At 60.6% G+C, this 115343-nt stretch carries 98 protein-coding genes and 4 pseudogenes (2 of these 102 cut by a window edge); 56 read left to right on the top strand and 46 right to left on the bottom strand.

Annotated features, from left to right (window positions below):
* Positions 1-1051, bottom strand: partial view of a GntP family permease gene (locus ACSAMW_RS01970; protein ID WP_500592416.1) — the 5' portion only. 302 nt of this gene lie to the left of the window's left edge; the window shows 1051 of its 1353 coding nt (coding positions 1-1051); it begins with the start codon at positions 1049-1051; the stop codon falls past the left edge of the window.
* 3 nt (positions 1052-1054) lie between these two features.
* Positions 1055-1648 carry a gluconokinase gene (locus ACSAMW_RS01975; RefSeq protein ID WP_500592417.1) on the bottom strand — a complete coding sequence of 198 codons (594 nt, stop codon included), beginning with the start codon at positions 1646-1648 and terminating at the stop codon, positions 1055-1057.
* Positions 1649-1887: 239 nt separating this feature from the next.
* On the opposite strand from ACSAMW_RS01975, the gene gntR reads away from it, so the two are divergent.
* The 7 genes from gntR to ACSAMW_RS02010 all read left to right on the top strand — a co-directional run bounded on the left by gntR (position 1888) and on the right by ACSAMW_RS02010 (position 9825).
* Positions 1888-2904 (top strand): HTH-type transcriptional regulator GntR, encoded by a 1017-nt coding sequence (gntR, locus tag ACSAMW_RS01980; RefSeq protein WP_500592418.1) that lies wholly within the window; start codon positions 1888-1890, stop codon positions 2902-2904.
* A gap of 135 nt (positions 2905-3039) precedes the next feature.
* On the top strand, positions 3040-3690 hold the full coding sequence (locus ACSAMW_RS01985; protein ID WP_500592419.1) for a hypothetical protein: 651 nt from the start codon (positions 3040-3042) through the stop codon (positions 3688-3690).
* Positions 3687-4154, top strand: a complete 468-nt coding sequence (locus tag ACSAMW_RS01990) for a phage holin family protein (protein ID WP_500592420.1) — start codon at positions 3687-3689, stop codon at positions 4152-4154. Before ACSAMW_RS01985 ends, ACSAMW_RS01990 begins: the two co-directional genes overlap by 4 nt.
* On the top strand, positions 4151-5149 hold the full coding sequence (locus ACSAMW_RS01995; protein WP_500592421.1) for a DUF3618 domain-containing protein: 999 nt from the start codon (positions 4151-4153) through the stop codon (positions 5147-5149). The genes ACSAMW_RS01990 and ACSAMW_RS01995 overlap by 4 nt, the downstream gene beginning before the upstream one ends.
* A 272-nt stretch (positions 5150-5421) precedes the next feature.
* On the top strand, positions 5422-7146 hold the full coding sequence (locus ACSAMW_RS02000) for a type I secretion system permease/ATPase (protein WP_500592422.1): 1725 nt from the start codon (positions 5422-5424) through the stop codon (positions 7144-7146).
* Positions 7139-8491, top strand: coding sequence for an HlyD family type I secretion periplasmic adaptor subunit (locus tag ACSAMW_RS02005; protein ID WP_500592423.1), 1353 nt, complete (start codon positions 7139-7141; stop codon positions 8489-8491). The genes ACSAMW_RS02000 and ACSAMW_RS02005 overlap by 8 nt, the downstream gene beginning before the upstream one ends.
* Positions 8491-9825 (top strand): TolC family outer membrane protein, encoded by a 1335-nt coding sequence (locus tag ACSAMW_RS02010; protein WP_500592424.1) that lies wholly within the window; start codon positions 8491-8493, stop codon positions 9823-9825. Before ACSAMW_RS02005 ends, ACSAMW_RS02010 begins: the two co-directional genes overlap by 1 nt.
* Before the next feature lie 58 nt (positions 9826-9883).
* Here ACSAMW_RS02010 and ACSAMW_RS02015 read toward each other — a convergent pair whose 3' ends face one another.
* Positions 9884-10873, bottom strand: a complete 990-nt coding sequence (locus ACSAMW_RS02015) for a threonine/serine dehydratase (RefSeq protein ID WP_500592425.1) — start codon at positions 10871-10873, stop codon at positions 9884-9886.
* A gap of 143 nt (positions 10874-11016) precedes the next feature.
* Here ACSAMW_RS02015 and ACSAMW_RS02020 point away from each other — a divergent pair, with 143 nt between their 5' ends.
* Positions 11017-11163: a hypothetical protein gene (locus tag ACSAMW_RS02020; RefSeq protein WP_500592426.1), complete on the top strand. Its 147-nt coding sequence runs from the start codon at positions 11017-11019 to the stop codon at positions 11161-11163.
* Between the two features lie 12 nt (positions 11164-11175).
* Here ACSAMW_RS02020 and ACSAMW_RS02025 read toward each other — a convergent pair whose 3' ends face one another.
* A complete protein-coding gene (locus tag ACSAMW_RS02025; RefSeq protein WP_500592427.1) occupies positions 11176-12243 on the bottom strand; it encodes a hypothetical protein in 1068 nt (355 codons plus the stop codon).
* Positions 12244-12615: 372 nt separating this feature from the next.
* Between ACSAMW_RS02025 and ACSAMW_RS02030 the strand changes: the two genes are divergently transcribed.
* From ACSAMW_RS02030 to ACSAMW_RS02045, 4 genes are all read left to right on the top strand, one after another.
* Positions 12616-13965, top strand: coding sequence for an MFS transporter (locus ACSAMW_RS02030; protein WP_500592428.1), 1350 nt, complete (start codon positions 12616-12618; stop codon positions 13963-13965).
* A gap of 26 nt (positions 13966-13991) precedes the next feature.
* The gene (gene garD / locus ACSAMW_RS02035) at positions 13992-15548 is read left to right on the top strand and encodes a galactarate dehydratase (protein WP_500592429.1); all 1557 of its coding nucleotides are present in this window, start codon (positions 13992-13994) and stop codon (positions 15546-15548) included.
* Positions 15549-15661: 113 nt separating this feature from the next.
* Positions 15662-16828 carry an MFS transporter gene (locus tag ACSAMW_RS02040; RefSeq protein WP_500592430.1) on the top strand — a complete coding sequence of 389 codons (1167 nt, stop codon included), beginning with the start codon at positions 15662-15664 and terminating at the stop codon, positions 16826-16828.
* 28 nt (positions 16829-16856) lie between these two features.
* Positions 16857-17342 (top strand): GFA family protein, encoded by a 486-nt coding sequence (locus tag ACSAMW_RS02045; protein WP_500592431.1) that lies wholly within the window; start codon positions 16857-16859, stop codon positions 17340-17342.
* On the opposite strand, the gene qhpR is transcribed toward ACSAMW_RS02045, so the two are convergent.
* Positions 17343-18371 (bottom strand): AraC-like transcriptional regulator QhpR, encoded by a 1029-nt coding sequence (qhpR, locus tag ACSAMW_RS02050; RefSeq protein ID WP_500593942.1) that lies wholly within the window; start codon positions 18369-18371, stop codon positions 17343-17345.
* Positions 18372-18642: 271 nt separating this feature from the next.
* On the opposite strand from qhpR, the gene eat reads away from it, so the two are divergent.
* Genes eat through eutC form a run of 3 tightly spaced genes read left to right on the top strand, consistent with a single transcriptional unit; the run spans position 18643 to position 22212 of the window.
* A complete protein-coding gene (gene eat, locus ACSAMW_RS02055) occupies positions 18643-20004 on the top strand; it encodes an ethanolamine permease (RefSeq protein WP_500592432.1) in 1362 nt (453 codons plus the stop codon).
* Positions 20005-20007: 3 nt separating this feature from the next.
* A complete protein-coding gene (locus ACSAMW_RS02060; RefSeq protein ID WP_500592433.1) occupies positions 20008-21396 on the top strand; it encodes an ethanolamine ammonia-lyase subunit EutB in 1389 nt (462 codons plus the stop codon).
* A gap of 9 nt (positions 21397-21405) precedes the next feature.
* Positions 21406-22212: an ethanolamine ammonia-lyase subunit EutC gene (gene eutC / locus ACSAMW_RS02065; protein WP_500592434.1), complete on the top strand. Its 807-nt coding sequence runs from the start codon at positions 21406-21408 to the stop codon at positions 22210-22212.
* 37 nt (positions 22213-22249) lie between these two features.
* Here the strand turns inward: eutC and ACSAMW_RS02070 are convergent.
* Positions 22250-22923 (bottom strand): annotated as a pseudogene (locus tag ACSAMW_RS02070) (HAD family hydrolase).
* 160 nt (positions 22924-23083) lie between these two features.
* Here ACSAMW_RS02070 and ACSAMW_RS02075 point away from each other — a divergent pair.
* The 4 genes from ACSAMW_RS02075 to ACSAMW_RS02090 all read left to right on the top strand — a co-directional run bounded on the left by ACSAMW_RS02075 (position 23084) and on the right by ACSAMW_RS02090 (position 31122).
* Positions 23084-24736, top strand: a complete 1653-nt coding sequence (locus ACSAMW_RS02075) for a VRR-NUC domain-containing protein (protein ID WP_500592435.1) — start codon at positions 23084-23086, stop codon at positions 24734-24736.
* The gene (locus tag ACSAMW_RS02080) at positions 24733-26997 is read left to right on the top strand and encodes a helicase C-terminal domain-containing protein (protein WP_500592436.1); all 2265 of its coding nucleotides are present in this window, start codon (positions 24733-24735) and stop codon (positions 26995-26997) included. Before ACSAMW_RS02075 ends, ACSAMW_RS02080 begins: the two co-directional genes overlap by 4 nt.
* A 103-nt stretch (positions 26998-27100) precedes the next feature.
* Entirely contained in the window at positions 27101-28744 is a 1644-nt protein-coding gene (pgm, locus tag ACSAMW_RS02085; protein ID WP_500592437.1) for a phosphoglucomutase (alpha-D-glucose-1,6-bisphosphate-dependent), read from the top strand.
* Positions 28745-29076: 332 nt separating this feature from the next.
* Positions 29077-31122: a UvrD-helicase domain-containing protein gene (locus ACSAMW_RS02090; RefSeq protein ID WP_500593943.1), complete on the top strand. Its 2046-nt coding sequence runs from the start codon at positions 29077-29079 to the stop codon at positions 31120-31122.
* Positions 31123-31137: 15 nt separating this feature from the next.
* Here ACSAMW_RS02090 and ACSAMW_RS02095 read toward each other — a convergent pair whose 3' ends face one another.
* From ACSAMW_RS02095 to ACSAMW_RS02105, 3 genes are all read right to left on the bottom strand, one after another.
* Entirely contained in the window at positions 31138-31398 is a 261-nt protein-coding gene (locus ACSAMW_RS02095; protein WP_168081069.1) for a DUF1652 domain-containing protein, read from the bottom strand.
* 185 nt (positions 31399-31583) lie between these two features.
* Positions 31584-31748, bottom strand: coding sequence for a hypothetical protein (locus ACSAMW_RS02100; protein ID WP_500592438.1), 165 nt, complete (start codon positions 31746-31748; stop codon positions 31584-31586).
* A gap of 9 nt (positions 31749-31757) precedes the next feature.
* Positions 31758-32060, bottom strand: coding sequence for a DUF1883 domain-containing protein (locus ACSAMW_RS02105; protein WP_500592439.1), 303 nt, complete (start codon positions 32058-32060; stop codon positions 31758-31760).
* A 119-nt stretch (positions 32061-32179) separates the two neighbouring features.
* Between ACSAMW_RS02105 and ACSAMW_RS02110 the strand changes: the two genes are divergently transcribed.
* The 3 genes from ACSAMW_RS02110 to gorA all read left to right on the top strand — a co-directional run bounded on the left by ACSAMW_RS02110 (position 32180) and on the right by gorA (position 34938).
* Positions 32180-32533 carry a hypothetical protein gene (locus tag ACSAMW_RS02110; protein ID WP_500592440.1) on the top strand — a complete coding sequence of 118 codons (354 nt, stop codon included), beginning with the start codon at positions 32180-32182 and terminating at the stop codon, positions 32531-32533.
* Between the two features lie 142 nt (positions 32534-32675).
* The gene (gene galU / locus ACSAMW_RS02115) at positions 32676-33512 is read left to right on the top strand and encodes a UTP--glucose-1-phosphate uridylyltransferase GalU (RefSeq protein ID WP_500592441.1); all 837 of its coding nucleotides are present in this window, start codon (positions 32676-32678) and stop codon (positions 33510-33512) included.
* 70 nt (positions 33513-33582) lie between these two features.
* A complete protein-coding gene (gene gorA / locus ACSAMW_RS02120; protein WP_500592442.1) occupies positions 33583-34938 on the top strand; it encodes a glutathione-disulfide reductase in 1356 nt (451 codons plus the stop codon).
* Here the strand turns inward: gorA and ACSAMW_RS02125 are convergent.
* Both ACSAMW_RS02125 and ACSAMW_RS02130 read right to left on the bottom strand, forming a co-directional pair.
* Positions 34884-35561 carry a response regulator gene (locus tag ACSAMW_RS02125; RefSeq protein WP_500592443.1) on the bottom strand — a complete coding sequence of 226 codons (678 nt, stop codon included), beginning with the start codon at positions 35559-35561 and terminating at the stop codon, positions 34884-34886. The genes gorA and ACSAMW_RS02125 overlap by 55 nt on opposite strands.
* A complete protein-coding gene (locus ACSAMW_RS02130) occupies positions 35539-35841 on the bottom strand; it encodes a LuxR family transcriptional regulator (RefSeq protein ID WP_500592444.1) in 303 nt (100 codons plus the stop codon). The genes ACSAMW_RS02125 and ACSAMW_RS02130 overlap by 23 nt, the downstream gene beginning before the upstream one ends.
* A 437-nt stretch (positions 35842-36278) precedes the next feature.
* Here ACSAMW_RS02130 and ahpC point away from each other — a divergent pair, with 437 nt between their 5' ends.
* From ahpC to ACSAMW_RS02155, 5 genes are all read left to right on the top strand, one after another.
* Positions 36279-36842, top strand: coding sequence for an alkyl hydroperoxide reductase subunit C (ahpC, locus tag ACSAMW_RS02135; protein ID WP_500592445.1), 564 nt, complete (start codon positions 36279-36281; stop codon positions 36840-36842).
* Positions 36843-36974: 132 nt separating this feature from the next.
* On the top strand, positions 36975-38537 hold the full coding sequence (gene ahpF, locus ACSAMW_RS02140; protein WP_500592446.1) for an alkyl hydroperoxide reductase subunit F: 1563 nt from the start codon (positions 36975-36977) through the stop codon (positions 38535-38537).
* A 190-nt stretch (positions 38538-38727) separates the two neighbouring features.
* Positions 38728-39000, top strand: a complete 273-nt coding sequence (locus tag ACSAMW_RS02145; protein ID WP_500592447.1) for a DUF1652 domain-containing protein — start codon at positions 38728-38730, stop codon at positions 38998-39000.
* A gap of 264 nt (positions 39001-39264) precedes the next feature.
* Positions 39265-39585 (top strand): hypothetical protein, encoded by a 321-nt coding sequence (locus ACSAMW_RS02150; RefSeq protein WP_500592448.1) that lies wholly within the window; start codon positions 39265-39267, stop codon positions 39583-39585.
* A 314-nt stretch (positions 39586-39899) separates the two neighbouring features.
* On the top strand, positions 39900-40136 hold the full coding sequence (locus ACSAMW_RS02155) for a hypothetical protein (protein WP_500592449.1): 237 nt from the start codon (positions 39900-39902) through the stop codon (positions 40134-40136).
* On the opposite strand, the gene ACSAMW_RS02160 is transcribed toward ACSAMW_RS02155, so the two are convergent.
* Complete coding sequence (locus tag ACSAMW_RS02160) at positions 40133-40918, bottom strand: sulfite exporter TauE/SafE family protein (RefSeq protein ID WP_500592450.1); 786 nt, start codon at positions 40916-40918, stop codon at positions 40133-40135. The genes ACSAMW_RS02155 and ACSAMW_RS02160 overlap by 4 nt on opposite strands.
* Before the next feature lie 163 nt (positions 40919-41081).
* Here ACSAMW_RS02160 and ACSAMW_RS02165 point away from each other — a divergent pair, with 163 nt between their 5' ends.
* Positions 41082-41213, top strand: coding sequence for a hypothetical protein (locus tag ACSAMW_RS02165; protein ID WP_500592451.1), 132 nt, complete (start codon positions 41082-41084; stop codon positions 41211-41213).
* A gap of 44 nt (positions 41214-41257) precedes the next feature.
* Here the strand turns inward: ACSAMW_RS02165 and ACSAMW_RS02170 are convergent, their stop codons facing one another.
* The gene (locus tag ACSAMW_RS02170) at positions 41258-42664 is read right to left on the bottom strand and encodes an MFS transporter (protein ID WP_500592452.1); all 1407 of its coding nucleotides are present in this window, start codon (positions 42662-42664) and stop codon (positions 41258-41260) included.
* Positions 42665-42963: 299 nt separating this feature from the next.
* Between ACSAMW_RS02170 and ACSAMW_RS02175 the strand changes: the two genes are divergently transcribed.
* Positions 42964-43281 (top strand): hypothetical protein, encoded by a 318-nt coding sequence (locus ACSAMW_RS02175; protein WP_500592453.1) that lies wholly within the window; start codon positions 42964-42966, stop codon positions 43279-43281.
* 113 nt (positions 43282-43394) lie between these two features.
* Here the strand turns inward: ACSAMW_RS02175 and ACSAMW_RS02180 are convergent, their stop codons facing one another.
* The 7 genes and pseudogenes from ACSAMW_RS02180 to ACSAMW_RS02210 all read right to left on the bottom strand — a co-directional run bounded on the left by ACSAMW_RS02180 (position 43395) and on the right by ACSAMW_RS02210 (position 50583).
* Positions 43395-44033 carry a PqiC family protein gene (locus ACSAMW_RS02180; RefSeq protein ID WP_500592454.1) on the bottom strand — a complete coding sequence of 213 codons (639 nt, stop codon included), beginning with the start codon at positions 44031-44033 and terminating at the stop codon, positions 43395-43397.
* Entirely contained in the window at positions 44030-45703 is a 1674-nt protein-coding gene (locus ACSAMW_RS02185; protein WP_500592455.1) for a PqiB family protein, read from the bottom strand. Before ACSAMW_RS02185 ends, ACSAMW_RS02180 begins: the two co-directional genes overlap by 4 nt.
* A complete protein-coding gene (locus ACSAMW_RS02190; RefSeq protein WP_500592456.1) occupies positions 45696-46310 on the bottom strand; it encodes a paraquat-inducible protein A in 615 nt (204 codons plus the stop codon). The genes ACSAMW_RS02185 and ACSAMW_RS02190 overlap by 8 nt, the downstream gene beginning before the upstream one ends.
* Positions 46310-46918, bottom strand: a complete 609-nt coding sequence (locus ACSAMW_RS02195) for a paraquat-inducible protein A (RefSeq protein ID WP_500593944.1) — start codon at positions 46916-46918, stop codon at positions 46310-46312. The genes ACSAMW_RS02190 and ACSAMW_RS02195 overlap by 1 nt, the downstream gene beginning before the upstream one ends.
* Before the next feature lie 138 nt (positions 46919-47056).
* Positions 47057-47938: an EamA family transporter RarD gene (gene rarD, locus ACSAMW_RS02200; protein ID WP_500592457.1), complete on the bottom strand. Its 882-nt coding sequence runs from the start codon at positions 47936-47938 to the stop codon at positions 47057-47059.
* Between the two features lie 42 nt (positions 47939-47980).
* Positions 47981-49553 (bottom strand): annotated as a pseudogene (locus tag ACSAMW_RS02205) (EAL domain-containing protein).
* A gap of 235 nt (positions 49554-49788) precedes the next feature.
* A complete protein-coding gene (locus tag ACSAMW_RS02210; protein ID WP_500592458.1) occupies positions 49789-50583 on the bottom strand; it encodes a CSS-motif domain-containing protein in 795 nt (264 codons plus the stop codon).
* A 323-nt stretch (positions 50584-50906) separates the two neighbouring features.
* On the opposite strand from ACSAMW_RS02210, the gene ACSAMW_RS02215 reads away from it, so the two are divergent.
* Positions 50907-52835, top strand: a complete 1929-nt coding sequence (locus tag ACSAMW_RS02215; RefSeq protein WP_500592459.1) for a hybrid sensor histidine kinase/response regulator — start codon at positions 50907-50909, stop codon at positions 52833-52835.
* Here ACSAMW_RS02215 and ACSAMW_RS02220 read toward each other — a convergent pair.
* The 3 genes from ACSAMW_RS02220 to ACSAMW_RS02230 form a co-directional block, all read right to left on the bottom strand.
* Positions 52810-53757 carry a lysylphosphatidylglycerol synthase domain-containing protein gene (locus tag ACSAMW_RS02220; protein WP_500593945.1) on the bottom strand — a complete coding sequence of 316 codons (948 nt, stop codon included), beginning with the start codon at positions 53755-53757 and terminating at the stop codon, positions 52810-52812. The two genes, ACSAMW_RS02215 and ACSAMW_RS02220, sit on opposite strands and share 26 nt — an antisense overlap.
* An 89-nt stretch (positions 53758-53846) precedes the next feature.
* The gene (gene clsB, locus ACSAMW_RS02225) at positions 53847-55082 is read right to left on the bottom strand and encodes a cardiolipin synthase ClsB (protein WP_500592460.1); all 1236 of its coding nucleotides are present in this window, start codon (positions 55080-55082) and stop codon (positions 53847-53849) included.
* The gene (locus ACSAMW_RS02230) at positions 55079-55891 is read right to left on the bottom strand and encodes an endonuclease/exonuclease/phosphatase family protein (RefSeq protein WP_500592461.1); all 813 of its coding nucleotides are present in this window, start codon (positions 55889-55891) and stop codon (positions 55079-55081) included. The genes clsB and ACSAMW_RS02230 overlap by 4 nt, the downstream gene beginning before the upstream one ends.
* Before the next feature lie 219 nt (positions 55892-56110).
* Between ACSAMW_RS02230 and ACSAMW_RS02235 the strand changes: the two genes are divergently transcribed.
* On the top strand, positions 56111-56428 hold the full coding sequence (locus ACSAMW_RS02235) for a helix-turn-helix domain-containing protein (RefSeq protein WP_500592462.1): 318 nt from the start codon (positions 56111-56113) through the stop codon (positions 56426-56428).
* A 276-nt stretch (positions 56429-56704) separates the two neighbouring features.
* On the opposite strand, the gene ACSAMW_RS02240 is transcribed toward ACSAMW_RS02235, so the two are convergent.
* Together ACSAMW_RS02240 and ACSAMW_RS02245 are read right to left on the bottom strand one after the other, a co-directional pair.
* Positions 56705-57163: a type II toxin-antitoxin system YhaV family toxin gene (locus tag ACSAMW_RS02240; RefSeq protein WP_500592463.1), complete on the bottom strand. Its 459-nt coding sequence runs from the start codon at positions 57161-57163 to the stop codon at positions 56705-56707.
* Positions 57160-57477 (bottom strand): type II toxin-antitoxin system PrlF family antitoxin, encoded by a 318-nt coding sequence (locus tag ACSAMW_RS02245; protein WP_500592464.1) that lies wholly within the window; start codon positions 57475-57477, stop codon positions 57160-57162. The genes ACSAMW_RS02240 and ACSAMW_RS02245 overlap by 4 nt, the downstream gene beginning before the upstream one ends.
* Before the next feature lie 142 nt (positions 57478-57619).
* Between ACSAMW_RS02245 and ACSAMW_RS02250 the strand changes: the two are divergent.
* Positions 57620-57751, top strand: a pseudogene (locus ACSAMW_RS02250) (IS30 family transposase); the annotation flags it as partial.
* Positions 57752-57816: 65 nt separating this feature from the next.
* Here ACSAMW_RS02250 and ACSAMW_RS02255 read toward each other — a convergent pair.
* Entirely contained in the window at positions 57817-58731 is a 915-nt protein-coding gene (locus ACSAMW_RS02255; protein ID WP_500592465.1) for a LysR family transcriptional regulator, read from the bottom strand.
* Between the two features lie 202 nt (positions 58732-58933).
* Between ACSAMW_RS02255 and ACSAMW_RS02260 the strand changes: the two genes are divergently transcribed.
* The 7 genes from ACSAMW_RS02260 to ACSAMW_RS02290 all read left to right on the top strand — a co-directional run bounded on the left by ACSAMW_RS02260 (position 58934) and on the right by ACSAMW_RS02290 (position 68107).
* Positions 58934-59956, top strand: coding sequence for a zinc-dependent alcohol dehydrogenase family protein (locus ACSAMW_RS02260; RefSeq protein WP_500592466.1), 1023 nt, complete (start codon positions 58934-58936; stop codon positions 59954-59956).
* A gap of 195 nt (positions 59957-60151) precedes the next feature.
* Positions 60152-61600 (top strand): hypothetical protein, encoded by a 1449-nt coding sequence (locus ACSAMW_RS02265; protein ID WP_500592467.1) that lies wholly within the window; start codon positions 60152-60154, stop codon positions 61598-61600.
* Positions 61601-61636: 36 nt separating this feature from the next.
* The gene (gene lexA, locus ACSAMW_RS02270) at positions 61637-62257 is read left to right on the top strand and encodes a transcriptional repressor LexA (protein WP_500592468.1); all 621 of its coding nucleotides are present in this window, start codon (positions 61637-61639) and stop codon (positions 62255-62257) included.
* The gene (imuA, locus tag ACSAMW_RS02275; RefSeq protein WP_500592469.1) at positions 62254-62883 is read left to right on the top strand and encodes a translesion DNA synthesis-associated protein ImuA; all 630 of its coding nucleotides are present in this window, start codon (positions 62254-62256) and stop codon (positions 62881-62883) included. The genes lexA and imuA overlap by 4 nt, the downstream gene beginning before the upstream one ends.
* Positions 62884-62890: 7 nt before the next feature.
* Complete coding sequence (locus ACSAMW_RS02280; protein ID WP_500593946.1) at positions 62891-64306, top strand: Y-family DNA polymerase; 1416 nt, start codon at positions 62891-62893, stop codon at positions 64304-64306.
* Positions 64303-67380, top strand: coding sequence for an error-prone DNA polymerase (locus ACSAMW_RS02285; protein ID WP_500592470.1), 3078 nt, complete (start codon positions 64303-64305; stop codon positions 67378-67380). Before ACSAMW_RS02280 ends, ACSAMW_RS02285 begins: the two co-directional genes overlap by 4 nt.
* A gap of 88 nt (positions 67381-67468) precedes the next feature.
* Positions 67469-68107, top strand: a complete 639-nt coding sequence (locus ACSAMW_RS02290) for an HAD family hydrolase (protein WP_500592471.1) — start codon at positions 67469-67471, stop codon at positions 68105-68107.
* Here ACSAMW_RS02290 and ACSAMW_RS02295 read toward each other — a convergent pair.
* The gene (locus tag ACSAMW_RS02295) at positions 68104-69453 is read right to left on the bottom strand and encodes a cation:proton antiporter (RefSeq protein ID WP_500592472.1); all 1350 of its coding nucleotides are present in this window, start codon (positions 69451-69453) and stop codon (positions 68104-68106) included. The genes ACSAMW_RS02290 and ACSAMW_RS02295 overlap by 4 nt on opposite strands.
* Positions 69454-69706: 253 nt before the next feature.
* On the opposite strand from ACSAMW_RS02295, the gene ACSAMW_RS02300 reads away from it, so the two are divergent.
* From ACSAMW_RS02300 to ACSAMW_RS02310, 3 genes are all read left to right on the top strand, one after another.
* Positions 69707-71149, top strand: coding sequence for an ATPase domain-containing protein (locus ACSAMW_RS02300; RefSeq protein ID WP_500593947.1), 1443 nt, complete (start codon positions 69707-69709; stop codon positions 71147-71149).
* Positions 71150-71171: 22 nt separating this feature from the next.
* The gene (locus ACSAMW_RS02305) at positions 71172-71540 is read left to right on the top strand and encodes a response regulator (RefSeq protein ID WP_500592473.1); all 369 of its coding nucleotides are present in this window, start codon (positions 71172-71174) and stop codon (positions 71538-71540) included.
* A gap of 79 nt (positions 71541-71619) precedes the next feature.
* On the top strand, positions 71620-73425 hold the full coding sequence (locus tag ACSAMW_RS02310) for a monovalent cation:proton antiporter-2 (CPA2) family protein (RefSeq protein WP_500592474.1): 1806 nt from the start codon (positions 71620-71622) through the stop codon (positions 73423-73425).
* A gap of 32 nt (positions 73426-73457) precedes the next feature.
* Here ACSAMW_RS02310 and ACSAMW_RS02315 read toward each other — a convergent pair whose 3' ends face one another.
* The 5 genes from ACSAMW_RS02315 to codA all read right to left on the bottom strand — a co-directional run bounded on the left by ACSAMW_RS02315 (position 73458) and on the right by codA (position 78090).
* Positions 73458-73787 carry a DUF202 domain-containing protein gene (locus ACSAMW_RS02315; RefSeq protein WP_500592475.1) on the bottom strand — a complete coding sequence of 110 codons (330 nt, stop codon included), beginning with the start codon at positions 73785-73787 and terminating at the stop codon, positions 73458-73460.
* Positions 73784-74176 (bottom strand): YidH family protein, encoded by a 393-nt coding sequence (locus tag ACSAMW_RS02320; RefSeq protein ID WP_500592476.1) that lies wholly within the window; start codon positions 74174-74176, stop codon positions 73784-73786. The genes ACSAMW_RS02315 and ACSAMW_RS02320 overlap by 4 nt, the downstream gene beginning before the upstream one ends.
* Positions 74177-74245: 69 nt before the next feature.
* A complete protein-coding gene (gene aroQ / locus ACSAMW_RS02325) occupies positions 74246-74683 on the bottom strand; it encodes a type II 3-dehydroquinate dehydratase (RefSeq protein WP_500592477.1) in 438 nt (145 codons plus the stop codon).
* 71 nt (positions 74684-74754) lie between these two features.
* Positions 74755-76770, bottom strand: coding sequence for a mechanosensitive ion channel domain-containing protein (locus tag ACSAMW_RS02330; RefSeq protein ID WP_500592478.1), 2016 nt, complete (start codon positions 76768-76770; stop codon positions 74755-74757).
* An 81-nt stretch (positions 76771-76851) separates the two neighbouring features.
* Positions 76852-78090 carry a cytosine deaminase gene (gene codA / locus ACSAMW_RS02335; protein ID WP_500592479.1) on the bottom strand — a complete coding sequence of 413 codons (1239 nt, stop codon included), beginning with the start codon at positions 78088-78090 and terminating at the stop codon, positions 76852-76854.
* Positions 78091-78313: 223 nt separating this feature from the next.
* Between codA and ACSAMW_RS02340 the strand changes: the two genes are divergently transcribed.
* Positions 78314-78793 (top strand): response regulator, encoded by a 480-nt coding sequence (locus tag ACSAMW_RS02340; RefSeq protein WP_500592480.1) that lies wholly within the window; start codon positions 78314-78316, stop codon positions 78791-78793.
* A gap of 93 nt (positions 78794-78886) precedes the next feature.
* On the opposite strand, the gene ACSAMW_RS02345 is transcribed toward ACSAMW_RS02340, so the two are convergent.
* The 3 genes from ACSAMW_RS02345 to ACSAMW_RS02355 are packed head-to-tail and all read right to left on the bottom strand — an operon-like array spanning position 78887 to position 82687.
* On the bottom strand, positions 78887-80245 hold the full coding sequence (locus ACSAMW_RS02345) for an LLM class flavin-dependent oxidoreductase (protein WP_500592481.1): 1359 nt from the start codon (positions 80243-80245) through the stop codon (positions 78887-78889).
* A 12-nt stretch (positions 80246-80257) separates the two neighbouring features.
* Positions 80258-81475, bottom strand: coding sequence for an SfnB family sulfur acquisition oxidoreductase (locus ACSAMW_RS02350; RefSeq protein ID WP_500592482.1), 1218 nt, complete (start codon positions 81473-81475; stop codon positions 80258-80260).
* Between the two features lie 3 nt (positions 81476-81478).
* The gene (locus ACSAMW_RS02355) at positions 81479-82687 is read right to left on the bottom strand and encodes an SfnB family sulfur acquisition oxidoreductase (protein ID WP_500592483.1); all 1209 of its coding nucleotides are present in this window, start codon (positions 82685-82687) and stop codon (positions 81479-81481) included.
* A gap of 157 nt (positions 82688-82844) precedes the next feature.
* On the opposite strand from ACSAMW_RS02355, the gene ACSAMW_RS02360 reads away from it, so the two are divergent.
* Together ACSAMW_RS02360 and ACSAMW_RS02365 are read left to right on the top strand one after the other, a co-directional pair.
* Entirely contained in the window at positions 82845-83621 is a 777-nt protein-coding gene (locus ACSAMW_RS02360; RefSeq protein ID WP_500592484.1) for an exodeoxyribonuclease III, read from the top strand.
* A gap of 29 nt (positions 83622-83650) precedes the next feature.
* Positions 83651-83926 (top strand): hypothetical protein, encoded by a 276-nt coding sequence (locus ACSAMW_RS02365; RefSeq protein WP_500592485.1) that lies wholly within the window; start codon positions 83651-83653, stop codon positions 83924-83926.
* A gap of 60 nt (positions 83927-83986) precedes the next feature.
* Here the strand turns inward: ACSAMW_RS02365 and ACSAMW_RS02370 are convergent, their stop codons facing one another.
* Together ACSAMW_RS02370 and ACSAMW_RS02375 are read right to left on the bottom strand one after the other, a co-directional pair.
* Positions 83987-85582, bottom strand: a complete 1596-nt coding sequence (locus tag ACSAMW_RS02370) for an ABC transporter substrate-binding protein (protein ID WP_500592486.1) — start codon at positions 85580-85582, stop codon at positions 83987-83989.
* A gap of 64 nt (positions 85583-85646) precedes the next feature.
* Complete coding sequence (locus ACSAMW_RS02375) at positions 85647-86333, bottom strand: SDR family NAD(P)-dependent oxidoreductase (RefSeq protein ID WP_500592487.1); 687 nt, start codon at positions 86331-86333, stop codon at positions 85647-85649.
* A gap of 428 nt (positions 86334-86761) precedes the next feature.
* On the opposite strand from ACSAMW_RS02375, the gene eprS reads away from it, so the two are divergent.
* The 3 genes from eprS (at position 86762) to ACSAMW_RS02390 (ending at position 93856) form a co-directional block, all read left to right on the top strand.
* Entirely contained in the window at positions 86762-89764 is a 3003-nt protein-coding gene (gene eprS / locus ACSAMW_RS02380) for an autotransporter serine peptidase EprS (RefSeq protein ID WP_500592488.1), read from the top strand.
* Between the two features lie 95 nt (positions 89765-89859).
* The gene (locus ACSAMW_RS02385) at positions 89860-92955 is read left to right on the top strand and encodes an autotransporter domain-containing protein (protein WP_500592489.1); all 3096 of its coding nucleotides are present in this window, start codon (positions 89860-89862) and stop codon (positions 92953-92955) included.
* A 130-nt stretch (positions 92956-93085) separates the two neighbouring features.
* Positions 93086-93856, top strand: a complete 771-nt coding sequence (locus ACSAMW_RS02390) for a CHAD domain-containing protein (protein WP_500592490.1) — start codon at positions 93086-93088, stop codon at positions 93854-93856.
* Here ACSAMW_RS02390 and ACSAMW_RS02395 read toward each other — a convergent pair.
* Positions 93853-95121 (bottom strand): serine/threonine transporter, encoded by a 1269-nt coding sequence (locus tag ACSAMW_RS02395; RefSeq protein WP_500592491.1) that lies wholly within the window; start codon positions 95119-95121, stop codon positions 93853-93855. The two genes, ACSAMW_RS02390 and ACSAMW_RS02395, sit on opposite strands and share 4 nt — an antisense overlap.
* A gap of 199 nt (positions 95122-95320) precedes the next feature.
* Here ACSAMW_RS02395 and ACSAMW_RS02400 point away from each other — a divergent pair, with 199 nt between their 5' ends.
* A complete protein-coding gene (locus tag ACSAMW_RS02400) occupies positions 95321-95950 on the top strand; it encodes a LysE family translocator (RefSeq protein ID WP_500592492.1) in 630 nt (209 codons plus the stop codon).
* A gap of 10 nt (positions 95951-95960) precedes the next feature.
* On the opposite strand, the gene ACSAMW_RS02405 is transcribed toward ACSAMW_RS02400, so the two are convergent.
* The 5 genes from ACSAMW_RS02405 to ACSAMW_RS02425 form a co-directional block, all read right to left on the bottom strand.
* On the bottom strand, positions 95961-96929 hold the full coding sequence (locus ACSAMW_RS02405) for a 2-oxoglutarate and iron-dependent oxygenase domain-containing protein (protein ID WP_500592493.1): 969 nt from the start codon (positions 96927-96929) through the stop codon (positions 95961-95963).
* Positions 96930-97093: 164 nt separating this feature from the next.
* Positions 97094-98149, bottom strand: a complete 1056-nt coding sequence (locus ACSAMW_RS02410) for a BMP family ABC transporter substrate-binding protein (protein WP_500592494.1) — start codon at positions 98147-98149, stop codon at positions 97094-97096.
* Positions 98150-98231: 82 nt separating this feature from the next.
* Complete coding sequence (locus tag ACSAMW_RS02415) at positions 98232-99158, bottom strand: ABC transporter permease (protein WP_500592495.1); 927 nt, start codon at positions 99156-99158, stop codon at positions 98232-98234.
* Positions 99158-100261, bottom strand: coding sequence for an ABC transporter permease (locus tag ACSAMW_RS02420; RefSeq protein ID WP_500592496.1), 1104 nt, complete (start codon positions 100259-100261; stop codon positions 99158-99160). The genes ACSAMW_RS02415 and ACSAMW_RS02420 overlap by 1 nt, the downstream gene beginning before the upstream one ends.
* Complete coding sequence (locus ACSAMW_RS02425) at positions 100261-101823, bottom strand: ABC transporter ATP-binding protein (RefSeq protein WP_500592497.1); 1563 nt, start codon at positions 101821-101823, stop codon at positions 100261-100263. The genes ACSAMW_RS02420 and ACSAMW_RS02425 overlap by 1 nt, the downstream gene beginning before the upstream one ends.
* Before the next feature lie 687 nt (positions 101824-102510).
* Between ACSAMW_RS02425 and ACSAMW_RS02430 the strand changes: the two are divergent.
* The 7 genes and pseudogenes from ACSAMW_RS02430 to ACSAMW_RS02460 form a co-directional block, all read left to right on the top strand.
* Positions 102511-102978: pseudogene (locus ACSAMW_RS02430) on the top strand (cache domain-containing protein); the annotation flags it as partial.
* Positions 102955-104421, top strand: a complete 1467-nt coding sequence (locus ACSAMW_RS02435; protein ID WP_500593948.1) for a methyl-accepting chemotaxis protein — start codon at positions 102955-102957, stop codon at positions 104419-104421. The pseudogene ACSAMW_RS02430 and the gene ACSAMW_RS02435, both read left to right, overlap by 24 nt.
* Before the next feature lie 80 nt (positions 104422-104501).
* The gene (locus ACSAMW_RS02440) at positions 104502-104957 is read left to right on the top strand and encodes a GNAT family N-acetyltransferase (protein ID WP_500592498.1); all 456 of its coding nucleotides are present in this window, start codon (positions 104502-104504) and stop codon (positions 104955-104957) included.
* Positions 104957-105814 carry a CAP domain-containing protein gene (locus ACSAMW_RS02445; RefSeq protein WP_500592499.1) on the top strand — a complete coding sequence of 286 codons (858 nt, stop codon included), beginning with the start codon at positions 104957-104959 and terminating at the stop codon, positions 105812-105814. The genes ACSAMW_RS02440 and ACSAMW_RS02445 overlap by 1 nt, the downstream gene beginning before the upstream one ends.
* 62 nt (positions 105815-105876) lie before the next feature.
* On the top strand, positions 105877-107304 hold the full coding sequence (locus tag ACSAMW_RS02450) for an FAD/NAD(P)-binding protein (protein ID WP_500592500.1): 1428 nt from the start codon (positions 105877-105879) through the stop codon (positions 107302-107304).
* Between the two features lie 340 nt (positions 107305-107644).
* Positions 107645-107887, top strand: coding sequence for a hypothetical protein (locus ACSAMW_RS02455; protein ID WP_500592501.1), 243 nt, complete (start codon positions 107645-107647; stop codon positions 107885-107887).
* 176 nt (positions 107888-108063) lie between these two features.
* Positions 108064-110706 carry an excinuclease ABC subunit UvrA gene (locus tag ACSAMW_RS02460; RefSeq protein WP_500592502.1) on the top strand — a complete coding sequence of 881 codons (2643 nt, stop codon included), beginning with the start codon at positions 108064-108066 and terminating at the stop codon, positions 110704-110706.
* 185 nt (positions 110707-110891) lie between these two features.
* Here ACSAMW_RS02460 and ACSAMW_RS02465 read toward each other — a convergent pair whose 3' ends face one another.
* From ACSAMW_RS02465 to ACSAMW_RS02475, 3 genes are all read right to left on the bottom strand, one after another.
* The gene (locus ACSAMW_RS02465; protein ID WP_500592503.1) at positions 110892-112442 is read right to left on the bottom strand and encodes a sensor domain-containing diguanylate cyclase; all 1551 of its coding nucleotides are present in this window, start codon (positions 112440-112442) and stop codon (positions 110892-110894) included.
* Positions 112443-112522: 80 nt separating this feature from the next.
* Entirely contained in the window at positions 112523-114334 is a 1812-nt protein-coding gene (locus ACSAMW_RS02470) for an ABC transporter ATP-binding protein (protein WP_500592504.1), read from the bottom strand.
* Between the two features lie 142 nt (positions 114335-114476).
* Positions 114477-115343: the 3' portion of an MFS transporter gene (locus ACSAMW_RS02475; RefSeq protein WP_500592505.1), read on the bottom strand. The gene runs 474 nt beyond the window's last position; the window shows 867 of its 1341 coding nt (coding positions 475-1341); its start codon lies off the right edge, out of view — the gene reads right to left on this strand; it ends in the stop codon at positions 114477-114479.

A 115343-nucleotide genomic window follows, 5' to 3' on the forward strand; every position in this document is an offset into this window, starting at 1 on the left:
CCAGCAGTAACGGATTGATCTGTGCATGCACCGCCATCTGACCAATGACGTTACCCACACCAGTATCGACTAGCATCTGTTTGAAGCCGCCACCGGCGCCAACGATCAGGATGATGGCGGCGGTGGGCGCCAGGCTCTGATCCAGCAGCTTCAGTACCTGCGGGCGAGTGAAGCCACGAGCGAAGCCAAAGGTGTAGAACGCCAGCAACAAGGCAGCCAGCAGGGCAGTAATCGGGTGACCAATCAAGTCCATCCACACACGAATGACATGGTCGGCCGGCAACACCACATCGGCGAACGTTTTGAGCAGCATCAGGAACACAGGCAGCAGCACGGTCACCAGCGTGACGGCGAAGGAGGGCAGGTCGCGGGCCGAGGATTCCTTGGCGATCTGGTCCATCAATTCCTGGGAGGGGTTGCCTGGCACGTAACGTGAGATGAATGCGCCGAACAGAGGGCCGGCGATCATAGCCGTGGGCAAGCCCACCAGCAGGCCGTAGAAGATTGTCTTGCCAATGTCGGCACCAAACACGCCGATGGCCAGCAATGGCCCTGGATGAGGTGGTACCAGCCCATGGACCACTGATAAGCCAGCCAGTAGCGGAATGCCTACCTTCACGATAGAAACGCCTGAGCGACGCGCTACAATGAATACCAACGGAATCAACAGCACAAAGCCGATTTCGAAGAACAGTGGAATGCCCACTAGAAAGGCCGAGAACATCATTGCCCAGTGCACATAGCGCACGCCAAACCACCGGATCAGGGTTTGCGCAATCTGGTCGGCACCCCCGGAGTCCGCCATCAATTTGCCGAGCATGGTCCCCAGCGCCAGCACGATGCCGACAAAGCCCAGCACGCCGCCGAAGCCATCCTGGAAGGACTTCATCACCTTGGCCACTGGCATACCCGAGGTCAGCCCAAGAAAGCCTGCTGCCAACGTCAGGGCAACGAAAGGGTGGACCTTGAGCTTGGTGATCAGCAGGATCAAGCCCACGATGGTGACCAGCGCGTCTATCAACAAAAAGGTATCAAGGGGCAAACCGAACATGGGTCAAGGCCTCGTAGTGGTGTTGTCAAGGGCGCAGGAGGGGCTTCCCGCCGTGTTGCAACCGCTTTGGCTGTGGTCGGCGGCACCGCTCTTGCGCAGCCAGCCCTCCACCTGTTCGGCCAGTTCTGGAATGGGCTCGGCAGCATCAACCGTTAGCGTGCAGGGCTCACCGGTCGGCGACTGAAGGGTAGCAAACTGGCTGTCGATCAAACTGGCGGGCATGAAGTGCCCCGGGCGATGGGACACCCGATAAGCCGCTTCTTCGCGCGTCAGTTCCAGAAAGACAAACCCGAGTTCGGGGACGGCGGCGCGCAAGGTATCCCGGTAGGCCCGCTTAAGTGCCGAGCAGGTCAGCACGGGGCGCTCGCCTTTGGCGACCCATACCGCCAGTTCCTGGCCAAGGCGCTCAAGCCAGCCAGCACGGTCATGGTCGTCCAAAGGAATGCCAGCGCTCATCTTTTCAATGTTGGCTGCCGGGTGAAAGGCGTCACCTTCGATAAGGCGGCCGCCGCTGCGGGCGACGATTGCTGCACCTACGCTGCTTTTACCACAGCCGGACACACCCATCACGACCAGCGCGCTGAGGGGGGAAACCATCAGTACCTCCAGTGGGGTAGCGCTGTCTTGGGTTTGCAGGCCGCAAACCGGTGGACGCCACACCCCAGTCTTGTTGTTGGAATTGCCAAAGCGACATGACAGCTTCGACCACAGGTGACGGCCGTTCGCGCATTGCCTGCCACCTGAGACAGCGCTACCTTAGCCAAATTCCTGTAATTGGCAAGCGTAAATTCTTACACTGCGCGTCCTTGCGTGGCCCTACCTGGAAATCCTATTTCATGACCCGTCCCGGCACTCGTACCACTGGCCGTCCTACCCTTGAGGCCGTCGCTCGCCTGTCTGGCGTCTCGCCCATCACGGCTTCCCGTGCCCTGCGCGGTGTGACTACGGTAGCTCCGGCACTAGTTGCGCGGGTACAGGAGGCGGCGACGCGCTTGGGGTACGTCGCGAACCCGGCTGCTCGGGCACTGGCCTCAGCGCGCAGCCATTCGGTTGTTGTGCTGATTCCCTCGCTTTCAAACCACTTGTTCATCGACACGCTTGAGGCCATCCATGACGTGTTGCGACCACGTGGCATTGAAGTGCTGATCGGCAATTACCATTACAACGAGCAAGAAGAGGAGAAGCTGATCCGCAACTACTTGGCGTATCAGCCGTGCGGCATGCTGTTGACGGGCGTTCATCAAGGGGATGCCATACGGCGGTTACTGGCGGTAGCCGGCGTACCCTGTGTACACATGATGGAGCTTAGTGGTGATGCTGAAGCGGCCTGTGTGGGCTTCTCTCAAGAGCAGGCTGGCGCGGCGGCTGCCGAGCACCTGCTTAATTGTGGCCGGCGGCGGCTGGCCTACGTGGCCGCTCAGCTGGACCCACGGGTGGTGCAACGTGCAAATGGTTTTAGAAAAGTCCTTTACGCCGCCGGCGTGTATGACCCTGCCTTGGAAATGATGTCGGCGTCGCCATCCTCCATTGCGTTGGGGGCCGACCTGTTCAGGCAATTAATGGAGCGCCACCCCGACGTGGACGGGGCGTTTTTCTGCAATGACGACCTTGCACAAGGTGCGTTGTTTGAAGCGCAGCGATTGGGTGTGCCCATTCCTGAACGCGTTTCCGTAGTGGGTTTCAACGACTTGCCAGCGTCCGCACATATGGTCCCAAGGCTAACGTCCATCCGTACGCCCAGGGCTGACGTGGGGCGACAGGCTGCCTGTCTGCTGCTGGATGCATTGGATGGCAAGGCGCCGCTAGCCGGTCACCATGACTTAGGCTTTGAGTTGATCGTGCGCGAAAGCTGACGACCGGTCAGTCACACGGGCTCGATTCCACTGAACTCCGCTTGGCCTTGATGCGTCCTCAATAAGGTAGGGCACTGCAGCTTCGCAGTACTGCGAAGGCGCACCCCATCGTCCATATCTTGAGGAGCGACATTGATGAGCATCCCGGATCAGTCACCGACGCCGAAGGGCGCGGACCGTGCGCAGGAGCACCTGCATAACCTGAGCGAAGAAGCAGGGTCGGCAGTTGGCGAGCTCAAAGAGCAGGGTACGCAGCACTACGAACACTATCGGGATATGGCGGCCGACCAGATCGAAGGATTGGTGGAGGGTGCGCAGTCAGCTGCTTCAGCCATGGAAGGGCATGACACCTTAGGCCTGGCACAAGGTTTAGCAGACGCGGCCAGCAGCTTGGGCGCTTTCGCCGACCGCATGCGCAACAAGAGCGCAGAGCAGCTGTTACAAGAAGGTGCCCGCGTGGCGCGGGAAAACCCCGCTTTGTTCCTTGCGGGTACGGTGGCAGTGGGCTTTGCGCTGTCGCGCTTCTTGCGTGCATCGTCCAGTGGGGCCAGTGCATCGTCTGAAGCCGATCAGGATAATGGCCTAAGTGCTTTCGCGCCTACGCCGCAGGAAGCTTATGGTGCTACTGATCCTTACCAAACCTCTGTGCCCAACAACGGCCATGCTGCTGACACGCCTAAGCCTTCGGTATCGCCGCGTCCTGCTGCAGACCCATTAGGTGCAGCTGCCGCTTATCCCACCCTTGACACCCCGGTTGACCCATTGAGCAAAGGAGGCTTGGTATGACACTCGAAACCCGCGCTACGCCGTCAGGTACACCCTTGGGCCAGCCTGGCCAGGTTCGCGCTGAAACCACTGTGCATGCGCCGGAAGGGGACGTGAGTGTGATTGGGCTGTTGCGCCAGCTCACCCATGAGGTGCCAGCGCTGTTCAGCAAGGAGTTAGCGCTTGCGAAGGCGGAGATGGAGCACAACATCACCACCTTGAAAGCAGGCGTCGCCGCCGTAGCCGGTGGGGCCATCGTGCTGTTGGCAGGTTTTATCGTGTTGCTTATGGCTGCTGTTTATGGCCTGAGCACCGTACTACAGCCGTGGGCGGCCGCGCTGATCGTAGGTGGGATTGTAGTGGTGATCGGTATAGTGATGGTCCAAGCCGGCAAGAAGCAATTCGAGGCGTCCAACCTGCGCCCTGACCGCACTCTCGATGCATTGGATAAAGACCAGCAAACCTTGCGGAGCAAAATGCCATGACTTCCTCGATCACAGCGCAGTCTCATAAGAGCCCGGAAACGCTTGAACACGAAATCAACCAGCAGCGCGCCAGTATCAGTAACATTGTGGACGCACTGGAAAGCAAGATGAGCCCTGGCCAGTTGTTTGACCAAGCGCTCACCTACACCAAAGGCAATGGTGGTGAGTTTTTTCAGAACCTGGGCACTACCGTAAAGAACAATCCGATTCCTACGGTGCTCGCAGGCTTGAGCCTAGCCTGGTTGGCCATGAACCAGAACCGCCCCATTGCCCCTGCCCGTGTCAACACAGGCCCAAGCTTGCTGGACCGTGCCAGCGCAGCAGCCAGTAAAGTGGGGCAGGCCGTGGATGGCGTCAAAGACAGCCTCCACAGCGCGGCTGATACGGTAAGTTCTAAAGCCTCTGCCGTGGCCGGGAGTGTGACGGCTCATGCCTCAGCAGCGACAGACAACGTGACCGCTCACACGTCTGCGCTCAAGGACAAAGCTTCAACCTGGCGTGATGGTGCCACCGACCGCTTGGCTGATGGCAGCGAACGCCTTGGTCGAAATGCCGAAGACCTCACTGCGCAAGCCCGTGAAGCCGGTACTCAAGCTAAAGGGCAACTGCAGCACTTGCTTCAGGAGCAGCCCTTGGTACTGGCAGCCGTAGGCCTGGCGCTGGGCGCAGCGTTTGGGGCTATGTTGCCAGTCACGCGCCAGGAACATCGCCTGATGGGCAAAACCAGTGACCAACTTGCTGACCAGGCCAAGGCCAAGGCAAAAGAAGTCAAAGCGGCCGTATCTACTGAAGCGCACGCGGTTGTAGACAGCGTGCGCCAATCTGGAGCTGAGGTGTCGAACAAGGATAGCGTAGCTAAAGACCCTTCGGCGCCGCAACAGCCGAATGCTCAGGCTACCACGTTTGCCTCTGCCGCTGACCGGGCGCACTCTGATGCAGGGTTGGCTAGGTCTGGCGATACAGATCTCTCAAACGGTTTGGGCATCAATCGATAACGCTTAAGTGACCCCAGGCTAGTTTTCAACCCCGGTAGCTGTAATGGCGCCGGGGTTTTTTTGGCCCATAGTATAATTCCGTCAAAAAACCGCCGCATCAGACGTATTCATTGTCTGAACCTTGCGTTCCGCCAACTTTTGTAACAGTCTGCCCCCGTGCGCTCCCGAGGCTGGGCAGGAAGCATGAAAAAGACAGGAAATGACCAATGATGGCGGAATGACTTCGCTTATTCATGGTCTGAGACTCGGTTTTCACACTCGGTACACTTTTGATGCGCCTCACACTTGATCCCCGCAATGATATCGACGCCGCTTTGCTTAAGTACCGTCGGGTCTTCTGGTCACTGGCGGTGTTCAGCGGGGTGATCAACCTGTTGGTGCTAGTGCCCTCCTTATACATGATGCAAGTGTACGACCGCGTACTCACCAGCCGTAACGAAACCACGCTGCTAATGCTGACCCTGATTGCCATGGGCCTTTTCATGCTCAGCGGGGTCATCGAATGGTTGCGCGGGCAGGTCATGATTCGTATGAGTGCGGGTATCGATGCCGGGCTGGCACAGCGCCTGTTCGATGCTGCGTTTTCCCGAAGCTTGCGCAAGGCCGATAGCAACCCCGCCCAGGTATTCAGCGACCTCACGCAGGTGCGCCAGTTCATCACCGGCCAGGGGCTGCTGGCCATGCTGGACGCGCCGTGGTTACCGGTGTTCATGGTGATCGCTTTTCTGTTCCACCCCTGGTTTGGGGTATTGTCGCTAGTGGTGGCTCTCACCCTGGTAGGGTTGGCGCTATGGGGGGAGCTTTCTACCCGCCCCAGCCTGGCGCAGGCCAATGGGTTGGCCATGAAAGCCAACCTGTACGTGAACAGCAGCTTGCACAACGCCGAAGTGATTCAAGCCATGGGCATGCTGCCCGCGCTGCGCAAGCGGTGGGGCTGGTTGCAGCAAGGCATGATTGCTTCCCAAGCGGTTGCCAGTGACCGGGGCGCGCGTATCAGCGCCATGACTCGCTTCGTGCGTATTGCCGCGCAGTCGCTGTCTTTGGGGCTGGGAGCCTTGTTAGTACTGGAAGGGCAGATCTCCGGGGGCATGATGATTGCCATGTCCCTGTTGCTAGGCCGTGCACTGGCGCCCGTAGAAATAGCAATTGGTTCCTGGAAGCAATTCGTCGGGGCGCGCCAAAGCTACCAGCGCCTGAGCAACCTGCTCGCGGAAGAACCCGAAGCAGTTCCGCCCATGGCATTGCCACCGCCCACTGGTGCTATCAAGGTAGAAAAGCTTCAGATAAAAGCGCCGGGCGCACAGGAAGCCATTGTGCGGGGTGTCGACTTCCAGCTGGCTAAAGGCGAAATACTGGCGGTGATTGGGCCGAGCGCGTCGGGCAAGTCCACGCTGGCGCGTGCGCTGGTCGGTATCTGGCCCACGGTCGAAGGCGCCGTACGGCTCGACGGTGCACCGTTGGATCAGTGGGCGCCTGAAGCGCTGGGGCCACACCTTGGGTACTTGCCTCAGGATATCGAGCTGTTTGATGGCAGTATCGCCGAGAACATTGCCCGGTTTGGGGACCTGGCCTCAGAGCCGATCATCCAAGCTGCGCGCCACGCAGGCATCCATGAAATGATCCTGCGCTTTCCTCAAGGCTATGACACGGTACTGGGCCCAGGGGGGCATGGCCTGTCCGGTGGCCAGAAGCAGCGTATCGGCCTGGCGCGCGCCGTATTTGGCCAGCCAGCGTTGATTGTGCTGGATGAGCCAAACTCCAATTTGGATGAAGCCGGTGAGCAAGCGCTTGTGCAGGCGTTGCGCGCACTTAAAGCCGCAGGTAGCACCATCATCATGATCACGCACCGGCCCAGCGTGCTGGGTGTGGTCGACAAGATTCTGGTACTGGCCGACGGTCGCCAACAGCTGTTTGGCAGCCGTGATCAAGTGCTCAAAGCCGTTCTGCCACCTGCTAGCGGCCCTACCCCGGTAAGAGAGGCGCGTTCTGATGCGTGATGTAACTGCGCGGCGCCCGCTGGCGCCGGTGACTCCCCTGGCCAATGACACGGCCAATGCCGATGCGGCAGGTACTGCGCGTAAGGGCTTGTGGTTCCTGTTGGTTGCGCTGGGCGGATTTTTCCTCTGGGCCTTTCTGGCGCCGCTGGACCAAGGCATGGTCGGGCAGGGCACCGTGGTGGTGTCAGGCGAGCGTAAAACTGTCCAGCCTCTGGTGGGCGGCGTGGTGGAAAAAATTCTGGTCAGCGAAGGGGATCAGGTGACCGCTGGCCAACTGCTGGTGCAATTGAATACGGTACAGGCCCGGTCCCAGTTGCAAGTGACCCTCGGCAAATTGTTGACCGCCCGGGCGACCGAAGCCCGGTTGACCGCAGAGCGCCTGCGCCAGGACAGCATCGTATGGCCAGAAGACCTGCTGGCGCACGCCGACGACCCGCGGGCAAAGGCTGCCATGGCGCTGCAGCAGAACCTGTTCCAGACCCGCAAGTCCGAACTGGCCAGCCGCCAGGGTATCGTGGACCACGAAGTGGCGTCGCTGAGTCAGCAACTGCGTGCGTATCAGCAGGTAAAGGGCAACTACGATGCGCAGATGAGCTTTCAGAAGGAGGAACTCACGGGGCTGCGCGACCTGGCCAAGGAAGGGTATGTGCCGCGTGCCAAGCTGTTTGAAGCCGAGCGCAACACTGCACAGCTGTCGGGCCAGATTGCTTCGTCCATTGGGGACATCGGCAAGACCGAACAGTCCATCAATGAGAGCAAGCTCAAAGCGATGCAGCAGGAACAAGAGTTCCGGCGCGATGCTGAAAGCCAGCTGAGCGATGTGGCAGCCGAAGCGTCCGGCTATGCGGATCAGATCCGTGCCTTAGAATTCGAAGTGGATAACGGTTCGTTGCATGCGCCCGTGGGGGGCGAAGTGATGAACCTGAAGGTGCACACCATCGGTGGCGTGGCCACGGCAGGGCAGGCATTGATGGAGGTCGTTCCTGGAGATACGCCTCTGGCGATTACCGCACGCTTCCCGCCGATGCTGGCGAACAAGCTCCACCCTGGCCTGCCGGTTCAGGTGCATTTCACTGCACTGCAGCGCGTGGACACCCCAACGGTGACGGGAACGGTAGCCACCGTTTCCGCTGACCAGCTGATCGATGAGCAAACGCACCAGCCGTACTTCTCGGCCAAGGTCAACTTGCCGGCCGACACGTTGCCCAAGCTGCAAGCCAGCGGCCTGCCGGTCAAGCCTGGCATGATGGCCGATGTGACAGTGATCACGGGTGAGCGCACCTTGGTCAACTATTTGATGAAGCCTTTGCGCGAGCGCTTGCTTGCCGCTTTCAAGGAAGAATGATGAGTAACCGCTGGCCTGTGCTTGCGCTGCTGTGCCTGGCCGTGTCGGCTCAGGCACAAACCCCTGAACCCGATCACCTGACACTGCTGCAGCTGTACGATGCTTCTCGCTTGAATGATCCGGTCATGCGCTCAGCCGACTTCGCCCATAGAGCCGCACAAAACGAGGAAGCTATTGGCAAGGGCGGCCTGTTACCGCAAGTGTCCTTAAGCAGCCGGTATGGCAAAGGTGGGCGAACCGATGGGGGTACGGACTCCAGCTACGTGGACAGTGATGACTACCAGTCCAACAGTATGTCCCTGATTGCCCAGCAGCCTATTTACGATAAGGGCCGCTGGGCTGCCTACGAGCAAGGCAAAGCCCGTGGCGAGCTGGGCGAGGTGCAATATGATGTCGCCAGCCAGGCCCTGTTCGATCGCGTGGCAAAGGCGTACTTTGCGGTTGCCCGGGTCGAAAACGAGCTCAAGCTGATTGCGCAGCAAAAAGCGGCCATCTCCGGCTTGGTTCAACAAAGCCAGCGCCTGTTCGATAAGGGGCAGGGTGCAATCACTGATGTAGACGAGGCCCGTGCGCGTTACGACCTGGTAGAAGCTCAAGAGGCTGAAAACCAGGCTCAGCGTATCGCCGCCTTGCGCACGCTTTCCGGCCGGGGCAGCCTGCCGTTGCTAGAGATCACGCCCATGCGGGAAATGCCTCCGGAATTCAACCCGCTCACCGATGCCCATGACCTGACGTACTGGACCAACCTGGCCAGGGACGCCAGCCCCGAGCTAGCTGCGCGCATGGCACAGGTGAAAGTGGCTGAAACCCAGGCCGAATCCGAGCGCGCCGGGCACTACCCGACGCTGTCGCTCACGTCACAGCTCACGCGCCGTGAAAACTCGCAGTACCAGGAGCTGTCGCCTCGGCAAGACAGTTACTACGTAGGCTTGTCCCTGGACATTCCGCTGTACCGGGGTGGCGCTACCAGTGCATCTGTGCGCCGCGCAACCGAAGCGCTGGCAGGGGCCGAGGCAGACGCTGACGCCCAGCGCCAGCAGCTATCTGAAGATGTGGAAACCGCTTATGCAGGCGTGGTAGCAGGTTATGCCAAGTGCCGCGCTACCCAGCGGGCCGTAGAGTCCAACCAGCGCGCATTGGTCTCCACGGAAAAGGGTTTCCAGGGCGGGGTGCGCTCTACCGTGGACATCCTGGATGCTCAGCAGCGCCTGTTCGAGGCGCGCCGCGACCTGCTCAACGCCAAGCTGGACATGCTGCAAAGCTATGTGACGTTGCACGTGCACACTGGGCAGATGGACAGGGCAGTACTGACGCAAGTGGAGGCCCTGTTCTAGGCGCTTTCTGGTTTAACCCGGCGCCACCCTTAGGGAGCCGGGCGCTCGGTTCCCGCCGTCACGACACCGCTTTCAGGAATACCGGCCAGTCCACGTTTCGCCCGCACAGGACGACCACCAAGCGCTTGCCCGGCATTGTCCGGGCTACCTTCAGGGCACCTGCCAAGGATACGCCTGCAGCGCCTTCGATGATCCAATGCTCGTCGACAGCGACAGCTTTCATCGCCCAGCGGATTTCTTCCTCGGTGACCAGCACGCTTCGGGTCAGCAGGCGCTGACACAGATCGAACGTGATGGCCCCTGGGTAGATATTGCCAGCAGACCCGCTGGCCAGGGTATCGCCCTGTGGGACGGGATGAATATGGCCTGCCTGAAGCGAATGGTACATGGCGGCCGCTTGCTCCGGCCAGCAACCGATGATCTGAGCGTGAGGGTTCAGCCGGGACAATGCTGTACCGATACCTGAGATCAGGCCGCCGCCGCCGATGGAGGCAAACACGGCGTCCAGCTGTGGTTGCTGTTCGTGTATCTCAACCCCAACGGTTCCCTGGCCGGCAATCACATCCACGTCATTGTAAGGAGAAATATAGGGCCTGCCTTGCAGCGCGGCCTGCCGCACGGCCTCCAGCTCCGCTTCCAGCGACCCGCCGGGTACGGTAACCACCGTCGCGCCAAGCGCACGCATGGCTTCCAGCTTATAGGGCGAGGTGCCGGCGGAGGTGTAGACGGTGGCGCTGACCTGAGCCAGCCTGGCAGCGAGGGCCACCGCCTGCCCATGGTTCCCTGATGTGGCTGCGACTACGCCGTGCGCTCTGTCTTCACGCGAGAGCAGTCGAAGCTTGTTATACGCACCCCTGTACTTGAAAGAACCGGTGTGTTGCTGATGCTCGCACTTGAGGTAGACGTGGCAGCCCGTGGCTGCCGAGAAGCGCTCACTGTAGGCCAGAGGGGTTACAGCCACGGCGGGGCGAATGGTTGCATGTGCATCGATAATCCCCGTGTACAGCGTCTCTAACAGGGCGTCTGTGCCTCGGGTGGTTTGTGTCATGCGGGCTCCAGGTTGCGACATGCTGAAAGTGGCCTTACACCAGTGTAGAGGGAATCGGCGTGGCCATCGCATTAGAGTGCGAATGAACCCAGGCGGCTCCTCGTCCCTCAAAGCCATGAATGCCTATCAAAAAGGAAGCAGCCATGACCACGCCAGAACAGCCCGTGTACCAGCCTACACAATTGCCGGATGACTACGACGAATACGGCACCGAGCCGCAGCAGGATGAGGGCAACAGTGATCAGTCTGGCAACCTGAAGCCGGAGCAGCCGCTCACTGACCCAGCGTGAGCCTATGGCTTTTTAGAAAGTGAAAGACTGCCGCTTGTCTGTCGCTGGCAAGCGGATTTCAGTATTGCGCAAGGCATTCTGAGGTTTGTCGACCGCGTCGGTATCAATCGGGCGCTGCAGGTTGGGCACCTTGGCCACTTCCGGGCGGTTAGGGGTGTGACTTGCCCTCCGTGCCCCGGTCTTGCCTGCGTCTCTGGAAGTTGTGGCCGCCAACGCACGCTCGACGCTTTCCACGGGCCGGGTAACCCAGGCCGCTATAAGGTTTTGAGCCTGCATCCTCTGCAGGTCAAACGCTGTAAGGCGTAGGGGATTACCTGCTTCACCTTGGCTGCCACCTGCTACGCGCGTGGTAACGTCCACCCCGCAGCCCATATGGCTGCTTACGCGTTGCCCCGGCTCCAAGGCAATGGTCTGTACGTAGTTGGGGTCGGCAATGGTGACTGTGAACCGCTGCCCTGTCAGTGGCGGTGTCAGGAAGGTGAGGGTGGCTGTGCGGCAGGCTGAATAGAAATACAGGTTGCCGGCCCGGTGCAAGTCCAGTTGGCGTGTGGGAATAGCGTCGGCAGGCACCCCTTCAAACGACACTTCAAACGCAACCTTGCGGTGATTGCTGCTTGCCAGGCCTGCACGGGACAGCTGCCCTGGCTGTGGCTCCCCAAGCAACGCTTGTATATCCAGCGCCATGGAAAGTCCCTTGTTAGGCACCTTTTCAGGCAAAGCACGTTCAGGCAAAGCACGGATACCGTCTGGCCGGGTAGTACCTTCAGGGCTAGCAGGCGCACCCAGGCTAACAGAGCGAACCAGGTTGGAGTTGGGGAATTTGATTAATTGAAGTGCGGACCTGCTTGGGCTTTCCAATGGCTTCACGCCATAGTCTGTACCTTCACCTACTGCTTCAGAGGCTACCGCGCTCACAGACGCAACCCCTGCGTTGTCAGCCTGCACCAGTAGCAGTGTGCGAGCTAGCGTGAATTTCGTCAGGCCAGCATAGTCGCCCTGGGGCACGCCGCCACCGTCCGAGAATTTGGTGTACTCCAAGGCAGGACCATGGGCACAGCCGCTCACCAGTGGATAGCTCATAACGAGCGCCAGCCAGCACCTGGTTCTCATAACGCCACCTCGCTTGCAGTCCGATTGCACCGCGACGCCTCCATAGCGCCGTTCGGTAGTGAAACCTTATCCCCGCCTTTCATCGCTGTCCAGAAAAAAGTCGGGAACCGATTAAGGAGGCTGATGTCGTGCTTGCATCATGTCTATTAGCGATAGCGCTTTGTCACGCCGGAAATTGGCTGTCGGACAACCTCATGTAGAAAGGGCTAGGAATAAAGGGGCTTGGGCTATAAACCTACTCATATGGGCTAGTTAAATCCTATCTTGTACGATAACGTAGCACTACCTGTCACCCGCCTGAGGTGTCAGCCCGCATAACGATAAAAAGTGGGAGTGTCCAGCATGCATGCCAACAAGAAAACGCATGTGCGTTATCTGATTCTGTTTCTGTTGTTCGTGGTGACTACGATCAACTACGCCGACCGGGCAACGATCTCTATCGCCGGTTCCACCATCCAGAAAGACCTGGGCATCGATGCCCTGACCCTTGGCTTCATCTTCTCGGCCTTTGGCTGGGCCTATGTCGCCGGGCAGATTCCCGGTGGTTGGCTGCTGGACCGGTTCGGCTCCAAAAGGGTGTATGCCTTTAGTATCTTCACCTGGTCGCTGTTTACCATTCTTCAAGGCTTTGTAGGCTTTATGCCGGTCGCCACGGCGGTCATGGCCTTGTTCACCCTGCGTTTTCTGGTGGGCTTCGCTGAAGCGCCGTCGTTCCCCGGCAACGCCCGGATCGTGGCCGCCTGGTTTCCTACAGCTGAGCGGGGGACAGCCTCGGCAATCTTCAACTCCGCACAATACTTTGCCACTGTGTTGTTCGCCCCGCTCATGGGCTGGATCGTGCATGCCTGGGGGTGGGAGCATGTATTTATCGTAATGGGCGGTCTGGGCGTGCTGTTTACAGCGGTCTGGATGAGGTTCCTGCATAACCCTGCCCAGCACCCGATGATCGGGGAGCAGGAGTACCGCCACATTGCTGACAACGGTGGCGTTGTGGACATGGACCAGGCTGGCAAGAAGAAAACCGGCCCGCAGTGGGGCTACGTTCGCCAGCTGCTGTCCAGCCGCATGATGTTGGGCATCTACCTGGGCCAGTACTGCATTAACGGTATCACCTATTTCTTCTTGACCTGGTTCCCGGTGTACCTGGTACAGGAGCGTGGCATGACCATTCTCAAGGCCGGCTTTGTCGCCTCGCTTCCTGCTATCTGCGGGTTTATCGGTGGCGTGCTGGGCGGGGTTATCTCGGACTGGCTGCTACGCCGTGGCCATTCTCTGACCTTTGCTCGCAAACTACCTATCGTGTGCGGTTTGTTGCTGTCCACCACCATGGTGCTGTGTAACTACGTGGCGCTGGACTGGCTCGTAGTGGGGTTGATGGCGCTGGCCTTCTTCGGCAAAGGCGTCGGTGCCTTGGGCTGGGCTGTGATGTCCGATACATCGCCTAAGCAGATCGCCGGTATCAGCGGCGGCTTGTTCAACATGTTCGGTAACATTGCCTCCATCACCACGCCCATCGTGATCGGCTACCTGATTTCAACCACTGGGTCCTTCAAGTGGGCACTGGTCTATGTGGGCGCCAATGCGCTGCTGGCCGTGTTCAGCTACCTGGTGATCGTGGGGCCTATCCGCCGCGTGCAATTGCGCGACAGCGAAGGGCGGCCATTGACTGAAACGCAACCTGTGCAAGCCTGATGATGACATTACAAGGGGCCAACCCCATGACGCAGTTGATTGAACACTCCGACTCCCCACGCTATGTGCGCTTGCACCCGGCGGACAACGTGGTGGTGGTCGTGAACGACCAGGGCGTTGCCGAAGGCAGCGTTTTCCCGGACGGCCTGACCACGGTCGAAGGTATTCCGCAAAGCCATAAAGTGGCGTTGGTGGACATTCCCAAGGGCGTGGAAGTCCGCCGCTACGGGCAGGTCATTGGCTATGCGCTCGAAGACCTGCGACGCGGCAGTTGGGTCAAGGAAACTCAGCTGGCGATGCCTTCGGCACCGCCCCTGGACAGTTTGCCCATGTCCGATGCCGTACCTTCTCCGCTGCCGCCATTGGAAGGCTTTACGTTCGAGGGGTATCGCAACGCCGATGGAACGGTAGGGACCCGAAACATTCTGGGCATCACCACCACCGTACAATGCGTGACGGGCGTGCTGGACCATGCTGTAAAGCGCATTCGCAATGAGTTGCTGCCACGTTACCCCTACGTAGACGACGTGGTCGCTCTGACCCACAGCTATGGCTGTGGCGTGGCCATCAATGCCCGCGACGCGTACATTCCCATCCGCACCGTGCGTAACCTGGCACGCAACCCGAACCTGGGCGGTGAAGCCTTGGTGATCAGCCTGGGTTGCGAAAAGCTTCAGGCCGGGCAAGTGATGCATGACAATGACCCGTCTGTGGACTTGAGCGAGCCTTGGCTGTACCGCTTGCAGGACGCCAGCCACGGGTTTGGGGAAATGATCGAGCAGATCATGGCATTGGCAGAAACCCGCCTGGAAAAGCTCAACCTGCGCCGCCGTGAAACCGTACCGGCCTCCGAGCTGATACTGGGCATGCAATGTGGAGGCAGCGATGCCTTCTCCGGCATTACCGCCAACCCAGCATTGGGCTTTGCCTCGGACTTATTGGTTCGCGCCGGGGCCACGGTGATGTTCTCCGAAGTCACCGAAGTACGCGACGCGATCTACATGCTGACCTCACGCGCCGAGACCCCTGAGGTGGCGCAGGCGCTGGTGCGGGAGATGGACTGGTATGACCGTTACCTCGACCAGGGCGCTGCAGACCGCAGTGCCAACACCACCCCTGGCAACAAGAAGGGCGGGTTATCCAATATCGTCGAAAAATCCCTCGGTTCCATCGTGAAGTCAGGCAGCTCGGCCATCAATGGCGTGGTGGGGCCAGGTGAACGCGTGACGGGCAAAGGCCTGATCTACTGCGCTACCCCAGCCAGTGATTTCGTGTGCGGCACCTTGCAGTTGGCTGCAGGCATGAACCTCCACGTTTTCACCACCGGCCGGGGTACCCCTTACGGCTTGGCCATGGCCCCGGTGGTCAAGGTCTCGACCCGTACAGAGCTGGCCCAGCGCTGGCCAGACCTGATCGACGTCGATGCCGGTGTGGTTGCGACCGGCCGTGCAACCATCGAGGAGCTAGGGTGGGAGCTGTTCCACTACTACCTGGACGTGGCCAGCGGCCGTGAACAGACCTGGGCCGAGAAGCACAAGCTTCACAATGACATCGTGCTGTTCAACCCTGCGCCTATCACCTGACAGGTACAAGCGGGCGCCGTGTGGGAAACCCTTCTCACACAGCGCTATCGCCTTGCTTTTACCTACCACGGTCGGCAAGGTAGGGCAGTCTTCCCTACCGGATCCACGCCTTCATGACTGCCAGTACTGCTTTCGTTGCCGCTCCAGTAGGGCGCGCGCAACGCGTGTCTACCCGGGTCGCTTTCTTCATCGCAGGCTTTGTGATGGCGGCCTGGGCACCGCTGGTGCCGCTGGCCAAGGCACGTGCTGGCCTGGATGACGGCACCTTGGGCGTGCTGTTGCTAGGGTTGGGGGGCGGTTCCATTATTGCCATGCCTTTTGCTGGCTATCTAACCGCGCACCGAGGCTGCCGCTGGACCATTGTGATCGCTTCATTGCTGCTTTGCTTGTTTCTGCCCTTGCTGGCAGTGGCGCCCAGTGCCATGACGCTGGGGCTCACGCTGGCGTTGTTCGGCGCCTCCATGGGCCTGCTCGATTGCGCCATGAACATCCAGGCCGTGCTGGTCGAGAAAGCCGGTGACAAGGCGGTCATGTCCGGCTTTCACGGCATGTTCAGCGTCGGTGGCATTGCTGGGGCCGCAGGTATGACGGCATTGCTTAGCCTAGGGCTCACACCCCTGTATGCCACAGGTGTCGTCGTGGTGCTGGTACTGACAGGGCTAGGGTACGCAGGCCACGCATTGCTGGCACAGGGCTCTGAGCGCGATGGCCCGCTGTTCGCGGTGCCCAAGGGCATTGTGCTGTTTCTGGGTACCTTGTGCTTTATCGTGTTTCTCACCGAAGGCGCCGTGCTGGACTGGAGCGCGGTGTTTCTGGTGTCGGTGCGTCACATGGACCCTGCTTTGGCGGGCTTGGGCTATGCCGCCTTTGCACTCACCATGACCATCGGCCGGCTGACTGGCGATGCCTGGGTCAATCGCCTGGGCGGCGCTCGCGTGGTGTTGTTCGGAGGAGCCTGTGCGGCGTTAGGGGCAGCCATAGCCGTGCTGGTGCCAGGCTGGGCGGCCTCACTGGTGGGCTTTGCCCTGGTAGGCGCGGGTTGTTCAAACATCGTGCCTGTACTCTTCTCTGCAGTAGGCCGCCAGCAACGGATGGCTCAAAGCGCGGCGGTGCCGGCCATGGTGTCGCTGGGCTACGCGGGCATCCTGCTAGGCCCGGCCACCATCGGGCTGCTCGCCCATTGGGTAAACCTTTCATGGGCTTTGGCCAGCCTGAGCGTGCTGCTGCTGTTTGTCAGTGGTAGTGCACGTTACCTGAACACACCTGCAGCGGGGCATTAGCCCTCTCAAACCTCTATCGGAGAACGCCATGCATCTCGAAGGCTCCTGCCACTGCGGCGCTGTGAAGTTCCAGCTTGAAAGCGCTCACCCGTACCCCTATCAGCGCTGTTATTGCTCCATCTGCCGCAAGACCCAGGGCGGAGGTGGGTATACCATCAACTTGGGGGGTGATGCCCGAACGCTGCAGGTAACAGGAAAAGAGGCTATCAGTGTTTACCATGCACGCGTGCCCGACGGCCAAGGCGGCTACACGACCAGCAGTGCGGAGCGGCATTTTTGCAAGCTCTGCGCCAGTGCGCTGTGGCTGTTCAGCCCGGAGTGGCCTGAGCTGATCCATCCGTTTGCCAGCGCCATTGATACTGAGCTGCCAGTGCCCCCTGAGCATACTCATTTACTGCTGGATTCCAAGGCCAGTTGGGTAGAGGTCGCTGCCAAGCCTGGTGATAAGGCGTTTGACCAGTATCCGAAAGAGTCCATCGCCGAGTGGCACCAACGGCTGGGCGTAGAACGGTGATTATTTGATCAGGCGCCATTGCCGCGGGCTAACCCCGTGCCAGCGGCGAAAGGCGCGAGAGAACGCACTGGTTTCCGAGTAACCCAGCAACGCAGCCAGCCGGGTGACTGAGGTGAGGCCTTCGCGCAGGTATCGCTGTGCCAGCTGGCGCCGAACACGCTCGACCAGTTCGGTAAAGCTGCACTGGTGATCGCGTAACCGCCGTTGCAGTGCCGAGGGTGCCAGGCCGACAGCCAAGGCCACCGCCTCCAGGCAAGGCTCGCCGCCGGGTAGCTGGGCGGCAATCTCGGTTTCAACCTGGGTTGGCAGCCCGTCATTGCAGGGCAAGCCACTGAGTTGGCGGATGGCATCCCTGACCAGCATCAGCAGCACCGGATCGCTTCCCGGCATTACCCGCCCGGCAAGGTCGGCCTTGGGAATCACCAAGGCGTTGCAGGGTTGGTCGAATGCCACATCTGCGCCAAATACAAGCCGATGCTGTTCACCATTATCCCAGCGGCTATGTTCCAGCAACACGCGGCGTGGCGCCCAACCAGGCCCCAGTACGTGCCTGACCAGGTTCATGGCCATGCCCATGGTCAGTTCGGCATCATGGCGCCGTTCATGGATAGCGGCATGGGTGATCCGGTAATCGAATCGGTAACAGTCGCCGACGTCTACCAGTTGTATCAAGGTGTCATGCTGATGGAAGGGGAAGGCTGCGGCGAAGTTGGCCAGGGCCGCTTCCAGGGTGGGTGAACAGAGCCCAACGTAGCCCAACAGGCCCAGCGCCTGGGGTTTGAATTGTTCGCCGTAGCGTAGGCCAAAGTGTTCGCACCCGGTCTGGCGTGCTGCTTCTTCCAGTACCTGGCAGTAGTTGGGCAGCGCCAGGCTCATGGTGGGATGCACCAGTTGCTCTGGGTCTACGCCGGCCCGGCCCAATACTCGGTCCAGGTCGCCCCCATGCTTGGTGATGAACGCGTCAAGGCCACTGGCTGCAGCAGACAACACGCCCTGATGAGGGTGGGCACCAGAACCGGCGCCAGGCAAGGCGGAGTGTGCAGGGGCATGCGTCACAGTTGGTTACCAGTTAAGTGAGCGTATCGGTTCTCAAGCAAAACCCATTCCTGCCTACAACCCCTAACGCGCCCAATTTTAGCCCCAGCCTAGTGCATGGGCGCCTTGTAATGCCCCGTAGCCGGGCGGCGCAAGCGATTTGACCGCAGGCGCCTGGGCACCGTCGCCTGCGGTCAAGTTTTGTAACCAAGTGCTAGCTATGCTCAGGAATAACCACGTCGGCCAACACTCAGGAAGATGACTGATGAGCGCGAACACCCTTAAACCCACCCTGGGCACCCTGCACCTGTGGGGCATTGCCGTGGGCTTGGTCATATCCGGCGAATATTTTGGATGGAGCTATGGCTGGGGGACAGCAGGCACCCTGGGCTTTCTGGTCACCACGTTGCTGGTCGCCGTGATGTATACCTGTTTCATTTTCAGTTTTACCGAACTCACCACGGCCATTCCCAATGCCGGTGGCCCCTTTGCCTATAGCTTACGTGCGTTCGGTGTTACAGGGGGTACCATTGCAGGGCTGGCCACCCTGATCGAGTTCGTATTCGCACCGCCCGCCATTGCCATGGCGATCGGCGCCTACCTCAATGTGCAGTTTCCGGCACTGGAGCCGAAATGGGCGGCGGTGGGCGCGTACCTGATCTTTATGACACTCAATATCCTGGGGGTCAGTATTGCCGCTACCTTTGAACTGGTGGTCACCGTGCTGGCCGTGGCCGAGCTGCTGGTGTTCATGGGCGTGGTAGCGCCCAGCTTCAGTTTCGCCAACTTCGCCCTGGGCGGCTGGGCAGGGCAGGACACCTTCAGCACCGGTGCGCTGGCTGGGATATTCGCAGCCATTCCTTTCGCCATCTGGTTCTTCCTGGCCATCGAAGGCGCAGCCATGGCGGCCGAAGAAGCCAAAGACCCCAAGCGCACCATCCCCAAAGCGTATATCGCGGGCATCCTCACACTGGTGGTGCTGGCCATCGGCGTCATGATTTTTGCGGGCGGCGTGGGTGACTGGCGTACGCTCTCCAACATCAACGACCCTTTGCCCCAGGCCATGAAGGCGGTTGTGGGTGATAACTCCAACTGGATGCACATGCTGGTATGGATCGGGCTGTTCGGTTTGGTGGCGAGCTTCCACGGCATCATTCTGGGGTACTCGCGCCAGTTCTTTGCTCTGGCGCGTGCAGGCTTCCTGCCTCCAGCCCTGGCCCAGCTGTCCCGATTCCAGACGCCACACCGCGCAATCATTGCCGGAGGCGTTGTAGGCATCGCGGCCATCTTCAGCGACGGGTTGATCAACCTGCAAGGTATGAGCCTCACGGCGGCCATGATCACCATGTCGGTATTCGGCGCCATTGTGATGTACATCGTCAGCATGCTGGCCCTGTTCAAGCTGCGCCGCAGCGAGCCTGGCCTGGAGCGCAGCTTCCGAGCACCCGGCTATCCTGTAGTACCCGGCATTGCGCTGGCCCTGGCTGTGGTATGCCTGGTGGCGATGATCTGGTTCAACGGCCAGGTGGGCCTGGTCTTTCTGGCATTGATGGTACTGGGCGCGATGTTTTGCACCTTTGTGCGCGGGCGCACGCCTAAGCTCAATGCCGTGGCTAACGAGGGGTGAACCATGTACAGCCAGACCATTGGCAGCATGACCTGGCAATTTGACGACCTGCGCAGCCTGATGGCCAAGGCCAGCCCGGCCCGTTCCGGTGACGCCTTGGCAGGCATCGCCGCTGCCAGCGATGCAGAGCGCGCCGCGGCTCAAATGGCGTTGGCTGATGTGCCGCTCACACAGTTTCTTGATGAGGCGGTGATCCCGTATGAAACCGATGAGGTTACCCGGCTGATCATCGATACCCACGATGCCCAGGCCTTCGCCCTTGTGCGGCACTTGACCGTAGGCGGCTTTCGCGACTGGCTGCTCAGCGAAAGCGCCACCGGCCAAGTGCTGGCGGCGCTGGCGCCAGGCCTTACGCCAGAGATGGCGGCGGCGGTGTCCAAGTTGATGCGGGTCCAGGACCTGATCCTGGTAGGGCGTAAGCTGCGTGTGGTGACGGCCTTTCGTGGCACCCTTGGCCTGGCAGGGCGCATGTCGACCCGGCTGCAGCCTAATCATCCCACAGACGACCCTGCCGGGATCGCCGCCAGCCTGATGGACGGGCTGCTGTACGGCAATGGCGACGCCATGTTCGGCATCAACCCGGCCAGCGACAGCCTGCCGGCCATCATCGAACTGCTGAAGATGCTGGACGGGGTGATACAGCGCTACGAGATCCCCACCCAGGCCTGTGTGCTCACCCATGTAACGTCATCGATTGCTGCCATTGAGCGGGGCGCGCCGTTGGACTTGGTGTTTCAGTCCATTGCCGGCACCGAAGCAGCCAATACCAGTTTCGGTGTAAGCCTGAAGGTACTTCAGGAAGGTTACGACGCGGGGCTTAGCCTCAAGCGCGGCACTGTGGGCAACAACCTTATGTACTTTGAAACTGGCCAGGGCAGTGCCCTGTCGGCCAATGCCCACCATGGGGTAGACCAACAGACCTGCGAAGCGCGTGCCTATGCCGTAGCACGGCATTTCAACCCTTTTCTGGTGAATACTGTGGTGGGCTTCATTGGCCCCGAGTACCTGTACAACGGCAAACAGATCATCCGCGCCGGCTTGGAAGACCATTTCTGCGGCAAACTGCTGGGTGTGCCCATGGGCTGTGACATCTGTTACACCAACCATGCCGAGGCCGACCAGGATGACATGGACACCCTGTTGACCCTGTTGGGCACGGCAGGGGTGAATTTCATCATGGGTATCCCCGGGTCTGACGATGTCATGCTCAACTACCAGACCACTTCGTTCCACGACGCGCTTTATGTACGCCAGGTGCTGGGCCTGCGGCCTGCGCCGGAATTCGAAGCCTGGCTGGCACACACCGGCATCCTGGGCCAGCAAGGCACCGAGTGGCGCCTTGGCACGCACCTGCCCACGGCCTTTGCCGGCGCACTGGCCCACATTCGATAGGGGAATGGCATGACCGACACGCCTCGCAACTCAGTTTCGGCAGACCCCTGGCAGGCCTTGCGTGCCTTGACTCCCGCCCGGATTGCCTTGGGCCGGGCCGGGACCAGCCTGCCTACGGCCGCTCAGCTCGATTTTCAGTTTGCCCATGCCCAAGCCAGGGACGCGGTCCATGTGCCGCTGGAGGTGGCCGCGCTCATAAGCGAGTTAGAAGGCCAGGTGATTGAGCTCCACAGCGCGGCCAGTGATCGCCTGGTGTACCTGCAGCGCCCGGACCTGGGCCGCCAGCTGAGTGCTGACAGTGTGGCCATGCTGGATGCCATTGCGGTGAAGCGGGGGCTGGGGTGTGACCTAGCCATCGTGATCGCCGATGGTTTGTCCTCATTGGCCGTACAGCGTCATGCCGCACCCATGGTCTCGCGGATACAGCATCTTGCTCAGGAAGAGGGCTGGGAGGTGGCACCTTTGGTAGTTGTCGAACAGGGCCGTGTGGCGGTGGCAGACGAGGTGGCCCAGCGGCTAGGGGCGCGTATGGTTGTTAACCTGATCGGCGAACGGCCCGGCCTCAGTTCCCCGGACAGCCTAGGGCTCTACTTTACGTATGCGCCCCGGGCAGGCCTGACCGACGCGGCACGCAACTGCATCTCCAATGTGCGGCCCCAAGGCCTTAGCTACGCCACGGCCGTGCACAAGTTGGCGTACCTGATGCGCGAAGCCTGCAAGCGCGGGTTGTCTGGCGTGAGCCTCAAGGACGAAGCCGAAGTGCCTCTGATCGATAATGGCCCGGAGCAAGGGCCTGGTAATTTCCTGCTGCGCTAGGCCGGTGTAGGACTGGGCGCAGCCCGGGAACCAACGGTCACCGTGTCAGCGCCGCGCCGTGCCGCGCTTCAATGGCCTGCCACAACCGGGCATCAGTGAAGTCATCAATCACCAGGTCTGCACCCGCGGCCAGCAGGGTGGCGGCGCTCTGACTGGTGGCCAGCCCGACTGTGAATAGGCCGGCAGCCTTGGCAGCCGTCAGGCCAGGGATCGAGTCTTCGAAGGCCATGGCGCTGTCGGCCGTCGCACTCAGCCTGTCCAGCCCCGTCAGGTACGGCAGCGGGTCCGGTTTGGAGCGGGCCAGTTCCTCTGCGACCACTACGCTGGCAAAGGCGCCCTGAAGGCCAGCGCAGCCAGCATATGGTCGGCGTTGGCCCGAGGAGCGTTGGTCACGACCACGCGGCCAATGACATGAGTGGTGGCATAGGCCAGCAAGTCGGTCAGCCCGGCAATCGGCTCCAGGGAGGTAGACAGCTCACGGAAACGGGCTTCCTTGCGATCTGCAAAGTCGCAGTGTGCTTCTACACTGCGTTCCGGGAACAACAGGGCGCACATTTCGGCATTGGCCCGGCCAGCACATAGCACGTCGAAGTCTGCTTCAGTAAAGGCACGGCCCTCTTCTTCCCACAGCAGCTGCTGAATAGCCAACAGGTGGAGCTTGTCGGTATCGGTCAGAGTGCCATCAAGGTCAAACAGCAAAGCGGTGAGCATGGTTGCGTCCAGGGCTGCAAAAGGACACCGAGGGTAACAGGGCCAGTGGCTTGCGCTCAAACCATGAGTACCTCATGTTCGGCACCGGCTGGCGGATGAAGGTTGAAGCTGGAGGCGGCTGTATGTATAACCAGCCCCAAAGTGACTTGGACCGGCTGGCGTGAACCCTCTCGATAACCCGTTCTATTACCTGCATAACTTTGAACAGGCTCTGGCGTGGCTTGGCCAGCGCTATGCCGACGTGCTCGACACCGCAGAGCGGGAGTTCCTAGAGGGTTTCAAGGGCCTGCCGCAGAATGCCCGTGCCTTGCTAGTGCGGCTTATCATGCGCAAAGGGGAGCATTTCCGTCGGGACAAACTTAGCTATGTGGAAATCGGCGATCCTGCTCATGCGGCAGCACCGCTATTGGCGCAAGGCTGGCTCTGCGACAATGCCCCGTTAACCCTGAGTGACCTGTTTTCGTTGTTTGGGAAGCCTGAGTTGCGCATAGGCTTCGCGGACCATGGCTTGCCGGCTGCCGCACGCAAGGACCAGTGGTTCGAGGCGCTGGCACATTTGCACGACCGTTGTGAACCGCTGCAAGGGTGGTGGCCCGCCTGTGAAGACGCGGTGTGGGTGCTGAGCGTACGGGCCCTGTGCGAGCGCCTACGCATGCTGTTCTTTGGCAACCTGCGCCAGGACTGGTCGCAGTTCGTGCTGGTCGAGCTGGGCATCCAGCGCTTTGAACAGGTGGATTTCCCCCTCAGCTCACGCGCCATTCGCCACCGCGACGACCTGCACATCGCCATGGGCTTGGCTGCTTGTGCGCAGGCACTGGAAGAGGGCGCCACAACAGGCGAACTACTGCCGACACTGCAGGGGCTGGGTTCCGACAACCCTTGGCTGGCCGGGCGGCAGCAGAAGCTGCTGTTCCGCCTGGGCCAGCAGTGCGAGCGTGACGCCGACTGGCCCCTGGCGCTTGAATTGTATGGCCAGTGCGCGTGGCCGGGTGCCCGCCTGCGCCATGTGAGGGTGCTGGAGCGCAGCGAGCAATTCACGGACGCGTTGGCGCTGGCCGAACAGGCCATGCAGGCCCCCGAAAGCCCGGCGGAGGTACAAGGCCTTGAGCGGATGCTGCCACGGCTGCGTCGCGCCCTGGGGGAAGCTGTCAAGGTCCGGCGTAGCCCCTCGGCCGTGGAGCGTATCGACCTGTGCCTGCCTCGCCACCCCAGTGTGGAGCGGGCTGTGGCTGAAGCCTTGCAGGCCAGCGAAGCGCCCGTGGCCTACGTGGAAAATACCCTGTTCAACGGGCTGTTTGGCCTGTTGTGCTGGCCGGCGTTGTTCGCCCCAGTGCCGGGCGCTTTTTTCCACCCTTTCCAATCCGGCCCGCTGGACCTGCACCAGCCAGATTTCAGCCATCGGCGAGGTGACTTGATCCAGCGTTGCCTGAGCGAGCTGGAAACAGGGGCCTACCGCACCACGATTCTGGAGCGGTTTACAGCCAAATTAGGCCTGGCCAACCCCTTCGTGCATTGGGGGGCGATGTCTGGGCCGCTACTTGAACTGGCCTTGACCTGTATTCCACCGGCTCACTTGCGTGCGTGTTTCGAGCGCCTGCTGCAAGACCCTAAAGCCAACCGCACGGGGATGCCAGACCTGATTCAGTTCTACCCGGCTCAAGCCACCTACCAGATGATTGAGGTCAAAGGGCCAGGGGATCGGTTGCAGGATAACCAATTGCGCTGGATCGCGTTCTGCAACGCCCATGGCTTGCCGGTCAAGGTCTGCCACGTGCGCTGGGACGCTGGTGCCGAGGTCGCTCAGCCCGCATGACGCTGACGGTAGCCGTACGTGCCTTGTGTGAGTTTACGGCTCGCGAAGGCGACCTGGACCTGCGCTTCACTCCTTCACCCAGCGCTTTGGAGGGTGTACTGGGCCATCAGCAGGTCACAGACCGCAGGGGTGCGCAGTACCGGCGCGAAGTGACCCTGGCCGGGGAATACAAAGGTTTGAAGGTACGAGGCCGCGCTGATGGCTTTGACCCAGGCCGGGGGTGCCTGGAGGAAATCAAGACGCACCGTGGCGATCTGTCCCGGCAGCCTGCCAACCATCGAGCGCTGCACTGGGCCCAGGCCAAGGTGTACGCCTGGCTGCTGTGTGAGGCCGAGGGTTTGGCAGCTGTCAACGTGGCGCTGGTGTACTGGCATGTGGATATGGAGCGGGAAACCCGCTTCGAGGCCGCTTATACTGCTGAGGCGCTCAAGGCGTTCTTCGCGCAGCAATGCGAGGCGTTTCTGGCCTGGGCCGCTCGCGAGCAGGCGCACCAGGCGCGCCGCGACGGCTTTCTCGATGCCCTTGCGTTCCCTTACGCAACCATGCGCCCAGGCCAGCGGCAACTGGCCGAGGCCGTCTACAAAGCAGCAAGCCTGGGCCGCTGTGTATTGGCCCAGGCACCGACGGGTATTGGCAAAACCCTAGGCACGCTGTTTCCCCTGCTCAAGGCCATGCCTCGCCAGGGCGTGCAGCGTATCTTCTTCTTGACGGCCAAGACGCCGGGCCGGCAATTGGCCTTGGATGCACTCCATCAGTTGCAGCCCGCGCAGGCCGGAACGCGGCCTGTGCGCGTGCTGGAGCTGACTGCGCGGGAGAAGGCGTGCGAATACCCCGGCACCGCCTGCCATGGTGACGCTTGCCCATTGGCCAGAGGCTTCTACGACCGCCTGCCTGCAGCCAGGGTCGCCGCCGCCGACCGCGGCATGCTGGACCGCGCTGCGCTGCGTGAGCTGGCCCTGACCCACCAGGTGTGCCCGTATTACTTGAGCCAGGAAATGGCCCGCTGGGCCGACGTGATCATAGGTGACTACAACTACTACTTCGACTTGAGCGGTTGGTTGTATGCGCTGGCCCAGGCCCAGGAGTGGAACTACGCCGTGCTGGTGGACGAAGCCCATAATCTGGTGGACAGGGCGCGGAGCATGTATAGCGCCAGCCTGGACCAGCGTGCGATCAAAACCTTGAAAGATGCGCCACTGGCTGGCACCAGCGCAGCCTTGCGTACGCTTAACCAGCACTGGTCCGCCCTGGTCAAGGCCCAAGGTGAGGGGTACCACGGTCAGCCCGCCGTGCCGGGGCAGTGGCTCAGCGCCTTGCAGCGGTGCATCAGCCTGGTGAGCGAGCGGCTGAATCTGGAGCCTGCTTCGGTGCCTGCGCCCTGGTTGGAGTTCTACTTCCAGGCCCTGCAGTTCACACGCATCGCTGAGCTGTTCGGCGAGGCCTATGTGTGCGACCTGGAGGTCACCGCAACAAAGAAGCGGCTATCCGGGCGGCTGAACCTGCGCAATGTAATCCCCGCCCCGGTATTGGCGCCCAGGCTGGCCCGTGCGCGCAGTTGTGTGTTGTTTTCGGCCACCCTGACACCGGCCCACTATTTTGCCGACCTGTTGGGGTTGCCGGATAAATGGGTCTGGGTGGAGGTCGCCTCACCATTCAGTGCCAGCCAGCTGCAGGTGCGGCTGGCTGCTGATGTGTCTACACGTTACGCTGACCGGCAGCAGTCCTTGGCCAGCGTGGCGCAGATCATTGCAGAGCAATATGCCCGTCGGCCCGGTAATTACCTGGCGTTTTTCAGCAGCTTTGACTACCTCAATCAGGTGGTTGACCGATTGGCTGAGGGCTACCCCTCGCTGCCTGTGCGCTGCCAGCAGCGGGGCATGGACGAGGCGGCACGCCAAGCCTTTATCGATGGCTTTGACGCGGCGGGGCAAAGTGTAGGGTTCGCCGTGCTGGGCGGGGCCTTTGGTGAGGGAATCGACCTGCCAGGTGCGCGCTTGATAGGCGCCTTTGTCGCCACGCTGGGGCTGGCACAGGTAAACCCCGTCAACGAACGGTTCAAGCAGCGGATGCAGGCACGCTTCGGAAATGGCTATGATTACGTCTACCTGTATCCAGGCCTGCACAAGGTGGTGCAGGCGGCGGGCCGGGTGATTCGTGCCGAAAGCGACGTAGGGACGGTCGTGCTGATCGATGATCGCTACGGGCAGGCACGGGTCCAACAGTTATTACCTAGCTGGTGGCCGGCTGCCGAGCCCGTATGACAGCGGGTTACTCCACGCCTGCCAGGGGCAAGGATCATTCTCGTCGCAGGGCGGTCGAAGGGTCGGTAAACTGCCCCTGTTTGATACCCACACGAGGTTTTGCATGACGCACAGTCCGCTCGCGGGCAAGCCGGCACCCGCCGACCTGCTGATCGATATCCCTAGCCTGGTCACTGCTTATTTTTCACGCAAGCCCGACCCGTCGGTCACTACCCATCGCGTGGCATTCGGCACCTCCGGCCACCGCGGCAGCTCGTTCGACAACAGCTTCAACGAAGACCACGTGCTCGCCATCAGCCAGGCGATCTGCCTGTACCGCAAGGCCAAGGGTATCGACGGGCCACTGTTCCTGGGGATCGATACCCATGCACTGTCCACGCCGGCCGGCATCAGCGCGCTTGAGGTGTTTGCCGCCAATGGCGTTGAGGTGATGCTGGCCACGGATGACGAGTACACACCTACGCCTGCACTGTCCCATGCCATTATCTGCTACAACCGTGGCCGTACTTCGGGCTTGGCCGATGGGGTGGTTATCACGCCTTCCCACAACCCGCCACAGAGTGGTGGGTTCAAGTACAACCCACCCAATGGCGGGCCGGCCGACAGCGACGTGACCAAGTGGATCGAAGCCAAAGCCAATGAGCTGTTGGAAAGTAGGTTGGAGGGTGTAGCGCGCATACCTTACGAACGCGCGCTCAAGGCCGGCACCACTCACCGCCACGACTTCCTCAACACCTACGTGGCGGACCTGGGCAATGTGATTGATTTCGATGCCATTCGCGGGGCAGGCCTAAAACTGGGGGTGGACCCCCTTGGTGGTGCCGGTGTGCGGTATTGGCCCGCTGTTGCCGAGCATTACAAGCTCGATCTGGACGTGGTCAACCGCTACACGGACCCGACCTTCCGTTTCATGACCCTGGATTGGGACGGTCAGGTACGGATGGACCCTTCTTCACGGGACGCCATGCAAGGCCTCATCGGTTTGAAAGACCGCTACGATGTGGCCTTCGCCTGCGACCCGGACCACGACCGCCACGGTATCGTGACGCGCAGTGGTGGTTTGCTGGCCCCCAATAACTATCTAGCTGTGAGCATCGATTACCTGTTCCGTCACCGCCCCCAATGGCGCGCAGACGCCGCAGTGGGCAAAACCGTTGTAAGCAGTGGCTTGATCGATCGGGTGGCTAGCCGTTTGAAGCGGGAGCTGTTCGAAGTGCCCGTGGGCTTCAAATACTTCGCCGCTGGCCTGTTCGACGGTTCCCTGGGGTTTGGTGGGGAGGAGAGTGCAGGTGCTTCGTTCCTGCGCCGTGACGGCACGGTATGGAGTACTGACAAGGACGGCCTGATCCCTGGCCTGTTGGCCGCTGAAATGACGGCACGCACGGGCAAGAATCCTCACCAGTTATACCGTGATATGGTGGCAGACCTGGGAGAGCCTTTTGCTACGCGTGTAGATGCCAAAGCCAGCCCGCAGCAAAAGGCGGCCTTGGGCAAACTAAACGCCGAGCAGATTACCTCAACTTCATTGGCCGGCGAGCCCATCGAGCGCGTTTTGAGCAAAGCGCCGGGGAATGACCAGGCCATCGGTGGGTTGAAAGTGATGACGGCCAATGGCTGGTTCGCAGCGCGGCCTTCCGGTACGGAAGATATCTACAAGATCTATGCTGAAAGCTTCAAGGGGGACGATCACCTTAAACAACTGGTGGCTGAAGCCCAGCAACTGGTAGACACAGCCATCTCGAACTAAACCCCAAACCCGGCCTAGGCCGGGTTTTCAACGCCCGATTTAAAAGCTATAAAAATTCTAGATTAGTTAAGCAACCTATTGTTTTTAAGAAATAAAACACCTTGATCTCGAAACTACGTGAATTATGGAAAGGTCTTTTCCATACATGGACTGAGCTTCCTCCAGGGGCCCCTGGCAGTGCGCCCCTGCCTGATCGTGATCCCCCGCGCTGTGCCCCAAAGGTTGCCAGCCGGCCATCGCCGGTAACTCAGCACGCTCATTCAGAGGGCGCCCCCAGTGCGCCCATGTTTGGGGAAGCCCGCCTTGTCATCACGCCAGCAGTACGCAAACGCATGAGGGCCGATGCGGCCCGTTTGCTGCCGGAAGGTACGCTCCCCACAGCCGCCCAGTGGAAGGTGATTTTCAGCGACGCTCACGCTACCTGTGTGGTCGCCGGGGCAGGTTCTGGAAAGTCCAGTAGCCTGGTGCTGCGTATTGTTCTGCTCACCTGCTATTTGGGCGTTCCTTTGGCGGAGATCAGCGTCGTGACCTTTACTCGGGCCTCTCGGGAAGATTTCGTCCATCGCCTGACCTATTTCCTTTCTTTATGGGGCCAGACACTGGTGCCCACTGAAGCCCGACGGTATGTGACGACCTTTCATGCCATGGCACTAGGGTGGGCGCGAACGCTACCTGGATGGGCTGAGGTTCAAGCTTTCGAAAGCCTGGGTGGGCACAAAACGGATGACAACCCGCTGCAGCTTAAAATAGGCGATGTGCAGCGCCAACACCTTACAGCTTGTTTCAACAAGCTGTGTATGACCGATCCTGTATTCAAAGGCCTTGTGCACACCCTGGTCGCCGAAGCGCGTGCTTTACCAAAGCTTGCTCCTGAACATCCAGACGTGCAACGGCGCTTGGCAGGGCTTATCCCAGCAGCCAAGCGGGACCTGAAACTGACCCAGTTGATCGAACAGCAGTGGCGTAAAGCTGGGCACTGGCCACATCCAGGCATTCAACCTGTTCAGAGCTCTCACACCTTGCTGGGCCAAACCTTCCACTGCCATGGTTACCTGCCAGCCCTGGAGGCCTGGGTGATGCTGGGCCCGGACACGTCCACTGCACGTAGTAAGGGCGAGGATGCAGGGCTTAGCATCGGTAGCCAGTGGTTGGTAAAGCGAACATTGTTTCAAGCTTTCTTTGATAAACCCCTGATATTGATCGAAAAAGCTTCAGAGCTTGAAGCGCTTTTCGAGCCCCCTAATGCCAGCGTTACCTATTGCCTTTCCGGTGAGCGCCATGCTCAGCCCCTGCTAGACCTTTTGCTTTCAACCGCTACCTTTATGGAGAACATAGGGTTAGAGGCTAAAGAGGCATCGAGGGCTCTGTTCGCTGGCCAAGATGGGCTGTTCTTCCAAATCCTTTCACGCTTCTGGCCTGCACTAGAAGTTTATTTAGGGGAACAGTCTCCTCCTGTAGTCACGTATAACCGGCTGTTTGCCACGTTTACCTCAACCAAGAGCCACGCCCTGGCTGCGTTGGCATCAAGCCAGATTAGTGCCTTACGGCACTTGATGGTGGATGAGTTTCAGGACGTTTCCCCCAATATCGCAACTTGGTTGCAGGCCGCATTGCGCGATCGCTATCGACGAGACCCCGAGCTGCCTGCGAGCCTGATGTGTGTGGGAGACGACTGGCAGTCTATTTACGGCTGGCGCGGTAGCGACGTGCAGTATTTTCTACGGTTCAAGGACGTTTTTCCTGCACCCGCGTCTCGCCGGTTGATACTTAGAGATAACTTCAGAAGTACCACGCAAATCGTTGATGCAGCAGAGCATATTGTTCGAAACGTTAGGTCCGTAGCAGGCAAGGGTTCGATCACTCATACCACGGGAACAAAGGTACAAATCCTCACCAAAGACATGAGTAAAGTGGTGCAACTAGCTGATTCTCATATCAAATCAAACCAGACCTTACTGGTGTTGTTTAGGAGCACACGGGACGATCCAAGCGGTGACCCAGGCATGCGCGGATTATTGAAGGCACATGGTCACAGCTCATCTACCAATGCCCGTTTACGATGCATGACCATTCACGCATCCAAAGGGCTGGAGGCTGACGTGGTGATTCTGCTGGGCGACTCCGTAGCCAGGAAAGGTTTGGAACATCGCAACCGATTGTACAAATTAGCGGGGATCGGGCGCGTTGCGGACAGCACGCCTTATGACAGTACTCAGGCTGACGAGGCCTTGCGCCTGGCCTATGTTGGCATCACCCGAGCAGCGCAGGCTGTGTATTGGTGTGTAGACGCAAGCAGCGAAATACCTGGGCAGGTGAGTGCTGTGGCTCAAGCGGTGGGCGGCGAATGTGGCTTCGAGGACCGAAGAGCTCAGTCCTGATCAGGTGCTGCTAGCTTATCCGCACACGCTTAGGTAATGCGGCGGAACAAAAGCTTCGAGCTCCACCTCAACAGCCTCTATCATGCGTTCCACATCTGCAGCATTCATCACGGCGGCACAAGGGATACCGGCAACCGCGATCAATGTTTCCCCTGTAGCGCGGTCAAACAGCCGCGCCACCATGCTTCCGGGCGCATCCATGTTGCCCTCGAAGCCAATGGGATGGAAATGCCAGCGCATCACTTGGCACGCATTGGGAAACGTCATTTTGTTCATGGTGCGGACCTCTGCATCATGCAAATTCCTTTTGCTGAAGGCGCATTCCGATCGGGCCGGTCAGAAAACCTTAGCACCACGCCAGCGGGCCGGGGGACTTTATTTCTAGCCTCTCCCTGCCTTTAGCTTTGGCATTGACCTGGGTCACGCACCGAGTGAGAGCCGCACAGTGAGGCGGCCTCGTGTCAAAGGGCTTTGGTCACGCGAATGTCGCCGAGGCTATTTACCTGATCCTCCCCGTGGATGAGTATCAATGCGGCGAGCGCCTCTTCCAGCGTGCCATGCTCAAGCTGGGCGAAATCCCAGCGCCGTTGGCCGTCGAGGGTGTAATGAATAACGTAGCGGGCCATGGGAGCGCCTTAGCTGAAAGAGGAAGGAGAGCGGCGTATCAATTTGATGGTGTGTTTGAAGGGTGCCTTCTTGGCGGCATTGTTCAATTTGCTGCCAGCGGTGTCGAGCGTGATATTCCAGTAGCCTGTGCTGGGAATGGTGATGCGCGCGGGGAAGCGGTCGAATTCCCCACCATGATACGTATGCCGTGCGCCGTTCTTGAAAGCACGAAAATTGGCATCGCTCATCAGACGGATGTTGCAGCGCTGTGAGCACTCGATCACGACCATGTCGTCTTCGTTGAGGTGTTCGCGCTGGTGTACGAATTTCATGCTGGCTCCGGATCTCGACAAGGTAGCAACCATAGCACGTAGACCCTTTGGCCCCCAAGCACGGGCGTTGCGAACCATCCATACACGTGGCGGTCCTAGCTTCTTTTCTGGAGGTCAACATGAAGGTAGCCGGGTTGTTGCTGGCGCTGCTTGCAGTAGGTGGCTGTGCCACCGTCAATGAAATCGAGCAGACGCATGAAACCATGGATGTCATGTCCGGGAAGGACCCGAAGGATTACAGTGAGTGCCTTGTTCACAAGTTGTCTGAAACCCGTGGGCCGGTGACGGTCGAGAAAAGTGGTAGCGGCTACAAGGTGGTGGTGCCTAGCAAGCTGTCGACAGGGCCGGCTGCAGTGGTTGATATCCAGGAGCGTTCCGGCGGCAGCACCGTGAAGGTTCATGAGCGGCTGTCCAACCTTCCCTTGCGTTTCAAGGATGTACAGAAAGCCGCCACCCAATGCATCTCAGGATGATCACACCAGCGAAGCGGAACTAACGCGAAAGGTTTTTTTCTACTGATGCAGCAGCTGCGCCGAAGCGCTCATTGTAAGCTTCGGTGCACGTGATTAGACTGCGCCGAACCTGTACGTAATGCATAAGAATCAAGGACCTTTCATGATCAAGAAATGCTTGTTCCCGGCGGCCGGATATGGCACCCGCTTCTTGCCGGCTACCAAAGCCATGCCCAAGGAAATGCTGCCGGTAGTCAACAAGCCGCTGATCCAGTACGGGGTTGAGGAGGCACTTCAAGCCGGCCTTACCGGGATCGCCATCGTGACAGGGCGCGGCAAGCGGGCCCTCGAAGACCACTTTGACATCAGCTATGAGCTGGAAAACCAGATCCGCAATACTGACAAGGAAAAGTACCTTGTCGGCATTCGCAAGTTGCTGGATGAGTGCACCTTCTCCTACACCCGCCAAATCGAAATGAAAGGCTTGGGGCACGCCATTCTCAGTGGTCAGCCTTTGATCGGTGATGAGCCTTTCGCGGTAGTGCTGGCGGATGACTTGTGCGTCAACCCCGAAGGCGATGGGGTGCTGCAGCAAATGGTCAAGCTGTACAACCAGTTCCGTTGCTCCATCGTCGCCATTCAGGAAGTGGACCCTCAAGAAACCAGCAAGTACGGTGTCATTGCTGGTGAAATGATCCGTGACGATATCTACCGTGTGAATGCGATGGTAGAGAAGCCCAAGCCTGAAGATGCGCCATCAAATCTAGCTATCATCGGTCGCTACATCCTTACCCCGGACATTTTTGACCTGATCAAGAACACTCCGCCTGGCAAGGGTGGTGAAATCCAGATCACAGACGCCCTGATGCAGCAAGCCCAGAACGGTTGCGTGCTGGCCTACAAGTTTAAAGGCGAGCGTTTCGACTGCGGTAGCGCAGAGGGTTACATCGACGCAACCAACTATTGCTTCGAGAACTTCTATAAAAAAGGCCAGCTGTAACAGTAGGCCGGTTGGACCCAAGCGCCGCCATTGTTCACAATGGCGGCGTTTTCGTATCAGGAGCGTGTACATGGCTTACGATTTTGATCTGTTTGTGATTGGTGCCGGGTCTGGTGGTGTCAGGGCCGCGCGCTTCGCGGCAGGCTTCGGGGCCAAAGTGGCGGTTGCAGAAAGCCGCTACCTTGGCGGAACCTGTGTCAACGTGGGGTGCGTACCCAAAAAACTGTTGGTCTACGGTGCACATTTTCACGAAGACTTCGCTACGTCCAAGAGCTTTGGCTGGGATATCGGCTCCCCGGCGTTTGACTGGCCCACGCTGATCGCCCGCAAGAACAAAGAGATCGAACGCCTTAACGGCATTTATCACAACCTGCTGAGCAACAGCGGCGTGAACGTGCTCGATGGCCATGCGCGCATCCTGGACCCCCATACCGTCGATGTAGCAGGCACTGCCTACAGCTGCGAGCGCATCCTGATTGCAACCGGTGGGTGGCCGGCTATTCCAGATGTTCCAGGCAAGGAACACGCCATCAGCTCCAACGAGGCTTTCTTCCTCAAGGCATTACCCAAGCGCGTTATCGTAGTGGGCGGGGGTTACATCGCGGTCGAGTTTGCCGGCATTTTCCATGGCCTTGGTGCGCGCACCACTCAGTTATACCGGGGCGAGCTGTTCCTGCGGGGTTTTGACGACAGCGTGCGAAGCCACTTGGCTGAAGAGCTGTCCAAGAAAGGCATCGACCTGCGCTTCAATGCCGACATCGCACGTATTGATAAGCGTGGCGATGTATTGCTCGCGACCCTCAAAAACGGGGAAGTGCTGGAAGCCGATTGCATCCTGTATGCCACCGGCCGCCGCCCTATGCTGGACAACCTGGGCCTGGAGAACACCGCCGTCACGTTGGACGAGAAGGGTTTCGTGAAGGTGGACGACCTGTTCCAGACTGCCGAGCCTTCCATCCTGGCGCTTGGCGATGTAATTGGCCGTGTTCAGCTCACCCCTGTAGCGCTGGCCGAAGGTATGGCGGTAGCGCGCCGGCTGTATCAGCCGGATCAGTACCGCCCTGTGGACTATGACAATATTCCCACCGCTGTTTTCAGCCAGCCTGCAATCGGTACTGTTGGATTGACGGAAGCTCAGGCGCGTGAGGCGGGGCATGAAGTCAAGTTGTTCGAAAGCCGCTTCCGCCCCATGAAGCTGACGCTTTCGGAGAACCCGGAGCGGATCTACATGAAGCTGATTGTGGATGCCAAGACGGACAGGGTATTAGGCTGCCACATGGTCGGGCCGGAAGCAGGGGAAATTATTCAGGGGTTGGGTATTGCTTTGAAGGCGGGCGCTACCAAAGCCATGTTCGATGACACCATTGGCGTTCATCCTACCTCTGCGGAAGAATTCGTAACCATGCGTACGGCAGTCGGCCAATAGGTGCCCAATGGCATAGCGTGCGCCTCAAGCCCTAGCTTATCCAGGGCCGAGCGGCGCAGCCGGCTGATGGTCTTTTCGCTGCGGCCTAGCTGGGTTGCAATCTGGCGCCCAGTCATGCCTTTCATGCCCAAGGCGATGACTTCCTTTTCACGGAGGGTCAGCAGGGCACTGGTATCCGCTCCCCAGTACCGCCTCGCCTGGTAGTGGTGGGACAATATCGATTCAAACCTTGGGCTTATAGAGGTTTTGCCTTGGGCTGCACGGATCAGTAGTAAAGGCAAGGTGGCGGGATCGCTCCGCTTGTCAAAGAGGCCCTTGGCGCCAGCAGCCAGGCAGGCACCGAGCAGGGCTGGCTGCAGTGAAGTCGTCATCACCACTACAGTCAGCGCTGGATAACGTACGCCTAGCGTGTCCAGCAATGCGCAGCCGTCAGCTTGGGCGCCCGAGGGCATTGACCAGTCCACTAGCGCCACATCACACGGCCTACCACGAAGCCCTTTCAGCAATTCATCTGCATTCTGGGCTTGGGTCACTATGTGGAAACGGCCCGGCACTGCCTCAAGGGCGTGCCGCACGCCATTCAGTACTACAGGATGATCATCAGCGATCGCAATGCTCAACACCGCTACGATCCTTGTCGTGGTTGTGAAACGTGTCCGCTGAAACGTCGATCAGATTGCCTTGTAAAGCGAGCAACACTGCGAGGTGTCGAGATTTGACTCCAAATTTGCGACGTGCATTGCCAATGTGGAAATTGACGGTGGATTCACTGCACCCAATGATTCGAGAGATCTCCCAAGACGTTTTTCCACGGCCAGCCCATTCCAGTGCAGTCGCTTCTTTGCGAGTCAGGCGAATGGGGAGCGCCTGCTCTACCAATGCGTTCAATAAATTCATAGGCATCTTGGTCTTCCTTTTTGCAGTACTAGGGTTACCAAGAGTGGAGAGGTCTGTCGTTGAGCGGTTCAAGCTTTGCGGTATAGCGTGTGTAGCTTACTGCGCGCCCGTTCAAACAAAACGTAGGAAAGTACGATTGTAACCCCCTGAAAATTCGACGCGTAAGAGGGCAGGTGAATGCCGAGCCTGCAGCGTAAAAGTTTGGAAAAAGATCGTACAGAGGCGCTTCGTATACTTGGATCCTGATCTCGTAATAGGCTTTACGGACAGCCGGTAGTGGTATACAAAGCTTGCGCCGCCTCGCTTACAGAGGCGGTAACTGCAGCAGGCTGATGTTTCCATAGGCAAAAGCAATGGCAAGCATGTGTATTGCCAATGAGCAAGCTATCGAATTCAGCGTTAGGATTCACCCAGTCAGATTCATCTACCAAGGAGATTCATCGATGCCTATCATCAACAGCCAGATCAAACCCTTCAAAGCTCAAGCTTTCCACAACGGCAAATTTGTCGAAGTCACGGAAGCAGACCTTCAGGGCAAGTGGTCTGTGGTGTTCTTCTACCCGGCCGACTTCACCTTCGTATGCCCCACTGAGCTGGGTGACTTGGCAGACACCTACGCTGAGTTCCAGAAGCTGGGCGTTGAGATCTACAGCGTGTCGACCGATACCCACTTCACCCACAAAGCCTGGCACGACACGTCGGACACCATTCGCAAGATCCAGTACCCAATGATCGCCGACCCGACTCACCTGATCTCGCGCAACTTTGATGTACTGATCGAAGAAGCCGGCATCGCAGACCGTGGCACCTTCGTGGTGAACCCGGAAGGCCAGATCAAAGTCGTTGAAATCACCGACGGCGGCATCGGCCGTGACGCACTGGAACTGCTGCGCAAGGTCAAGGCAGCCCAGTACATCGCCGCTCACCCAGGTGAAGTATGCCCAGCCAAATGGCAAGAAGGCGAAGCCACTCTGGCACCGTCCCTTGACCTGATTGGCAAGATCTAAACCGTGAAACGGTTTATGGCGGTGCTCCGCCGTTCTTAAGCAGCATCGTCGCCCACGACAACGCCCGGGCGCTTTCGCCTGGGCGTTGTCGTTTCTGAACCGCACAAACGTTTTTCAAAGGAAATCGCCCGTATGTTGGACGCCACACTTAAATCCCAGCTCAAGACTTATCTGGAACGGGTCACCCAACCGATCGAGCTGATCGCTTCGCTCGACGACGGTGCGAAATCCCGTGAAATGCTGGAACTGCTTAAAGAAATTGAAGGCCTGTCCTCGCTGATTACATTGCGTGACGACGGTAGCGACACGCGCCGGCCTTCATTTAGCGTAAACCGGCCTAACGGCACTATCAGCCTGCGTTTTGCTGGCATCCCCATGGGGCATGAATTTACTTCGCTGGTACTGGCCCTCTTGCAAGTAGGTGGCCACCCCTCGAAGGCGAGCGCAGACACCTTGGAGCAGATTGCTGCGCTGAAAGGTGAATTCCGCTTCGAGACCTATTTCTCGCTGTCCTGCCAGAACTGCCCGGATGTAGTGCAGGCGCTCAACCTCATGGCGGTCCTGAACCCAGGCGTTCAGCACGTGGCTATCGACGGTGCCCTGTTCCAGGCTGAAGTGGATGAGCGCCAGATCATGGCGGTGCCTAGCGTCTACTTAAACGGCGAACCGTTCGGCCAGGGCCGTATGGGCCTTGAGGAGATTCTGGCCAAGCTGGATACCAATGCAGGCGCCCGCCAGGCCGAAAAGCTCAACGCCAAAGGCACTTTTGATGTGCTGGTGATTGGCGGCGGCCCTGCTGGCGCGGCTGCAGCAGTGTATGCGGCGCGCAAGGGCATCCGTACGGGTGTAGCAGCCGAGCGCTTTGGTGGGCAGGTACTGGATACGCTAGCCATCGAAAACTTCATCTCCGTGAAGGAGACAGAAGGCCCGAAACTGGCCATGGCGCTGGAAGAGCACGTTAAGCAGTACGACGTGGACATCATGAACCTGCAGCGAGCTGAACAGCTGATTCCTGGCCGCAATGGTGATTTGCATGAGGTGCGCTTCGCAGGGGGTGCTTCGCTCAAGGCCAAATCCGTGATCCTGGCAACCGGTGCCCGTTGGAGAGAGATGAACGTACCCGGCGAGCAGGAATACCGTAACCGTGGTGTTGCCTACTGCCCGCATTGCGATGGCCCTTTGTTCAAGGGCAAGCGTGTGGCGGTCATCGGCGGCGGCAACTCGGGTGTCGAGGCAGCTATCGACCTGGCAGGTATCGTGTCCCATGTGACCTTGATCGAGTTCGACAGCCACCTGCGCGCCGACGCTGTACTGCAGCGCAAGTTGACCAGCCTGCCCAACGTGAAGGTCATCACTAGCGCCTTGACGACTGAAGTAAACGGCGACGGGCAGAAGGTGAATGGGTTGACGTACAAGGACCGCCAAACCGGTGACCTGCATAAGGTCGAGCTCGAAGGCATCTTCGTGCAGATCGGTTTGCTGCCCAACACCGACTGGCTCAAGGGCGCCATCGAATTGTCCGGCCGCGGTGAAATCATGGTAGACGCACGGGGCGAAACTGACTTGCCTGGCATCTTCGCAGCCGGCGACGTTACTACTGTGCCGTACAAGCAGATCATCATTGCAATGGGTGAGGGCGCCAAGGCATCACTTGCAGCCTTTGACCATCTGATTCGGACTTCTGCGCCTGCCTGAGTCCATTATTCAGGCGAGCCTGAACGGCCGGTTGCCTTATAAAGGCACCCGGCCTTTTTTTTGTGTCGGCTGGAATTTTAACGTCCACGGGCTTGCCCGTTACGGAACGGCCCGCCTGCCAAACACTCTCATGTAGGTTGGAAAACGGTATAGCAGTAGGTTCGTGCGACACGCCAGGGGAGTAATGCAGGTGATTCCGAAGCACGAGGTACTCAAGATCATCCAGTCCAGTTTCCTGCCGTTGCATTGCGTTTGCATGCCGCATGAGGGCGGTACGGTCACCATTGAGGTCACCGACCCCGCTAACGGCAATATCGACCTGCTGGTAGTGGGGGTAGATCTGGCGCCGTTAACGACTATTCGGGCTATTTCCGATTTGGTAGGTGAGCTGCGACAGGAATTGAAAGCGAATCAGGAATGGTTTGCTGGCGAGCAGCACCTGGAGAGATGGCCGAGGAGGTAGGTTAACGGCTTTCCTTATGGATCAGGTACATCACCCATACGAATGAGCCCAAGGTAACGGTTGTAATGGCGACTATGATGATACCGTCCATTTCATTGCCCTTTGTCAGTGCGTGTAGGGGCATGATGCGCCGCTGTCAGCGTGTATAACAGCAGCAGATATATAAGAAAAAAGCAGATCAGAACACAGCAGATTGGTCAGAAGCAGTTGCTGGCCAAGGTGCATAAAAACCATTGAGAGTGAGGGAACGAGATGCGTCGGCTGATGATAATGACAGCAATGCTGGTAGTAGCCGGGTGTGCCGGGAAAGCGGTTGATCCCAGGGCGCCGCTGGACGCCACTACCGCCAAGTCGGCAGAGAGCTATGCCCAGTGCCTGGCGCCAAAGTGGGGTACCTTCCGCCCAGGCCTGCGGCAGGAGGAAACGTCGACGGGGCTCAAGCTTACTGTAGAAGCGGCCTATACGGCGTCGCCCGCTGCGGCGCAGATCGACCGTACGGATAAAGGCGCACGTGTCCAAGTGTTCCTGCCACCGGAATGGGCAGGCACGACCGGTTGGACCGATATGGCTAAAGACTGCCTGTAAGGCGGGCAGTGCGAGGCGGCTCGCTGTGCTTCACCTCGTTGTATGGCGAGGCCGCTCCCCTAGGAAGCTGTGCATTCTGAAGCGTTGCAGGTGCATGCCTAAGCATTTACCGGCGGGGCCTTTTTCGGGCCGCAAACCGAACGTGCACCCCCCTGACTCCGGTTCCTATTCTTTCCCAACCATTCCTCCCCACCCACGCGGCACGCTGGCGGCTAGGCTGCTGCGGGCTAGGCAGTCCCGCTAGGCGATTCCAGTGCGTTATTGTAGGCTGCGCGTGGATAGCGGACAGCACCTGTGAGTCAAGGAGGGCGTGAGTGAAGTTCAGCAATGACGAGGGCCGCGCCGTTCACCAGCGTATGGGTGAAGAACTGGCAGACTGGGGCCGTCAATGGACGCTGGATGCGGACATGATACGGTGCCCTTACTGCCACAGCATGCAGCTTGCCATCCAGGCCGACCGCTCGTTCATGCATGACCCGGCTTGTGCCGCTAGCGTGCTGGGAGAGCAGTATCCTTGGCGGACGTTGGCGTGGATACTGCGCTCGCTTTAGTGCAGCAGCTTGAAACCGATCAGACCCAGCATGACCGCCAGGCACGGCCGCAATATAGCGTCTGGTATGCGACCAGAAAGGTGGCTTCCCAAGTAAATGCCTGGCAATGAGCCTATCAGCAAGTGCCCCAGTAACGACCAATCCATATTGCCCATGCCCGCGTGCCCCAACCCAGCAACCAAGGTGAGTGGGACGGCGTGAGCGATTTCCGTGCCCACTAGCCGGCGTGTCGGTAGCAGGGGATAGAGCATGAACAAGGCCACCGTACCCAGTGCCCCGGCACCAATGGAGGTAAGCGATACCATTGCGCCCAACACCACACCGGTCAGGACGGTACAGGCGTTAAGCGCGCGCGGCCCCAGGCTGTAGCGATCGCCCGCATGTCGGTTGGCGAAAGCCAGCAGGCGCGAGCGGAACAGGATCGCCAGCGCAGTTAGAAAAAGCACATACGCCAGGGCCGTTTTGATGATGCCGTTAAGCGCTTGGGTATCACTATGAATGCTATTCAGTATGATCAAAGTAAGGGCAGCGGCAGGCACACTGCCGAGCGTTAGCCAGCCCGTGATAGGCCAGTCGATGTTACGGTTGCGGCCATGAACCCATACGCCACTGCATTTGGTTATTGCAGCGTAGAGCAAATCTGTACCAACCGCCGTAGCAGGGTTGATGCCAAACCATAACAAAATAGGGGTCATTAAAGAGCCGCCTCCTACACCTGTCATGCCTACAATAAAACCCACCACCAGACCGGCGACGGTAAATCCTATGAAGCCTGCATCCATCCGAAGCCACCCAGTGCCTATAACCAAATCGGAGGGCAGCATAACCAGAAAGCTTATAGCGGACTATAACGATATCGAATTTGCTTATTCTTCTGGGTTATTAATCGTAGGGAACTCCTGTGTGCACAGTGGGATCAACGCCCTATAGCCCAAGGAGACGATCATGACCGAACAAAACCCTCAGCCCGTTAAACCCGAGCAGACACAGGAGGATACGCCAGCGCATTCGACCCCTGAAGAACAAGAGCGCCTGAAGGACTTCAATAAAGACGGCATTCCACCCGGCAGCTCTTGACCGGTTGAACCGTGGCAGGGGGCATATACCTGCCTGCCACGTCGTCAGTGTGCGATGTCTTCCAGCGCAAGGTTGCGCGTACGTGGGCCAAACGCGCCGATGGTGATCATCACAATCAACATGCTTGTCACGATGAAGGCAAGCACGCCTGGCGTTCCCCAGTACTCCAGAAAGAACCCGATCAACAAGCTGCTGAACACGGTTGACAATCGACTGAAGGAATAGCAAAAGCCTACGGCACGTGCGCGAATGTGCGTAGGAAACATCTCGCTCTGGTAGGCGTGGTAACTGAACGTTAGCCAAGCATTCGCGAAGGTCACCATGATGCCGCATGTCACCAGTCCAAAAGGCGTGGATTGATACGCAAACAGTGATCCAGCAATCACAGTACACAGCGCAGACCCTACGATCCCCCATTTGTTTTCCAGCCGGTTGGCAAGCCCCATGCACAGTAAAGGCCCCAGTGGGTACGCCAGGGTAATGACAAAGGCGTAGCCAAGGCTGTGTGCCGTGGCCATGCCTTGGCCATTCAACAGAGCGGGTAACCAGTTGCCAAAGCCGAAAAAGCCAATGGCCTGGAAAATATTGAACACCACCAGCATCACTGCGCGGCGCCTGTAGGGCGGCTGCCAGATGTCCCTGAAACGGCCTTTGGGTTCTACCTTGATCGCTTGGTTTTCAGGAGCGGGCAGGGGTTTGCCCAGGTCGCGCTCGCACTTGGCTTCAATGGCGGACAACGCTTGCTCCGCTTCGTCCAGGCGACCGTGCTGTGCAAGCCAGCGTGGTGACTCAGGAAGGCGTTTACGTAGCCACCAGATAAACAGTGCGAAAATCGCGCTGGCCAGCACTACCCAGCGCCAGCCGGCAATGCCAAACGGCGACTGAGGCACCAGCCACCACGACATCAACGCAACTGCAGGTATCGAGAGAAACTGCACGAAAAAAGCGAAGGCAAACGCAGCGCTGCGTATGCGCTTGGGCATCAGCTCGCTGAGGTAGGTGTCGATCGTCACCAGTTCAATGCCCAAGCCGATGCCAACCAGGAAGCGGCACACGATGATGCTCATGGCGCTGCTTTGCAGGCCCATGAGAAGAGTGGCCAGGGTGTACCACACCAGTGCGAAGGTGAAGATGGCTCGCCGGCCAAATCGGTCGGCGATAGGGCTCAGCACGCTGGCGCCTAGAAACAAACCTAGAAATGTCGAGGAGGCGAAGGCAGCTTGATCAGAGACCCCGAAAGCGCCGTCGGCCCCTTTCTTGAAAATCCCTGCATCAAACAGCCCAGGGCTGATGTAAGCGGTCTGGAACAAGTCATACAGCTCGAAAAATCCACCGATCGAAAGCAAGGCAATCAGTCGCCATAGGGTAGCGGTGGACGGTAGACGATCGATTCGGGCTGAAATCGCTGCAGCACGGCCTGGGGCCGGAGAAGGCAAAGGATGAGAAAGCATCGCGCTACTGTCCAGATGGGAGTAGTCAAAAGCCTAGCTGAGTACAGGTAAGAAAAGTTGCGAGTTGCGATGGTTTTTTGGATTTTGCAGTAGTTTATTGCGCGATTGTGAGTTTTATTAAGTACTCATGCTAAGAATCGCAGCTCCGCAAAAATATACAGTAAGGCCTTCAAAAGATCCCTCAGGTTGTATCGATTTTGGTGATTCCTACCATTGCGTCAATGAAGTTCTGTATTTCGGTGGGCGGCGTAGCATTGCCCTTACGAACTGAATTGCACACTTTCTAAAGGAAACTCATCATGAAAACCCGCCTTGTTCTTGGCATTGCTCTTACCCTGATGGCCAGCACCAGTGCCTTTGCGCGGTCTCAGGCCAACCACCCGCTTGATCATATTACCAGCACTGCTGACACCTCTTACACCCAAATGATTGCCCAGGATGGCGCCGAGCGCCAGCTTAATACTGTTGCTCAGGACGGCGCTGAACGCCAGCTCAATACTGTTGCTCAGGATGGTGCCGAGCGCCAGCTGAACACCGTTGCCCAGGATGGCGCAGAGCGTCAGCTTAATACCGTTGCTCAGGATGGTGCAGAGCGCCAACTCAACTCTGTGAGCTGACAGCTACTACGCTGCCCGAACCCGCCCGGCCATTGGCCGGGCTCGTTGTTTCTGGAGGGCCGTGGTATGAGTAATAAGCACATACCAGCGCTGTTTGTCGTCACTACCTGGGGTCAGGCCCCACCAGGCACAGCGCTGGGGCATCCGCTCGAAGGTGTAGTCACCCAATGGCGAACAGTACCGGCAATGGTAGACGCCAGGCGGTCGATCAATTGCTGATGGGCCAGCACGAGCTCATTCAGGCCACCGGTAGACGGTTGCTGCAGCAAGGTTGAGCAGGTCAGGTGATTTCGTTGCTTGGTGTTAGTGTCCGTCAAGCTCAAGCTCCACACCACATCTACCAAGGCGTACTGGCCTACCACGGTATCGAATCGCCTTACATCGGCACGCACTGATAGCACCGGTACGCCTGGCGTGCGCGGTAGGCCGGCGATGTCCCGTGTGCCCAGGCGCTGCTCAAGGCGTTGGGTAAGCGCATCATGAAACTCGTCGGCCAAGGGCCCGCTCCACCGCTCATTCTCAAGGATCGCCAGGCTACCCTGGCCTTGACGCACCACCAGTTGTGGCTGGTCCACTTGAACCGGCATGCGTACCTGCTGCATTTCGAACTGATAGGCTGGCGCAGCTACGGGCAAGCGGTCAGGCACTGCCTGAGGCGCAAGCAGGGTGTGATACCCCGTGGGCTCGGAGGCGCAGGCAGCGAGAGCCAGGGGCAGAACCAGCGCCAGGGCGCGTAAAGGCTTGGCATTCATCGGGCTTCGGATTCCCTGGAAGTTGGAGAAGTGTTGCGCAAGGCATCAGGCTGGCCTTCGCGGGTACGCCCACGGATCAGCGACTCGGGATGGCGCCCCAGGTAGTCTGTGAGCGCCCGAACCGATTTGGCCGTGCGTTCCAGTTCACCCAAGGTATCGCCCAACTGCTGGCGCTGAGGGGAATCCTCGCCCAGAGTCTGTTCCGCCGCCGCTAGGGTTTTGCGGGTCTGGTTCAGCGTTTCATCCAGTTGAGGCAGCATGGTGGTGTTTACCTGATGCAGCGTCTTGCTCATTTCGCTCAAACTGCCATTGAGGTTGTTGGCGATCTGGTCCATGGGAAGCTTGCTGAACTTGTCGACAATGGCCTGCACCTGCTCTTGCAGCTTGTCCAGGCTGCCTGGAACCGTAGGAATAAGCAGGGGGCGGGCCGCCATATCGAACTTCACTGCCGCCGCCTTAGGCATGAAGTCCAGTGAGATGTACAGCTGGCCTGTAATCAGGTTGGCGGTACGTGCTTGAGCACGTAGGCCTTGCTGAACGAACGCGGCCATCACCTGTGCAGAACGCGCATCATCTTCGCCACCCAACTGAGCCAGAATCTTGTCATGGGCCTTGCCAAGCCGGCTCGGATAGATAACGGCGCCTACCATGGTCGGGAAGGTTTTCTTGTCTGTGTCATAGTCCAGGTCTACAGAAACCACCCGGCCAATGTTTACCCCATGGAATTCCACCGGTGCGCTCACAGCCAGGCCTCGCATGGCCTGGTCAAACCGCATGCGGATGTAGCGGGGCTCACCATCGGGTGGGGCAAGGGCGGAATCCTGGTCCCCATACAACTGGAACTGGGCGTGCTCAAGGGCAGGTGTGGCATCCGGGCTCCAGCGTGGCTCAACGAAAGCGATACCCCCGGCAAGAATGGCGGACACTGACTGCGTGTTCACCTTCAGCCCATTGGCGCCCAAGGTAACGTCGACGCCGCTGGCATTCCAGAAACGAGAGTCCGACGTCACGTAGCGGTCATTGGGTGCGTTGATGAAGACTTGCACGTCTACACCTTTACCGTCGTCCGCCAATGCGTAGGAGATCACTTGGCCGACCTGGATGCGACGGTAGTACACAGGAGAGCCGATATCCAACGACCCCATGTCTTCGGTATGAAGTGTGAACCTGCGGCCCTGCTGCCCGTAGGTGATGGCGGGAGGGGTTTCGAGCCCTACGAAACTTTTGCGTGTTTCTTTCGAAGAGCCGGCATCTGCACCGATAAAGGCGCCTGAAAGCAGGGTGTCTACACCAGAAATACCTTTGGACCCGATACGCGGCCGTACGACCCAGAAGCTGGAATCGGCCGCGGTAAAGCTGGAGGCCGACGCATTGAGTGCCACGCTGGCCACCACATGGGTACGGTCCGCTGCTAGTTCGATGTCCGTGACCCGGCCAATGACCACGTTCTTGTACTTCACTTGGGTCTTGTTCGCCTCAAGGCCTTCTGCTGTCTGGAACTGGACGGTAATCTGCGGGCCAGCGGAAAGGCTGTCATGGATCAGCATGGTCAACCCCACCACGGCAGCGGCAATGGGCACCAGCCACACCAGCGAAACATTGAAGCGGCGCTTGCGCACGGCAGGGGGCGACACGCCTTCAGGCTCGGCCGGGTGTGCTTGCTCAGTCATCTTTTACCTCTGCGTCCCAGATCAACCGGGGATCGAAACTCATGGCAGCCAGCATGGTAAGCACCACCACCAGGCCGAAAAACAGAATGCCCAGACGGGCTTCAATCGAGCTTAGTGAATTGAATTGCACTAACGCGGTAACCAGCGCCACCACCAGCACGTCGAGCATCGACCAGTAGCCAATCAATTCGATGAAGCGAAACAACTTCGAGCGTTCCTTCATGGCCCATTGGCTACGGCGTTGTACGGTCACCAGTAGCAGCCCCAATGCAAAGAACTTGAGGCAAGGCACCACTACGCTGGCGAAGAAGATCAACAGCGCGATATCCCAGGAACCACCCTCCCAGAACTCGATGACTCCGCTCATGATAGTGTTTTCGCTAGCATTACCGAACATGTTGGTATTCATTACCGGCAGCAGATTGGCCGGGATGTATAAAATGAACGCCGCGATCAGGAAAGCCCAAGTGCGCCCGAGGCTATTGGGTTTGCGATGATGCAGTGAAGACCCGCAGCGCGGGCAGCGCGTCAGCAGGTCTGCACAGGCCTTGCTGCAGGTGTGACAAAGCACCAGGCCGGCGTCTTTGGCGTATGGCAAGTCACTCATCACAACCGGGCCTCGAAATGCGACCACAGATAACGAATCTCTTTGCCGCTGAGCGTGATCAGCAGTACGGTGAGCATGGCCAGGGCCCAGAGCCCTACGCCCGCATGCACATCTAGCATGCCGCCCAACTTGATGATGGCCACCAGGATACCCAGCAGGCATACCTCCAGCATGCTCCAAGGGCGCAGGTGCTCCAAAGTGCGCATGCACAAGGCGAAACCAGGGGCCACCTGATCTCGGCACGCGAATAGCAGTATCCAGCACAGCAAGGTCACCTGCAGCAGCGGGGCCAGGATGATGGTGAGGCACGTCACCCCTGCCATGGGGGTGATACGCCCGTGATTGAGGGCCTGTACCGATTCGAACAATGTGGCGGCGTTGCTTAGCCCTTCAAGGCTGATGGAAATCACTGGAAAGGCGTTGGCGAAGATAAAGAGGATGGCTGCTGTAAGTGCCAAAGCCAGTTGCTGCTGGACCGACAGTCGCCGTGCGCGTGCCAGTACGGCGCCACACCGCAGGCACAGGCTGGTTTCGCCCCGGCGCAAGGCCACAGGGCGATAGAGCGTGTCGCAGTGCTCGCAGATAAGGCAGTCAGAGGTGTCGGGCATGGCGCGGGACAACGGCGCGCTCGGAGTCGGTGGCATGAAGGTGCATTCTCTTCAAACTGAGGCGGCCTGTCCATAAGGCCGCGCATTGTGCTTGGAAAGCAGCGTGGAGCGAAATATCCCCTTGGTAGCGAGAAGTCTTTAACGCAAGCCTCGTTTGAACAGGTGACGCCCACCCTCTAGTACCAGCACGCCGACTGCCATCCATATGGCCGCATAGGTTAGCCATTGCTCGGGGGCAATGGTTTCGCCCAACAGGAGCGACACGGCAACTAGCAGTACCGGCTCCACATAGCTGAGCAACCCGAACAGGCTAAAGGGCAGGGTACGGCTTGCCAGTACATAACTGACCAATGCAAGGGCGCTGATGACCCCCAGCCCTGGAATCAAGGCCCACAGGCCAGGATGGCGGGTTACATCTACAGCGCTCAGGGGGCCTGTTACCACGAAATATAGTGCCACGGGCATCATCAGCAGCATGTCAGTCCACAAACCGCCCAAGTGGTCGGTGCGCAACCGTCGGCGCAGGATGAAATACAAGGGATAGCCCAGGGTGACCAGCAGGGTTTCCCAAGCGAAGCTGCCGTGCTGCAACAGCTCATGGCCCACACCAACCGCCGCCAGCCCGACAGCGACCGTTTGCGCGCGAGACAATGACTCGCCCCACAGCAGCTTGCCGGTGAGCACCATGGCCAGCGGTAACAGGAAATAGCCCATAGAAACGTTCAAGCTACGCCCGTGCAACGGTGCCCACAGAAAAAGCCATAACTGCACACCCATCAAACCAGCCGTAGCCATGGAGCCCAGCAGGCGGATGGGTTTCTGGGCAATGCGCTGCACCACCTTCCTTGCCAGGCGCCAATCCCCGGTGACCCACAGGAACCCGGTTACACAGGGCAAAGTGAGCAGCATGCGCCACCCGAAGATTTCTTCACCTGTTAGCGGGTGCAGCAGGGAGGTGTAGTAATACATCAGCGCGAACAGTGACGACGCCAGAACAGATGCGGCAATGCCTCGGGACACGAAGACCTCTACAGAACAGGCGGGGAAGTGGCGGCCCGCACGTTACCTTAGCGACGGGGTAGGCGCCAGTGCCGTAGCGGCTGCTTGCTTGACCGTCTTGGCAAGCTGTTCTACGAACACAGGGGCCGGCATTGGCCGGGCGAACAGATAACCCTGCAGGTAGGCCACACCCTGGTTGGTCAGGTAGTCGCGCTGCTCCTGGGTTTCGACCCCTTCGGCCACGACATCCAGGCCCAGCTTGCCGCACAGCTCGATGATGCTGTCCAGAATGTGCCGGCCAAGCGCCTGGTTACCGATCATGGCCACAAAGCTCTGATCGATCTTCAAGTAGTCCACCTGAAACTGATGAAGGTAGGAAAGGCTTGAGTTCCCAGTGCCAAAGTCGTCCAATGCGATCTTGATGCCCATGTCGCGAATCGTCGAAAACAGCGCCAGCACGGAGGGTTCCGGGCTGAGCAGCTCGCGCTCTGTGAGCTCCAGCACCAGTTGCACGCGGCCTGGGGGGAATGCTGCGAGAAAGGCTCGACAGTCTTCGACCAGAGTAGGGTCATCGCAGTGCGCCGCCGCCAGGTTGATACCCACGTGAAACCCATTGCCGACAGACCCTGCCAGGGGGGCCAGCACGGCGGCGGTCTGACGAATCAGGCTTCGTGTCATGGGTACAATCAGCCCGCAGGTTTCGGCATAGGGAATAAACAGGTCTGGCCGAACCAGGCCTTCACGCGGGTGATGCCATCGCATGAGCACTTCGACCCCTGTCCATTGGCCGGTCTTGCTGCTCACGACCGGTTGAAAGAAAGGCACGAACTCGCCTGCAGCAAGCGCCCTTAGCATGTCCTGCTTGGGTGAGTGCGCGCGCCGTTGCTGCCAACGGCAAGCAAGGCCTGCGCCTAGCCCCAGCAGGCCCAACAAGCCCAGGGTTGGGTATTCCTGCAACAACCGGGACCACGTAGCCGATGTTTCATAACCCACTACCACGCGGTAGGGGTAACGAGCAGATGCAGCTGTGGCTTCCCCAGATAGGAAGGTGATTGCCCTGCGTGATACAACGCCTTGCGCCGTCATCCAGGCGGGGCCTACGCCTAGCAGCATGTGCCCATCCCCCTCCGGTACGGACAGTACGTTGGCCAGGTGTTGGCCGTCGACTGTGGCCAGCGCGGCCCCCGTTGAGGTGGCCTGCCGATAGACCAGCAATGCGCGCCCCCGGTGTTACCGTATCAGCCTCGAACAGGCGTAGCCGGCCCTCACTGTAACCGTCCAGGGAAAAGCGCTCGTTGAAGGCGCCATACAGCGAGCTGCAATACACGCGGCCCTGGTTTACCAGGCTGGTGGATCGTACATAGGGATTGCCGGTGACCTGTTCGCGCAAGCTTAGAAAGGCTTGGCTGCAAGGCTGCCCCACAACAGGTGCCAATGCCTGGGCAGCGCCCGCTGCATTATCGAAGATAGTATCGAAGCGCTCTACTGCCAGTTTGGCCTCCCGCTGGGACTGGGCCTGGCGATCGCTTTCCACCTGCCAGCCCAGCATGGGCACGCCCAGCAAAATCGGCAGTAAGGCAACCAAAGTCACCACTAACCACTGATGTACCCTGTGCGGCATCAAGGGTGATGACATGGTCAGGCTCCTGTCATGAACGCAACCCTAAGCTCGGGGGCGGTTCGCCAAAAGCCAGCAGCATAGTCGGGTACGCGAAACACACAACTGTTTCTGTTCGTCCTTTTGTTACATCCGCCACGTGGCCGGAGCCGTGCATGGACAGGCCATGTCTTACTTTTTTCATAACCTGTGAAGGGGCACGCCAAGGGTACGGGCCGTACGGCTTGAACAGTCGCACGGCTCGGCTTCCGCTTCACTGGGCTTTAAAGCGCCGCGGCCGGGTCAGGGCCCAGTAACACAGGCCTGCACTGATGATGGAGAGCATCGAAATGGGCCCTAGCACGGTAATGACTCGGTTGGTTACTAGTCGCAATACGTCTTCCCCGGAGACACTGCTATAGATGGTATACCCATATCCTGGGGACGATGTTAACGCATGGTAGCCACGATCCTCTTTGAGTTCGCCGTGCAGCGTTGAGCCATCATCCCAGAGGAACACGTCATTCACTTTGAGCGCCACCTCTACTGTTCCGCTGATTAATTCCAATTGCTGCAGAATGAGGCGGTTGTCTAGCATGACAGACACACCTTGAGTATCTTTTTCAGCGGAGAGTACCAAGTATCCCTGCCCATTGGTGACTTCCAAGCGCAGGCCGCTGTTGCTCGATGAAGCGAGTGCCGGGGCTTGCCACTCACGTAACGGAATGCCGGTGCAATCGAGCGTTGTGCAGTAGGGGGCACCTGCGCTATCGAATGATATGGCAGCCAGCCACGGGTTTGCTGCCGTTGCTTGATGCAGTAGCTTATAGGCAACCTCACAGGGTTGGCCGGCATGCGCCATCAACTCCTCTGCTGTGCTGCTGGCCTTATCCAGTATGTGATCAAGCTTTGCTACAGCGTTCTGGCCTACGCGGTTGTTTTCGCTTTGCAGCGAGCGCTTGGCCAGGTCCAGCGTCAGGCCCAAGCCAACGACCATGGGAATAACGGCTGCGCATAAGGTCAGGGACACTTTGGCAAAGGTGGGGTATCGAGCGTCAATCCGTGACATAACCACTCCTGCGAGTACTAGGTGTAAGGCCATTCTATGAGCCGCCCCGGTAATAGGGAGGTGTGCATTACAGACAGGCCCTGTGGGAAAAGGCCGAAGCTCAAAGTGGAAATCTATAAGTGGATCCTATCCGTTGCGGTTATCTCAGCGATGGTCAAGAATGGTATCCGTCTTCGTGTACTGAGCAGCCCATGGCTTATTCAACGTCATTGCCATATCCGTATGCCTCAGGGGTCATGAGCAACCGTATTCAAGGTTATCCCTGGCACCTGAGCACTTTAGGAACCTGGGATCAGTGGTCACCCACACTGCGCGGTTCGCTGGTGAGCCTGCTTGACTCCTGCCTGCCCCAGTGCCTGATATGGGGTGAAGCGCAGCACACGTTCTATAACGACGCGTTCGCCACCTTGCTAGGCCAGGGTGCCCCGGTGGTCTGTGAAGGCTTTGCGCAGCTATGGCCGCTGGCAGGGGCCCGGCTGGCGCCCATGGTGAAGCGCGCTATGGCCGGTGAAGCCTGTTACGGCGAGAACCATTGCTTGCCGGTCGAGCGCCAGGGTCGCCGTGAGCCTACTTGGTATACCTTCTGCTTTAGCCCGCTGCGTAACGAAGAGGGCAAGGTAGTGGGCGTGCTGGGTACGGTAATGGATACCACCGCTACAGTACTGGCCGAACGGGAATTGCGGGGGCTGGCGCAACGTTTCGAGCGGGAGGTAGCAGAGCGTACGGCCGACCGCAACCGGCTTTGGCAGCTGTCCACTGATATCATGCTGGTTACCCTTGGAGACTTGACCATCACGGCAGCCAACCCTGCCTGGGAAACCGTGCTAGGGCGGCCTGAAGCCGAATTGTTGGGCATGAGTGTGCTGGAGTTGTTGCACCCCGATGATGTACCGGTCTGCGAGCAAGCCGCTTTAGACCTGGCGGCCGGCCGCCCCTTGCGTGACATGGACTGTAGGCTGCGCCATAAGCGCGGCGGCTACCGCTGGATCAACTGGGCCGCAGTGCCCGGGGGCGGTTTTTTCAATGCCGTTGGCCGCGACGTTACCGTGGAGCGTGAGCGTGCTGCTGCGCTGGAGCAGACCGAAGAGCTGCTGCGTCATAGCCAGAAGATGGAAGCGGTAGGGCAATTGACAGGCGGGCTGGCACACGACTTCAATAACCTGCTCACCGCCATTTCCGGCAGCTTGGAACTCATGGCGCGCCGACTTGAGCAAGGACGTGTTGAGCAGCTAGGCCGTTATATCGCTGCCGCTAAGGGTGCTGCAGACCGGGCGGCCACCTTGACCCATCGATTGCTGGCTTTTGCGCGCCGTCAAACCCTTGATGCGCGCCCTGTGGTCGTCAGTACCTTGGTAGAGGGCCTGGAGACCCTCATACGGCAAACCTTGGGTCCTGACATTCATTGGGAGCGGGCAGTGAGCGATCAGGCCTGGTGTGTGCTGGCCGACCCCAACCAGTTGGAAAGTGCCCTGCTGAACCTGTGCATCAATGGGCGAGATGCCATGGCGGGAGTGGGTACGCTGACGTTGGGTTGCCGAGGGCATGTGCAGGCCGCAAGCAGCTTGGCAGAAGACGAGTTGGCGCCGGGTGAGTACGTCGTCATCAGTGTGACCGATACCGGGCATGGCATGTCCACGGACGTGCTGTCCCGGGTGTTCGATCCTTTTTTCACCACCAAACCTTTGGGCCAGGGTACGGGTCTAGGGCTGTCTATGGTCTATGGGTTCGCTCGCCAATCCGGGGGTGCAGTACGCATTCATTCGGTGCCTGATGAGGGCACCTGTGTGAGTATTTTCTTGCCGCGCTATGCCGAGTCCGTGTCGCTGCCAGTGCCTGAGCAACCTAAGGAAGCTGCCGTCCGTGCTGTACAGGGGGCCTGTATCCTATTGGTTGATGACGAGGCAGCGATCCGAGACTTGCTCATGGAAACCCTGCAAGGGCTGGGGTACGACGTGGTGGGTGCCGAGGATGGCGTCACTGGGCTTGCTGCATTGGGCCGCCTGCCGCGTGTAGATTTGCTCATTACAGACATTGGCCTGCCTGGAGGGCTGAACGGGCGGCAGGTGGCTGAAGCAGCAAGAGCAATCAAGCCCAAGCTGCCAGTGTTGTTCATCACGGGCTATGCCGAACAGTCGGCCTTGGCCCCGGCTTTTCTACGCACGAACATGGAGATTGTCACCAAGCCGTTTCTATTGGAGGACCTGGCCAGGCGTGTAGGGAAGTTGCTTAATCCGCTGGCGAAGGGTGAGTAGAGGCGCCTGTTTGATCCTCTGTGGCTGGCGAAGCACCGCTGCGTTTGGTCTGACGTTCTAGTATCAGGTACAGCACGCAGGCAATGGCCAACGGCATGAGGAAATACAAGGCACGGTAGGCAATCAACGCCGCAAGAAGTGCGCCCTTTGAGTATTGTCCTTGCAGCAACGATATAAAGATGGTTTCCAGCACGCCCAGCCCAGCTGGGATATGGGTGATGACACCAGCAATACTGCTGATCAGCAAGATGGCCAATACGGTCGGGTAATCCACCTTGGCTGGCAACAAGGTAAAGATCAAAGCGCCCATCAATGCCCAGTTACAGGCGCCTGTCAGCGCTTGTAACGCTGCAAACCTGAACCTGGGAAGGGTAATTTCCTGCTTGCGGACTGTCCAGGTGCGGCGGGTGGCAAAGCGACAAGCCAATAGGTAGGCAATGCCGGCCACCACCATGGCGACCCCGATCAGCCGTAACCCGGTGGTGCCGATCTTTACGCTGTCAGGCAATGCCGGCAGCCCCATGGCAAAAACAGCCCCGCCCAGCAGCAGGTAACCGAGCCAGTTGGTAACCAGCCCGAGGCTCAATATTTTGGTAATGGTTGCGACACTTAGGCCGGATTTGCCATAAAGCCGATAGCGCAGGGCTATACCGCCTACCCAGGAGCTGAGGTTGAGGTTAAAGGCGTAACAGACGAACGCCAGTGGCAGCACACGGGTAGCGGGCAACTGGTGGCCAGTGTAATGGCGAGATAGCAGGTCATAACTGCTGAACACCAGGTAACTGAGCAATGCGATACCTGCACCTAATAGCAGGGTGGTCAACTTGTAGGACTTGAGCGCGTGCGTCACCTCTTGCCAGTCCAGGTTCCGCACCAACATGAACAGCAGCACCGGCACGGCGATAAAGCAGCTCCACGTCATCAGGCGTTTGGCCCATACCCATTTTCGCGAACGGGGTTTGGTGCGTGGGCCTGAACCCTGTGGGTCTGCAGTAGGGTCGACAGTAGAGGTCATACGCTTTTTTCCGCATTCAAAGTGGCCGTGTCTGGCGTGTTTTCGTTCACCCGCGTCCATGGCTTGAGCCGAGGCGAATGGGCCGGTAACAGGCCTATCCAAGCCGGAAAGTGGCGCAAGAAGTGAAAGCTGATGAAGATCAAAGGCGCTCGCCACCAATACCCACGCAACACACGCTGCAGCGTAATGCGCTTGGACTCATGCTCCGTAAGGTGGGCCAAGTGATCATGCAGGCGTTCATTGAAGGGCGCGTCATCGATGACAAGGTTGCCTTCCAGGTTCAGGGAAAGGCTTAGAGGGTCCAGGTTACTGGAACCTACGGTGGACCACTGGCGGTCGATCACTGCTACCTTGCCGTGCAAAGGGCGGGTGGTGTATTCGCAAATGTTCACGCCGTCGCGCAGTAGGTAGTTGTAGAGCAACCGGGAACATAGGCGCACTAGCGGCATGTCTGGCATGCCTTGCAGCATCAGTGTGACCTTGACGCCTCGGCGGGCCGCATTGCGCAGCGCGCGCAATACCCGGTAGCCAGGAAAGAAATAGGCATTGGCGATCAGAATCCGCTCTTGTGCGTTTTCAATGGCCTTCAGGTAGTGCTCTTCGATGTCATTGGTATGGCTATTGTTGTCACGGATGCTCACGAGCATTTTGGCTTTGGCGCTGTCGGGTTCCAGAGGCACGCGTTCGGTCAGCCAGGGCTTGGGTGAGCGTGACACCTTGCTGGTCTGGTCCATCAACTCCAGCGATACCCTGTGCAGGTCGGCCACGATCGGCCCGCGCACCTGAACCGCATAGTCCTGCTTGGCCATGGGGCCATAATCCCCCAGGTGGTCGGCGCAGAAGTTGATCCCGCCAACGAAACCGATTTCCCCGTCCACGACCACGATCTTGCGGTGCAGGCGGCGGAACAGGTTAGTGCGCATGCCCAGTGTGGGCTTGCTCGGGTCGAAGGCCAGCACGCGCACGCCCGCTTCGGACAGGGCGCTGAGCGTGGCAGGTGACAGGTCGGCGCTGCCATAGCCATCTACCAGTACCTCAACCCGAACACCCCGGGCAGCGGCCTCCACCAGAACCTTCTGCAGTTCCAGGCCCACTTTGTCATCGCGCAGGATAAAGGTTTCGATCAGCACTTCTTCACGGGCCTGTGCAATGGCCTGGTACACACTGGGATAGAACTCTTCACCATTGATCAACAGCTGGATCTGGTTGTCACTGCGCCATTGCTCGGTCATAGGTGAACCTCCACAGCAAGGGGGACATGGTCAGACAGGTGCGACCATGGTTTGCGCGACAGCGCCTGCGGCGCACGGGCAGTGGCATTGCGCAGGTAGATGCGGTCCAGGCGCAGCAGCGGCCACCTGGCCGGAAAACTACGGGCGGGCGCGCCATAGGCCTGCCCAAAGGCTTCCTTCAACCCGCAGTTGGCCAGCAGCTTGTCAGCCTGTTGGCGCCAGTCGTTGAAGTCGCCTGCCACGATCACAGGCTCCCCGGCCGGTAGTGCTTCGAGCAGCCGGCACAACAACAGTAGTTGCTGGTGACGCTGCTGCTCACGCAGCCCCAGGTGCACGCAGATGGTGTGTACCGGTGGCTGGCCGGGCACAGCCAATACCGAATGCAGCAGCCCGCGCTCTTCCTGCCCGGCCACCGTCACGTCATGGTTCTGGTGATGCAGAATGGGAAACTTCGACAGCAGGGCGTTGCCGTGATCGCCGTCGGGGTATACCGCGTTACGGCCATACGCAAATACAGGCCACATGCTGTCGGCCAGAAATTCATATTGGGGCACATCACTCCAGTTGTCGTAACGTTCCCCGTGGCGCCGATGGACCCCCAGCACCTCCTGCAAGAACACCACGTCAGCCGACGTGGCCCGAACAGCGTCGCGCAGCTCAGGCAATACAAAGCGGCGGTTCAACGGGCTAAAGCCCTTGTGTGTGTTAACGGTCAGGATGTGCAGTACGTGTACGGGCGTGGCTTGCTCGGGAAGCACGTCCGCCGCGGTTACTTGCCTATCCAACGGCCGGGAATCCTGTGTTGCCATCGGCCAAAGCTCCCAAATGCACTCGGTTTAACGTCCTGGTAGTCGGACTGGCCAAGGGGAGAGATGGTTCAGCGTGGGGGTGCAGGCAAAGCGTGCACCCAGGCTGACAGGTACCAAAGCACAGGTCTGCAGTGTATGAGCTGCAAAAGCTGCATAGAATGCCCAGTTAAATCCACTATAATGTGGCTTAATAGTTAAATTTCCATGGTAACCCCCACTATGCTGGATTTAAGTTTTAGTAAGCCGGATGAAATAGTGAAAGGGATTTGCGCTCGAGTTCGTGTAGAGAGGCTTGCGTTGCAGATGACACAGGCCGACTTAGCCGGCCGGGCGGGTATTGGGGTCAATACTGTGTCTAACCTTGAAGCCGGTCGCAACGTAGGCCTGGAGACTGTAGTGCGTGTGGCAATGGTGCTGGGGAGGGCCAAAGAGTTCGACGGTTTGTTCAGGCCGAGGCTGGAGAGCCTTGACGACGTGCGTCGCTACGAAAACACCGCCCACCGCCGCCGTGTCAGGCGAACCCCAAGCGATGCTTGAGCGGATCAATGTGCACTACAACGGCTGGGGTGAGCAGTGGTTATGGGGCTACCTCGTCTCGGTGTCGTAAACGAAGCAGACGTCTCGACGCAGGTTGCTGCTGCCTTGATCGAAAACATCAGTACACATGGCAGCCAGTTTTCACAGCGTGCTCATAGTTGTACCTAGGCGGGATTGCCAAAGGATCCCCAGGCCACTATCCAGAGCAGAATCGACCATAATATTGCGCTAGTGGGTTGGCGGGGCTGTGCCCGTCCTATAGCGCGGAGCTTACGCCTACGATTCGCGCCAGTCGCTACGTGCATTGGCAATCAGCGCGTCCCAGTCATTAGGTGGATTGCCTCGGCCAAACATTTTCTCAAATAGAGCGTAGGGATCGGATTTGCTACCCGCAGAGCGTAGAGTGTTTTCATCGTTGACCCAGGCGTAGACGATCACCTTGGACTTTGAATCGTAGCGGAAAAACAGCCTGAAACGCCGTCCGATTTTCGCCCGTCGCCAATGGCGGTAAGCGGTACCCAACGTATTGCCCTGGCGGAACTCATCACGGGCCGGGTCGCTTGGCACTGCCTCCATGATCAGGTGGCTCAATGCTCGGAATAACTTGACGTTGGCGTTGCTTTCAAAGCCATGCGGGTCGTTCTGCTCAGCCCGTCTAGCGGCCTCTTGCAGTTTGCGTAGCTGTACAGTTACACCTTCATGGAACAACAGTGTCCAGCCATGGTACTGAGTCAAATCGCGACCTCACCGTCAATTTCTTCGTCCAGATCTACAGGGTGTTGGGCGTTGGCGAGCATGGCTTGCGCCAGGTCGTCCGGTAGCGCGGTGATGTTACGCCCATTGCGAATGTCAGCTTCTAACAGGTTTAGGAATGCGCCGATGGCCGGGTCTTCGTGGTCGGCTTCCACTCGACTGACCACGACTTCGTTTCCACGGGCATCGAACGCGACTTTAGTGCCGGCATTCAAGCCCAGCAATTGGCGGATGGCTTTGGGTAGGGTGACCTGACCCTTGGAGGTGAGGGTGGCGATTTCGTGGATGGTAGGCATGGGCGTTCTCCCGAATGTAATGACTGAATTGTAAGGAATAATCCTTACTTTATCAATTTTGGTTTTTGCTGATCAAGCATAGGCGGGGAGGGCGATCAGTAGGACGGCGGCATGAGTTACACAACCTCTCGGGACACGATCAGAGCACCTGAACGAAATCGCGGATTTGCTCACTACTCGGCCACGGTAAACGCTGGGACGGAAATTCCCTGTAAAGGTGCTGATGAAGCATTTACTGCTGCTGGCGGCAAATCGGCTGAACACAGTTAACTGACTGTTGCACTTGGAACATGAGGCCGGCAATGGATTGTCGGATGGTATCAGTTTAGTAGGATTTCATTACAGGCTATCCGGATCCCCAAAAAACATCTGCAACCGCGCCCGCAGCCAGCGTTCGCTGGGGTCGTTGTCCTGGGCGCCGCGCCAGGCCATGTGCAGCTCGAAGGTCTGGATGTCCAGCGGCAGGTCTTCGGCGCGCAGGCCGCCGGCGGCGGTGAGGGCGTCGGCGGTGTAGTCCGGCACGATGGCAATGATATCGGTGCCGGCCAGCAGGGTGCCCAGGCCGTTGAACTGGGGCACAGCCAGCACCACATGGCGCTTGCGCCCCAGTTTTTCCAGGGTGGTGTCGATAAAGCCGCTCAGGTCGCCGGCGTAGGACACCAGCGCGTGTGGCCGCTCGCAGAAGTCGTCCAGGCTCATGGCCCCAGGCATGCTGTCGGCCCTCAACAGCCTGGGCCGGCTGCGGCGCAAGACCTTGCGCTTGGCATTGGCAGGCAGTTCGCTGGTATAGCTAACCCCTACGGAGATTTCCCCGGAGGCCAGCAGCGCCGGGATCAGAATGTAATTGACCCGCCGTATTACTAGCACGATACCCGGTGCTTCGGCGCGCAGCCGTTTGAGCAGTTGCGGCAGCAAGGCGAACTCGACGTCATCGGACAGGCCGATACGGAACACGGCTGTGCTGGTGGCCGGGTCGAAGTCGGCCGCCCGGCTCACGGCGGTGGAGATGGAGTCCAGGGCAGGCGAGAGCAGGGCGAAAATTTCGGTGGCCCGGGCCGTCGGCTCCATGCTGCGGCCTGTACGCACAAACAGGGGGTCGTCAAACAGGCTGCGCAGCCGCGAAAGGGCCGCACTGATGGCTGGCTGCCCTAGGAAGAGCTTTTCTGCAGCACGCGTGACGCTGCGCTCGTGCATCAAGGTTTCGAAAACAATCAGCAGGTTCAGGTCGACACGGCGAAGGTCATTGCGATTCATCTGCATCGCTCTGGCAGGTTATGGGGCGGTGGAATAGTACGGGGATTGATTCCCAAGGTGCACGGGATTTATTAATCCTGCGTTATACCCATTGAATCGGGGATCAATATTGGGCATGTTGACTATCAATGTCCCCCGGTAGCGATGCGGGTAAAGCCCGGATAACCTACGTGGTAATAGAAGTGATCAGACGAGGTTCGTCATGTCCCGCACAATCCGTTTTCACAAGTTCGGCCCTGCCGAAGTGCTCAAGTGCGAAGCGCTAGAGACGCGGCTGCCCGGACCTGGCGAAGTGCAGGTGCGAGTTTCAGCCATCGGTATCTCCTGGTTCGACGTGCTCTGGCGGCAGAACCTGGCACCCTCGCAGGCCCGTTTGCCGGCAGGCATCGGCCAGGAAATGGCGGGCGTTGTAACCGCAATAGGCGAGGGCGTAGAGGGTTTCAAGCCAGGTGATCGTGTTGCCAGTTTCCCCGCGACCAGCGCCAATGAATACCCAGCTTGCGGCGAGTGCGTGCTCATGCCCGCTGCAGCCCTTACGCGCTACCCCGAGCTGCTCACACCCGCCCAGGCGGCTGTTCATTACACGCCGTTGCTTGTGGCCTGGTTTGCCTATGTCAAGCTGGCACGCACACAGCCTGGGCAAACGGCGCTGATCACCGATGCCAGCCATTGCTCAGGCCCTGCCTTTGTGCAGTTGGGCAATGCGCTGGGGGTGAAGGTGATTGCGGCGACCCGCAATGAGGCCCAGCGCGAACCGTTGCTGGCCCTGGGTGCGCACAAGGTGATTGTGACGGATGAGCAGGACCTGCTCATGCAGATCAACAAATACACTGATGGCAAAGGTGTGAACATGGTCTTTGACGGCCTGGGCGGCCCGCAGATGTCCATGATGGGGGATGTGCTGGCCCCACGCGGGAGCCTGATCCTCTATGGCTTGCAAGGGGGGAACCAGACCCCATTCCCCGCCTGTGCGGCGTTTCAGAAAAACATTCAGTTCCACGTGCACTGCCTGGGTAACTTTACTGGCAAGCCGGAGCTGGGCATTGCCCAGGATAGTGAGGCGGTCAGCCAGGCACTGATGCAGATCAACCAGTTGACGGCTGACCGGGTATTGTCGCCCCAGGCCATCCGAGTCTTCCCCTTCGAGCAGTTTGTGCAGGCTCATCGCTATATGGATGACTGCCCCTGTAGTGGGCGGGCTGTGCTGGAAATCAGCGCACAGTAGCGGCTTTGCGCTCTTTGGCTCCGAGGCCCCGCATGCCCTGGAACGGTTAACCTTTTCAGGGCATTCCTACAGGTTCTCAGGAATTTCCCTTCGCTAAACTGCCTCTGTTGCAGGCTGCCTGCCCACGCCCTCAGGGCTATCCTTCGCTGCGCCAAATGACCGCCCTGACCTGGGCGGCTTGCGAGGGAGGAACCCATGACCGAAATGCATAAGCAAGCCCTGGAAAGCATCTATCGGCAGGTATTGCAACGCCTGGTCAATGCGCAGGGTGAGGGGCAGCGCCTGGCCATGCTGCGGCTGGCAGAGCATATCAGCCACCGTTTCCCTGAATTGGCCAAGGCTCGCCTGGTGGTGCTGTGCTCAGGTGAGCGCGATGGCTTGCTGGCACTGGCGTTGCTGCGGGGCGTGCAGTTGCTGCTGGCCGAGGCGCGGAACCAGACCTTTAGGCTGAAGGTGGTGATTCCCGCCTTGCCAGGGTCAACACCTGTAGACGATGGCAATATCGAGCGGGTGATGGCGACCCTGTTTTTGCTAGAAGACCCGCGTGTAGACGTATTAGGTGTCAGCGATACGGGGCTTTTCCCCTACGAACGCATGATGGTCAGTCAAGGCCGAGGCCGGCAGGGGTTTGCCGTGCTGCCCATCACTCTGGGAGGCGCTCCCTACGCCTCCTCACAGCCCCGTGACGTTTGCCTGCTCGCTTCAGCCCACTGGCTGTGGAGTGCTTTGGAGAAAGGCGCGCCAGGGGACCTATGGGTTACCCCTCAGCCAAAGCGTTTTCTATTGCGTCAGGGCCTGCACGCGCGGCGCCTGCTAAGGTCGGCGGGCGCGCTTGGCATTCATGAGCGTGTGCCATGCCCCACCTGGTTGCCGCGCCTGGCTGGGCTCTACAAGGGGCGGGCTTCTGGCGGGCGGCTGTCCGTTAATGTGCCCATGCCTTTATCGGTGCATGAGTTCCTACCCCCTACGCACAAGCGGCGCTGGCAGTTGGCCACGGAATGCCTAGGCATGCACCTTGACCCGTTCTCGGTGCGGCATGGGCTCATGGGCTGCGAAGACGCCTTGCTCGGCGCGCACCTTACCGCACTAAGTGCCTGTTACTACCAGGGTGACCACTATGCCGCCGGGCTTGACGTCTGGTTGAGGCCCCGGCTCGAGCAGCTTCGCCGCGAGGGCGTGCCCGCTAGAAAACTGGTTGCCCTGCGTACGGCTTGCCTGGGTGAGCGCGCCGTGGCCAACCAGGAATCCCGTTTGCGGCGCCATGTGGAAGAGCGATACGGCATGAGCGAGGAGCAATTGTGCTGCGTGCTTTTCCAGCCTTTTTCAGGGGCAGGCACCTACCTGAAACTGTTCCTGGAACGTTGCCATCCTGATCAGGCGTTGCGCGAAGGCGCACTGCGCCAGGCATTGGAGGGGCATGCGGTTGCCGCAGAAGACGTGCGCTGGTTACAGCGTATTTCAGGGTTGGCCCTTTCTGCGCTGCGGCGGTTGTATGCCCAGCCAGCCCGTACCCCTTGGGCCGCACAGGCTGGCCTGCCTGCGCTATGCAGTTGTAAGGCACATGCCGCTATCTGCCAACCTTCGACAGTGCTGCTGGCTAAAGCCCGGCAGCCGTCAAAAGCCCCGGCGTGCTTTAGCCAATAAAAAAGGGCTAGCCAATATCAGGGGGGTGGAGTACAAATGTACTCCATGAAAATCACGACCCTGACACCTCGTCGTCGCGCCATTCTGGCCTTTATCCGTGAGCGCATCGCGCTACAAGGCCAACCTCCAAGCCTGGCTGAAATCAGTCAGGCCTTTGGGTTTGCCTCACGCAGTGTGGCGCGCAAGCACATACAGGCACTGGCCGAAGCCGGGCATATCGAAGTCCAGGCCCACCAGGCACGTGGCATCCGGCTGATAAGCAAGGCCGGCCAGGCCGAGCTGGTGCAGGTGCCGCTGGTAGGCCGGGTTGCGGCAGGCCGGCCTATCGATCCTGATGCCGGCTTGCATGATTACCTTGCCTTGGACGTGCGGCTCTTTTCCCGCGTACCTGACTACCTGTTGGAGGTACACGGGGACTCGATGGTAGAGGACGGTATCCTGGACGGCGACCTGGTGGGCGTGCAGCGCTTGGCCGAGGCTCGAAACGGGCAGATCGTTGTGGCGAGGCTGGAGGGTGAAGTCACCATTAAACGCTTTGAGCAGCATGCCCAGGGCATCCGCTTATTGCCCCGCAACCCTGCCTATCAGCCTATTGTGGTAGGCCTGGATCGGGACTTCGTGATCGAAGGTATCTTCTGTGGGTTGGTCCGGCGGTGAGCAACACGGTTGTCAGCCTGGAGGGGCTGCTCGATAGCCGCCGTGTGTGGAAAGGGCGGTATGCCTCCGGCGAGACAACCCGTTGCCCTGCACAACCTACGGGGCATGCTCAACTGGACGATGCCTTGCCCCTGGGGGGCTGGCCCGCCAATGCCTTGAGCGAAATCCTGATACCCGCTACCGGAAGCGGTGAACTGCATCTGCTATGGCCCACACTGGCCCGGCTCACTGCTGCCGGTGAGCGGGTCGTGCTGGTTTCGCCGCCTTTCGTGCCTTACCCTCAAGCCTGGCTGGCTGCTGGGGTGAACCTGCAAAGCATTACATTGGTACGGGCGCAGGGCAAAGAGGCCCTGTGGGCGGCCGAGCAATGCCTGCGCTCGGGTAGCTGCGCGGCTGTGGTGTGCTGGGCTGGGCAAGCCGATGAACGGGCGCTTCGGCGCCTTCAGGTTGCGGCTGAAACAGGCCAGGCGCTGGGCTTTGTATTGCGTGGCAGCCAGGCGACCGCCAACCCATCGCCAGCGGCCCTGCGCATTGCGATCACACTGTCGCCTGCACGTTGGACGGTCCTCAAATGCCGAGGTGGCTTGCCCCCAGCGCACTCACTCGCCTGGTCGAGCTGCGGTTGAAATGGCCGTGCTTTGGGCCTGTATCCTGTTCCCCCAGCTGGCGCTGGACGTCGCGCTGCGGGACCGGCCCGATCCCACGCTGCCCTTGGCGCTCGCCAGTGGCCCCGCACAGCGGCGGGTGCTGCAGGCTGTAAATGAAGCGGCCCGGGCGCTGGGGTTGCGCCCGGGCCAAAGCCTGAGTGCAGCACAGGCCTTGACCCATGATTTCCAGCTTATGGACTACAACTTGGCCCACGTGGAGCAAGCCATGCAATTGCTGGCTGCGTGGGGCTATGGCTTCAGTTCCCAGGTTAGCTTGCATTACCCCCGCGCCTTAGTGATCGAGGTCGGCTCCGGGATGGGGCTTTTTGGGCCATGGCCGGCGTTCGAGGCGCGCTGGCGACACGAACTGGACGCCATGGGGTTCACGCACCGCATCACCCTGGCCCCCAACCCCGTAGCCGCGCGCATGCTGGCCAACCTGCAAGACGGCGCGGCCATTACCTCACTCAGCCAATTACAGGCGGTGTTGGCGGGCATGCCCGTAGACCGTATCGGCTTGGCCAAGGCTCATAGCACCTCCTTGATGCGCATGGGCCTTCGCCGGCTGGGGCAATTGCTTGCACTTGAACGTTCGGCCCTGGCTCGCAGGTTTCCACCTCAGGTCGGGCTCCAGCTGGACCAGATTCAGGGACTGCGCCCGCTGGCCCTTGAGTACTTCACGTTACCTGAACGGTTCGATAGCCGTGTCGAGCTCAATTTCGATGTGGAATCCACACAGGCCTTATTGTTTCCGCTGCGGCGCCTGATTGGTGATCTGGGGGTGTACCTGGCCGCGAGGGATGGGGGCGTTCAGCGATTCGTGGTGCACCTTGAACATGCCGAGGGCAGCGACACGGCAGTGCCCGTAGGGCTGCTGTCGCCAGAGCGTAACCCTGGCCTGCTGTTCGAGCTGGCTCGCGGGCGCCTGGAGCCTGTGCAGGTAACCCGCCCCGTGCGCAGTATGCGCTTGCTGGCCTTGGAGCTGCCGGCGTATGTGCCCAAGGTTCAGGGGCTGTTCGACACACGGTCAGCCGCAGCGCAGAATTGGGAACACGTACGCGAGCGTTTGCGCACACGGCTAGGCGACGACGCAGTGGGTAGCCTGCGCGCCCACGCCGACCACCGGCCCGAGCATGCGTGGTCGGTTGAAGACTATGCCACGGTCGCTACGCTCGACCCGGCGGCGCCTTTGCGCCCTGGCTGGTTGCTGTCCTCGGCAGAGCCGTTGCCCGACACCCGCTGGGAGTGGGTAGCAGGCCCGGAGCGAATAGAAAGCGGCTGGTGGGATGGTGAAGATGTACGCCGCGACTATTATCGCCTACGGCTGGCGTGTGGGCGGCAGGCCTGGGCCTACAGAACACTGGGTGAGGACACCTGGTGGCTGCAAGGGTGGTTTGGATGACCCGCTATGCCGAGCTGCATTGCCTGTCGAACTTCAGCTTTCAGCGCGGTGCATCCTCGGCCCTTGAGCTGTTCACCCGTGCCAAGCAGTTGGGCTACTCGGCCTTGGCCATTACCGATGAGTGCACCCTGGCCGGGGTTGTCCGTGCCTGGCAGGCTGCGCAGGCCTGCCAGTTACCCTTGATCGTAGGCAGCGAGTTCGTACTGGATAACGGTGCCCGCGTGGTGTTGCTGGTACGAACGATGGCCGGTTACCAAACGCTGTGTCACTTGATCACCCTGGCCAGGCGGCGCGCGGAAAAAGGCACCTATCAGGCCCTGGCTGCCGATTACCACGGTGTGGACTTGACCGGGCTACTGGCGCTCTGGTTGCCGTCTTCAGCGCCGCAGGTCAGCCATGGCCAATGGCTGAAGGTGCTATTTGGCGACCGCCTGTGGCTGGCTGTGGAACTTCACCGCGGCGTAAACGATGCTCAACGCCTGGCCGCCCTGCAACGCTTGGGTCATGAGCTAGGTGTTCGTTGCGTGGCCAGTGGGGATGTACACATGCATGCGCGGGGCCGCCGGGCCTTGCAGGACACCCTAACTGCCATCCGCCATCATCTGGAGGTAGCACAGGCGGGTGCGTGGCTGTTCGCCAATGGCGAGCGGCATGTGCGCAGCCTGTCGCAACTGGCCGAACTGTACCCGCCCACATTGCTCGAAGAAACCCTGCGTGTTGCCCGGCAGTGCACGTTCAGCCTCGATCAGTTGCGCTATCACTACCCTCACGAAGTGGTGCCGGCCGGGCACACCCCGGACGGCTGGCTACGTGAACTGACCCAACGCGGTATGGCCACACGCTGGCCGTCCGGTGCGCCCGCTGCTGTGCGGGAGAGCATCGAACGAGAGCTGTCCATCATCGCCGACCTGGCCTACGCGTCCTACTTTCTGACCGTGCACGACATCGTGGATTTTGCCAGGCGCAAGGGCATTCTGTGCCAGGGCAGGGGGTCGGCGGCCAATTCCGCCGTCTGTTTTGCGCTGGGCATTACGGCCATCGACCCTGCGCACACCCAGCTGCTGTTCGAGCGTTTCATTTCGCGCGAGCGCAATGAACCCCCCGACATCGACGTGGACTTTGAACACGACCGGCGAGAAGAAGTCATCCAGTATGTGTTCAGCCGCTATGGCCGTGACCGTGCAGCGCTCACCGCCATCGCTAGCACCTACCGTGCGGCCGGTGCCCTGCGTGATGTAGCCAAGGCCCTCGGGCTGCCCCCTGACCAGATCAGTGCCTTGGCCGAGTGTGCCGGGCGCCATAGCGACACGCTGCCATCGCCTGAACGCTTGGTCGAAGCCGGGTTTGACCCAGAGAGCCCGATCCTGCGCAGGGTGCTGGTGCTCACCGGAGAGTTGATCGGTTTTCCCCGCCATCTGTCTCAGCACCCTGGCGGCTTCGTGATTTCCGAGCACCCGCTGCATACGCTGGTGCCCGTGGAAAACGCCGCCATGGAAGGCCGCACAGTGATCCAGTGGGACAAGGACGACCTGGACCAGGTCGGGCTGCTCAAGGTGGACTTGCTTGCCCTGGGCATGCTCAGTGCCCTGCGTCGGTGTTTCGACTTGGTCAAAGGTTACCGAGGTCAGCACTATACGTTGGCAACGCTCCCCAAGGGCTGCCCTGCCACTTACGAGATGATTGGCCGTGCCGACACCGTGGGCGTATTCCAGATCGAGTCACGTGCGCAAATGGCCATGTTGCCGCGCCTCAAGCCGCAGAATTTTTACGACTTGGTGATTGAGGTGGCCATCGTGCGCCCTGGCCCTATCCAAGGGGACATGGTGCATCCCTACCTGCGCCGGCGTAACCGCGAAGAAGCTGTGGATTATCCTTCTCCAGCCCTGGAGGCCGTGCTCAAGCGCACTTTGGGCGTGCCGCTGTTTCAGGAGCAGGTGATGCAGCTCGCCATTGTGGCAGCGGACTATACCCCGGGCGAAGCTGACCAGCTGCGCCGTGCCATGGCGGCTTGGAAGCGCCATGGCGGAATGGGCGCTCACCAGGTGAGGCTGCGCGAGGGCATGCTGCGCAATGGCTATACAGAGGCCTTCGCCCAACGCGTTTTTGAACAGATCAAAGGCTTTGGCAGTTATGGGTTTCCCGAGTCCCACGCAGCAAGCTTCGCTTTGCTCACCTATGCCAGCAGCTGGTTGAAGTGCCATGAGCCTGCAGCGTTCGCCTGTGCCTTGGTGAATAGCTGGCCCATGGGGTTCTACAGCCCTGACCAGGTGTTCCAGGATGCCCGCCGTCACGGGGTTCAGGTGTACCCTGTGGATGTGCGCTATAGCGAATGGGACTGTACGTTGGAAGCGGGCAGTGTGGCTCAGCCTGCCATTCGCATGGGGTTAAGGATGATCCGGGGCTTCCAGGCAAGCGCGGCCTTGCGCATGAGCCAGGCACGGGCCTGTGCACCGTTCAGCAGCCTTCAGGACCTGGCCACCCGGGCCGGCCTGTGCCAACGCAGCTGTGAACAACTGGCCGATGCAGGTGCCTTGCAAGGGCTGGCCGGTCACCGCCACCGCGCACGCTGGGACGTGGCCAGTGTCGAACAGCAACTGCCACTGTTCGCAGCAATAGCCCCGTTGCCAGAGCCCGATGTCCTGCTGCCAGTGCCCACCGTAGGCGAGGACCTGCTGGCTGATTACGCAGCCATGGGCACTACCCTTGGCAGCCATCCCCTGGCATTGCTGCGCGCATCATTGAGGCCCTGGCGGTGCCGTAGCTCACGGGAACTCGGCACACTGGCCCACGGCCGCTCCGTTAGCGTGACGGGTTTGGTGACCAGCCGGCAGCGTCCCGGTACAGCCAGCGGGGTCACGTTCGTAACGCTTGAGGACGAATTCGGCATGGTCAACGTGATCGTCTGGCGTGACCTGGCCGAGCGCCAGCGCAAGGCACTGGTCGGCGCCCGGTTGCTACAGGTGCAAGGCCGGTTTGAGCGCCAGGGAGAGGTCTGCCACCTGGTGGCACGCAACTTGATAGACATGACCCGTTTGTTGTCTGGCTTGGAGGTGCGGAGCCGGGACTTTCATTAAGGCCCAAGGCGTGTGGTGAAGGCATGGTACGCAACGGACCTCCCATTGCGTTGTCACACCCTCCTGGCTAATACGGGGAGCACTGCGTGTGGACATCAAAGGCGTGATTTTCGATTCGGACGGCACACTGGTAGACAGCGAACGCATCGCTGCCCGGTTATTGTGGGAAATGCTGGTCAGCCGGGGCATCGACCTGCCTGAACACGACGTGCTAGACCGCTTCCGGGGGGTGCAGTTTGCGGTATTCGCGGCCCGCCTGGCCGAGGAATATCCTGGCTTTGAGGCTGAGCCCTTCATGCGCCAATTTCGTGTAGATAGCCTGGTCCGCTTTGCCCAAGGCATGGCGCCCATGCCTGGGGCGCTGGACTTCGTGCGCAACCTGCACCTGCCCAAGTGCGTGGCCTCCAATGGCCCGCGTGTCAAAATCGAAACCTGCCTGGGCGCAGCTAGCCTGCTTGAGTACTTCCAGGGCAGCATCGTGAGCGCCTACGAGGTTCAGGCCTGGAAGCCCGCACCGGAGCTTATTGTGGAAGCTGCCAAGGTACTGCAGCTACCACCCCACCAATGCCTGCTTGTGGAAGACAGCCACGCCGGCGTGGAAGCAGGGCTGGCAGCTGGGGTGTGGGTGGCCGGGTACGGCGAAGAAGATTTCAGTCCCTACCTGAACGACGCTCGGTTTACACGTACTCCCACCTACCAGGACGTTGCCAGACTGCTCAGTGCCTAATCTACTGCTTTGCTATTGCGCCGCTCATAGTGATCCAGCAGAGGCTGGGTGCTCACACCATGCAATACGATGCTTAAGGCGACTACGGTTAGTGTGAGGCTGGCGCAGGTCCGCGCCACCTCATCACTTAGCCCGTGCTGCAGCGCAAAGCACAGGTAATAGATGGAGCCGATGCCGCGGATGCCGAACCAGCCCAGCAAGGCGCTTTGGTGCCCGCTCAGCAATGCCCGGCTCCCGCCCAGCGCCCATACGGCCAAAGGACGGATGATCACAAACAGTACCAGGCCCAGCCCTACGCCACGCCAATCCCAGTAACCCCACAGCAGGGCGCCTAGCAAGGTGATAAGCATCACTTCCATGGAACGTTCGATCAGGCTGCCAAAGGCCATGATGTCGCTCATCATCACGCCTGCCGCGACTTGAGGAGGGGCCAGCTCGTCCACTGAACCGGCAAGGGCGTGTTCGGGGGGCAGTTCATGGTGCCCCGTAATGGTGTGGGTCAGGTGCTCGGAAGGTACGTCCGAACCGGTGGATTGCGCCTCGGCCTGACGAAGCCCCAAGCCCGCGGCAAACACTGCAAGGAAACCAAAAGCACCCAGGTACCAGGCAATGGAGTAAGCCAAGGCAATCAAGGCCAGTGCTAGGAAGTCATTGGGGGACAATGTGCTGTCCTGGTGGCGGACACGTAGGAAAATCATCAGTTGGCCCACCAGCCGGCCTAACCCGTAACCAATGAGCAGGCCGCCTGCGACGCCCCAGATCACGTCCTTGAGCACCCAGTGGGTCAGCCAGCCGCCCTCGAAGCCTCCATGGCCAATCATTAGCAGGCCGAAGAGCACAAAGGGAAACGCGGTACCGTCGTTGAGGCCGGCCTCGCCAGACAGGCCAAATCGAACACGGTCGAAGTCCTGTGCGTTGTTCACCTGCACCATATTGGCTAATACCGGGTCCGTAGGCGCCAGCATGGCCCCGATCAGCATGGACACGCCCCAGTCCAGCCCAAGCGCGAAGTGGGCCACCACCGCTACACCGATGATCGAGGCAACCATCACCGGCCCGGCCAGCAGGTACGCACATCGCCAAGCACTTCGCCCGAACGTGAGGCGCAATTTGATGCCTGTGCCAAACAGCGAAAACAGTACGGCACCTTCGGTCAGCCGCTCCAGCCAGTGGGTAGACTCACGAATATCCAGGTTGACGATACCCAGCCCCACAGGGCCAATACCTAGCCCAACTAGCAGGCACACAGCACTGGTGGTGACCGGCAGCCAGCGCAGGTAGGCCGAAGCCAGGGCCAGCAAGAGCAGCACCGCCCCTAATATGGCAATTGCAGTGATAAAACTCATCAGTACTCATTCAAAACGGGATGTGGTTTTGTGACTGCTCAATGCCGGGTTAGTTGGGCCGGATGTTGGCCCTTGCCTTAAATGAGCCTGGGCGGCCAGCAGCGCGCGCCCAGCAGCGCCCGCTTATTCCACGGGTACATGCACTACTACTATATGTGGCCGGATGGCACGGTATAGAATTCACCTACCTCACACCGGCGGGCAGGCGCTCAGGCCGGACCGGAACAGCAGCACATTACTTACAGGCAGGTTGATATTGGAACAGCTAAAACGCCTTGCGACTGGAATAGCAGGCCTCGACGCCTTGCTCAAGGGAGGGCTGGTCGCTGGGGCCTCCTATATCGTGCAGGGGCGTCCAGGGTCGGGCAAAACTATCCTGGCCAACCAACTCAGCTTCAACCACGCTAGAAACGGCGGCAAGGTACTGGTTGCCACTTTATTGTCCGAGTCTCACGAACGACTGTTCCAGTACCTGTCCACGCTCAATTTTTTCGACCGCTCGCTTATTGGTGACCAGATCCAGTTCGTCAGCGCCTTCGACACCCTCGAAAATGAAGGGCTGGAGGAAGTGGTCAAGTTGTTGCGTCGCGAGATTGCCCGGCAAAAGGCAACGGTATTGGTGGTGGATGGCCTGCTCAACGCGCGTACCAAGGCCGAGTCGCAACTCGACACCAAGAAATTCATTGCCGAGCTCCAAGGGCATGCAGCGTTTGCCGGCTGCACCGTGCTGTTCCTCACCAGCTCACGGCTGGATGACGGTAGCCCGGAGCACACCATGGTCGATGGTGTGATCGAAATGGGCGAAGAGCTTCAAGGGGCGCGTTCGGTACGCCGTATACAATTGCGCAAAACCCGAGGCAGCGGGGCCCTGTCAGGGTTGCACGACTGCGAAATCACTGACGACGGGCTGGTGATCTACCCGCGCCTTGAAAGCCTGTACAGCATACCGTCCGGCCCTGACCAAGCGGACAGTACGCGTGTGAGCACCGGCGTTCCCAGCCTGGACCAGATCATAGGCGGTGGCTTTGCCCACGCGTCGGCAACCATCGCCATGGGGCCGCCAGGGGTCGGGAAAACGTCCCTGGGTATTCAGTTTCTCGGTCAGGCCACACCCGAGGCGCCCGCCTTGTATTTCGGTTTTTACGAAAGCCCCCAGCGGCTGGCGCTCAAAGCCGCGTCCCTGGGGCTGGATTTCGACGCCATGCAGCGCAGTGGCGCGCTTCACATCCGCTGGCAGCCTACTACCGAAGGGTTGCTCGATGGTCTAGGGCAACGGCTGCTGGCTGAGGTCGAAATCCATGGCATCAAGCGGCTGTTGATCGACAGCCTGGGCGGTATGACCCGCGTGACTACCAACCCGGCACGGTTGAACGATTTTTTCAGCAGCCTTACGTGTGAGTTGCGTTCACGAGGGGTAACGGTGCTGGTCACCTCCGAGATGCAGGGCATCATCGGCCCGGAGATCCGCTCGCCCGTGCCGGACCTGTCCAGTGTGGTAGACAACATCCTGGTGCTGCGCTTCGTTGAATACGCGTCTGAACTTAAGCGAATGATGACCATTCTTAAGGTCAGGGACAGCCTGTACGACCCCTCGTTGTTCGAGGTGGTGATTGGCGCCCAGGGCCTGGCGTTCACGAAGGCCTTCAAACAGGCAGAGGCGGTGCTGACGGGCAGCGCCTCACCGAGAAGTCACTGATGTTGATTGAGCCAATCCGAAAATGACGACAATCCTGATAGTCGACGACGAGTATTTGATCGCCGATATCCTCGGGTTTGCGATGGAGGATGAGGGCTACATGGTCGTCAAGGCGAGCAATGGTCGTAAGGCGCTTGAGGTACTGGACCGTGAGCGCCCTAGCCTGGTGATCACCGACTTCATGATGCCCGTGATGGATGGCCTGGAGTTTGCCCGCGCCGTACGACAGCGCCCTGCTTTCGCCGACTTGCCCGTGTTCCTCATGAGCGGAGCCCAAGGCAGTATTGGCCGAGCCAGCCCCGACTTGTTCAACATCGTGTTCGACAAGCCCTTCGATATCAATAAGGTTATCTTCGAGGTGGTCAAACACATAGGTCGCCCTCCGGACTAGAAACCTCGCGCCGTAAAAAGCGCGTGCTAATACACGCTCCAACTGTACTAAATCGCAATTGCACTAAGAGAGGTATCGCATGCCGCATGACGGCAATCTACTGGGCGCCGTTGTGGTGTTCCTGTTGGCCGCTGTATTGGCGGTCCCGCTGGCCAAAAGGCTTCAATTGGGTGCCGTGCTGGGTTACCTGCTGGCAGGGGTGGCCATAGGCCCCGCTGTACTGGGGTTGGTGGGCAATAGCCAGAGCCTGAATCATTTGTCCGAGCTGGGCGTGGTTTTGCTGCTGTTTATCATTGGCCTGGAGCTGTCGCCAAAGCGCTTGTGGGTCATGCGAAAGGCTGTGTTTGGTGTAGGCCTGGCACAGGTGGTGGTCACTGGTTGTGTGATTGGCGCTGTGGCGCTGTTCGGCTTTTCTTTGCCCCTCAATAGTGCAGTGATTTTGGGCCTTGGCCTTGCGTTGTCATCCACGGCCTTCGGCCTGCAAAGCCTGGCCGAGCGCCATGAGCTGAATGCGCCTCATGGTCGGTTAGCGTTTGCCATTCTCCTGTTCCAAGACATTGCAGCCATCCCCTTGATCGCCCTGGTACCTATCCTGGCGGGCGGCACAGCCAGCCACCAGCCTCCAAGCCTGGAACATGGGTTGCGTGTGCTGGGCAGCATCGCGGTGGTCGTTGTGGGTGGGCGCTACCTGCTGAGGCCCGTGTTCCGCGCCGTCGCCAAGACCGGGTTGCAAGAAGTGTCCACGGCCACTGCGCTGCTGGTGGTGATCGGTACTGCCTGGCTAATGGACCAGGTAGGCGTATCCATGGCTCTGGGCGCCTTCCTGGCCGGGTTGCTGCTGGCCGACTCTGAATACCGGCATGAACTGGAAGCGCAGATCGAGCCCTTCAAAGGCCTGCTCCTGGGGCTGTTCTTTATCAGCGTCGGTATGGGCGCCAACCTTGGGCTGCTGCTGTCCGAGCCGGTCACGGTAGTGGGCCTTACACTGTTGCTGCTGGGGCTGAAACTACCGCTCCTGGCGGCTCTTGGCCGTTATGCTGGCGGCTTGTCGGGCAGTTCGGCATTACGCCTGGGGCTGGTTTTGGCCACGGGCGGTGAGTTTGCCTTCGTTGTATTCAAGCTGGGCCGAGACAGTGGCTTGTTCGATGACCGCCTGCACGACCTGCTGGTGCTTGCCATTACCTTGTCCATGGCAGTTACGCCTTTGCTGCTACTGGCCGCCGGGCGGCTGCTCAAGCGCCCGGAAAAGCCTGTGGAAGTCCCGGACGAATACCGCAATATCGACGCCAATGCGCCACGCGTCGTAATTGCCGGCATGGGGCGAATGGGGCAGATCGTGGCCCGTATACTTCGCGCTCAGAAAATCCCCTTTGTGGCCCTGGATACGTCGGTTGAAAGTATTGAGCTGTCGCGCAGTTTTTCCGGGCTTCCAGTCTTCTATGGCGACCCCTTGCGTGCCGAGATTCTGCGGGCGGCCAAGGTGGACCAGGCGGAATATTTCGTGATTGCCACGGACGACCCGGACACCAATATCAAGACGGCTGAGCTGGTAAAGCGGCTGTACCCACACCTCAAGATCATTGCTCGCGCCCGTAACCGCCAGCATGTTCACAAGCTGACTAATCTGGGGGCGGATTCAGTGCGGGAGACGTTCTATTCCAGCCTGGAAATGAGCCGCCGTACGCTCATTGGCCTGGGCCTGAGCGAAGCCCAGGCACAAACCCGCATCAAGCGCTTCCAGCTTCATGACCAGGCGGTACTCAAGGAACAGCATCGCGTCTACGACGACGATGCGAAGATTATCCAGAGCAACCAGGAAGCACGGGCAGAGCTGGCCAGGCTATTCGAGGCCGACGCCGAGCGTGAAGCGAACGATCCGGCCTAGCAAAAAAAACACGCTGGCGCCGTCAGGCGCCTTTACAAAACCAGTACGCCATAGAGCCCTAGCAAGCCCAGCACTGCACAGGCCAAGGCCAAGGCGAATACCTCCAGGACGGGGGCAGCAGGCACTCCGCTGTTGATGGCCGCTATCCCCTGGTGATAACGCCGCTGTTGACGCGTGCCAATGCCGAGGGCAGCAGCCAACGCCAACCCCACCAGCACGAAGGCAAAGGCACCATGGTGGGGGACCCAGCGCAGGAACAAAAGGCTTGCCCCGACCAGTGACAGCAATGTGCGCCGCCACGCCAGCCAGGTTCGCTCCGGCTGAAGGCCCACATCGGCATGGGGGCGGCTTAGCAGGTTCATGCCGGGTGCAGTGCAATAAAGGCCAGCAGCACGGCGGTGGCTAATACGCCGCCCAGTGACAGCAGGGGCACCATGATCGGCACTGGCAGCGGGTGGCCATGGCGCATAGCCCGCTCCACGTTCAGCCAGCGTACGCCGGCGCTGGCGCTCAGCAACAGGCCTAGCATCAGTAACAGCACAGCCAATGCCTTGCGGGCGTCGGGCGCAAACACTTGGGCTGTGAAGGCTTCCACCGCGATGCCGCCGGCCATGAGCGCCAGGGACGTGCGTATCCAGGCCAGAAACGTGCGTTCGTTGGCCAGGGTAAAACGAGGGTCGGGCTCAGCGCCGCCTTTGAGCAGCTTGTGCCGCAGTGATTCACGGGGTGGTGGAACAGCAGGTGAGGTCATCGTGCGGTCCCGAGGTCGGGTAGGCGGGAAGGGCGCTGCGGCGTAAGTTGCCACGCAGCCGCCCCGGGATCACTTCAGCAGCTTGGCGAAATGCTCGATAGCCAAGGTATAGCCATGGGTGCCCAGGCCCGCGATCACACCCACGGCCACCAGGGACACATATGAATGGTGCCGGAACGCCTCACGCCTGTGCACATTGGAGATGTGCACCTCAATCGTTGGCACCTCTGCCGCAGCCAGGGCATCGTGCAGCGCAATAGAGGTGTGCGTCCAGGCGGCCGGGTTGATCACGATCCCGGCAATCCTGCCGCGGGCCTGGTGTATCCAGTCGATCATCTGGCCTTCATGGTTGGTCTGGGCGAACTCCAGTTCCAGGCCATGGGCCTGTGCGGCTGCACGGCAGTGGGCTTCCACGTCGGCCAGGGTGTCCTTGCCATATACGGTGGGCTCACGGGTGCCGAGCATGTTGAGGTTGGGGCCGTTGAGCACCAGCAGGGTTGTTGCCATCGAATGCGTCTCTCTGCAGCAGCAAGCGGGGCTGCCATGGTAATAGCCCCGCAGGTATGCGCGCTACTGCGTTATGCCTTCACCGGCACAGGCGGCAGGTAGTACTGCGCAAAACGTACATTGTCCACGCCATCTACCAGCTTCTTGAGTTTTTCGTTGAAGGCGCGGCCTACAGCGTATTGACCACCGGAACTGGTGCGGAACTGGGCCGTCAGGGTAATGCCATTGAGGTCCATCTTGTCCACGCCAAATACCTGCAGCGGGCCTTGCAGGTTGGTCTTGAGCAACAGATCATCGGCGATCTGGTCAGCCGCCTGTTGAATCAGAGCCAGCGCCGTGTCCACATCGCTGTCATAGGTCACCTGTACCGAGAAAAAGGCGTTGGCAAACTGGCGGGACTGGTTGGTAACGGCTTTGATCTGGCCAAAGGGCACCGAGTGTACAAACCCCTTGCCGTCCCGTAGCCGCAAGGTACGAATCGTCAGGCTTTCCACGGTGCCAGCATGGCCCGAGTCCAGCACCACCCAATCGCCAATGGCGATGGTGTCTTCAATGAGGATAAACAGCCCGGTTATCACGTCCTGAACCAGTTGCTGCGAGCCAAAACCGATGGCCAGGCCCACCACCCCGGCACCGGCGAGCAACGGTGCCACGTTGATCCCCAGGTTGGCCATGGTGGTGATGGTGCCGATCACCACCAGCACAATCTTGGTGGCGTTGCGCAGCATGGGCAGGATGGTCTTGATGCGTGTGCTGGGCTGGCGAGCCGCACGCTTGCCGATGGCGGGCTTGAGCGCCTGCTGGATGGCCGTATCAATCACGACCCAGACCAGCCAGGTCACCAGCAGAATCAACCCAATGCTGCTCAGCGAGTTGCTGATGGCCCGGCCTACACTGTTACGCGCGGCAAACTCCAACACAGACACGCCCCAGGTACGTGCCAGCAATTCGATGAATGCAATGGCGATCACGATCCGGGACAGGGCATGGCCCAGGCTGCGGAACAGTTCCACGTACGGGCGGCTGTGGTCCGGGTCGGTGGCGGTCTGTGGCTTGAGCACGTGGTGCATCAGGGTACTGACGAAGACAGCGCCCACTAGCAGCACGGTGCTCATCAACGCCCGTTGCAGGGCCTGTTGGCTCTGCTCACCGGCACCGATCAGGTGAATGCCCGATACCAGAATCATCAACAAGATCGGCAAATACCATACCGCTGCAAACACCCGCAGGGTTTCCTGCACAGCCCGATGGTCGCGGCGCTGATGGTAGCTGCGGTTGCGAATCAGGTGGGCCACAGGCCGGCGCATGCGCAGCACCAGTACGGCGAATACCACCGTGGCCACCAGCCCAACTACCACCGCAATACTGCCGGTGAGGTTGCTGCCCAGCTGTCGGGCGATCTGGGGGCTGGTGAGGGCATCACCCAGGGCCGCCAGAAACCCGATCACGAACAAGGGGCGCGGTGCGCTTCGGCGTAACGCATGCACCGCCGTGCGCTTGTGGCCCACGTTGAAGAGGGTAACAGCACACAGGATCATGGTGGTGGAGAACAGGCCACTGCTGGTGGCATAGGCCAGGCACAGCGCCAGGGCGCGGGCGTCAGACGGCGCCAGGTGACGGCTTACCAGCAGTGTGAGGCCGAAACTGAGCAACGCGGGCACGGTAAACCGCAGCAGGTAACCCAGTACGCCTTGCAGGCGCTGGCGCCGGTGGAGAAAGCCACGTTTGCCTACCCGCGACCACATCACCCGCGCAAGGGTGTACAACACAAAGAAGGTCGCGATCCAGGTCAGGCTCAGGATGAGAAAGTCCCGTGTCAGGGACAGCCCCGACACACTGGTCTGGGGGTCGAACAGCCTGCTGGCCTCTGCGGCAGCACGGTCGGTGCGCAGCCGCCAGGTGTCTACCAAGTGATCGTTCAGGTCCAGCTTATCCTGCACATCATCAAGGCTGGAGGTGAGCGTGCCCAGCAAACCGCCTTCTACCAGTACCTCCTTTTCTGCCGGCTGCTGGTCGGCAGCGGGCGCGTCGGCGAAAACAGGGAAGGCGAGCAGGGCGCACAGCAGGGCGGCAAGGAAACGAGGCACAGGGGGAGGGCTCCGAAAAACAGTCCCCTGACAGACCGCCAACAGGGGGGCAAAGTTTCTGGCCCAAGCCTGCCCATGCTTCTAGGCCAGGAGCTCCACCCGCTCAGGCTCGCGCCGCATCAGCAGCGTGCCGTTGCGTATCGACCAGCGTGGCTTCACCTGCCGGCGCACGGCCTCATAATCGTTCTCAGCATCCAGCAGCACCAGGTTGGCTGGCCGGCCGACCTGGATGCCATAACGGTCCCCCAGGGCCAGCGCGCGGGCACTGTTGTCGGTGACCAGATCCAGGCACCGTTGCAGGTCCTCGAACCCCATCATGTGGCCAATGTGCAGGCCCGCGTCCAGCACCCGCAGGATATTGCCGTTGCCCAAGGGATACCAAGGGTCCTGGATAGAATCCTGGCCCAGGCACACGTTCAGCCCTGCACGGTCCAGCTCGGCAATGCGGGTGATACCGCGCCGCTTGGGGAAGGTATCAAAGCGACCTTGCAGGTGGATGCTTTCAGTGGGGCATGAAATGAAACTCAGGCCAGCCAGGCGCAGCAGGCGGAATAGCTTGGAGCAATACGCATTGTCATAGGACCCCATAGCAGTGGTGTGGCTGGCGGTCACCCGGCTGCCCATGCCGCGGGTACGGGTTTCCTCGGCCAGCACTTCCAGGAAGCGTGAATGGGGATCATCGGTTTCATCGCAGTGCACATCCACTAGGCAACCACGGCGCTCGGCCAGGTCCATGAGAAAGCGGATGGAGCTTACGCCTTGTTCGCGCGTGTGTTCGAAGTGAGGAATACCGCCTACCACATCAGCCCCCATATCAATGGCCCGCTCCATCAGCGCGCGGCCATTGGCGAATGAGTCGATGCCCTCTTGGGGGAAGGCCACGATCTGCAGGTCCACCAGGTGCCGGGCTTCTTCACGTACCTCCAGCAGGGCACCCAAGGCGGCCAAGGTAGGGTCGGTCACATCCACATGGGTGCGCACATGCTGAATGCCATGTTCGGCCAGCAGGCGAATGGCCTTATGGGCACGCGCCTTGGTGTCCTCATGGGTAATAGTGGCCTTGCGCTCGCTCCAGCATTCAATCCCTTCGAACAGCGTACCGCTCAGGTTCCAGCGCGGTTGCCCCGCCGTGTGCACGGCATCCAGGTGGATGTGAGGTTCCACCAGGGGGGGGATCAAAAGCAGGCCCTGGGCGTCGAGGTTGCCCGGCTGCAGGCCAACGAGGTCGGCCTGGGGCATGACGTGGGCAATCCGGCCATCAAGGCACTCGACCGTATGCAAACCTTGGGCATGACGCAGGCGGGCATTGATGATGTTCATAGGCGGCGTTTTCCATAGGGAGGCCTATGCAGCATGCAAGCCCCGCCTGGCTTTGACAAGCTACCTGCAGCCACACCAATGAGTGCTGGCCTATGGCTCAAGCAGGCGTGCAATGAAGCCATTAAGTGGGAAACTTGCGTAAGTAATTGCTCTGAAAGGCTCAGGTCAACCTACCGTTCGTCGAATGGGGTAGGTCGGGAGACTGAATCATCTTTGATTCTGGGTGACGAAGGGAGTATGGGCAGCCAAGCCCAAGATCATTGCCAAGGACACCATGATGCTCAATACCCCATCCTCCATCTCTGCGCCCGACAACAAAGTGAGTCTAGGTCTGGTCATGGTTGTTGAAGACGAACCTACCATTCGCGAATTCGTGTGCGAGATCCTCGAGTCGGAGGGGTTTTCCACGGTGGACTATGAAACGGCCGACGACGCCTGGAAGGCCTTCGGTGAAGGGGTAAACGTCAACCTGCTGATCACGGACATCCGTATGCCCGGTACGATGGACGGTGCCCAGCTCACCCGGCAGGTGCATACCGAATGGCCGGCGTTGCCCATCATTGTAATGTCGGGCCATGAAACACCTGAAACAGCAGACATTGGCGACGACATCACTTTCCTGCCCAAGCCTTGGACGATCGGTAACCTCACCTTTCAGGTGATGAAAGCCGTTCTGGCTGAAGAACTGAGCAAGACCCCTTGATGCCGCGGCCACTGGTTTCAAACGCAAACGCCAGCGAATAGCTGGCGTTTTTGGTGGTTCTCCTGCCTTTAGCCCGGGCGCTTCCCGTACGCGTTACTCAAACCGATGAGCTGCCCCAGGGTGCTGCACCGGTAGGCGTTCGCCTGCGCCAAACAATTTGTGCCGCAGGCTGCCCTGAGCATACGCTGTCTTGTAACGCCCGCGGCTCTGAAGTTCCGGCACTACCCAGCGTATAAAGTCCTCATAGCTTTCAGGCGTGACGGTACGGGTCAGATTGAAGCCGTCCAGCCCGGTGTCATCGACCCAGTCCAGCAGTTGCTCGGCAACAGTACTGGGGCTCCCTACCAACGCGGGGTAGCGTCCCCCCAATGCATTCTGTTCAAGTATTCGCCGTACGGTCCAGTCGCCGCCGTGGGTTAGCGCCTTGGCTGCGGACTCGATGGCGTTGGTCTTCTGGGCGCGGATGGGCTCGTCGGGCCCATACCGTGACAGGTCGATCCCAGTTGACGCCGCGTAATGTGCCAAGCCTGCCTCGGGGCTGGCATAGCGCAGGTATTCGGCGTGTTTCTCTTTAGCTTGCTGTTCGGTAGCACCCACTACCACGGTAATCCCCATAAACACTTTGATGGCCTCAGGATCGCGGCCTGCCGCCTGTGCGGCCTGGCGGATGGCATTTACCTGCTTGCGCACGCTGTCCCGGTTCTGGCCCATGATAAAGACGCATTCGGCATGTTGGCCAGCAAAACGCAGGCCCCTTGTCGAAGCACCGGCCTGGAACAGAACGGGCGTGCGCTGGGGCGAAGGTTCGGTCAGGTGATAGCCCTCCACCTGGTAGAATTCGCCTTTGTGCTGTACAGGGCGCACCCGCTCAGGGCGGGCGTAGACACGGCGCTCACGGTCTGCGATTACGGCATCGTCCGCCCAACTGCCCTCCCAGAGCTTGTACAGCACGTCCAGGTATTCATCGGCCTGGTCATAGCGGCGGTCGTGCTCCACCTGGCCAGGCCGGCCCATGGCCCTGGCGGCGCTGTCCAGGTAGCCGGTCACGATGTTCCAGCCGATCCTGCCCCGGCTCAGATGGTCCAGCGTGGACATGCGCCGGGCGAACAGGTACGGCGCTTCATAACTGAGATTGGTGGTGACGCCAAAGCCCAGGTGGCGCGTGCTGGCGGCCATGGCAGAGACCAGCATCAAGGGGTCGTTGACCGGCAGTTGGATGCTTTCACGCAGGGTGAGGTCCACGTTGCCTTCGTAGACGTCATACACCCCTACGATGTCGGCTAGGAACAGCCCATCGAACAAGCCTCGCTCCAGCAATTGGGCCAGTTCGGTCCAGTATTCGAGGCTGTGGTAATCACTGGAGCGGTCTCGAGGGTGGGCCCACAGCCCATGGTTGATATGGCCCACGCAGTTCATGTTGAACGCATTGAGCAGCACCTGTTTGCGCGACATTGGCCGCTCCTGTCAGAGGTAACCGGTGCGCGGTGGCAGCTGGTCGTTTAGGTAGTAGTTGCCGATGGCGTGGTACTTCCAGCGCACCGGATCGTGAAGGGTATGCACCCGGGCATTACGCCAGAAGCGGTCCAGGCCGTCTTCGGCCAGGCTGGCCCGTGCGCCGCCCAGTTCAATCAACTTGTTGCCCGCCAGCAGCGAAATATCGGTGCCTAAGGCGCGGGCGGCCGCCACGGCCAGCGAGGCCGCCGCCACGTTCTCGGTATCAGGTGCCGTGCGTGCAGCGTCCAGGTACCCGCCAGCACGTTCCAGCACCGCTTCGGCAGCATGCAGGCGTAAAGCAACCCGGCCAATATCGCTTAGGGTCAAGGGGTCATCATGGGCGGCCTCTACCCCTGAATCCGGCCAGGGGCGGGCGCGCTCGCGTACAAAGGCCAAGGTGGCTTCATAGGCACCTCGGGCAATACCGATGTCGATGGCGGCGTGCAGTATCTGGGCGAACGGGCCCACACTGGTGGGCCGTTCGAAGGCGGCCTGAAAAGGCACCACGTCGTCGGGTAATACCGGGACGTTGTCCAGCCGCACACTGCCGCTGCCGGTTGTGCGCTGGCCAAACCCAGACCAGTCGTCGATCACCTGCAACCCGGGTGCGGCCCTTGGTAGAAAGGCCAGGTGCTGCACACCCTGTTCATCTATCACGGAAGTAGGCACTCGGTCGGCGAATAACGCGCCGGTGGCATAGAACTTCTGCCCCTGTACCCACCAACCCTCCTGGGTTTCAAGCAGGCGTGTACTGCGCTGCTGAGAATCGCGGCCCGTAAATTCGGCCAGGGCATTGCCGAAACGGTGGCCTTGCAACGCCTCGGTGAACAGCCGAGCCTGCTGGGCCTCGCTGCCGTTCACCCGCAGCACTTCCAGTGCATAAAAGTGGTTTTGGGGGATCTGCCCCAGGGAGCCATCGGCCTGGGCAATGCGCGCGATGACCTTGGCCAGTGTCGCGCTGGACACCTCGGCGCCGCCGAATCGACGCGGCACGGTAATGCCCCATAGCCCGGACGCCGAGAAGGCCGCCAGCTCGGCATAGGGCAGGCGACGCTCACGGTCGCGCTCGGCAGCGCCTCGGTCAAACTGCTGGGCAAGCTGCTCAGCGCACGCCAATGCCTCGGCGTCGGTACGAATAACCGCCGCCTTGGCAGCGGCAGTATCAGTAATAACAGTGGCGATGTTCATGGGTCAGATCCAGGCGTGGCGGGCAGGGTGGGTGCCATTGAGGTGGTAATTGCCCACGGCGTGGGCCTTCCAGCGCACCGGGTCGTGTAAGGTATGCACTCGTGCATTGCGCCAGTGGCGGTCAAGGTTGTGTTGGGCGAGAGTGGCACGGCTGCCGGCCAGCTCGAACAGCTTTTCGCTCGCCAGCAAGGCGATCTCGGTGGTCAATACCTTGGCTTCGGCCACGGCGATGGACGCGCGGGCGGCCGAATCAGCCGTGATGGGCGAGCTGGTGACCTCATCCAGTATCAGGGCAGCACGTTCCAGTAGCGCATCGGCGGCCTGCAACTCCACGTGCAGCCGGCCCACCTCACTGATCAGTTGCGGCTCCAGGCGGGCTGCTTCTACCTTGGCGTCGGGCCAGGGGCGGGCGCGCTCACGTACGAACGCAATGGTATCGCCCACAGCCGCCTGAGCGATGCCGGCATCAATGGCCGCCTGGATCAGTTGTGCATACGCGCCTTGGATATTAGGGCGATGGCTCAAAGCACCGTTGGCGACAACGTTGTCTGCCGGTACGAACACGTTGTCCAGCAGCACGGTGCCACTGGCCGTGGTGCGCTGGCCGAAGCCGGACCAGTCGTCCACCACCTGTAGGCCCGGCGTGCCTGCTGGCACGAACGCCATCACCTGTTCGCCGTTATCATCAAGGGCCTTGACGGTGATCCAGTGCGCAAACAGCGCGCCTGTGGAGTAGAACTTTTCACCGTTCAGGCGATAGCCATTCCTCTCCTTTAACGCACGGGCACGAAGCGCCAAGGTATGTGCACTGTTGCGTTCCGGGCCAGCGTTGCCAAGGCGGTGGCCCTCCAGCACGCTGCGCAGCAAGCGCTCGCGCTGGGCAGGTTCGGCTGCCAGCTCAATGACCCGGAGAATGCCGAAGTGGTTTTGCGGGATCTGGCCCAGCGCCGGGTCGGCGGCGCTGATAAGCCGGAATACCTGGGCGGTGGTCCAGTGGCTTACGCCGGGGCCCCCATAGGCCTTGGGTATGGCAATGCTGCCCAGCCCACTGGTGGTAAAGCGTTCCAGTTCCGGCCAGGGCAAGCGCCGCTGGGCGTCGCGCTCCGATGCCTCTGCGGCCGCATAGGCGGCAAAGTCACGGGCTACGGCAAGGGCTTCGTTGTCGTCTCGAAGAATGGCAGCAGGGTATAGCGGTGGCGTTGGCGTGGTCACACGAACCTCGATGTCAAGGAATGAGCAGCAAGACGTCCGGTGGACCGGTGCTGCCTACCCTATGCGGGAACCTGTACGGGGTGAAATAGCATTTTGGTCTATCCATAAAACCTACTTGGCAAGCACCTGTCCCATTTCAAAGCCCAAGGGACCTGTCATGAAAATCGCCACGTTCAACATCAATGGGATTCGCGCGCGCCAGGACGCTTTGCTCGCGTGGCTGGACAAGGAGGCGCCGGACATCGTGTGCCTACAGGAATTGAAGGCCGGGCAGGAGGCATTCCCTTATCAGGCCATTGAGGCGGCAGGCTACGGGGCGCTCTGGCAGGGTGAGGCCCGCTGGAATGGTGTGGCCATCCTGGCCCGTGGCAGTGAGCCCTTGGAGATACGCCGGGGCCTGCCCGGCCTGGAAGACGATACCCAAAGCCGCTACCTGGAAGCCGCTGTGCAGGGCATTGTGGTGGGCTGCCTGTACCTGCCCAATGGTAACCCCCAGCCCGGCCCCAAGTTCGACTACAAGCTGCGCTGGTTCGAGCACTTCATACAGCACGCCAAGGGGTTGCTGGACAGCGGGCACCCCGTGGTACTGGCGGGCGATTACAACGTGGTGCCGACGGATTCAGATATCTACAACCCTAAATCCTGGCGCAAGGATGCATTGCTGCAGCCTGAAAGCCGTCAGGCCTTCCAGCGGCTGCTGGAACAGGGATGGACTGATGCACTGCGTACACACTTTCCTGAAGAGCAGGTGTTCACCTTCTGGGATTATTTCCGCCAGCACTGGCAGCATGACAAAGGCCTGCGCATCGACCACCTGTTGCTGAGCCGAGACTTGGCCTCCCGGCTGCAAGACGCCGGTGTTGATCGCTGGGTGCGCGACCAGCCCCATGCCAGCGACCATGCCCCCACCTGGGTACAACTGCGCCAGGGTTAGCCCTGTTTATTACCGTGATGGAGCAGAACATGAACACTGATACCGACGATGCCGTGGTCTACCGCCACCGTGTGACTTACCTCTACAACGAACAGCCCCGCCAACAGGAACTGGAATATGAACAGGCCCAGCTACCCATAGAAGTAGCGGCCCTGCGCTTGCTGGAAATTCACTATGGCGACGCCGAAAACAGCCTGCTGATGCCAGCGGCAGATGCGTCACCTCAGGAGGTGATGGATCAGGCTCAGCTCATGGGCATCACCCTTATCGAGATTCAGCAACCCGGCCGCGTGATTAACACGTGATGCAGGTAACGCCCGATCCCTGTGGGACCGGGCACAAGCCCGGGAACATTCACCCAAAGGCTACTGGTCCACGCTCACACCATAGAACCCGGTCACCCCAAATGGGTTGATCTTGAACCCTTGCACCTTGGTGCTCATGGGTTGAGACACCACTGAATGGGCCATGGGGCTCACTGGCACCTGCTGGTGAATGATCTGCTGTGCTTGGGCGTACAGGCGGGTACGCTCGTTGCGGTCCGTCATGGCCTTGGCTTTTTGCAACAGGCTATCCACGTCCTTATTGCACCAGCGGGCGTAGTTGCTGCCACCGATGGCACTGCACCCGTACAGCACGCCCAGCCAGTTGTCCGGGTCGCCGTTGTCCCCCGTCCAGCCATAGGTCATCACGTCGTGTTCGCCAGCCTTGGCGCGCTTGATGTATTCGCCCCATTCATAGCTGATGATTTTTGCCTTGATGCCGACCTTGGCCCAGTCCTGTTGGATCATTTCTGCCGACTGCCGTGCGTTGGGGTTGGACGCACGCTGCACGGTCATGGCCCAAAGCGCAATCTCGGTACCCGGTTTTACACCGGCGGCCGCCAGCAGCTGCTTGGCTTTTTCCGGATTGTAGGGTGTGCCCTTCACGGTAGTGTCGTACGACCACTGGGTCGGCGGCATCACGTTCTGGGCGACTTGGCCAGCGCCTTGGAACACGGTATCGACAATGGCCTTCTTGTTAATGGCCATGTCCAGCGCCTGGCGTACCTGGGGTTTGTCCAGCGGCGGGTGCTGGGTGTTGTAGGCCAAGAAGCCTACGTTGAAGCCAGGCTGCTCCAGCACCTTGAGCGTAGCGTCCTTCTTGATCTCCACCAGGTCTGCCGGGCGGGCATAACCACTGACCTGGCACTCGCCCGCCTTGAGCTTCTGCAACCGTGTGGCAGCATCGGGTGTGATGGCGAAGATCAGGTCGTCCAGCTTCACGTCTTCAGGTTTCCAATAGGCCGTGTTGCCTTTGTAGCGAATCACCGCGTCCTTCTGGTAACGGTTGAACACGAAGGGGCCTGTACCTACTGGCATCTGGTTCAATTGCTCAGGATGGCCCGCTTTCAAAAGCTGCGCGGCGTACTCGGCAGATTGGATGGACGCAAAGCTCATGGCCAGGTCGGCTGCAAAGGCCGCGTCCGTGCTTTTCAACGAGAACACCACGGTGTGGTCGTCCAGCTTTTTCACGCCGGTGATGTTCTTGTCCAGCTCCATGTCTGTGAAATACGGGAATTCGCTAGGGTAGGCCTTGCGGAAGGGCTGGGCTTTGTCCAGCATGCGTTCAAAGGTGAACAGCACGTCGTCGGCGTTGAATTCACGGGTAGGTGTGAAATAGGCGGTGGTGTGGAATTTCACCCCTTGGCGCAGGTGGAACGTGTACGTTTTGCCCTCGTCGGTGACGTCCCAACCCGTAGCTAGCCCTGGTTCCAGTTCGGTGCCCCCACGCTTGAACTGCACCAACCGGTTGAAGACCGTTTCGGCCGCTGCATCAAACTCGGTACCCGAGGTGTACTGCGCAGGGTCAAAGCCTGCCGGGCTGGCTTCAGAGCAGTAGATCAAGGTCGCCGCCTGGGCCATGGGCGTGGCGGCCAGTATGCCGGTGGCCAGCAGGGATAAGGCAAAGGTCAAGCGCATGCAGAGGCTCCATCCATTCAAGTGAGTGAGGCAGGGGGGCAGATTAGCATTGGTATCGATGGCGTTACCAAGGCAACCGTTCCCCGCTGTAACTGAAGAACCCACCATGGTCCTCCGGGCGCAGAGCGTCTAGCACCTGCAGCATGTCCGCGGCGGCTTCCCGAGGTGCGCGCGCTTCGCGGCGGAAGGGGCGGGACAGGGGCGAAGTAACGGTTCCGGGGTGCAGGGCTACCAGACGCTTGTGGGGCCAGCGCCGGGCGCTTTCGATGGCGGCGGTCTTGACCAGCATGTTGAGCGCGGCCTTGGAGGCACGGTAGCTATACCAACCCCCCAAGCGGTTGTCTTCGATGCTGCCTACTTTTGCAGACAATACGGCCATGACGCCGTTGGCCGAGAGCAAGGGGAGGAACTGCTGCAGTACCAGCGCTGGCCCGAAGGCGTTGGCCTGGAAGGTGGCCAGCAACTGCTCCTGGTTCAGGGCTTCAAGGGTTTTTTCTGGCATGAACCCTTCACCATGGAGCACACCAGTGGCCAGGATGATCAAGTCGAAGGGCGCCTGGCCAGCCAGTTGCGAGGCAGCGGCGATAATGGTGTTCGGTAGGCCGAGGTCCAGGGAAGGTATGGTGGAGCGACCTAGCCCCACCACCCCGGCACAGTGTGGGTCTTGATTCAAGCATTCGGCAAACGCTCTGCCAAGGGTGCCTGTGGCACCGATAATCAAGGCGTGGTAGGGCTGGGGGAGGCTGTTCATTGAGGGCGGTCGCTACACACTAACGTGGCTGAAGGTTTGCCATAAGCGCAGTGGTACAGGGCTGGTGGTGTTTAGTCAAATATCTGGGTAGCCACCCCTGTAAAAGAGCGTTCTTCCAGCCGAACGTTTGCTGAAGCGGTAATCTGTTATCCATTAGCAAATAGTGGAACTTGACTGATAAGTCATGCTAAGCACTGTAATTAAAGTGCCACTATATCGATATCGCCTTTGAAGTTCTTAACCACGTGGTTAGTCCACCTTAAAGTAGCCCCCTAAACCACTATCATTCAGGCGTATACCCGCCAACAGCCGTGTGTACGGGCTTGGCATTGTATCAATCTTGAAATAATTGTTTGCCATAACCCTCACCCCCGACTATGTTGCTGAAGCGCTCAATAGGGAGCTAACTGTTTAAAGGGTGTGCAAGGATGCGAAGGCTCAAAGCTGTCCGTGCTGTGCGTTATTCCGTTAAACCCGTCACTACAGGCGCACTTTGCGCACTGTCGTTCACGCTGGTGGGTTCAGCCCATGCCGACTATGTGGAACAAGGAAAGTTAGGGGACGCAGCCAGTTGGCGTTCGGCAGAGTTTCAAAGTGACTGGGGGCTGGGGCGCATTCAGGCTGACCAGGCGTATGCAGCCGGGATCACCGGGCAAGGTGTGAACATCGGTGCGCTGGACTCAGGTTTCGATCCCACACACCCCGAAGCAAGCCCCGTTCGCTACCACGCAGTGACCGCCACAGGCACCTATGTGGACGGGTCGCCTTTCAGCGTGACCGGTGCCATCAACCCCAACAACGACACTCACGGCACCCACGTGACCGGGACCATGGGCGCGGCCCGCGACGGCGTGGGCATGCATGGCGTGGCATACAACGCGCAGGTGTATGTGGCCAATACCAACCAGAGTGACAGCTTCCTGTTCGGGCCCAACCCAGACCCTTTGTACTTCCGGGCTGCGTACGGCGCCCTGGCCGAGGCCGGCGTGCGTGCCATCAACAACAGCTGGGGCAGCCAGCCCCCTGACGTGACCTATGCCACCTTGGAAGGGCTCCATGCCGCCTATGCCCAGCACTACAACCGCGGCACCTGGCTGGATGAAGCCGCTGCGGTATCGCGCAAGGGCGCGATCAACGTGTTCAGCGCTGGCAACACCGGCTACGCCAACGCCAGCGTAAGGGCCGCCCTGCCGTATTTCGAACCTGACCTTGAAGGCCACTGGCTGGCCGTGTCTGGCCTGGACAGCGCCAATGCCCAGCGCTACAACCAGTGCGGCGCCGCCAAATACTGGTGCATCACCACCCCTGGCCGGCTGATCAACAGCACCGTGCCGGGCGGGGGTTACGCGCTCAAGTCTGGCACCTCCATGGCCGCCCCCCATGCCACGGGCGCCCTGGCGCTGGTCATGGAGCGCTACCCCTATATGAACAATGAGCAGGCTTTGCAGGTGCTGCTCACCACCGCCACCCAGCTCGATGGTTCGGTGACCCAGGCACCCAATGCTACGGTGGGCTGGGGCGTGGCGAACCTGGAGCGGGCGATGCGCGGCCCGGGCCAGCTGCTGGGCACCTTCAACGCCAACCTGGGGGCAGGCCAGGTGGATATCTGGAGCAACGCCATCTCTGACCAGGCACTGATCCAGCGACAAGGCGAAGACGCCATCGAGCAGGCCGCCTGGCAGCAAACCCTGGACAGCAAAGGCTGGCGCAACGGCATCGCCAGCACCGCCAGCCAACAGGACCAGGCCGACTATGCCGTAGGCATGGCCCGTGCAGCCGCGGCTGCACAGCGCCAGTATCAGGGAAGCCTGATCAAATCCGGCGCAGGCCGGCTCATCCTGGACGGGGCCAACACTTACCGCGGTGACACTCAGGTCAACGGGGGTGTGCTGTCCGTGAACGGTAGCCTGGCCTCTGCAGTACGTGTCAACGCTGGCGGCACCCTTGGCGGCAATGGGCAGGTGGGCAACCTGACGGCATTGAGCGGCGGTCAAGTGGCACCGGGGAACTCCATCGGTACTTTGCAGGTGAACGGCAATGTGACATTCGAACCGGGTTCCACCTTCGCCGTCGAACTGTCGCCCACCGCCAGTGACCGCCTCGTGGCCACGGGTAGCGCCACGGTCTCCGGGGCCAGCATGGCCCTAGCCCTGGACCCAACGCCTCGGGCGTTGAATACCCAGCCTGGCCAAACCCTGATCGGCCACCAATACACTGTATTGCAGGCGGCCAGTGGGGTAACTGGCCAATTCGCGGCGGTCAGTTCCCCCTATGCGTTCCTGGGTGGCCAACTGGCCTACACGGCCAATGGCATTGCCTTGACGACCGAGCGTACAGCCGCCTTCGCGAGCGTCGCGCACACGCCTAACCAAGCCGCAGTTGCCACGGCTGCCGAGGCGTTGGGGGAGGGGAAGGCGGTCTATGAAAACCTGTTGCTGTCCTCTGATGCTGCAGTGGCCCGCGACAGCCTTCAGTCCTTGTCGGGCGAGCTCTATCCCGCCATCACTGCCCAACTGCTCAACGACAGCCGTGCGGTCCGTGACGCAGTGGGCGAGCGCCTGGGCGCCAGCGTGTTCAGTGCAGACACCACAGGGGCGGCGCAGGATAACGTGTGGCTCAAAGCCCTCGGCGCATGGGGCACCACCGATTCACGCCATGACACCGCAGGCTACACCTCGTCATTGGGCGGCCTGCTGGCGGGTATGGATACCAACATTGCGGACGCTACCCGCGTGGGCGTTGTGGGCGGCTACAGTGACAGCTCGGTGAACATGGGATCAGGCACCCACGCCAGGGCATCCGTGAACAGCTACCACCTGGGGGCCTACCTGGGGCATGAAATCGGTGCCTTACGCCTGACCCTGGGGGGCGCCTACAGCTGGCATCGGATCGATGCCAAGCGCGATGTGCAGGTTAACGGCGCCGGCGGCCGGGAGAAAACCAAGCACGACGGGCAAACCGCTCAAGTGTTCACCGAGGCGGCCTACCGGGTACCGCTACAGGCCGCCGCGCTGGAACCCTTCGCCAATCTGGCCTACGTCCACCTGGGTACTGACAGCTTCACTGAAAAAGGCGATGCCGCCGCCCTGGCCTCGGGCAGCGATACCCGCGACGCCGTGCTCAGTACCTTGGGGGTACGTGCGCTGACCTCCATCGCCGTCAATGACCATCAAAAGGTCGACCTGTCCGGTAGCCTGGGTTGGCAGCACAACCTGAGCGATACCGAGTCAACGCAGCACCTGGCCTTTGCCTCGGGCGGCAGCGCCTTCGGTATCGAAAGCTCGCCGCTGGTGCGCGATGCCGCGCTGGTGGGCGCTCATGCCCGCCTGGCCTTGAGCCAGGCGGCGAGCGTCAGCCTGGACTACAGCGGCCAACTGGCCAGCCGTGAAAAAAGCCATGGCGTGGGCGTAAGCCTCAACTGGCAATTCTGATAGTTACCTACCCCTAGCTGGCTAACCAGCAACGCGGCGGCCAAGGCGGCCTCCGCGCGGGGGCTTGTGCGCGCTCATAAAGGAGTGTGATTGCTATGAAAGCCTCAACTGTTCGTTCCCTGGCCCATGCCGTTCGTGCGGCCAACCGTGTGTCGCTCGGTGCCATGGCGTGCTACCTGGCTACCTTAGGGGTAGCGCAGGCGGCACCCTATGTGGAAGCCGGCCAGGCCGGTGATCCCGCCAGCTGGCGCAGCGCTGAGTTCAAAGCACAGTGGGGCCTGGGCGCCATCAACGCCGACCAGGCCTATGCCGCCGGTTACACCGGCAGTGGTGTGAAGCTGGGTATCTTCGACCAGCCGGTGTATGCGCCTCACCCGGAGTTTGCCAGCCCAGGCAAGGTCACCAACTTGGTAACCAGCGGCATCCGCGAGTACACCGACCCCTACATACCGGTGAAGGCCGGTGATGCGTTCCGGTATGACGGCACCCCCACACCAGACTCCAATGGGCGCCTGGGCAACCATGGCACGCACGTGGGCGGCATTGCCGGTGGCAACCGAGACGGTGGGCCCATGCACGGTGTGGCGTTCAACGCCCAGATCATCAGCGCTGACAATGGTGACCCCGGCCCGGAAGACGGCATTGTGCTCGGCAACGACGGTGCGGTGTACCAGGCTGGGTGGAACGCTTTGGTCGACAGTGGCGCCCGCATCATCAATAACAGCTGGGGCATCGGCATCACCGACCGGTTCGATCAAGGCGGGCGCGACCCCGCATTCCCGCACTTTACTGTGCAAGACGCGCAAGCGCAGTTCGACCAGATCCGCCAGATTCTGGGCACCCGGCCGGGCGGTGCCTACCAAGGCGCCATCGACGCGGCGCGCAGTGGCGTGGTGACTATTTTCGCAGCGGGCAATGACTACAACCTGAACAATCCCGACGCCATGGCCGGCCTGGGGTATTTCGTTCCGGCCATCGCCCCCAACTGGCTGACGGTCGCCGCCCTGCAGCAGAACCCGGACGCCGCGGCGGCTGCCACAACGCCTTATACCCTCAGTACCTTTTCCTCACGCTGCGGCTACACCGCCAGTTTCTGTGTGTCTGCGCCGGGTACGCGCATCTACAGTTCGGTGCTCAATGGCACCAGCCTTCAGGACCTGACCGTTGGCTGGGCCAACAAGAACGGCACGTCCATGGCCGCCCCTCATGTGGCCGGCAGCATGGCCGTGCTGATGGAGCGCTTCCCCTACATGACCGGAGCACAAGTGGCCGAGGTGCTGAAAACCACTGCCACCGACCTGGGCGCGCCAGGCGTAGATGCGCTCTACGGGTGGGGCATGATCAACCTGGGCAAGGCCGTCAATGGCCCGAGCCAGTTCGTGACCGAGGCGGATATACCGGCCGAGTTCCGTATCGACGGGGCTTATGGCGACAGCCAGTTCGTGGCGGACCTGCCCGGTGTGGGCGCTGTGGTGGACGCCGGCAAGCCTACACAACGTACCTGCAGCGGTGCCCAGTGCGGGCGGGACGTCTGGAGCAACGACATCGCCGGGCATGGCGGCCTTACCAAGCAAGGCATCGGCACGCTGGTACTGACCGGCACCAACACCTACAGCGGCCCAACCCTCGTCAATGGAGGCCGGCTGGCGATCAACGGCTCCCTGGCTTCTGCCGTGACCGTGAACGACACCGGCGTACTGGGCGGTAATGGCCGGGTAGCGTCATTGACCGCCAACCGTGGCGGCACGGTGGCGCCCGGCAACTCCATCGGCACCTTGCAGGTGGCAGGGGACGCGACCCTGGCGCCGGGCTCTCTCTACGCGGTAGAGCTGTCGCCCACCGGCAGTGACCGCCTTATAGCAGGCGGGCGGGCCACGGTCACGGGCGCCACCATGGGTTTGACCCTGGAAAACAGCGCCACCGCCCTGGGCACCCCTTCCATCAGCAGCGTGCTGGGCCGGGAATTCACTGTGCTACAGGCTGCCGGTGGCGTACAGGGCCAGTTCGCAACCGTGCTGGATAACTACGCCTTCCTGGACGGGAACCTGACCTACAGCCCCACCGGCGTCGCCTTGGCCGTCGAGCGCAATGCCGACACCTTTGCCAGTGCCGCCTACACCGCCAACCAGGCCCGAGTCGCAGCGGCTGCTGAACAGCTGGGGCAGGGTAACCCGGTCTACGAGGAGGTACTGTCAAGCCCCGACACTGCCACGGCACGCCGTGCCTACACCCAATTGTCCGGTGAGGTACACCCTGCAATCGGGACTCAGCTCATCAAGGACAGCCGGCAGGTACGGGAGGCAGTAAGCGACCGTTTGCGCGTCGACGGGCTGTATGAGCAACCCGAACCTGGCCATGAGGGCAATAATGTGTGGATCAAGGCGCTGGGCGCCTGGGGCACCAATACCGGCAGCAGCGGTACGGCCAGTTCCACGGCCTCGCTGGGTGGCCTGCTGGCTGGCGTGGACGCGTTGGTTGCTGACCACACCCGGGTGGGTGCCATGGCTGGTTACAGTGATACCTCGCTGGGGCTAGGCGACGGCACCCACTCGCAGGCGTCGGCCGATAGCTACCACGTGGGCGCCTATATCGGCCAGCAGCAGGGCCCTTTGCGCATCACGGCAGGTGCGTCTCACAGCTGGCATCGCATCGACGTCAAACGGGACCTGCAACTGGGCGCGTCGCCTGAGCGCCTGAAGGTCAAGCGCGACGCCCAATCCACCCAGGTCTTCACTGAGGCGGCGTATACGCTCAACCTGCAACCTCTGGCCCTTGAGCCATTTGCCAACCTGGCTTATGTCCACTTGGACAACGACAGCTTTACCGAAAAAGGTGGCGATGCTGCCTTGAGGGCCGGCGACGATACACGCGATGCCGTGCTGTCGACCTTGGGTGTGCGGGCAGGCAACCGGTTCAACCTCACTGACACGCAAACCCTGGACGTGTCGGGCACCCTGGGCTGGCAGCACAACCTGAGCAACACCTCAGCCGAGCAGCACCTGGCCTTCACCAGCAGTGCCACGGCCTTTGCCGTACAGGGTGTATCCATGGACCGCAACGCCGCTGTAGTAGGCGCCCGCGCCAGCCTGGCCCTGAACCGGGAGGCACGGCTGAACTTCGATTACAACGGCCTGCTAGGTGCCAGTGACAAGACCCACGGGGTAGGGCTGTCGCTGGACTGGCAGTTCTAAACCTTAGCTGGCGTGCAACAGGTTGAAACCCTTGCGTACGCATTGATTGGCAACACCTGTGCTGCTAGGCGGTCTGTTGAGAGCGCGCCAGCGAAGCGCTGGCTTGCCAACCACCCGCCGAGTAGCACACATGACGTTTATCGACACGTTCGTAGCCGAAATCCTGCAGTTGGAAGTCCGGATTTTTAACGCCCGTGCACGCCTGCTGGCGGGCACGGATCCCGAAGCCTTGCATGACCTGCGCATTGCGGTGCGCCGTATTCGAAGCTTGCTGATCCCGGTACGCCGGCAGGCAGCGATGCTCCCCCTCAAAGAGGCAGCTGCCGCCATCGGGCGCCTGACAACGCCGCCTCGTGACCTTGAAGTGATTGCCCAGGAGCTTGAGCGCAAAGGCTTGCCTTCAGCCGCACGGCGGCGCCGTGAGCGGTTGGCCGATCAATACCAAGCGGTGGCACACAGCCCTCAACTGGAGCGCTTGCTCAAGGCCCTGGACGATTGGCCCCGTGCGTTTCGTGCCATGAAAGTCGCCCGCGCCGACAAGCCTCTCAAACATAAAGTTGAAAAAACGCTGCACAAGCACGTTGAGAAGCTACACAAAGCGCTGGCCGAAGACGGCCATGACCGTCATGAAATCCGTATCCTGGTCAAACGTACCCGCTACCTGGTAGAAGCGTTCAACGACCTGTCCCCGCTGTCTCCGAAGGCGGGCAAGTCGCTGAAAGCCGTGCAGTCTGCGCTAGGTGCCTGGCATGACCACCACCAGTGGTGCCTGCGCGTCGCCGAGGAAGCAGACCTGGCACCCCTCACGCAGCAATGGGCCCAGGCGTCTGCCGACCAGCTGCGTGAGGCAGAGGCTGCCATGAGCGTGCTGCGCGATCAGTTGCCCGACACTGGCGTTTAGGCCTGCACCAGCGAATACACCAGGGCCGAAATGGACACCAGGCCCACTACCACCACAAACAGGTTCGACCACTGCCCGGCATAGCGCCGCAAGGCAGGGACGCGCCGTATGGCATACATGGGCATCAGGAACAGAATGGCGGCAATCACCGGGCCCCCGAGGGTTTCGATCATGCCCAGTATGCTGGGGTTGAGGGTAGCGACGGCCCAGCACACCACTGCCATGGACACGGCCACTACGCGATCCTGTGCCTTGCCAGGGGTGCTGTTGGCGCGCTTGTTGAGCAAGCCACGCAGGCCCTCGCTGGCCCCGATATAATGGCCCAGGAAGGATTTAGCGATGGCAACCACCGCAATAATCGGCGCGGCAAACGCGATGGTGGGGTTGCTGAAGTGGTTGGCCAGGTAAGACAGAATCGACAGGTTCTGAGCCTTGGCCTCAGCCAGCTGCGCCGGGGACAGCACCAGCACGCAGCTGAACACGAAGAACATCACGGTGATCACCATCAGCGCGTGGGCGCGGCTCAGGATCTGGCTGCACCGACGTTCGGCCTGATCCCCATAGGCGCGCTGACGGTCCACGGCGAACGCCGAAATGATAGGCGAGTGGTTGAACGAGAACACCATCACGGGAATGGCCAGCCACAGTGTGTGCAGGAACGCGCTCGCACTGGGCACTTCTGTGGCAGTGCTCAGAATGCCGCCGTTCCAGTGCGGGACCAGGAACAGCCCCAGCAGCACCAGTGCCGCGATGAACGGGTAGACCAGCACACTCATCACTTTCACGATCACCACTTCCCCGCAGCGCACCACGATCATCAGTCCCACAATCAGCAGCGCAGCCAGGGTCGCCCGGGGTAGTGGCGTCACATGCAACTGGTGCTCAAGAAAGCTACCCACGGTATTGGTGAGGGCGACGCTGTAGATCAGCAGAATGGGGAATATTGCAAAGAAGTAGAGCAGGGTAATCAGCGTGCCGGCTTTTTTGCCGAAATGCTCTTCCACCACGCCGGTGATGTCGGCTCCGTTACGGCCCGACAGTACAAACCGGGTGAGGCCACGGTGGGCGTAGAACGTCATGGGGAAGGCCAGCAGGGTCAGTACCAGCAAAGGCCAGAAGCCACCCACGCCCGCATTGATGGGCAAGAACAGCGTACCTGCGCCAATGGCTGTGCCGAACAGGCCCAGCATCCAGGTGGTGTCGCTGCGCCCCCAGCGCGCCTCAGCGGTGGGGGTGAGAGGGGCGGCAGTGGCCTGCTGATTCATTCGGGGTCTCCGTGAGCAAGGCTTGAGGCACGGCCACCCCTTGGGTCAGGAAACAGGGCAGCCACTGGAAAAAAGCCGCAATTGTGTAATGTTTAGTCACGGTTGCAAAGCCTGGTGTGCTGGGCGGCGGTTTTGGCCCGCCTGATGCCCCGGCCTATGTTAGGTTTTGCTGTGACTTCACTACCACGGAAAAAAGGACATGGAACTGTCGACTTGGGCGCTGTTTATACCTGCGTGTTTTGCACTGAACCTGGCCCCTGGCCCTAACAATCTGTTGTCCATCCATAACGCCACGCATCGTGGCTTTTTTCAGGCCTGCGCTGCTGGCATTGGGCGTTTGTTGGTCTTTGCCGTGATGATCGGCTTGGCCTCGGTGGGCCTGGCAGCGGTGATCCAGACGTCTGCTGTGCTCTTTACGGGGATCAAATGGGGCGGCGCTGCGTACTTGCTGTACCTGGCCTGGCAACTTTGGCGCAGTAACGGCCTGTTGGCTGAAGCCGAGCCTGCTGCACACTCACAAAGCCTTTGGCCAATGGCGCGGCAGGAGTGCCTGGTCGCGGCGGGTAATCCCAAGGCAATCCTTATCTTCACAGCCTTCCTGCCTCAGTTCGTCGATGCTCAGCAACCGTTTGCAGGCCAGTTTCTGCAGTTGGGGCTGGCGTTTCTCCTGCTGGAGTGGGTAGCTATTGCCCTCTATGCCCTGCTCGGGCTGCACCTGCGTCGCTGGTTGGTGCGGCCCATCGCCCAGCAAGTGTTCAGTCGCAGCTACGGCGTTCTATTGGGGTTGGCAGCGTTCTCCTTGGCGATAGGTCGTCGGCCCACCGCCTGATACCTTTGCCTCACGCACTGACATCCTGCTCGCGCCGGTACGCGTAGGTGTCGGCAAAGCGTGACAACAGGAACGCCGCGCAGGTAGTGGCCGGGTAGCGGGGCGGGTTGTTTTCGGTTTGGCAGCCGGGCAGGCACTCGATCACGGTGTCCGGGTGCGGTTCGGCGAAAAAGGGCATGGCATACCTGTCCACGCCCAGCGGGCTGATCACCCGGTGGGGGGTGGACAGGTACAGGGCATTGCTCCACCGGGCCATCATGTCCCCCAGGTTCACTACAAAGGTGCCTTCGATAGGTGGCGCGTCGATCCATTCGCCATTGACCTTGCGCACCTGCAAGCCGCCCGTGTCGTCCTGATACAGCAGGGTCACACAGCCGTAATCAGTATGGGCACCGGCGCCTTGCTGATCGGCGGATGTGGCCGTGTGGCGTGGCGGGTAGTGGATCATCCGGAACACACTCACCGGCTGGGCAAAGCGTTGATCGAAAAAGTCGGGCGGCACGCCCAGTGCCGGGGTCATGGCCCGCAGCAGGGTTTGTGCCAGGGCTTGCATGTCCTGATAGTGCTGCTCCATGAGCGCTTCCCAACCTGGCAGGTCGGGGTGGCGGTTGGGCCCGCGCAGGGGCTTGCTGGCCCTGACCTCGGGATGGCCCTCCGGCAAATGAAGGCCCATGTCGAACGTTTCCTTCAGGTCGCTGGGCCGGGCTGGGTCCAGCTGTTCTGTGGCGATTGCGCCATAGCCACGGTGGTGTTGGCTCTGGGTGATGTCGATGCGTAGCTTGGCCTCAAGGGGTTCGGCAAAGAAGGCCTTGGCCGCGCCCGCCAGTTTGGCAATACGGGAGGGGGCGATAGGGTGACCTTTGATATAGAAAAAGCCCCACTGGCGGCACGCCTGGTCGATGGCGCCCGACACCTGGGCACGGGCGTCGGCGTCCTGGCCATACAAGGGGCTGATGTCGATGATGGGGAGGGTGTCCATGGGGTGCTTTTTCCTCTTTTGTTCATCCGTTTTTAGGGAGAGGGCGTAGGTGTGTCGTGCCACCTTGCCGTTCAATCTGCAGGCGATTCGTCTTGGGTGAGTTCCCGGTCTCCGCCTCCGGCTACGCCCAATCCCACAGTGGGCAGCGCTCTGTAAAGCCTTGGCTATTGAGGCAACTGTGCCGTCAGGCCTTCCACGTAGTAGTTCATCCCCGCCAGGTCGGCCTGGCTGGCGCTGCTGCCAGCCGGGATTTTCTCCACGCCGGCCTGGTCCTTGATGGGGCCGGTAAAGGGCTTGAAGCCCCCGCTCTTGATGGCGGCGATCAATTGTTCAGCCTCGGCTTTGATAGGTGCGGGCACCACCTCGCTGATGGGCAGCTCAACCGTACCATCGGCCAGGCCGCCCCAGAAATCCTGAGGTTTCCAGGTGCCGTCGATCACGGCCTGAGCGGTTTGCAGGTAATGCGGGGCCCAGTTGTTCACGATGGAGGCCAGTACCGCCTTGGGGCCGAAGTGGGCCATGTCCGAGGCGTAGCCTATGGCATACACACCACGGCGTTCGGCGGTCTGGATGGGAGCAGGGCTGTCGGTGTGCTGGAAGATCACATCGGCGCCCTGATCGATCAACGCGTTGGCCGCATCGGACTCTTTGCCAGGGTCGAACCAGGAATTGACCCACACCACCTTCAGTTCAGTGCCAGGGTTGTATTTATTCAGGGCCAGCTGAATCGCGTTGATGTCACGGATCACTTCAGGAATAGGGAAGGACGCCACATACCCGATCTTCTTGCTCTTGGTCATCTTGGCAGCCAGAAAGCCCCCCACGTAGCGGCCCTCATAGGTACGGGCCAGGTAAGTGCCCAGGTTCTTGTCCTGCTTGTAGCCCGTGGCGTGCTCGAAAATCACCTTCGGGAATTGCTTGGCCACCTTGACCGTGGGGTTCATGTAGCCAAAGGACGTGGTGAATACCAGGTCGTACTTGTCCTTGGCCATGTCGCGGATCACCCGCTCAGCGTCGGCCCCTTCGGCCACGTTCTCCACATAGCTGGTTTTCACCTTATCGCCCATCTGCGCTTCCAACGCCTTGCGCCCCTGTTCGTGCTGGTACGTCCAGCCGTGGTCCCCAATAGGCCCCACATACACGAAGCCTACTTTCAGCGGCGCCGCGCTGGCAGTCAGTGCGCTCGCCAGCCCTACAGCAGCGGCCAGGGTTGCAATCATCGTTCTCAATGGGCGTTTTCGCACAGGGGTCAGCTCCGTTTCAGGTAAGGGTAGGTTCAGCGCGCGTCGCCAGGCGGCGGGTTCAATGGCCGGGTTGCCAGGGCTGGCCCAGCGACAGGGGCGCGTACAGCCGGGTGCGCACGCGGTCGCGGGACAGCAGCACCAGCACAAGGATGGTGGCCACATACGGCAGCATGGCCAGCAGATTGGGTGGAACCGATAGGCCGGTGGCCTGGGCCACCAGGTGCACAATGCTCATCAGCCCGAACAGGTAGGCCCCCAAGAGCAACCGGCCTACCTGCCAGCTGGCGAATACCACCAGTGCCAAGGCGATCCAGCCCCGGCCCGCACTCATGTTTTCAGCCCACATAGGGGTATAGGCCAGCGACAGGTAGGCACCCGACAAGCCGGCCATGGCGCCGCCGAACAGCACCGCCAAGGTGCGGATGCGCAGCACGGGTAGCCCCATGGCACTGGCCGCGTCCGGGTTTTCGCCTACCGCTTGCAGCACCAGCCCCAGGCGGCTGCGCAATACCACCCAGGCCACCAGTGCAAACAGGGCAAAGGAGAGGTAGACCAGCAGGTCCTGAGCGAACAGCATGCGCCCTACCACCGGCAGTGTGCTGAGCCAGGGCAATGCCACAGGCTCAAAGCCGGTAAGGGGTTTGCCTACCCAGGCAGCGCCCACAAAGGTGGACAGCCCTACACCCACAATGGTCAACGCCAAGCCTGTGGCCACTTGGTTAGCGTTGAAGGCCAAGGCCACCAGGGCGAACAGTGACGACAGCAGTACCCCGGCCAGCACGGACACGCACACCCCGAGCCATAGGTGGCCGGTGCTGTAGGCGGCGATAAACCCTGCCACGGCTCCAAACAGCATCATGCCTTCCTGGCCCAGGTTCAATACGCCGCTTTTTTCGCACACCAGTTCGCCCAAGGCCACCAGCAGCAAAGGCGTACCGGTGCGCACCATGGCATAGAACACATTGCTCAGCAGGTCGATGTCCATTACAGGGCACTCACAGGTTCGGCCACCGCACGGCGGCGGGCCCAGCGCAGGTTCAGCCGGGGGCGGTACAGGATCAGCACATCGCTGCCCAGCAGGAAAAACAACATCAGGCCCTGGAACAACTGGGTAACGGCCTGCGGCAGGTTCAGGTTCATCTGCGCGCTTTCGCCGCCCAGGTACAGCAGCGCCATCAACAGGCTGGCAAGCAGAATGCCGATGGGGTGCAGGCGCCCCAGAAAGGCGACGGTTATTGCCGCGTAGCCGTACCCAGGGCTGACCTGTGGGACCAACTGGCCGATGGGCCCTGTCACCTCACAAGCACCTGCCAACCCGGCCAGGCCACCACTGAGCACCAGCACCAGCCATACCAGGCGCTTTTCACGAAACCCCACAGACGCCGCAGCACGCCGGTCCAGGCCCAGCACCTTGACCTGAAACCCCAGGAAACTGCGTTGCAGCAGCACCCATACGGCGACCAGTGCGAGCAGGGCAAACCAGGCGCCTGCGTGAGCGCGACCCTCCTCGAACAGCAGTGGCAGGCGGGTGGCGTCGGAAAACATGGCCGACTCTGGAAAGTTAAACCCGGCCGGATCCTTCAGTGGGCCGTGCACCCCGTATAACAACAGGTTCAGCGCCACATAATTGAGCATGATGCTGGTCAGAATTTCATTGGCATTGAACTGCGTACGAAGCCAGGCCACCACGGCCGCCCAAAGCAGGCCGCCCAAGGTGCCTGCCAGCAGCACCCCTACCAGCGCCCAGCGGCTGTCCAGGCTCAGTAGGTTGACGGCCACGGCGCTACTGGCCAGGGCACCCATCAGCAACTGGCCCTCGGCGCCGATGTTCCACAGGCGAGCGCGGTAGGCAACAGCCAGGCCCAAGGCACATAGCAGGATGGGTGTGGTTTTCACCAGCAGTTCAGACACCCCATACAGGTCACTCACCGGGTCGATCAACAGAGTGTGCAAGGCTACCAACGGGTCCTGCCCCAAGGCCATGAACAGCAGTGACCCGCACAGCAGGGTCAGCACGGTTGCCAGCACGGGGGACAGCCAGACCATGGGCTTGGACGCCTGACCACGGGGTTCAAGGGACAGCAGCATCACAGGCTCCTTTGGGCAGGTGGGATGCAGTCGGCAGGCGCAGCCTCGAACTGGCCGGCCATCCAGCTGCCAACCTCAGCTGGCGTGGTGTCCACAGTGGCCTTCAGGCGACTGAGCCGTCCCCCGCACAAAGCGCCCAGGCGGTCACACAGCTTGAACAGTTCATCCAGGTCCTCGGAGATCACCAGAATGGCTGCACCGGCGTCACGCAATGCCACTAGCGCCCGGTGAATCACGGCGGCTGCGCCCACGTCTACACCCCACGTGGGGTGAGCGGCGATCAATACGCGGGGCTGTTGGAGAATCTCGCGCCCTAGAATGAATTTCTGCAGGTTGCCCCCCGACAAGCTGCGCGCCGAGGCGTGGGCATTCGGCGCCTTCACCGAAAAGCGCCGGATGATGTCGTTGGCCAAGTGCATAACGTTGCGCCGCGCGATCAGCCCCCGGCTGACCAGGCCTTGGCTGAAGGCGGTAAGCAGGGTGTTGTCTGCCAGGCTCATGTCTGGCACTGCACCATGGCCCAGCCGTTCGGCCGGAACAATGCCCAGCCCCAGGGCCCGGCGTTGATCGGGGTAAAGGCGCCCTATGGCCTGGCCTTCGAAGCGTAGGCATCCGGCCGCCGAGCCTGGTAGCGTGCATTCACCGCTTAACAGCGCCATCAGCTCATCCTGGCCATTGCCTGCCACACCGGCGATGCCCACGATTTCCCCGCAGCGTACGGCCAGGTCAATGGCGTTGAGCGAGCAGCCGAACGGGTCAGGGTTTGCCCAGCTCAGTTGGTCCACCACAAGCCTATCCGTACCGCCTTGGGTTTTCGGGTACTGCGCGCCCAGTCCTTCGGCGTCGCTTACCATCAGGCGGGCCAGTGCCAGGTCCGAGCATTGGGCTGGCACGCAGTGGCCTGAAACACGCCCACTTCGCAATACTGTCGCGCTGTGGCACAGCGCTCGCACTTCGCTCAGCTTGTGGCTGATGAACAGAATGCTGCACCCTTCGCTGGCCAAGCGGCGCAGGATCACGAACAGGTCATCAGCCTCCTGGGGTGTGAGTACCGAGGTGGGCTCGTCGAGAATCAACAGCCGGATGTCTTGCATCAAGCAGCGCACGATTTCCACACGCTGACGCTCGCCGATGGACAGGCTATGTACCAGGCGCTCGGGGGCTACGCTCATGCCATAGCGTGCCGAGACGTCGCGAATGCGGGGTGCCAACTGGCGGGGGCTCTGGTCTGGCCCCATGGCCAGCGCAATGTTCTGCGCTACGGTCAGGGTTTCGAAGAGGGAGAAATGCTGGAACACCATGCCGATGCCTAGGGCCCGGGCTTGTGCCGGGTTGCGCATGTGCACTGGCTGGCCTTCCCAGATCAAGGCGCCACTGTCCGGCTGGGTGACCCCGTAGATGATCTTCATCAGGGTACTTTTGCCTGCTCCGTTCTCACCCAGCAGCGCATGGATGTCCCCAGCCTCAATGCTCAGGTCGATGGCGTCGTTGGCCAGGCAGCTAGGGTAGCGCTTGCTGATCTGGCGCAGTTGCAGGCAAGGGCAGCGGGTGGGTGATGGCATGGCAAGCTCGTTCCAGAAGGCTGGGCGAGGTAAAGCAATAAGCTGGCCAGGAGGTCAGGTTTCGAAGCGTTTGCCGGTGGCAGATGGGCTGGCCACCTGCAAAGGTAGGCGCGTTAGCTGGGGCAGGCGCTGAAGGAGGGCAGCCCCAGCACCGCGCGGCCTTTTTTCGTGCAAGGGAAGGGCACCCCTGCGCAAGCGCACCGTTCCCGGCCTCCGCCTACGGCTGCGACCAGTCCCACACGGAGCCTTCATGAGGGTTTGATAACTGGAACCCTCCTGTGAACCCTGTGTGAGTAGGCGCCAGCCTGCGAAGCCCTCGGAAGGGTCAGGCCAGCCGCGTGTCCAGATCAAAGTCAAGTTGACGGGCTGTGATGGCAACCCCTTTGAACGCTGGATGATGAATGTTCAGCAGGTAATTCCATTCACGGGGGACGACGATGGGGCGCGTCGCCCGCCCAGTCGATGGACCTGTTCGCATAACGATTGGCGGGTCATGCCCGCTCGTCAGCTTCTAGGCCCCTCTACTACGGCCCCTCCCTCAATTATTTCCTGACCCAGCCGTAACAGCTAATAGCCCCTTCTATCTGGAAACATCCCATGGCTCTTATCCCTAAGCGCATTGCCGGGCGCATGACCTTCGGCATCCTCGCCCTGCTGGTGCTTACTGCGGTGGCTATCTATGGCGTGATGGCCATCGGCGGCAAGCCACGGCTGATCGCGGCGGGGACGGAGGCGGCAGAGCAGTCGGCCAGTGCCATTACCCGGCAGTTGGCTTTGCAACTGAGCCGCATCGAAGGCACTACGGCAGCCCTTGCGCACCTGGCGCAGAGCTTGCCCCATGACGAGGCACTGGTAAAAGCCAACCTGCCAGGCGTTATCGACAGCCAAGGCGATCGCGCTATTGCGGGCGGCGGCCTGTGGCCGGAGCCGGGCCTGTTTACACCGGATGTGCAGCGCCGCAGTTTCTTCTGGGCTCGCAACGCCAGCAATGGCCTGGATTATTCCGAGGAATACAACAGCCCCCAGGCAGCGCCTTATCAGGCCGAAGCCTGGTACACCGGCGCCCGCACTGCACCTGCCGGCCGCTGCGTATGGTCAGACGCTTATCAGGACCCGGTCAGCGGCGTGGCCATGACCACCTGCAGCGTGCCCTATCAGGTGCAGGGCGCGTTTGCCGGCGTGACTACTTTGGACCTGAAGCTGGATGGGCTGGCCGACTTTTTGGGTACCCAAGGCAATGTTACCGGCGGCTATGCCTTCGCCGTAGACCGGGCCGGTAATGTGCTGTTCTTCCCAGACGCCAAGGCCGACAAGGCGGGCCTGCCCACGTTGGCAGGCCTGGCGAAAAACAATGCCTGGCTGCAGCCGGTGGTAGACCACCTGGCAAACCAAGGCACCCAAACCACTACCCTGTACGTCAGCCATGACGGCCGCTTGGGCGGCCCGGCCTACGTGACCCTGCAAACCATGGACGGTACCGGTTGGCGCATCGGGCTGGTGACGCCGCAAGCACGGGTGGTTGGCTTGGCCGATGCGATCACGCAGCAACTGATGCTGTTCCTGCTGCCGCTGCTGGCTATCTTGCTGGGGTTGGCCTGGTTGGCAGGCCGGCGTTTGCTGGCCCAGCTGGAGGAGACTACCGTGCAGATCGAGCGCTTGGGCGAAGGCAGCCAGGGCGGTGCCGAACTGGACATCCGCCGCGCAGACGAGTTGGGCGCTCTGCGGGCAGCCGTGAACAAATACGCAGGTTCGCTGCGCCAGATGCTTAAACGTATTGCGGACGAATCGGTGTCGCTGGAGAGCCAGGCCAATGCCCTCGCTCAGCTGTCCCATGGCCTGGCGGACCGGGCCGAGGCTCAACGCGAAGACAATACGCTGCTGGCGGCGGCAGTGACTGAAATGTCGGCCAGCGCCAATGAAGTGGCCCGTAACACCAGCGACTGCTCGGAAACCGCCAAGCGCTCGCTGCTCGATGCCCAAGGTGGGCAGCAGCAGGTGCAGCGCAACAGCGAGTCCATCCAGGTACTGGCCGGAGACATCAACAGCGCTGCCAGCGCCATTACCCGCTTGGGCACAGACATCGAACGGGTGGGCAGCGTGCTGGATGTGATCAAGTCCATTTCCGAGCAGACCAACCTGCTGGCCTTGAACGCGGCCATCGAAGCCGCACGTGCAGGCGAGCAAGGACGCGGCTTTGCCGTGGTGGCAGATGAGGTCCGTACCCTGGCAGGCCGTGCGCAAACTTCGGCCAACGAGATTCAAGACATGATCACCCAACTGCGCCAGGCCTCCATAGTGGCCGTGAGTACCATGCAGAGCGGGGCCGAACGTACCCAGGAGGCGGTGCACCAGGCCACGGGCGTCAGTGCGACCCTTGGCACCACGGTCAACAGCTTTGATGACATTGTGCAGCGGGCGCAGCAGATTGCCGTGGCAGCTCAGCAGCAAAGCCATGTCACCCACGAAATCAACGAACTGGCCGTGCGTATTCACACGGCCAGCGAAGAAGGCGCCCGTGACGCCAGTGCTCTGCGCGAGTTGGGGCAAGGTATGCAGGCTATTTCTTCGCGCCTGGGGGGGCTGAGCCGAGGTCGCTGATCGGCACGGCCGAGGGGTGAAGGGGTTTGTCCAGGTGCTTCAAGCTGCCACTATAGGTGCTTTAAGCCTTGGACACTGCCATGCCCCTTACCTGGACCTGCCTTCATCACCATGATCTCGATAAAGCAACGCTGTACGCTGTGCTACGCCTGCGCTGCGAAGTGTTCATCGTGGAGCAGCATTGCCCTTACCAAGACATCGACGACCGTGACCTGGCAGGCGACACCCACCACCTGCTAGCCCATGAAGACGGCCGGCTTGTGGCCTACCTGCGCCTGCTGGCACCTTGTGCCGAGGCACCGGCTGCCATTGGGCGGGTGCTCACGGCGCCTGAAGGGCGTGGCCGAGGGTTGGGCCATCAGTTGATGGAGCAGGCAATCGCCGCCTGCGAACGGCTATGGCCGGGTCAACCCCTCTACCTGTCGGCCCAGGCTCACCTGCAAACCTATTACGGGAGATACGGGTTCACCGCCGAGGGGGACAGCTACCTGGAGGATGGTATTCCTCACATCGATATGCACCGCAGCGGTCGGTGATGCCCTCCATGTCTCTGAACCTACGTGTCACACCGCTATGCTTGCTGCCTTGCCTATTAGGGGGGTCGGTGGTGCAGGCTGCCGCCCAACCCAGCCTGGCTCAGCTGATCAATGCCTACCGCGCGCGCCCTGCGGATTGCCCACGGCTGCCAGCTACCCCGGTGCCCGCATTGGTACTCAACCCAAAGCTTGCTTTGGCGCCTGGGTATGCCGGCGGCATGCGAGACGCGCTGAAGGCCAACGGCTATCAAGCGGCTACCGTCCGTGCCATCCGGCTCGACGGCCCGGAAAACAATCTAGTGGCCTTTGCTCAACTGCGTGCGGGGTATTGTGCGGCGCTGCTGGACGGCCAATACGCCGATATTGGCGTGAGCCAAGTAGGTACGCACTGGCAGGTGGTGTTGGCGCGGCCGCTGCTGGACACCAGCCTGAGCGATCCTAGGGCTGCGGCCCAAGCCTTGCTCGCCCAAGTCAATGCCGCGCGTGGGAAGCCACGCCTGTGCGGCGCTCAGCGCTTCAGTGCCGCCAAGCCCCTGGCCTGGAGCCCGGCACTGGCCTCAGCGGCGTTGCAGCACAGCCAGTCCATGGCCTTGGGCAATTACTTTGCCCATGCCGGCCCTCAGGGAGACACGCCTTATGACCGCGCCAGGGCCGCTGGCTACCGCGGCCGCCAGGTGGGCGAAAACATCGCGGCCGGGCAAGGATCACCCACGGCGGCCATGGCCGGCTGGCTGGCCAGCCCTGGCCACTGTGCCAACCTGATGAACCCGCTGTTCACCCAGGTAGGGGCCAGCTATACCGCCATGGCCGCGAGCCAGAACGGTATCTATTGGACCATGGTGTTCGGCGCGCCTTAAGGCCATACCCGCCCTTGTGCCCGGTGTACCATGGCCCTTTAGTCTTTCAAGGAAGCGGCGGCATGGGCGGGGTGCAGGTGGGGACTGAGGGTGGCCGTTACGCCGATGTGGCGATCATCGGCGGGGGCCTTAGCGGTGCGTTGCTGGCCATGCAACTGCTGCGCAGGCCTGGGCCTCGGCGTATCGTGATATTCGAACCCCGTGCCCAGGTAGGCCGGGGTGAGGCCTATAGTGCAGTGGCGCTGAGCCATACCCTCAACGGCAACGCGGCGCGCATGAGTATCGACCCTGATGCGCCCGATGACCTCACCCATTGGTTGACGGCTTTTATCGACGGTGGGGGTTGGCCAGCGTCTGCACTTCAGCGGGTGCCGGTCGCACAGTTGTTTCCCCCGCGCGGGGTGTTTGGCACCTATGCCCGGCAGCGGCTAACCGAGGCACTGGCATCGAGCCCCGGTTCCACACTGGAGCACGTGCGGGCCGAAGTGGTGGACCTGCGTATGCATGAGCAGGGGGCAGCGCTTGTGCTGGAAAACGGCACGCAATGGCAGGCTGCGCGGGTGGTGCTGGCCACGGGCGTATTTACGGCGGCTCGCACCCATCGCACAGGCGACGCTACATTCAGCGGCCTGGACCCCTGGGATATCCCCGCCATGGCCACCTTGCCCAAGGACGGGCGGGTCATGATCGTAGGCGCCGGCCTGACCATGATCGATGCATTGCTTTCCCTGGAGCAGGCAGGGCATCAGGGGCCGATCCAGGTGTTCTCTCGCCATGGCCTGTTGCCGCAGCCACGCCGGCAGCCACCGGACTGGGAGGATTTCCTGGCACAGTGGAGAGGCCCAGCCACACCCCGTGCATTGTCGGCCGAACTGCGTCGCCACTGCCGGCTTGCGGCTGAGCAGGGTGTGGATTGGCAGGCCCCTTTGGACACCGTACGGGCCCATGTGGGCCGCTTATGGCACCAGGCCAGCGAATTTCACCAGCGGCAGTTTGTGCGCCACCTGCGACCCTGGTGGGAAAGCCATCACCATCGCTCACCGCCCCAAGGCGCCGCGTTGCTGCAGCGGCTGCTTGCAGACGGCAGGCTAAGCATCGAAGCGGCAAGCCTGCAGAACGTGGTATCCATGCCCAATGGGGTGCAGTTGGCGCTCAAGCGCCGGGGTGAGGCTGTTACCCGCCTTATAGAGGGCGCGGCCGTCATCAATTCCAGTGGCATCGAATACGACTGGCGGCGCGTCGCCAAACCATTGCCCCAGCGATTGCTTGCTCAAGGGTTGGTAAAGCCCGGCCCCTTGGCGCTGGGCATCGATGCCGATGACGGCGGGGCGGTGAAGGATGCCCTAGGGCAGGCCTCGACTGTGCTGTTCTCCCTCGGGCCACCGTTGCGCGGCCTGTGGTGGGAAAGCACTGCTGTAACGGATGTGGCAGCGCAAGCGAAAGCGCTAGCTATCAGGCTGACTTGTGCCGAGGGAGTTCTGCTGTCCTGATGACGTCTGGGCCTGCCTCTTTTTGGCGCATTTTTACCTGATTTTCGTGTCAGGTTTCTTACAGCAAAAGGCTGTGGGTGGGCAAAACGCCACTGTCGGTGAATTGACGGCGGAAAACCGCTGAAAGCGGCTGAAAAGAGAACTTTTATCAATTAGTGGCACTTTGGAATAGTTCATGTAAATCAAGCAGATATACAAGTAACTGCGAAGCTGTTGGCAAATCGCCACATTACCGACGATCGGTAGGGCGGCGCCCATTGTTTTCCCCTTTGAGGCATGTGCATCATCGCGCCAGATTTTCCTATCCGGTCGGCCTGGCCTCGCAAAGGAGTGTTGCCAAATGATGAGCGTATTCGTAGTTGTAATGAGCATGTGCACAGCGTCCGAAGGCTGCCTGGACGAGCAGAAACCCACCACCTATGCCTCCCGGGCAGAATGCCTGGAAACCATGGCCACCATGCCAGTGGGCAGGGGAGTGAAATACCGCTGTGCGGCCACGCCCCAGTTCATGGTGAGCGAGTCGCGCAAGGCTACCCGCACGCACTTGGTGACCACCGCTTCGGAGGCGCCTATCAAGCCCTGAACCCAAGCGGGCATGACACCGTTCAGGCAGACGGATCCGGTGCTGTGACAGGCGCCAGGCGCTGCTGCCCTCTGCGTTGCCCCTTTTTCCAGCCTGCCGTTTTTGCCTTGCGCTAACGCTGAACGATCCCGCCCTCCCAAGGATCGAACAGGCGTTAAGTACAGCAAGGACTTTAAATGACTTCCACGCCTGAAGCGCCCCGGGCAGACCTGGGCAGCGGATTCGTGCGGGTGCGCGGCGCCCGTGAGCACAACCTAAAGAACGTGGACGTGGACGTACCGCGCAATGCCTTGGTGGTCTTTAGCGGGGTATCGGGTTCCGGCAAATCGTCGTTGGCCTTTGCCACGATCTATGCCGAAGCCCAGCGGCGTTATTTTGAATCCGTAGCGCCTTACGCGCGGCGCTTGATCGACCAAGCCGGTGTACCGGATGTGGGTAGCATCGAAGGCCTGCCGCCTGCGGTCGCCTTGCAACAGCAGCGCGGCACGCCTAATGCGCGGTCGTCGGTGGGCAGCGTAACGACGCTGTCGAGCCTGGTGCGCATGTTGTATTCGCGCGCCGGTAGTTACCCTACGGGCCAGCCTATGCTGTATGCCGAGGATTTTTCCGCCAATACACCGCAAGGTGCCTGTGACCATTGCCATGGGCTAGGGCGCGTGTTCGATGTGAGCGAAGCTTCGCTGGTGCCCGATCCTTCCCTGTCTATCCGCGAGCGTGCAGTGGCCGCCTGGCCCACGGCCTGGCAGGGCCAGAACCTGCGCGACATCCTGGTAACGCTGGGCTATGACGTAGACGTCCCCTGGCGGGACCTGCCACAAGCCCAGCGGGACTGGATTCTGTTCACCGAAGAAACGCCCACCGTGCCGGTGTATGCAGGCCTTTCTCCGGCCCAGGCCCGCGAGGCCCTTAAGCGCAAAGCCGAGCCCAGCTATCAAGGCACCTTTACCGGCGCCCGGCGCTATGTGCTGCATACCTTTGCCCACAGCCAGAGCGCAATGATGCGCAAACGGGTGGGGCAGTTCATGCGCGCCAACACATGCCCGGTGTGCGACGGCAAGCGGTTAAAGCCCGAAGCTTTGAGCGTAAAGTTTGCGGGGCTGGATATTGCCGAACTGTCGCGGTTGCCCTTGCAACGCCTGGGCGATGTGCTGGGCCCTGTGGCCAGTGCCGCTTACCTGACACAGGGCGAAGAACATGGCGATACCCTCACGCCTGCGCAGGTGAAGGCAGGGCGTGATGCACGCGTGGCTAAAGGGGGGAGCGAGCACGCGTCAGGCAAGGAGGTGCGCCATACCCCCAACCTGTCGGTGGAAAAGCGCCTGGCCGCGCAGCGTATCGCCAACGAGTTGCTTGAACGGCTGGCCACCTTGATAGAGCTAGGCCTTGGCTACCTGGACCTGGAGCGTAGTACCCCAACGTTGTCACCCGGTGAGCTACAGCGCCTGCGCCTGGCCACCCAGCTCAACTCTCAACTGTTTGGTGTTATCTATGTGCTGGACGAGCCCTCGGCGGGGCTTCATCCGGCGGATAGCCAAGCCTTGCTAGATGCCCTGGAGCGCCTCAAAGAGGCGGGTAATTCGGTGTTTGTGGTCGAGCATGACCTGGACACCCTGCGGCGTGCCGACTGGTTGGTGGACGTGGGGCCGGATGCTGGCGAACGGGGCGGGCAGGTGCTGTATAGCGGGCCACCCGCCGGCCTGGCCCACGTGGCTGATTCTCGAACCGCCGCCTACCTGTTCGACCGTCAGGCACCGCAAGCCAGGGCACCGCGCGCTGCTCAAGGCTGGCTAGCGCTCGAAGGCATTACACGCAACAACCTCAAGGGCTTGGATGTGCGCTTTCCTTTGGGTTGCCTGACCGCTGTGACAGGCGTGTCCGGCTCTGGCAAGTCCAGCCTGGTCAGCCAGGCTTTGCTTGAGCTGGTCAGCCAGCACTTGGGCCAGGCAACCGCCGCCGCACCCGAAGAGGAGCAAGGGCTGGATGATGAGCCAGCCCTGCCGGTGGAAGGTCGGATCGTGGAAGGCCTGGAGCACTTACGCCGCCTGGTCCCAGTAGACCAGAAGCCCATTGGGCGCACGCCACGGTCCAACCTGGCCACGTACACCGGGTTGTTCGATCACGTGCGCAAGCTGTTCGCGGCCACGCCCCAGGCCCGCGCACAGGGTTTTGACGCGGGCCAGTTCTCGTTCAACGTGGCCAAGGGGCGCTGCCCAACGTGTGAGGGCGAGGGTATGGTGAGTGTGGAGCTGTTGTTCATGCCCAGCGTCTATGCCCCTTGCCCGGTGTGCCACGGTGACCGTTATACCCCCGAAACCCTGGCGGTGCAGTGGCAAGGGCTGTCGATTGCCCAGGTGCTGAAGCTAACGGTGGAGGAGGCCTGTGAGGCGTTCAAGGACGAACCCGCCGTGCGTCGCTCGCTGGACGTGCTTCAGGACATCGGCCTGGGCTACCTGCGGCTGGGCCAGCCTGCGACGGAACTGTCGGGCGGTGAAGCGCAGCGTATCAAGCTGGCTACCGAGCTGCAGCGCAGCGCACGGGGGGCGGCGCTGTATGTATTGGATGAACCCACCACGGGCTTGCACCCCCAAGATGTGGACCGCCTGCTGGTACAGCTCAATCGCCTGGTAGAAGCAGGCCATACCGTTATTGTGGTGGAGCACGACATGCGTGTAGTGGCGGGCAGCGACTGGGTGCTGGATATCGGCCCTGGCGCGGGTACAGCAGGTGGAACGCTTGTGGCGCAGGGCACGCCACAGACGGTGGGACAGAGCAAAGCAAGCAGAACGGCGCCCTTCCTGGCGCAGGTGTTGAAACATTGAAACATTAGGCTGTGTACGAAATTTTTTGAAACGCCGGTTAGGCAAGGCAAAAGCCGGCGAGGAAGCGGACTGGGCCCGCACTCGGGTTTACTGGGTGTAAATGAGCATTCCGACTGGGCTGGCAATCCAGCCGGCTTTTAACGCGGCATAACCAAGTTTCAGAAGATTTCGTGCATAGCCTAGCGTCAAGCGGTGCCGTCAGACGCCACCAGCGCACCGCCCCCGGCCGCTCGCCAGCGGTCGCGGCCTGAATGCTTGGCGGCGTAGAGCAGGGCGTCCGCGCCTTTGATGATGGCGGCCGGGGAGGTGTCGTGTAGCGCTGGCTCACACACATACACACCGCAGCTGGCCGTCACGATGCTTCGGTCATTGTCTTGGTGGACGATGCCCAGCGCACGTATGCCTTCCAACACATCGTCGGCCACCTTGCACGCGCCTTCAAAGGGGGTGTTGGGCAGCAGCAAGGCAAGCTCCTCGCCCCCATACCGCACCGCCAGGTCACTGGTACGCCGAACCGTGGCCGACAGCACACTCGCCACGGCCTTGAGGCAGTCATCGCCAGCCGGGTGGCCGTAGCGGTCGTTGAACAGTTTGAAGCGGTCCAGGTCCAGCATCAGCATGGCAACCGGGTAGCTCAGGCGCCGCGCACGGCTTAGCTCGTCGATCAATGCAATGTCCAGTTTGCGCCGGTTGGCAAGGCCCGTAAGGCCGTCGTGGAAGGCCATCTGGTTGAGGCTTTCCTGGGCAGACCTAAGTGCCTGCTCCACGGCCATGCGCTGCTTGAACTCGCGCATCAGCGCCGCGCCGAACAGCCCGATGCCGCACCCCAGCACACCCAGCACGAGCAAGGTCTTGAACAGGTCCACTTTCCAGGGTTGTAGGGCAGAGTGCCGGGACAGCGCCGCCTGTACAACCAGAGGGTAGCCCCTGACCCTGCTGAAACCATAAACACGCCGCTCGCCGTCAAGGGGCGAGTTGAACTCGGCCGTCCCGCCGTCCATGTGGGGTAGGTATTGCGTGAACACCGGGCTATTGCCCAGGTTGACTCCAATGGCAGAGGGCACCACAGGCCGCCTGGCCAGCAGTGTTCCATCGGCTAGCAGCAGCACAAAGATGCCATGCGCATCGATTTCGAAGCTGGCGTAGAAGTCCTGGAAATAATTGAGCCGCAATGTCGCCAGGAATACACCGGCAAAGGTGCCATCCGGGTAATTGATGCGCCGTGAGACAGGAATCACCTGCTCCCCTGTGGAGCGGCTGGTGATCACCGGGCCAATGTGCAAACCATTGTCGGTGTGGTCGCGGTGCCAAGCGAAGTATTCCCGGTCGGCGTTGTTGGCGTTTGGCGGAGCCGAGTCCTTGTCAGTGACCAGCCAGCTGCCATCCGGGCCGTAGATGAACAAGCCATGCAGTTGTGGCAGCAGGCTGACTTGCCGCTTGAGCAGGCCATGCAGGCGCTCCGCATTCAGGTGATCCAGGCCGTCGCCTTCGATACGTTCGGTGATGCCGCCGAGCATCGAATCTACTTGGCGCAAGGCCCCTTCGGCATGCTGCTCGGTGGCACGAGCCAGGTTGGCCGCCGAGATACGTGCCTCATCGAGTGCGCGACCGTAGTCATGCCACAACCGCACGGCCTCTAACGCCACAATGATCGCGATGATGCCCAGTGTGAACACCAGGGTCAGCCGAATTACCCGCGCTGAGTGGATGCCGTGAACATCAGGAGGCGGGGGCATCGAAGTGGGCAGCATCCTGGTCCTTAGGGCATTGGCCCATTGGAAAGTAGGGACAGTCTGGCAGTGGCTGCCAGATACGTCTACCGGTAACCCTCGGCCTGCAGGGTGAATAGGCCCGCATACCGGCCGCCCTGAGCCATCAGGCTGTCATGGCTACCTTGCTCCAGAATGTGCCCATGTTCCAGCACCAGAATATGCCTGGCATTGCGCACGCTGGAGAAACGGTGGGAGATCAGCACGCTCATCCGGCCTTGGGCATAGGTGCGGAAGCGCTCGAACACGGCGGCTTCTGCCGCAGCGTCCAAGGCCGCGGTGGGCTCGTCCAAGATAAGCAAGTCGGCTTCACGGCGCATGTAGGCGCGAGACAAGGCGATTTTCTGCCATTGCCCCCCCGACAGCTCCTGGCCGCCAAGGAACCACTTGCCCAGTTGCGTCTGGTAACCCTGTGGCAGGTGTTCAATAAAAGGCGCTGCCAGGCCTTGGGCGGCTGCTTCATGCCAGCGTGCTTCGTCGTGGAAGGCGTCCACGTCACCGACACCCAGGTTTTCGCCCACTTTCATCTGATAGCGCAAGTAATCTTGGAAAATGACCCCGATGCGGCGATGCAGGGCGTGAGGGTCCCAGGTTTGCAAGTCGCTGCCATCGAGCAGGATGCGCCCTGTGGTGGGGCTGTACAGGCGGGTGAGCAATTTGATCAGGGTGGTTTTGCCCGAACCGTTTTCCCCTACCAGGGCCAGGCTCTGCCCAGGCGCCACCTGGAAATGGATGTCCCTGAGTGCGGGGCGCGTGGCACCTGGATAGGTAAAGCCCACGCCTTCGAAGCGCACCCCATCGCCGGGCCGCACACCTTCGGTCAAGGTGCCACCGGCTACAGGTACCGGTTGTGCCAGGTAATCGTACAGGTTGGTCAGGTACAAGCCGTCTTCATACAAGCCGCCGATGGCGCTGAGGCTGGCACCGATTGCCGCCTGCCCTTGTTTGAACAGCACCAGGTACATGGTCATCTGCCCCAGGGTGGTCGTGCCGTTGACGGTGTCCAGCACCACCCAGGCGTAGGCCAGGTAAAAACCCGAAGTGCCCAGCAACCCTAATACAAACCCCCAGCCATCGCGGCGCAATGTGAGCCGCCGGTCTTCGGCATAGAGCCGGGCAAAGGTGTCCCGGTAGCGCTGTAGCAGCAGGGGAGCGATCCCGAACAGGCGCACTTCCTTGATATGGGCTTCCTGGGACAGCAAAGCTTCAATGTAGCTTTGCTGGCGCGACTCGGGAGCGCGCCGGGTAAACAGGCGAAAGGCATCTCCGGAAAAATGCGTCTCTGAGAAAAACACCGGCAAGGCGGCTATCACCAGTATCGCCAGCGCCCACGGCGAAAACTGAACTAGCAGCACGGCAAAGCTGCCCAGCGCCACCATGTTTTGGACAAGGCCCAAGGATTTGACCACCAGCCCCAAGGGGCGAGTGGAGGCGTCCCGGCGCACGCGGACCAGTTTGTCGTAGAATTCAGAGTCCTCGAACTGCAGTAGCGATAGGGTCTGGGCTTTTTCAAGGATCAGCAGGTTTACCTTCTGGCCCAACTGAACCCGCAGCAGAGCTTGCTGGACGGACAGCGCTCGCTGGGTACCGGCCAGCAGGGCCAGCACCCCGGCTTCGGCCAACACATACCGCAGCACCGGCCAGAGCGGGGCCTGGCCCAGGCGTGCGTGCAGCTCCATGGCTTCAAGCACGGCATCGACGATACGTTGGCCGATCCAGGCCGCTACTGCGGGTAGCACGCCTGCCATCAGCGTGGCGATCACCAGGCCGATAAAGAGCCTCCGGGAGGTTCCCCATACCAGCGCAATGGCACGGCGGGCCTGATCCGGAAAAGCGGCAAAAAGGTGCAGGCGCGACATCAGTGAAGGCTCCAGGGCGTGCGTAGGCGCCACTTGGACCGCTTCGCTGGGCAGAAGGTCACGTGGGCAGGCTGGCTGCCGGGCCTGTCAGCAAAAGGCCGCGTCAGGTCACAACGCGGCCTCAGGAGAGCGGCGGGAGGTGTCAGCTCACTGCGATACGGTCCAGCGTGACCGGTTTGAGGCGCGGCGTAAGCGTATGGATCACTGCAATGGCAATCAGGTAGGCGCTACCGGCCACGATAAAGATCGGCTGGTAAGACTTGAACACTTCCAGGATATAGCCGTTGTAAGTGGTCATCAGCATACCGCCCATGGCGCCGGCCATACCGCCGATACCGATGACCGAGGCCACGGCTTCCTTGGGGAACATGTCTGAGGGCAAGGTCATCAGGTTGGCAGACCAGGCCTGGTGCGCGGCGGCAGCCAGGCCGATGATGCCTACCACCAGCCACAGGCTAGAGACGAACTGTGCGCTCACGATTGGAATCACCGCCAGGGCGCAGATCAGCATGGTGGTCTTGCGGGAGGCGTTGGCTGTGCGGCCATTCTTCATCTGCTTTGACGAGCCCCAGCCGCCCAACACCGAGCCCAGGTCCGCCAGCAGGTAAATGGCGATCAGAGGTGGGCCAAAGCTTTTCAGGTTCAGGCCATAGGTTTTGCCCAGGAAGTCTGGCAGCCAGAACAGGTACAGCCACCACACCGGGTCGGTGAGAAACTTGCCAGCCGCATAGGCCCAGGTTTCCCGGAAGGTTAGCAGCTTGAACCACGAGATTTTTACAGGGGCAGCGGGCTTGGCCGATACCGGGGTCGTGTCGGACTGGATGTAGGCCAGCTCCGCCGGGCTGACGCCGGGGTGTTCGTGGGGGCGCCGGTACATCAGTAGCCAGGCGAACAGCCACAAACAGCTCACTAGGCCGATGGCAATAAATGCCGTGCGCCAGCCCCACGCCAGTGTAATGGCAGGCACCAACAGCGGGGTGATGATCGGCCCCATGGCGGTGCCAGCGTT

It is taken from the genome of Pseudomonas sp. AB39(2026) (assembly GCF_059831485.1).

Bases quoted from the DNA above. Each gene is read 5' to 3' on its own strand.
- ACSAMW_RS01975 (WP_500592417.1), bottom strand. From the start codon at position 1,648: ATGGTTTCCCCCCTCAGCGCGCTGGTCGTGATGGGTGTGTCCGGCTGT.
- gntR (WP_500592418.1), top strand. From the start codon at position 1,888: ATGACCCGTCCCGGCACTCGTACCACTGGCCGTCCTACCCTTGAGGCC.
- ACSAMW_RS01985 (WP_500592419.1), top strand. From the start codon at position 3,040: ATGAGCATCCCGGATCAGTCACCGACGCCGAAGGGCGCGGACCGTGCG.
- ACSAMW_RS01990 (WP_500592420.1), top strand. From the start codon at position 3,687: ATGACACTCGAAACCCGCGCTACGCCGTCAGGTACACCCTTGGGCCAG.
- ACSAMW_RS01995 (WP_500592421.1), top strand. From the start codon at position 4,151: ATGACTTCCTCGATCACAGCGCAGTCTCATAAGAGCCCGGAAACGCTT.
- ACSAMW_RS02000 (WP_500592422.1), top strand. From the start codon at position 5,422: ATGCGCCTCACACTTGATCCCCGCAATGATATCGACGCCGCTTTGCTT.
- ACSAMW_RS02005 (WP_500592423.1), top strand. From the start codon at position 7,139: ATGCGTGATGTAACTGCGCGGCGCCCGCTGGCGCCGGTGACTCCCCTG.
- ACSAMW_RS02010 (WP_500592424.1), top strand. From the start codon at position 8,491: ATGAGTAACCGCTGGCCTGTGCTTGCGCTGCTGTGCCTGGCCGTGTCG.
- ACSAMW_RS02015 (WP_500592425.1), bottom strand. From the start codon at position 10,873: ATGACACAAACCACCCGAGGCACAGACGCCCTGTTAGAGACGCTGTAC.
- ACSAMW_RS02020 (WP_500592426.1), top strand. From the start codon at position 11,017: ATGACCACGCCAGAACAGCCCGTGTACCAGCCTACACAATTGCCGGAT.
- ACSAMW_RS02025 (WP_500592427.1), bottom strand. From the start codon at position 12,243: ATGAGCTATCCACTGGTGAGCGGCTGTGCCCATGGTCCTGCCTTGGAG.
- ACSAMW_RS02030 (WP_500592428.1), top strand. From the start codon at position 12,616: ATGCATGCCAACAAGAAAACGCATGTGCGTTATCTGATTCTGTTTCTG.
- garD (WP_500592429.1), top strand. From the start codon at position 13,992: ATGACGCAGTTGATTGAACACTCCGACTCCCCACGCTATGTGCGCTTG.
- ACSAMW_RS02040 (WP_500592430.1), top strand. From the start codon at position 15,662: ATGACTGCCAGTACTGCTTTCGTTGCCGCTCCAGTAGGGCGCGCGCAA.
- ACSAMW_RS02045 (WP_500592431.1), top strand. From the start codon at position 16,857: ATGCATCTCGAAGGCTCCTGCCACTGCGGCGCTGTGAAGTTCCAGCTT.
- eat (WP_500592432.1), top strand. From the start codon at position 18,643: ATGAGCGCGAACACCCTTAAACCCACCCTGGGCACCCTGCACCTGTGG.
- ACSAMW_RS02060 (WP_500592433.1), top strand. From the start codon at position 20,008: ATGTACAGCCAGACCATTGGCAGCATGACCTGGCAATTTGACGACCTG.
- eutC (WP_500592434.1), top strand. From the start codon at position 21,406: ATGACCGACACGCCTCGCAACTCAGTTTCGGCAGACCCCTGGCAGGCC.
- ACSAMW_RS02080 (WP_500592436.1), top strand. From the start codon at position 24,733: ATGACGCTGACGGTAGCCGTACGTGCCTTGTGTGAGTTTACGGCTCGC.
- pgm (WP_500592437.1), top strand. From the start codon at position 27,101: ATGACGCACAGTCCGCTCGCGGGCAAGCCGGCACCCGCCGACCTGCTG.
- ACSAMW_RS02090 (WP_500593943.1), top strand. From the start codon at position 29,077: ATGAGGGCCGATGCGGCCCGTTTGCTGCCGGAAGGTACGCTCCCCACA.
- ACSAMW_RS02095 (WP_168081069.1), bottom strand. From the start codon at position 31,398: ATGAACAAAATGACGTTTCCCAATGCGTGCCAAGTGATGCGCTGGCAT.
- ACSAMW_RS02100 (WP_500592438.1), bottom strand. From the start codon at position 31,748: ATGGCCCGCTACGTTATTCATTACACCCTCGACGGCCAACGGCGCTGG.
- ACSAMW_RS02105 (WP_500592439.1), bottom strand. From the start codon at position 32,060: ATGAAATTCGTACACCAGCGCGAACACCTCAACGAAGACGACATGGTC.
- ACSAMW_RS02110 (WP_500592440.1), top strand. From the start codon at position 32,180: ATGAAGGTAGCCGGGTTGTTGCTGGCGCTGCTTGCAGTAGGTGGCTGT.
- galU (WP_500592441.1), top strand. From the start codon at position 32,676: ATGATCAAGAAATGCTTGTTCCCGGCGGCCGGATATGGCACCCGCTTC.
- gorA (WP_500592442.1), top strand. From the start codon at position 33,583: ATGGCTTACGATTTTGATCTGTTTGTGATTGGTGCCGGGTCTGGTGGT.
- ACSAMW_RS02130 (WP_500592444.1), bottom strand. From the start codon at position 35,841: ATGCCTATGAATTTATTGAACGCATTGGTAGAGCAGGCGCTCCCCATT.
- ahpC (WP_500592445.1), top strand. From the start codon at position 36,279: ATGCCTATCATCAACAGCCAGATCAAACCCTTCAAAGCTCAAGCTTTC.
- ahpF (WP_500592446.1), top strand. From the start codon at position 36,975: ATGTTGGACGCCACACTTAAATCCCAGCTCAAGACTTATCTGGAACGG.
- ACSAMW_RS02150 (WP_500592448.1), top strand. From the start codon at position 39,265: ATGATAATGACAGCAATGCTGGTAGTAGCCGGGTGTGCCGGGAAAGCG.
- ACSAMW_RS02160 (WP_500592450.1), bottom strand. From the start codon at position 40,918: ATGGATGCAGGCTTCATAGGATTTACCGTCGCCGGTCTGGTGGTGGGT.
- ACSAMW_RS02165 (WP_500592451.1), top strand. From the start codon at position 41,082: ATGACCGAACAAAACCCTCAGCCCGTTAAACCCGAGCAGACACAGGAG.
- ACSAMW_RS02170 (WP_500592452.1), bottom strand. From the start codon at position 42,664: ATGCTTTCTCATCCTTTGCCTTCTCCGGCCCCAGGCCGTGCTGCAGCG.
- ACSAMW_RS02175 (WP_500592453.1), top strand. From the start codon at position 42,964: ATGAAAACCCGCCTTGTTCTTGGCATTGCTCTTACCCTGATGGCCAGC.
- ACSAMW_RS02180 (WP_500592454.1), bottom strand. From the start codon at position 44,033: ATGAATGCCAAGCCTTTACGCGCCCTGGCGCTGGTTCTGCCCCTGGCT.
- ACSAMW_RS02185 (WP_500592455.1), bottom strand. From the start codon at position 45,703: ATGACTGAGCAAGCACACCCGGCCGAGCCTGAAGGCGTGTCGCCCCCT.
- ACSAMW_RS02190 (WP_500592456.1), bottom strand. From the start codon at position 46,310: ATGAGTGACTTGCCATACGCCAAAGACGCCGGCCTGGTGCTTTGTCAC.
- ACSAMW_RS02195 (WP_500593944.1), bottom strand. From the start codon at position 46,918: ATGCCCGACACCTCTGACTGCCTTATCTGCGAGCACTGCGACACGCTC.
- ACSAMW_RS02210 (WP_500592458.1), bottom strand. From the start codon at position 50,583: ATGTCACGGATTGACGCTCGATACCCCACCTTTGCCAAAGTGTCCCTG.
- ACSAMW_RS02220 (WP_500593945.1), bottom strand. From the start codon at position 53,757: ATGACGTGGAGCTGCTTTATCGCCGTGCCGGTGCTGCTGTTCATGTTG.
- clsB (WP_500592460.1), bottom strand. From the start codon at position 55,082: ATGACCGAGCAATGGCGCAGTGACAACCAGATCCAGCTGTTGATCAAT.
- ACSAMW_RS02230 (WP_500592461.1), bottom strand. From the start codon at position 55,891: ATGGCAACACAGGATTCCCGGCCGTTGGATAGGCAAGTAACCGCGGCG.
- ACSAMW_RS02235 (WP_500592462.1), top strand. From the start codon at position 56,111: ATGCTGGATTTAAGTTTTAGTAAGCCGGATGAAATAGTGAAAGGGATT.
- ACSAMW_RS02245 (WP_500592464.1), bottom strand. From the start codon at position 57,477: ATGCCTACCATCCACGAAATCGCCACCCTCACCTCCAAGGGTCAGGTC.
- ACSAMW_RS02255 (WP_500592465.1), bottom strand. From the start codon at position 58,731: ATGAATCGCAATGACCTTCGCCGTGTCGACCTGAACCTGCTGATTGTT.
- ACSAMW_RS02260 (WP_500592466.1), top strand. From the start codon at position 58,934: ATGTCCCGCACAATCCGTTTTCACAAGTTCGGCCCTGCCGAAGTGCTC.
- ACSAMW_RS02265 (WP_500592467.1), top strand. From the start codon at position 60,152: ATGACCGAAATGCATAAGCAAGCCCTGGAAAGCATCTATCGGCAGGTA.
- lexA (WP_500592468.1), top strand. From the start codon at position 61,637: ATGTACTCCATGAAAATCACGACCCTGACACCTCGTCGTCGCGCCATT.
- ACSAMW_RS02285 (WP_500592470.1), top strand. From the start codon at position 64,303: ATGACCCGCTATGCCGAGCTGCATTGCCTGTCGAACTTCAGCTTTCAG.
- ACSAMW_RS02295 (WP_500592472.1), bottom strand. From the start codon at position 69,453: ATGAGTTTTATCACTGCAATTGCCATATTAGGGGCGGTGCTGCTCTTG.
- ACSAMW_RS02305 (WP_500592473.1), top strand. From the start codon at position 71,172: ATGACGACAATCCTGATAGTCGACGACGAGTATTTGATCGCCGATATC.
- ACSAMW_RS02310 (WP_500592474.1), top strand. From the start codon at position 71,620: ATGCCGCATGACGGCAATCTACTGGGCGCCGTTGTGGTGTTCCTGTTG.
- ACSAMW_RS02315 (WP_500592475.1), bottom strand. From the start codon at position 73,787: ATGAACCTGCTAAGCCGCCCCCATGCCGATGTGGGCCTTCAGCCGGAG.
- ACSAMW_RS02320 (WP_500592476.1), bottom strand. From the start codon at position 74,176: ATGACCTCACCTGCTGTTCCACCACCCCGTGAATCACTGCGGCACAAG.
- aroQ (WP_500592477.1), bottom strand. From the start codon at position 74,683: ATGGCAACAACCCTGCTGGTGCTCAACGGCCCCAACCTCAACATGCTC.
- codA (WP_500592479.1), bottom strand. From the start codon at position 78,090: ATGAACATCATCAATGCCCGCCTGCGTCATGCCCAAGGTTTGCATACG.
- ACSAMW_RS02345 (WP_500592481.1), bottom strand. From the start codon at position 80,245: ATGTCGCGCAAACAGGTGCTGCTCAATGCGTTCAACATGAACTGCGTG.
- ACSAMW_RS02350 (WP_500592482.1), bottom strand. From the start codon at position 81,475: ATGAACATCGCCACTGTTATTACTGATACTGCCGCTGCCAAGGCGGCG.
- ACSAMW_RS02360 (WP_500592484.1), top strand. From the start codon at position 82,845: ATGAAAATCGCCACGTTCAACATCAATGGGATTCGCGCGCGCCAGGAC.
- ACSAMW_RS02365 (WP_500592485.1), top strand. From the start codon at position 83,651: ATGAACACTGATACCGACGATGCCGTGGTCTACCGCCACCGTGTGACT.
- ACSAMW_RS02370 (WP_500592486.1), bottom strand. From the start codon at position 85,582: ATGCGCTTGACCTTTGCCTTATCCCTGCTGGCCACCGGCATACTGGCC.
- ACSAMW_RS02375 (WP_500592487.1), bottom strand. From the start codon at position 86,333: ATGAACAGCCTCCCCCAGCCCTACCACGCCTTGATTATCGGTGCCACA.
- eprS (WP_500592488.1), top strand. From the start codon at position 86,762: ATGCGAAGGCTCAAAGCTGTCCGTGCTGTGCGTTATTCCGTTAAACCC.
- ACSAMW_RS02385 (WP_500592489.1), top strand. From the start codon at position 89,860: ATGAAAGCCTCAACTGTTCGTTCCCTGGCCCATGCCGTTCGTGCGGCC.
- ACSAMW_RS02390 (WP_500592490.1), top strand. From the start codon at position 93,086: ATGACGTTTATCGACACGTTCGTAGCCGAAATCCTGCAGTTGGAAGTC.
- ACSAMW_RS02395 (WP_500592491.1), bottom strand. From the start codon at position 95,121: ATGAATCAGCAGGCCACTGCCGCCCCTCTCACCCCCACCGCTGAGGCG.
- ACSAMW_RS02400 (WP_500592492.1), top strand. From the start codon at position 95,321: ATGGAACTGTCGACTTGGGCGCTGTTTATACCTGCGTGTTTTGCACTG.
- ACSAMW_RS02405 (WP_500592493.1), bottom strand. From the start codon at position 96,929: ATGGACACCCTCCCCATCATCGACATCAGCCCCTTGTATGGCCAGGAC.
- ACSAMW_RS02410 (WP_500592494.1), bottom strand. From the start codon at position 98,149: ATGATTGCAACCCTGGCCGCTGCTGTAGGGCTGGCGAGCGCACTGACT.
- ACSAMW_RS02415 (WP_500592495.1), bottom strand. From the start codon at position 99,158: ATGGACATCGACCTGCTGAGCAATGTGTTCTATGCCATGGTGCGCACC.
- ACSAMW_RS02420 (WP_500592496.1), bottom strand. From the start codon at position 100,261: ATGCTGCTGTCCCTTGAACCCCGTGGTCAGGCGTCCAAGCCCATGGTC.
- ACSAMW_RS02425 (WP_500592497.1), bottom strand. From the start codon at position 101,823: ATGCCATCACCCACCCGCTGCCCTTGCCTGCAACTGCGCCAGATCAGC.
- ACSAMW_RS02435 (WP_500593948.1), top strand. From the start codon at position 102,955: ATGACCACCTGCAGCGTGCCCTATCAGGTGCAGGGCGCGTTTGCCGGC.
- ACSAMW_RS02440 (WP_500592498.1), top strand. From the start codon at position 104,502: ATGCCCCTTACCTGGACCTGCCTTCATCACCATGATCTCGATAAAGCA.
- ACSAMW_RS02445 (WP_500592499.1), top strand. From the start codon at position 104,957: ATGCCCTCCATGTCTCTGAACCTACGTGTCACACCGCTATGCTTGCTG.
- ACSAMW_RS02450 (WP_500592500.1), top strand. From the start codon at position 105,877: ATGGGCGGGGTGCAGGTGGGGACTGAGGGTGGCCGTTACGCCGATGTG.
- ACSAMW_RS02455 (WP_500592501.1), top strand. From the start codon at position 107,645: ATGATGAGCGTATTCGTAGTTGTAATGAGCATGTGCACAGCGTCCGAA.
- ACSAMW_RS02460 (WP_500592502.1), top strand. From the start codon at position 108,064: ATGACTTCCACGCCTGAAGCGCCCCGGGCAGACCTGGGCAGCGGATTC.
- ACSAMW_RS02465 (WP_500592503.1), bottom strand. From the start codon at position 112,442: ATGCCCCCGCCTCCTGATGTTCACGGCATCCACTCAGCGCGGGTAATT.
- ACSAMW_RS02470 (WP_500592504.1), bottom strand. From the start codon at position 114,334: ATGTCGCGCCTGCACCTTTTTGCCGCTTTTCCGGATCAGGCCCGCCGT.